Origin of the sequence: Acidovorax sp. LjRoot38, from assembly GCF_964252975.1 — a bacterium.
Lineage (GTDB): Bacteria > Pseudomonadota > Gammaproteobacteria > Burkholderiales > Burkholderiaceae_C > Acidovorax > Acidovorax facilis.
On the sequence record NZ_CAXUPT020000014.1, the window covers coordinates 1 to 113,774 of the forward strand.

Annotated in this window: 101 protein-coding genes and 1 riboswitch (1 of these 102 running past the window's edge); of the genes, 28 read left to right on the plus strand and 73 right to left on the minus strand. The window is 63.3% G+C overall.

The annotated features are described in order from the left end of the window. Positions 1–249: 249 nt before the first annotated feature. The 7 genes from dsr1 to ACSQ22_RS21055 form a co-directional block, all read right to left on the minus strand. The gene (gene dsr1 / locus ACSQ22_RS21025) at positions 250–4,041 is read right to left on the minus strand and encodes an anti-phage defense-associated sirtuin Dsr1 (protein ID WP_296338931.1); all 3,792 of its coding nucleotides are present in this window, start codon (positions 4,039–4,041) and stop codon (positions 250–252) included. A gap of 299 nt (positions 4,042–4,340) precedes the next feature. Continuing rightward, on the minus strand, positions 4,341–4,661 hold the full coding sequence (locus tag ACSQ22_RS21030) for a helix-turn-helix domain-containing protein (protein ID WP_034694820.1): 321 nt from the start codon (positions 4,659–4,661) through the stop codon (positions 4,341–4,343). 3 nt (positions 4,662–4,664) lie between these two features. Then, positions 4,665–5,024 carry a type II toxin-antitoxin system RelE/ParE family toxin gene (locus tag ACSQ22_RS21035; protein WP_008905693.1) on the minus strand — a complete coding sequence of 120 codons (360 nt, stop codon included), beginning with the start codon at positions 5,022–5,024 and terminating at the stop codon, positions 4,665–4,667. 75 nt (positions 5,025–5,099) lie between these two features. Continuing rightward, the gene (locus ACSQ22_RS21040; RefSeq protein WP_296338936.1) at positions 5,100–6,314 is read right to left on the minus strand and encodes a tyrosine-type recombinase/integrase; all 1,215 of its coding nucleotides are present in this window, start codon (positions 6,312–6,314) and stop codon (positions 5,100–5,102) included. A 286-nt stretch (positions 6,315–6,600) separates the two neighbouring features. Further along, positions 6,601–6,993, minus strand: coding sequence for a 30S ribosomal protein S9 (gene rpsI / locus ACSQ22_RS21045; protein ID WP_005798582.1), 393 nt, complete (start codon positions 6,991–6,993; stop codon positions 6,601–6,603). Positions 6,994–7,004: 11 nt separating this feature from the next. Further along, on the minus strand, positions 7,005–7,436 hold the full coding sequence (rplM, locus tag ACSQ22_RS21050) for a 50S ribosomal protein L13 (protein ID WP_008907237.1): 432 nt from the start codon (positions 7,434–7,436) through the stop codon (positions 7,005–7,007). A gap of 194 nt (positions 7,437–7,630) precedes the next feature. Beyond that, positions 7,631–9,580, minus strand: coding sequence for a serine/threonine protein kinase (locus ACSQ22_RS21055; RefSeq protein WP_436131456.1), 1,950 nt, complete (start codon positions 9,578–9,580; stop codon positions 7,631–7,633). 311 nt (positions 9,581–9,891) lie between these two features. Between ACSQ22_RS21055 and ACSQ22_RS21060 the strand changes: the two genes are divergently transcribed. Continuing rightward, on the plus strand, positions 9,892–10,779 hold the full coding sequence (locus ACSQ22_RS21060) for a 23S rRNA (adenine(2030)-N(6))-methyltransferase RlmJ (RefSeq protein WP_121508503.1): 888 nt from the start codon (positions 9,892–9,894) through the stop codon (positions 10,777–10,779). A gap of 48 nt (positions 10,780–10,827) precedes the next feature. Here ACSQ22_RS21060 and ACSQ22_RS21065 read toward each other — a convergent pair whose 3' ends face one another. From ACSQ22_RS21065 to ahcY, 5 genes are all read right to left on the minus strand, one after another. Continuing rightward, positions 10,828–11,259 (minus strand): septal ring lytic transglycosylase RlpA family protein, encoded by a 432-nt coding sequence (locus ACSQ22_RS21065; RefSeq protein WP_436131457.1) that lies wholly within the window; start codon positions 11,257–11,259, stop codon positions 10,828–10,830. A 109-nt stretch (positions 11,260–11,368) separates the two neighbouring features. Beyond that, positions 11,369–11,932 (minus strand): hypothetical protein, encoded by a 564-nt coding sequence (locus tag ACSQ22_RS21070; protein WP_436131458.1) that lies wholly within the window; start codon positions 11,930–11,932, stop codon positions 11,369–11,371. Between the two features lie 110 nt (positions 11,933–12,042). Continuing rightward, a complete protein-coding gene (gene metF / locus ACSQ22_RS21075) occupies positions 12,043–12,894 on the minus strand; it encodes a methylenetetrahydrofolate reductase [NAD(P)H] (RefSeq protein ID WP_121421226.1) in 852 nt (283 codons plus the stop codon). Further along, complete coding sequence (locus ACSQ22_RS21080) at positions 12,891–13,889, minus strand: TlyA family RNA methyltransferase (protein ID WP_436131459.1); 999 nt, start codon at positions 13,887–13,889, stop codon at positions 12,891–12,893. Before ACSQ22_RS21080 ends, metF begins: the two co-directional genes overlap by 4 nt. A gap of 148 nt (positions 13,890–14,037) precedes the next feature. Continuing rightward, the gene (ahcY, locus tag ACSQ22_RS21085) at positions 14,038–15,471 is read right to left on the minus strand and encodes an adenosylhomocysteinase (protein ID WP_121422878.1); all 1,434 of its coding nucleotides are present in this window, start codon (positions 15,469–15,471) and stop codon (positions 14,038–14,040) included. Between the two features lie 70 nt (positions 15,472–15,541). Beyond that, positions 15,542–15,621, minus strand: a riboswitch (S-adenosyl-L-homocysteine riboswitch). Between the two features lie 176 nt (positions 15,622–15,797). On the opposite strand from ahcY, the gene ACSQ22_RS21090 reads away from it, so the two are divergent. From ACSQ22_RS21090 to ACSQ22_RS21100, 3 genes are all read left to right on the plus strand, one after another. Then, the gene (locus ACSQ22_RS21090) at positions 15,798–17,423 is read left to right on the plus strand and encodes a peptide chain release factor 3 (RefSeq protein ID WP_228896083.1); all 1,626 of its coding nucleotides are present in this window, start codon (positions 15,798–15,800) and stop codon (positions 17,421–17,423) included. Between the two features lie 369 nt (positions 17,424–17,792). Beyond that, a complete protein-coding gene (locus ACSQ22_RS21095; protein ID WP_436131460.1) occupies positions 17,793–19,256 on the plus strand; it encodes a hypothetical protein in 1,464 nt (487 codons plus the stop codon). Between the two features lie 107 nt (positions 19,257–19,363). Beyond that, on the plus strand, positions 19,364–20,167 hold the full coding sequence (locus ACSQ22_RS21100) for an HAD-IIB family hydrolase (RefSeq protein WP_436131500.1): 804 nt from the start codon (positions 19,364–19,366) through the stop codon (positions 20,165–20,167). Between the two features lie 112 nt (positions 20,168–20,279). Here the strand turns inward: ACSQ22_RS21100 and ACSQ22_RS21105 are convergent, their stop codons facing one another. From ACSQ22_RS21105 to ACSQ22_RS21125, 5 genes are all read right to left on the minus strand, one after another. Further along, entirely contained in the window at positions 20,280–21,521 is a 1,242-nt protein-coding gene (locus tag ACSQ22_RS21105) for an ROK family transcriptional regulator (RefSeq protein WP_436131461.1), read from the minus strand. Positions 21,522–21,534: 13 nt separating this feature from the next. Beyond that, on the minus strand, positions 21,535–21,987 hold the full coding sequence (locus ACSQ22_RS21110; protein ID WP_055393075.1) for an RbsD/FucU family protein: 453 nt from the start codon (positions 21,985–21,987) through the stop codon (positions 21,535–21,537). Between the two features lie 8 nt (positions 21,988–21,995). Beyond that, on the minus strand, positions 21,996–22,802 hold the full coding sequence (locus ACSQ22_RS21115) for an ATP-binding cassette domain-containing protein (protein ID WP_055393072.1): 807 nt from the start codon (positions 22,800–22,802) through the stop codon (positions 21,996–21,998). Between the two features lie 2 nt (positions 22,803–22,804). Then, complete coding sequence (locus ACSQ22_RS21120; protein WP_436131462.1) at positions 22,805–23,764, minus strand: ABC transporter permease; 960 nt, start codon at positions 23,762–23,764, stop codon at positions 22,805–22,807. Between the two features lie 165 nt (positions 23,765–23,929). Then, on the minus strand, positions 23,930–24,943 hold the full coding sequence (locus ACSQ22_RS21125; RefSeq protein ID WP_436131463.1) for a sugar ABC transporter substrate-binding protein: 1,014 nt from the start codon (positions 24,941–24,943) through the stop codon (positions 23,930–23,932). A gap of 136 nt (positions 24,944–25,079) precedes the next feature. On the opposite strand from ACSQ22_RS21125, the gene ACSQ22_RS21130 reads away from it, so the two are divergent. Beyond that, positions 25,080–26,138, plus strand: a complete 1,059-nt coding sequence (locus ACSQ22_RS21130) for a PfkB family carbohydrate kinase (protein ID WP_436131464.1) — start codon at positions 25,080–25,082, stop codon at positions 26,136–26,138. Between the two features lie 3 nt (positions 26,139–26,141). Here ACSQ22_RS21130 and ACSQ22_RS21135 read toward each other — a convergent pair whose 3' ends face one another. The 6 genes from ACSQ22_RS21135 to uvrA form a co-directional block, all read right to left on the minus strand. Further along, the gene (locus ACSQ22_RS21135; protein ID WP_436131465.1) at positions 26,142–27,659 is read right to left on the minus strand and encodes an NYN domain-containing protein; all 1,518 of its coding nucleotides are present in this window, start codon (positions 27,657–27,659) and stop codon (positions 26,142–26,144) included. Positions 27,660–27,730: 71 nt separating this feature from the next. Next, positions 27,731–28,693, minus strand: coding sequence for a Bug family tripartite tricarboxylate transporter substrate binding protein (locus ACSQ22_RS21140; RefSeq protein ID WP_055393058.1), 963 nt, complete (start codon positions 28,691–28,693; stop codon positions 27,731–27,733). 165 nt (positions 28,694–28,858) lie between these two features. Continuing rightward, complete coding sequence (locus ACSQ22_RS21145) at positions 28,859–29,290, minus strand: Lrp/AsnC family transcriptional regulator (protein WP_055393104.1); 432 nt, start codon at positions 29,288–29,290, stop codon at positions 28,859–28,861. A gap of 178 nt (positions 29,291–29,468) precedes the next feature. After that, a complete protein-coding gene (locus ACSQ22_RS21150; protein WP_121421235.1) occupies positions 29,469–29,825 on the minus strand; it encodes a hypothetical protein in 357 nt (118 codons plus the stop codon). Positions 29,826–30,027: 202 nt separating this feature from the next. Continuing rightward, on the minus strand, positions 30,028–30,534 hold the full coding sequence (locus tag ACSQ22_RS21155; RefSeq protein WP_055393055.1) for a hypothetical protein: 507 nt from the start codon (positions 30,532–30,534) through the stop codon (positions 30,028–30,030). A gap of 194 nt (positions 30,535–30,728) precedes the next feature. Next, a complete protein-coding gene (gene uvrA / locus ACSQ22_RS21160) occupies positions 30,729–36,602 on the minus strand; it encodes an excinuclease ABC subunit UvrA (RefSeq protein ID WP_436131466.1) in 5,874 nt (1,957 codons plus the stop codon). A gap of 183 nt (positions 36,603–36,785) precedes the next feature. Between uvrA and ACSQ22_RS21165 the strand changes: the two genes are divergently transcribed. Together ACSQ22_RS21165 and ACSQ22_RS21170 are read left to right on the plus strand one after the other, a co-directional pair. After that, entirely contained in the window at positions 36,786–37,901 is a 1,116-nt protein-coding gene (locus ACSQ22_RS21165; protein WP_436131467.1) for an ABC transporter substrate-binding protein, read from the plus strand. Between the two features lie 172 nt (positions 37,902–38,073). Then, positions 38,074–39,195: an ABC transporter substrate-binding protein gene (locus ACSQ22_RS21170; RefSeq protein ID WP_436131468.1), complete on the plus strand. Its 1,122-nt coding sequence runs from the start codon at positions 38,074–38,076 to the stop codon at positions 39,193–39,195. Between the two features lie 162 nt (positions 39,196–39,357). Here the strand turns inward: ACSQ22_RS21170 and ACSQ22_RS21175 are convergent, their stop codons facing one another. Both ACSQ22_RS21175 and ACSQ22_RS21180 read right to left on the minus strand, forming a co-directional pair. Further along, a complete protein-coding gene (locus ACSQ22_RS21175; protein ID WP_055393051.1) occupies positions 39,358–39,549 on the minus strand; it encodes a hypothetical protein in 192 nt (63 codons plus the stop codon). A gap of 304 nt (positions 39,550–39,853) precedes the next feature. Further along, the gene (locus ACSQ22_RS21180) at positions 39,854–41,515 is read right to left on the minus strand and encodes an MFS transporter (RefSeq protein WP_228896065.1); all 1,662 of its coding nucleotides are present in this window, start codon (positions 41,513–41,515) and stop codon (positions 39,854–39,856) included. Positions 41,516–41,826: 311 nt separating this feature from the next. Here ACSQ22_RS21180 and ACSQ22_RS21185 point away from each other — a divergent pair, with 311 nt between their 5' ends. After that, positions 41,827–42,318 carry a hypothetical protein gene (locus ACSQ22_RS21185; RefSeq protein WP_228896064.1) on the plus strand — a complete coding sequence of 164 codons (492 nt, stop codon included), beginning with the start codon at positions 41,827–41,829 and terminating at the stop codon, positions 42,316–42,318. 323 nt (positions 42,319–42,641) lie between these two features. Here the strand turns inward: ACSQ22_RS21185 and ACSQ22_RS21190 are convergent, their stop codons facing one another. The 16 genes from ACSQ22_RS21190 to ACSQ22_RS21265 form a co-directional block, all read right to left on the minus strand. Further along, entirely contained in the window at positions 42,642–42,884 is a 243-nt protein-coding gene (locus ACSQ22_RS21190; protein ID WP_004883121.1) for a DUF2274 domain-containing protein, read from the minus strand. Next, on the minus strand, positions 42,881–44,161 hold the full coding sequence (locus ACSQ22_RS21195; RefSeq protein WP_004883119.1) for a TrbI/VirB10 family protein: 1,281 nt from the start codon (positions 44,159–44,161) through the stop codon (positions 42,881–42,883). The genes ACSQ22_RS21190 and ACSQ22_RS21195 overlap by 4 nt, the downstream gene beginning before the upstream one ends. Before the next feature lie 2 nt (positions 44,162–44,163). After that, complete coding sequence (gene trbG, locus ACSQ22_RS21200; RefSeq protein ID WP_004883112.1) at positions 44,164–45,156, minus strand: P-type conjugative transfer protein TrbG; 993 nt, start codon at positions 45,154–45,156, stop codon at positions 44,164–44,166. Next, positions 45,153–45,857, minus strand: coding sequence for a conjugal transfer protein TrbF (gene trbF / locus ACSQ22_RS21205; RefSeq protein ID WP_004883108.1), 705 nt, complete (start codon positions 45,855–45,857; stop codon positions 45,153–45,155). The genes trbG and trbF overlap by 4 nt, the downstream gene beginning before the upstream one ends. Positions 45,858–45,886: 29 nt before the next feature. Next, on the minus strand, positions 45,887–47,251 hold the full coding sequence (gene trbL, locus ACSQ22_RS21210) for a P-type conjugative transfer protein TrbL (RefSeq protein WP_004883106.1): 1,365 nt from the start codon (positions 47,249–47,251) through the stop codon (positions 45,887–45,889). After that, positions 47,248–47,574: a hypothetical protein gene (locus tag ACSQ22_RS21215; RefSeq protein WP_004883103.1), complete on the minus strand. Its 327-nt coding sequence runs from the start codon at positions 47,572–47,574 to the stop codon at positions 47,248–47,250. The genes trbL and ACSQ22_RS21215 overlap by 4 nt, the downstream gene beginning before the upstream one ends. A 12-nt stretch (positions 47,575–47,586) precedes the next feature. Continuing rightward, positions 47,587–48,324, minus strand: a complete 738-nt coding sequence (gene trbJ / locus ACSQ22_RS21220) for a P-type conjugative transfer protein TrbJ (protein WP_004883101.1) — start codon at positions 48,322–48,324, stop codon at positions 47,587–47,589. After that, entirely contained in the window at positions 48,321–50,771 is a 2,451-nt protein-coding gene (gene trbE, locus ACSQ22_RS21225; RefSeq protein ID WP_004883099.1) for a conjugal transfer protein TrbE, read from the minus strand. The genes trbJ and trbE overlap by 4 nt, the downstream gene beginning before the upstream one ends. Before the next feature lie 11 nt (positions 50,772–50,782). Next, positions 50,783–51,055 carry a VirB3 family type IV secretion system protein gene (locus tag ACSQ22_RS21230; RefSeq protein ID WP_004883097.1) on the minus strand — a complete coding sequence of 91 codons (273 nt, stop codon included), beginning with the start codon at positions 51,053–51,055 and terminating at the stop codon, positions 50,783–50,785. Then, on the minus strand, positions 51,052–51,435 hold the full coding sequence (locus ACSQ22_RS21235) for a TrbC/VirB2 family protein (RefSeq protein WP_004883090.1): 384 nt from the start codon (positions 51,433–51,435) through the stop codon (positions 51,052–51,054). Before ACSQ22_RS21235 ends, ACSQ22_RS21230 begins: the two co-directional genes overlap by 4 nt. Then, positions 51,432–52,499 (minus strand): P-type conjugative transfer ATPase TrbB, encoded by a 1,068-nt coding sequence (trbB, locus tag ACSQ22_RS21240; RefSeq protein WP_004883088.1) that lies wholly within the window; start codon positions 52,497–52,499, stop codon positions 51,432–51,434. Before trbB ends, ACSQ22_RS21235 begins: the two co-directional genes overlap by 4 nt. Then, complete coding sequence (locus ACSQ22_RS21245; protein ID WP_004883086.1) at positions 52,496–52,960, minus strand: ribbon-helix-helix protein, CopG family; 465 nt, start codon at positions 52,958–52,960, stop codon at positions 52,496–52,498. Before ACSQ22_RS21245 ends, trbB begins: the two co-directional genes overlap by 4 nt. Further along, a complete protein-coding gene (locus tag ACSQ22_RS21250) occupies positions 52,957–54,972 on the minus strand; it encodes a conjugal transfer protein TraG (RefSeq protein WP_004883083.1) in 2,016 nt (671 codons plus the stop codon). The genes ACSQ22_RS21245 and ACSQ22_RS21250 overlap by 4 nt, the downstream gene beginning before the upstream one ends. A gap of 282 nt (positions 54,973–55,254) precedes the next feature. Beyond that, positions 55,255–55,530, minus strand: coding sequence for an EexN family lipoprotein (locus tag ACSQ22_RS21255; protein WP_004883082.1), 276 nt, complete (start codon positions 55,528–55,530; stop codon positions 55,255–55,257). After that, a complete protein-coding gene (locus tag ACSQ22_RS21260) occupies positions 55,527–56,471 on the minus strand; it encodes a LysR family transcriptional regulator (RefSeq protein ID WP_004883081.1) in 945 nt (314 codons plus the stop codon). The genes ACSQ22_RS21255 and ACSQ22_RS21260 overlap by 4 nt, the downstream gene beginning before the upstream one ends. Positions 56,472–56,545: 74 nt before the next feature. Continuing rightward, positions 56,546–57,970, minus strand: coding sequence for an efflux transporter outer membrane subunit (locus tag ACSQ22_RS21265; protein ID WP_028699135.1), 1,425 nt, complete (start codon positions 57,968–57,970; stop codon positions 56,546–56,548). Positions 57,971–58,079: 109 nt separating this feature from the next. Here ACSQ22_RS21265 and ACSQ22_RS21270 point away from each other — a divergent pair, with 109 nt between their 5' ends. The 6 genes from ACSQ22_RS21270 to ACSQ22_RS21295 all read left to right on the plus strand — a co-directional run bounded on the left by ACSQ22_RS21270 (position 58,080) and on the right by ACSQ22_RS21295 (position 65,786). After that, positions 58,080–58,715 (plus strand): TetR/AcrR family transcriptional regulator, encoded by a 636-nt coding sequence (locus ACSQ22_RS21270; protein WP_022652140.1) that lies wholly within the window; start codon positions 58,080–58,082, stop codon positions 58,713–58,715. Then, on the plus strand, positions 58,715–59,881 hold the full coding sequence (locus ACSQ22_RS21275; RefSeq protein WP_023123862.1) for an efflux RND transporter periplasmic adaptor subunit: 1,167 nt from the start codon (positions 58,715–58,717) through the stop codon (positions 59,879–59,881). Before ACSQ22_RS21270 ends, ACSQ22_RS21275 begins: the two co-directional genes overlap by 1 nt. Positions 59,882–59,903: 22 nt before the next feature. Next, on the plus strand, positions 59,904–63,020 hold the full coding sequence (locus tag ACSQ22_RS21280; protein ID WP_004883075.1) for an efflux RND transporter permease subunit: 3,117 nt from the start codon (positions 59,904–59,906) through the stop codon (positions 63,018–63,020). A gap of 190 nt (positions 63,021–63,210) precedes the next feature. Continuing rightward, positions 63,211–63,546: a DMT family transporter gene (locus ACSQ22_RS21285; protein WP_004883073.1), complete on the plus strand. Its 336-nt coding sequence runs from the start codon at positions 63,211–63,213 to the stop codon at positions 63,544–63,546. Between the two features lie 12 nt (positions 63,547–63,558). Next, positions 63,559–64,176: a DUF3313 family protein gene (locus tag ACSQ22_RS21290; RefSeq protein WP_004883071.1), complete on the plus strand. Its 618-nt coding sequence runs from the start codon at positions 63,559–63,561 to the stop codon at positions 64,174–64,176. A gap of 155 nt (positions 64,177–64,331) precedes the next feature. Next, on the plus strand, positions 64,332–65,786 hold the full coding sequence (locus ACSQ22_RS21295) for a patatin-like phospholipase family protein (RefSeq protein WP_196636953.1): 1,455 nt from the start codon (positions 64,332–64,334) through the stop codon (positions 65,784–65,786). On the opposite strand, the gene ACSQ22_RS21300 is transcribed toward ACSQ22_RS21295, so the two are convergent. The 9 genes from ACSQ22_RS21300 to ACSQ22_RS21340 form a co-directional block, all read right to left on the minus strand. Then, positions 65,779–67,761 (minus strand): relaxase/mobilization nuclease domain-containing protein, encoded by a 1,983-nt coding sequence (locus tag ACSQ22_RS21300; protein WP_004883068.1) that lies wholly within the window; start codon positions 67,759–67,761, stop codon positions 65,779–65,781. The two genes, ACSQ22_RS21295 and ACSQ22_RS21300, sit on opposite strands and share 8 nt — an antisense overlap. A gap of 436 nt (positions 67,762–68,197) precedes the next feature. Next, on the minus strand, positions 68,198–68,797 hold the full coding sequence (locus ACSQ22_RS21305) for a S26 family signal peptidase (RefSeq protein ID WP_004883067.1): 600 nt from the start codon (positions 68,795–68,797) through the stop codon (positions 68,198–68,200). Then, a complete protein-coding gene (locus tag ACSQ22_RS21310) occupies positions 68,794–69,339 on the minus strand; it encodes a DUF2840 domain-containing protein (protein WP_004883064.1) in 546 nt (181 codons plus the stop codon). The genes ACSQ22_RS21305 and ACSQ22_RS21310 overlap by 4 nt, the downstream gene beginning before the upstream one ends. Beyond that, positions 69,336–69,611: a hypothetical protein gene (locus ACSQ22_RS21315; RefSeq protein ID WP_004883063.1), complete on the minus strand. Its 276-nt coding sequence runs from the start codon at positions 69,609–69,611 to the stop codon at positions 69,336–69,338. The genes ACSQ22_RS21310 and ACSQ22_RS21315 overlap by 4 nt, the downstream gene beginning before the upstream one ends. After that, complete coding sequence (parA, locus tag ACSQ22_RS21320; RefSeq protein WP_004883061.1) at positions 69,608–70,246, minus strand: ParA family partition ATPase; 639 nt, start codon at positions 70,244–70,246, stop codon at positions 69,608–69,610. Before parA ends, ACSQ22_RS21315 begins: the two co-directional genes overlap by 4 nt. Positions 70,247–70,511: 265 nt before the next feature. Next, positions 70,512–71,354: a replication initiator protein A gene (locus ACSQ22_RS21325; protein ID WP_004883059.1), complete on the minus strand. Its 843-nt coding sequence runs from the start codon at positions 71,352–71,354 to the stop codon at positions 70,512–70,514. 26 nt (positions 71,355–71,380) lie between these two features. Then, the gene (locus ACSQ22_RS21330; protein ID WP_004883058.1) at positions 71,381–71,665 is read right to left on the minus strand and encodes a helix-turn-helix transcriptional regulator; all 285 of its coding nucleotides are present in this window, start codon (positions 71,663–71,665) and stop codon (positions 71,381–71,383) included. Positions 71,666–71,777: 112 nt separating this feature from the next. After that, positions 71,778–72,545, minus strand: coding sequence for a DUF2285 domain-containing protein (locus tag ACSQ22_RS21335; protein ID WP_004883055.1), 768 nt, complete (start codon positions 72,543–72,545; stop codon positions 71,778–71,780). A 343-nt stretch (positions 72,546–72,888) separates the two neighbouring features. Further along, entirely contained in the window at positions 72,889–73,239 is a 351-nt protein-coding gene (locus ACSQ22_RS21340; protein WP_028699139.1) for a DUF2958 domain-containing protein, read from the minus strand. 319 nt (positions 73,240–73,558) lie between these two features. Here ACSQ22_RS21340 and ACSQ22_RS21345 point away from each other — a divergent pair, with 319 nt between their 5' ends. Next, a complete protein-coding gene (locus ACSQ22_RS21345) occupies positions 73,559–73,852 on the plus strand; it encodes a helix-turn-helix domain-containing protein (RefSeq protein ID WP_064717570.1) in 294 nt (97 codons plus the stop codon). Here the strand turns inward: ACSQ22_RS21345 and ACSQ22_RS21350 are convergent. The 4 genes from ACSQ22_RS21350 to ACSQ22_RS21365 form a co-directional block, all read right to left on the minus strand. After that, on the minus strand, positions 73,849–74,067 hold the full coding sequence (locus ACSQ22_RS21350; RefSeq protein ID WP_103790875.1) for a hypothetical protein: 219 nt from the start codon (positions 74,065–74,067) through the stop codon (positions 73,849–73,851). The genes ACSQ22_RS21345 and ACSQ22_RS21350 overlap by 4 nt on opposite strands. Positions 74,068–74,154: 87 nt before the next feature. Next, positions 74,155–74,469: a DUF736 domain-containing protein gene (locus tag ACSQ22_RS21355; protein WP_004883051.1), complete on the minus strand. Its 315-nt coding sequence runs from the start codon at positions 74,467–74,469 to the stop codon at positions 74,155–74,157. Positions 74,470–75,279: 810 nt separating this feature from the next. After that, on the minus strand, positions 75,280–77,346 hold the full coding sequence (locus ACSQ22_RS21360) for a ParB/RepB/Spo0J family partition protein (protein WP_004883050.1): 2,067 nt from the start codon (positions 77,344–77,346) through the stop codon (positions 75,280–75,282). A gap of 80 nt (positions 77,347–77,426) precedes the next feature. Beyond that, positions 77,427–78,257 carry a DUF932 domain-containing protein gene (locus ACSQ22_RS21365; protein WP_004883049.1) on the minus strand — a complete coding sequence of 277 codons (831 nt, stop codon included), beginning with the start codon at positions 78,255–78,257 and terminating at the stop codon, positions 77,427–77,429. Positions 78,258–78,897: 640 nt separating this feature from the next. On the opposite strand from ACSQ22_RS21365, the gene ACSQ22_RS21370 reads away from it, so the two are divergent. The 5 genes from ACSQ22_RS21370 (at position 78,898) to ACSQ22_RS21390 (ending at position 86,181) form a co-directional block, all read left to right on the plus strand. Continuing rightward, complete coding sequence (locus ACSQ22_RS21370) at positions 78,898–79,128, plus strand: type II toxin-antitoxin system RelB/DinJ family antitoxin (RefSeq protein WP_050554911.1); 231 nt, start codon at positions 78,898–78,900, stop codon at positions 79,126–79,128. A 61-nt stretch (positions 79,129–79,189) separates the two neighbouring features. Then, positions 79,190–80,599, plus strand: coding sequence for a Shedu immune nuclease family protein (locus ACSQ22_RS21375; RefSeq protein WP_004883043.1), 1,410 nt, complete (start codon positions 79,190–79,192; stop codon positions 80,597–80,599). Positions 80,600–80,704: 105 nt separating this feature from the next. Continuing rightward, a complete protein-coding gene (locus ACSQ22_RS21380; RefSeq protein WP_004883041.1) occupies positions 80,705–82,843 on the plus strand; it encodes an AAA family ATPase in 2,139 nt (712 codons plus the stop codon). Positions 82,844–82,845: 2 nt separating this feature from the next. Then, positions 82,846–84,645, plus strand: a complete 1,800-nt coding sequence (locus ACSQ22_RS21385) for a UvrD-helicase domain-containing protein (protein WP_004883039.1) — start codon at positions 82,846–82,848, stop codon at positions 84,643–84,645. A 288-nt stretch (positions 84,646–84,933) separates the two neighbouring features. Continuing rightward, on the plus strand, positions 84,934–86,181 hold the full coding sequence (locus ACSQ22_RS21390; protein WP_004883036.1) for a hypothetical protein: 1,248 nt from the start codon (positions 84,934–84,936) through the stop codon (positions 86,179–86,181). Between the two features lie 239 nt (positions 86,182–86,420). On the opposite strand, the gene ACSQ22_RS21395 is transcribed toward ACSQ22_RS21390, so the two are convergent. The 6 genes from ACSQ22_RS21395 to ACSQ22_RS21420 form a co-directional block, all read right to left on the minus strand. After that, on the minus strand, positions 86,421–87,488 hold the full coding sequence (locus tag ACSQ22_RS21395) for a PDDEXK nuclease domain-containing protein (RefSeq protein ID WP_004883035.1): 1,068 nt from the start codon (positions 87,486–87,488) through the stop codon (positions 86,421–86,423). After that, complete coding sequence (locus tag ACSQ22_RS21400; protein WP_004883034.1) at positions 87,485–88,684, minus strand: tyrosine-type recombinase/integrase; 1,200 nt, start codon at positions 88,682–88,684, stop codon at positions 87,485–87,487. Before ACSQ22_RS21400 ends, ACSQ22_RS21395 begins: the two co-directional genes overlap by 4 nt. Before the next feature lie 246 nt (positions 88,685–88,930). Further along, positions 88,931–91,048 (minus strand): sodium:solute symporter family protein, encoded by a 2,118-nt coding sequence (locus ACSQ22_RS21405; RefSeq protein ID WP_436131469.1) that lies wholly within the window; start codon positions 91,046–91,048, stop codon positions 88,931–88,933. Continuing rightward, positions 91,045–91,305 carry a DUF4212 domain-containing protein gene (locus ACSQ22_RS21410; RefSeq protein ID WP_228896060.1) on the minus strand — a complete coding sequence of 87 codons (261 nt, stop codon included), beginning with the start codon at positions 91,303–91,305 and terminating at the stop codon, positions 91,045–91,047. Before ACSQ22_RS21410 ends, ACSQ22_RS21405 begins: the two co-directional genes overlap by 4 nt. 48 nt (positions 91,306–91,353) lie before the next feature. Continuing rightward, on the minus strand, positions 91,354–91,965 hold the full coding sequence (locus ACSQ22_RS21415) for a tetratricopeptide repeat protein (protein ID WP_436131470.1): 612 nt from the start codon (positions 91,963–91,965) through the stop codon (positions 91,354–91,356). Further along, positions 91,956–92,252: a hypothetical protein gene (locus ACSQ22_RS21420; RefSeq protein ID WP_228896056.1), complete on the minus strand. Its 297-nt coding sequence runs from the start codon at positions 92,250–92,252 to the stop codon at positions 91,956–91,958. Before ACSQ22_RS21420 ends, ACSQ22_RS21415 begins: the two co-directional genes overlap by 10 nt. Before the next feature lie 263 nt (positions 92,253–92,515). Between ACSQ22_RS21420 and ACSQ22_RS21425 the strand changes: the two genes are divergently transcribed. After that, positions 92,516–94,435 (plus strand): DUF294 nucleotidyltransferase-like domain-containing protein, encoded by a 1,920-nt coding sequence (locus ACSQ22_RS21425; protein WP_436131471.1) that lies wholly within the window; start codon positions 92,516–92,518, stop codon positions 94,433–94,435. A 5-nt stretch (positions 94,436–94,440) separates the two neighbouring features. Continuing rightward, a complete protein-coding gene (locus tag ACSQ22_RS21430; RefSeq protein ID WP_436131472.1) occupies positions 94,441–95,106 on the plus strand; it encodes a 3'-5' exonuclease in 666 nt (221 codons plus the stop codon). Between the two features lie 182 nt (positions 95,107–95,288). Here the strand turns inward: ACSQ22_RS21430 and ACSQ22_RS21435 are convergent, their stop codons facing one another. The 5 genes from ACSQ22_RS21435 to ACSQ22_RS21455 form a co-directional block, all read right to left on the minus strand. Then, a complete protein-coding gene (locus ACSQ22_RS21435; protein WP_436131473.1) occupies positions 95,289–95,951 on the minus strand; it encodes a 2-hydroxychromene-2-carboxylate isomerase in 663 nt (220 codons plus the stop codon). A gap of 3 nt (positions 95,952–95,954) precedes the next feature. Beyond that, positions 95,955–96,227 (minus strand): DUF1289 domain-containing protein, encoded by a 273-nt coding sequence (locus ACSQ22_RS21440; protein WP_121421243.1) that lies wholly within the window; start codon positions 96,225–96,227, stop codon positions 95,955–95,957. Next, complete coding sequence (locus ACSQ22_RS21445; RefSeq protein WP_055393041.1) at positions 96,224–96,742, minus strand: YbaK/EbsC family protein; 519 nt, start codon at positions 96,740–96,742, stop codon at positions 96,224–96,226. The genes ACSQ22_RS21440 and ACSQ22_RS21445 overlap by 4 nt, the downstream gene beginning before the upstream one ends. 164 nt (positions 96,743–96,906) lie before the next feature. Further along, positions 96,907–97,815, minus strand: coding sequence for a hydroxymethylglutaryl-CoA lyase (locus tag ACSQ22_RS21450; RefSeq protein ID WP_436131474.1), 909 nt, complete (start codon positions 97,813–97,815; stop codon positions 96,907–96,909). 97 nt (positions 97,816–97,912) lie between these two features. Next, the gene (locus tag ACSQ22_RS21455; RefSeq protein WP_436131475.1) at positions 97,913–98,830 is read right to left on the minus strand and encodes a LysR substrate-binding domain-containing protein; all 918 of its coding nucleotides are present in this window, start codon (positions 98,828–98,830) and stop codon (positions 97,913–97,915) included. 110 nt (positions 98,831–98,940) lie between these two features. On the opposite strand from ACSQ22_RS21455, the gene ACSQ22_RS21460 reads away from it, so the two are divergent. The 3 genes from ACSQ22_RS21460 to ACSQ22_RS21470 all read left to right on the plus strand — a co-directional run bounded on the left by ACSQ22_RS21460 (position 98,941) and on the right by ACSQ22_RS21470 (position 101,904). Beyond that, positions 98,941–99,939 carry a 3-hydroxyacyl-CoA dehydrogenase family protein gene (locus tag ACSQ22_RS21460; RefSeq protein ID WP_436131476.1) on the plus strand — a complete coding sequence of 333 codons (999 nt, stop codon included), beginning with the start codon at positions 98,941–98,943 and terminating at the stop codon, positions 99,937–99,939. Continuing rightward, a complete protein-coding gene (locus tag ACSQ22_RS21465) occupies positions 99,936–100,793 on the plus strand; it encodes a 3-keto-5-aminohexanoate cleavage protein (RefSeq protein WP_436131477.1) in 858 nt (285 codons plus the stop codon). The genes ACSQ22_RS21460 and ACSQ22_RS21465 overlap by 4 nt, the downstream gene beginning before the upstream one ends. An 82-nt stretch (positions 100,794–100,875) precedes the next feature. Then, the gene (locus tag ACSQ22_RS21470) at positions 100,876–101,904 is read left to right on the plus strand and encodes a Bug family tripartite tricarboxylate transporter substrate binding protein (protein WP_288853174.1); all 1,029 of its coding nucleotides are present in this window, start codon (positions 100,876–100,878) and stop codon (positions 101,902–101,904) included. A 33-nt stretch (positions 101,905–101,937) separates the two neighbouring features. Here the strand turns inward: ACSQ22_RS21470 and ACSQ22_RS21475 are convergent, their stop codons facing one another. The 8 genes from ACSQ22_RS21475 to ACSQ22_RS21510 all read right to left on the minus strand — a co-directional run bounded on the left by ACSQ22_RS21475 (position 101,938) and on the right by ACSQ22_RS21510 (position 111,116). Then, the gene (locus ACSQ22_RS21475; protein ID WP_121508958.1) at positions 101,938–102,396 is read right to left on the minus strand and encodes a DUF3592 domain-containing protein; all 459 of its coding nucleotides are present in this window, start codon (positions 102,394–102,396) and stop codon (positions 101,938–101,940) included. Positions 102,397–102,438: 42 nt separating this feature from the next. After that, entirely contained in the window at positions 102,439–103,359 is a 921-nt protein-coding gene (locus tag ACSQ22_RS21480) for a 2-hydroxyacid dehydrogenase (RefSeq protein WP_121508485.1), read from the minus strand. 69 nt (positions 103,360–103,428) lie between these two features. Beyond that, positions 103,429–105,456, minus strand: a complete 2,028-nt coding sequence (locus ACSQ22_RS21485; protein WP_436131478.1) for an acetyl/propionyl/methylcrotonyl-CoA carboxylase subunit alpha — start codon at positions 105,454–105,456, stop codon at positions 103,429–103,431. Between the two features lie 117 nt (positions 105,457–105,573). Continuing rightward, positions 105,574–106,293 (minus strand): DUF4126 domain-containing protein, encoded by a 720-nt coding sequence (locus ACSQ22_RS21490; protein WP_436131479.1) that lies wholly within the window; start codon positions 106,291–106,293, stop codon positions 105,574–105,576. A 16-nt stretch (positions 106,294–106,309) separates the two neighbouring features. Continuing rightward, positions 106,310–107,092, minus strand: coding sequence for an enoyl-CoA hydratase/isomerase family protein (locus ACSQ22_RS21495; RefSeq protein WP_436131480.1), 783 nt, complete (start codon positions 107,090–107,092; stop codon positions 106,310–106,312). Continuing rightward, positions 107,089–107,598, minus strand: coding sequence for a DinB family protein (locus ACSQ22_RS21500; RefSeq protein WP_436131481.1), 510 nt, complete (start codon positions 107,596–107,598; stop codon positions 107,089–107,091). Before ACSQ22_RS21500 ends, ACSQ22_RS21495 begins: the two co-directional genes overlap by 4 nt. Before the next feature lie 17 nt (positions 107,599–107,615). Beyond that, positions 107,616–109,220, minus strand: coding sequence for a carboxyl transferase domain-containing protein (locus ACSQ22_RS21505; RefSeq protein WP_436131482.1), 1,605 nt, complete (start codon positions 109,218–109,220; stop codon positions 107,616–107,618). Between the two features lie 165 nt (positions 109,221–109,385). Beyond that, the gene (locus ACSQ22_RS21510) at positions 109,386–111,116 is read right to left on the minus strand and encodes an AMP-binding protein (protein WP_228896030.1); all 1,731 of its coding nucleotides are present in this window, start codon (positions 111,114–111,116) and stop codon (positions 109,386–109,388) included. A 100-nt stretch (positions 111,117–111,216) separates the two neighbouring features. On the opposite strand from ACSQ22_RS21510, the gene ACSQ22_RS21515 reads away from it, so the two are divergent. The 3 genes from ACSQ22_RS21515 to ACSQ22_RS21525 form a co-directional block, all read left to right on the plus strand. Next, a complete protein-coding gene (locus ACSQ22_RS21515) occupies positions 111,217–112,326 on the plus strand; it encodes an AraC family transcriptional regulator (protein WP_436131483.1) in 1,110 nt (369 codons plus the stop codon). A gap of 125 nt (positions 112,327–112,451) precedes the next feature. After that, on the plus strand, positions 112,452–113,231 hold the full coding sequence (locus ACSQ22_RS21520) for a hypothetical protein (RefSeq protein ID WP_436131484.1): 780 nt from the start codon (positions 112,452–112,454) through the stop codon (positions 113,229–113,231). A gap of 8 nt (positions 113,232–113,239) precedes the next feature. Continuing rightward, positions 113,240–113,774: the 5' portion of a glutathione S-transferase family protein gene (locus ACSQ22_RS21525; protein WP_436131485.1), read on the plus strand. The gene runs 140 nt beyond the window's last position; the window shows 535 of its 675 coding nt (coding positions 1–535); the start codon lies at positions 113,240–113,242; the stop codon falls past the right edge of the window.

Below are 113,774 nucleotides of genomic sequence, written 5' to 3' on the forward strand. Positions count from 1 at the left end.
AAGGCGTCAGCCGAGCGGAGCGAGGGAACGATGGAAGCCCGTCAGGGGCGAAACCCCGCAGGGGGTTCGATGCGCAGCACGACAGCGCGACCGGCCATCTCCCAGAGGGCTGGGGATGCCCAGGGAGTCCAAGCACACCATGATCACGGCGTCAGCCGACAGCACTGCCACCGCAGGAGCGACGTCGCCCAAGGCGGACTCCATCACGCAGTTTCAGAACAGGCAGATATGCATGCTCACTACCTGCCGCTATCTCCCGAATTTCCTGGCGAGTTCGTCCAGTCTCATAAATCTGCGATCCTGGAGTAGGTTCGGCACTGCTTGACCGATGGCATCAAGGCATCGGCGTAGCTCCGGCGATAGCCACGATGGCTGGTCGCCCAAGATGACGGATAGCAGTTGCAGCGCGTTCTCGGGAAAACGGGCGCATAGGCCAGATTCCTGCAACCGATGAATCACATAGTCGGGGTGCTGAACTGGACGCAACCAATTTCCAATCGTCGCCATCGCTGACGGGAACTCACCACCTGCCGCGACGCACAGACGAGCCAGCGACTCCGCGCTTGCGCCCGATGCCTGATCATTGGACTTCGGCCAGATCCTTTCCCAGAACGGTAAGACCCGGTTCTTCCAGTAATCCTCGCGCTGATCACCTGCACCTTCCAGCGCGCGCACTAAGGCTCTAGCCGATTCGCGCAGGCCATCAGCGGGAAGTGCGCGGATGGCAGTAGCCAGTTGCGCTACTGTGAAAGTGTCTCCGGGATCGAGTGCTGCGAATGTCAGGAACGCCGTGAACTGCTCATTGTGCGTGCCCAGTTGCGCATAGTGATTCACAGTGTCGAGAAAGACCGGCTTGATCGCTTCCATCAACGGGCGATACAGCCGTGGTGACCAAAGGAAGCCTTCCCAAGTTGCCTGTGCTTCGATTTCCGAACGGTTCCAGTCAAGCAGTGGCAAAAGATGCTGCTCCGACCAAACTTTATCCACCCTGAACAATGAGAGAGCATGGGCCGACAGCAATACCCGACCGTGCCTGAACTTGGCGACCTGCGTATCGCAAAGCTCCGTAAAGATGGGCTTGATGAGTTCCGGCAGCCCCTGCCCATCATTCAGTTCTTGGCGATACCACCAATCCAGCAATGCTTGCGTCACGTGGCCGACGGGATGATTGATGGCACGGGAGACCGGATCGTCAGTGTCGCCATCGTCCTCGAAATCCAAGCCCAAGATGCGCTGAGCAAGCGTTAGAAAGTGATCTTCATGACCGTTGAAGGTTTTCGCCACGGCTTGCAGCCACCAACCGATGCCGCGAGACAAGGTTTGCATCAAGTCATCAGGGGCACCGGCGACAACTGGAGCCATGAAGTGCCACGAACGGTCGCGCAGCTTTGCTTCCGCCCAGGCTTGCAGCGCATCGCGCCAGCGTTCGCCCGGCCAATTGTCTTGCTGCGCGAGTTTGCACAAGGCGTAGGCCGTTGCCTGAAACATCTCCGAGCACAGCTTGCGCCAATCGTCTTGCTGCGAGTCTTCCAGAACGGGATGTGCCAACAGATAGTTCAGCACCTCACGCCTCATGCGCGGAATAGGAGTGAATGGCTTCCACGGATCGCGGTCACCGACCCAGCCGCCTCCCATCCAGATGGGAAATTCGTCACTCTCATCCGATGCAAGCTGCCACGGGTTCTGTGCTGAGAGAGTATGGAGCCGTGATTGTCCTGCTTCGCTGAGGGTTGCGCCTGCTTGGACTATCTTCGCAAGCCGCAGCCATACACTGTGATCAACGATGTTGTTCCAAGCATCAGAATCGATATCGTCGCGATACAGATCGCGGGGCGGTCCAGACAGAACGGCCTGTTCCAGCTCGGCCAGCAGCGCTGTGTCCAGTTGCGATGCCAAAGAAACCAGCAGGCGCATGGTTTCGCGCATGGTCTCTTCCGACCAAAGCCACCGCCTACCATCCGCCAACAGCCAGTCGAGAGCTTGCCGAAGTGAAATGACACGCCCCTGTGTTGCGGCAAACAGCGCGAGACGTCGAAATACCGGATACGCCCCGTGCGTCCAGGTCTCAGCCACGATGCGTGCCCGTTCCGGCGACTTCGCCGCGATGGCCAACCACGCATCGCGGGTCAGTTCGATCAGCGCCGTCCAGTCGTGAAAGTCCTTGTTCTGTGAGTGTTCTGAAATCGAAGGTTGATGGATATACGAATGATCGTTTTCACTATCCACTCCGCCAAGCTCACGCATCAAATCGAGCGCGTCGCGCAGCAGGGCACTGAAATCGTCCAGCAGTTCCGGCAGTGCCGCCGTCCACTGTTCATTCTTGGGCAGGTCGCGCAGGCCGGAGTGAACGTGGTCTGACGCCAGTACGACTTCCCATTCCACAATGCCCTTGATGCGATCCTGCGCTTCGTCGTCATCGTCCGCATCAGACCAGCGGAATGGCTCGCGCAATGACAAGCAAGGGGTCAATACTTCTCGAAGAGCCAAGCGCACGCTGGCAGTCAACCCATCGCGCTTGAATTGATCGTGCCACTGATACAGACTGAGATCACGCAGCCCGGATCTCACATGCCCGTTGAGCAGCAAGCGCCAGAGCGTTCGCATCGCGGGACGGGGAATGGCGTTCGGTGCATTCGCTCGAATGCGATCCAATTCGGTGGAGTTGCCATCGTTGGCGAGTTTGTCTAGTTCGTCGAGACGATGTTCGATCAACCAGACCAATTGATTGTGCAGGTGGCCGCCGCTCTTGATCAGCCAGATCAACAGCTTCGGGTCGTCGAGGTGACGGAGCAGCCAATGGGCCAGTTGGGACATCACCGCATCCCATCCACTGCTGCGATGCCCGGCATCGACAATCCTCATCCATGGCGCAAGCGGGTATGGAGTGGGCCTATTGATCAAGCTGTAGGCGAGCTTGTCGTCCACAGCAGTTTGGGGCGGCACACTGAATCGTCCCAAGTCAGCATGGCAATAGAGTTCCTCACTCAACGGCTCTAGCCAGTCCAGCGAGGGCACGGGGTCGAGTTCTGCGAACCGCTTTGCGGGCAAACCGCCCGGATCGCTCAACGCCCATAGCATCCGCCCGACGAAATCGTCCTGCTTCGTGCTCACCAGCGGGCGGGCGATGGCGCATTCGACGACGATACGCTCCTTGCCGCGCACACCGTCGCGGTAGGTGTTCGCCCAGGCGCGCAGGGTCTTGTGAAGATAGGCGTGGTGCTGATGCTCGCGGTAGAGGATGGGCGTGACATTCTTTGCCTTCCATTCGCTAGCGCGATCCACCTCCTTCCCTTTGGAATAACTGCCGAATGCGAACATCTCCGGCGGAGATTCCCCCAGTAGACGGTCGGCGGCCAACGCATCCATCATGTAGCGCAACACCGGATCGTTGATGCTGTAGCCAACGAAGCAAACCGTGAAATTTCGGAACAACTCGCTCACAAAGCGCGCGGCCCAGCGTTCTGTCAGGTAGGCCAGCCCAAAGTCTCCGCTGGAAACCACGAGCCGATCCAGATCGCCTGCCGTTGCCGTAACGGGCAACAGGCCGTGCAGATACACCAAGCCATCCCATCGGGTCTTCGGCACTGGGAGTAGGGGTGCCTTGAAGTCTGGAAACGACAGCGATTTCGCAGTCCTGACTTCCTCGAACAAGCGGTCGAAGTTGGTTGTGATGAGTCGTGTGCGGCCCTCGCGGTTCTGTGCCAGCGTCAGCAGGGCTTCGTGTGTGACCATCGCATTCGGAGCCGTAAGGTTTGGCGTCAGAATTTTCGCCAGTTCACTGCGCGCTTTCCCTCGGCCACCGACGAAATCCGCTTCCAACAGGCCAATGGCGGTGTCGAACTGCCCGGCCTTGATTGCAGACTGCTGTACCGGATTTGGGGTGACCGAAAGGGCTTGATAGAGCTTGTCCACCAGACCAGAAAAGCCGGGTAGCCGCGCGGGGTAGGAAATGCCCGCGCCGCAGAAGAACACTACACACCCGTCTTCGTGAGCCTGCAAGAGCCTTTCGGGAATATCAGGGCCGTGACGAACAAACTGCATCTCAAGTGACATCCGCTAACAAGTTAATGGATCATGCCATCATCCAACCAAACTGGAATAGACAGACTAGCTCGGGTCGATCTAGACAGCGGGATCGATGCCGATGCACGACCAGATTTCCGAGACACTGTCTGGGAAATTGAGCATCGCTGTCATGCGACGGCAGCAGCGATCACCCGGCAGCGACAGGATCCGTGCCTCAGCTTGCCGCCGAGGGTTGTGTGTTCAGGCCCGGAACATCTGACGGGAAATCCGCCAGACACTGTCTGGCGAATGCTCGGCGGGGCTATCCATTCCGGTCAGGCCGCCACCGCGATACCCGCCACATGCGTGCGCCGCGCGGGCCGCACCACGATCTCAACCCGCTGATCCAGCGCCACCAGCGCCTGCATCAGCCGCTCCAGCGAGATGTTCTGGAGCTTGTAGCGGCGCACCTGGGACACCTTGGGCTGGGTCATGCCGGTGATCGCCGCCGCTTCCACCTGGCTCAGGCCGCGTTGCTCTATCAGGGTGTTGAGCTTGAGGGCGAGCGCGGCCTTGGCCGTCAGTTCCTCGGCATCGTCGAAGCCCAGGTCTGCCAGCACGTTGTCGGTGCCTTCGGGATGGTCGATACGGGTCATCATCTATCTCCCGCTCGCCCCATAGCGGGCGAGCACTGCTTTCAGCCGCTTCTCGATCAACTCCACGTCCGGCTGCGGCGTGGCAATGCCGGACTTGGACTTCTTCTGGAACGCATGCAGCACATGCACTGCGTCGCCGACCTTCACGGTGTAGACGGCCCGGAAGGTATCCCCCCGGTGGTCTTCCACCAACTCGTACACGCCGGAACCCAGCCCCTTCCAGGGCTTGGCCGAATCCGGCGTGCTGCCCAACTGGACGATGAACAAGGCCACGCCCATGTCTTTCTGCACGTCGATGGGAAATTCCTTGAAGTCCTTTTTCGAGGAGCCTTCCCAATACAGCAGCTTGCGTTCAGGGTTCATGATTATATCCGTTCGGGTATATATTGCAAGCGCCCGGATTGTCGTGACAGTGGCACGACAATCCGGGCTGGCGGCTCAAGCGGTCACGGCCTCGGTCGGCGCGTTACGCCGGATGCCCGCGATGGCCTGGCGCCGGTTGGCCACCAACTCGGCCGCCTCGCGCACCGGCTTGTCCTCGGTGTGGACGTAGCGCATGAACATCGCCACGGTCTTGTGAGCCGTCAGGGCCATGCCGACCTTAACCGGAATCCCCGAGTTGGCAATGTCGGTCGCCGAGCGGTGGCGGATGCCATGCGTGCCCACGTGGCTCACACCGGCGCGCTTGAGGATGCGCGTCCAGCCGCCGTAATACTCGCCCGTGGTCATGTGCAGCCCCGGATGGTTCGGCGAGGGGAACACGTGCGGGCAGCCGTCCTGGCGCGGCGCGGTGGACAGCAGCCGGTAGGCTTCCTCACTCAAGGGCTTGGACATGCCGCCGGTCTTGCTGTCGGGCCAGACCACGCGCCGGTTCTCCAGATCCACCCAATCCCATTGCAGAGTGATGATCTCGGAGCGGCGGCCAGCGAACTCGAATTGCAGCCGGATGGCCAGCGGCAGAATCGCATGATCCAGGCCCAGCCCGTCGGTTTCCAGATAGTCGAGATACTGGAACAGCTTGCCCATTTCCTCATCGCTGATGAGGTGGGTGGCCTGGCCGCTGGGGTACATCGGGACGTGGCGGCAAGGGTTGGTGCCGTCTGGCCGGTAGCCCCACACCTCGGCCAGGTTGAACATCTTGCGCATCACGCTGAACGTGCGGTTCGCGTCGGCGGGCTTGTGCGCCATCTTCTTCATCGCCGTGGCCACGTCCGGGCGCTTCACATCCTGCACCTTCATGCGACCCAGCATCGGGACGATGTTGCGGTTGATGCATTTTTGGTAGCCGGCCTGCGTGCTGGGCTTGTTGCGCTGCTTGGAGTGATCCTCCATGAACTTCTCGCACAATTCCTTGACCGTGGGGGCAGCACGCGCGGCAGCTTTGGCCCCGCCGGGGTCGCCGCCTCGACGAACCTCGGCCAGCCACTCCTGCGCTAGCGAGCGGGCCTGCTCGACGGTCAACTCCCCGAACAAGCCCAGGGCAGGCTTGCGGCGCTCGCCAGCGTTCGTGCGGTACTGGAGCATGAACACCTTGCGGCCCGCTGGTGTAATCTTGCACAGGAAGCCGGGCACCAGCGTGTCCCGGAGTTCGACGGCCTGCGCCTGGGGTTGCGCCGTATCGACGGCGGATTTGGTGAGTTTGATTTTGGCCATGATGACTCCTCAAAAGACCCGTTTTGCAAGGGCCACATGGGAGCCATGAGGACACAAGCCGGGTCAGGTTTCAGAAAGCACCGGCATATGATGAACGCGCCTAAGTTATTGATAAACCTGCTATATCGGGCTTTGGCGTAGTCCGGCAAAGTTCGGTGCTGGAGTCATCGTGAAACGAAAAAACCGCCCGAAGGCGGTTTTTTGTTCTGTAAAGCAGTCCGAGGAAAGCTTCGCAGGGAGAAGGATGCCAGCCCGAAAGCCGCCATCCCTCCAGAGCCCAACCAGCTTAACGCTTGGAGAACTGCTTGGCGCGGCGTGCGGAATGCAGACCGACCTTCTTACGCTCGACTTCACGGGCATCACGCGTCACGAAGCCAGCTTGGCTCAGGACGGGCTTGAGGGATGCGTCGTAGTCGATCAAAGCACGGGTGATACCGTGGCGGGCAGCACCAGCCTGGCCGGATTCACCACCACCGTGCACGTTGATCTGGATGTCGAAGGTTTCGACATGGTTGGTCAACGCCAGGGGTTGCTTGGCAATCATGATCGAGGTTTCGCGGCCGAAGTAGGACTGGATGTCCTTGCCGTTCACCGTGATCTTGCCGGAGCCTTTTTTCAGAAACACGCGGGCGACGCTGGACTTGCGACGGCCGGTGCCATTGTTCCATTCACCAATCATCTCAAGGCTCCTTAGATTTCCAGCACTTTGGGCTGCTGGGCGGTGTGGGGATGCTCAGCACCACCGTACACCTTGAGTTTCTTGATCATCGCGTAGCCAAGGGGGCCCTTGGGCAGCATGCCCTTGACAGCCTTTTCCAGCGCGCGGCCGGGGTGCTTGGCTTGCATGTCGCGGAAGTTCGTGGCCGTGATACCGCCGGGGTAACCCGAGTGGCGGTAGTACACCTTGTCCAGGGACTTGGTGCCGGTGACCTTGAGCTGGGCGGCGTTGATGATGACGATGAAGTCACCGGTATCGACGTGAGGCGTGTAAATGGCCTTGTGTTTGCCGCGCAAACGGAGAGCAACTTCGCTGGCTACTCGTCCGAGGACCTTGTCGGTCGCGTCAATCACAAACCACTCGTGCACAACCTCAGCGGGCTTTGCGCTGAAAGTAGTAGTCATGAGTTTTCTCTTCAAAAGAGGGTTTGGCGGGTCCTTTTCCACGGTCGGTGCTTCTCTGAAGGAAGCCTCTTAGGTGGCGTAAAGTCTTCGCCGCGGGACCACAAAAGCGCTGCGAAGCCCGCGATTATACGAATTTGCAGGCCTGTGGCGCAAGCCCGTAGCCGGAAAGCAGCCCACGGCCCCCTCGCCCACGGCTAATTGGGGGTCTGCCGGCGGCGCTGCTCGTCGGCTTCGTAGCGGCGGCGGTTCTCCACGCAGATGGGCTGATTGGCCTGGGACGGCTTCTGGCATTCCTGGTGGATGCACATGGGGCGTGCGAGGAAATTGGCATCTGCACAGGCCTCTTGCGGGCTGGGCACACGCGGTGGTGGCGGGCGGGGCTTGGGCTCGGCCACCACGGGGGGCGGTGGCGGGGGCGGCTCCTCATGCACCACGATCGGGGTCGGAGCCGGCTCAGGGGCGGCCCGTCGCGCACGAGTGGGGGCGCGCGGAGCAGAAGCAGGGACCAGTGCTGGCGCAGGCATGGATGCAGAAGCCACCGTATCGCTCGCAGCGCCGTCCACAGCAGCAGAGGCCGCTGCGGCCGGGTCCTGCAGCGCCGTCTCCATCACTGCAGGCGGCGGCGCTGCGGGCGGCTCTGCCATCTCGGTGATGATGTCGTCCTGCGGCGCCTTGCTGCTCTGGGCCCAGCGCAGGCCGGCGGCAGAAACCACCACGGCCACCACAGCCACCCCGAGCCACACCAGAACCGGCGAGCGCCGCGTGGTTTTCACCGCCTTGCCGTGGGGGCGGGCGATCTCCCGCTCCAATGGCTGTGGCCGATGGTCGGACGCATGGCGGGTGGTGTTCCCCGGCTGGTGGCCGCCCGCAGGATCGTCGTAGCGGGAGTCATCGACCACCACCGTGTCTCCTGCGTCGATGAAGACCGTATCACCCGCATCGGCAGCCACAGTGTCCGGGCCGCCCAGCATGACGGTGTCTCCGCCAACATTCGCTTCGCCCGCGGGAGTGGCACGCCCTCCGGCATCGTGGACCACTCCGTTCCCGGTGGCGCGTTGCGCCTGGGCGTGCATCTCTGCCACGATGCTGGGTGCTGAGGTCACATCCACCGTAGGCGTTACCAAGCCCGGGCCCGGCTGATCGGCAGGCTCCACCCAGATATCCCCCAGGTCGTTCCGGAAGTCGAAGTGCTCGCTCCCCTCCGGCGCGGACGTCATCTCCATGAGCTGCAGGAACGCGTCGATGCTCTGCGGCCGGTCCTCCGGCTTGAGCGCCAGCGACTGCGCGATCGCCGCCACGAAAGGCGCGGAATACTCCACGCCAAACTGGCGCTTGACGGTTCTGGCCACGCGGGAGAACGACACCATGCGATCGCGGATGGAGCGCAACGTGGCAGGCAGCGGCGTGTCGTTGCACAAGCAGCCATGCACCACCGCAGCCAGGGAATACAGGTCGCTCCACGGGCCCTGGCGCAAATCCTCGTCGCCATCGGAATATTGCTCTATGGGCGCGTAGTTGACCTTGAGGACGGCGGTGTGTTTGCGGTCCTGGTCGTTGATCGCGTGCCGGGCAGCGCCCAGGTCGAGCAGCACCGGGGGGCCGATGTCCTGCAGAAAAATGTTGTCGGGCGAAATATCCCGATGCAGGGTCTTACCGTCATGCAGCACCCGCAGGGCACCCAGCACCGACCACAGCACCTTGCGCAGCCAGATCTCGGGCGGCGGGGTGCGCATCTGGGCACGGGCTTGCTTGAAGGTCATACCGCTGTAGAGGGGCATGACCATGTAGGCGGTGTTGTTCGCCTCCCAGAAGCGGAACACCTTGACCAGCGAAGGGTGGTCAAACTGCGCCAGCAGGCGCGCCTCACCCACAAAAGAGGCCAGCCCGGCCTGGAACGTTTGCTGGTCCGACGAGGATCTCACCCAGAGCGACTGGCCCTGCGCACGCCCCGCCAGCGCCGAAGGCATGTATTCCTTGATCGCCACGGCCCGGTGCAGGGAGTGGTCAAAGGCTTTGTAGACCATGCCAAACCCGCCAACCCCCAGGAGCGCAAGGATCTCGAACTCAGCGAGGCGGGTGCCTGGCGGCAGCGCATCCACATGGCTGACACCGCTGGCTGGGGCTTGGCTGGAACTTGCGATCATGGTGGAAAGGGTGTGGCGTGCGGGCTTGTTTCGACAGAGATTGTGGGTGAACGGGTGCCAACACCGCTCCAAACGCAATCATGAAGCATGCCAGCACGTGCTACAGAAACAAAAGGCTTCCCGTCTGCCAAAAAAGTTACACACCCTGGTCAGAGATACACCGATTGTGCCGCGCCATGGTTCCAGGCCACCCTCAGCCCATGACAAATTCGCATGAAACCATGACCCGGCCTCTGGTGCCCGCCACCCAGTGCTGCCACCCCTCGACCCGGCCCAGGGAGGCGACAGGGCGCACTCGTTACCATAGAGCCATGTTCAGTTATCGCCACGCCTTCCACGCAGGCAACCATGCCGATGTGCTCAAGCACACGGTCTTGATCGCCGCCTTGCAACACCTTACCGAGAAAGACGCGGCCCTCACCGTGCTGGACACGCATGCGGGCGCGGGCCTCTACCGGCTCGATGGCGACTACGCCAGCACCAGCGGCGAAGCTGCAGACGGCATCGTCCGCCTGTTTGCCCCCACGGCCCCAACCCTCACGCCGGCCCTGCAGGCCTATGTGGACATGGTCCGTGCCTTCAACCAGGGCAACACGCTGCGGGTTTACCCAGGCTCCCCGTTCATCACCCAGCGCCTGTTGCGCGACCACGACAAACTCAAGCTCTTTGAGCTGCATCCCACCGACCTGCGCGCTCTGGCGGGCAACGTGGCCCAGCTCGAAGCAGGCCGCCAGGTGGCCGTGCTGCACGAAGACGGGTTCGAAGGGATCAAGAAATTCCTGCCTCCACCGGCCCGCCGCGCTTTGGTACTGTGCGATCCCAGCTATGAAATCAAGAGCGACTATGCCAAGGTGCTCGATATGGCGGCGGATTCGCTCAAGCGCTTTGCCACCGGCACGTACGCCTTTTGGTACCCCATCATCCCGCGCCCCGAGGCGCACGACCTGCCTCGCCGTCTCAAGACCCTGGCCACCAAGGCAGGCAAAAGCTGGCTGCATGCCACGCTGACCGTCAAGAACAGCAAGCTCACCGAAAACGCTGCTGGCGACGTCAAGCGCCCAGGCTTGCCAGCCAGTGGCATGTTTCTGATCAACCCGCCCTTCACCCTGAAAGCCGCGCTCAAAACCGCACTGCCACAAATGGTGGAATTGCTGGCCCAGGACAAACACGCCACGCACACCCTGGAATCAGGCGGCTGATGCGTCCAAGTGGCGGGTCGTTCTTACGGCCCATCCGCCCCCACGTCCTCACTCTTCAGGGCAGGTCGATTCTCCATTGGCCACAGGAAACACCTCCACCGGCTTGAGCCCCAGACCGTGCAGCCCCAGGGCAATGGCTGCAGCGCGGCTCAAGTCCACGATCCGGCCCCGCGCATGGGGCCCCCGGTCATTCACGCGCACCACAACCCCTCGGCCCGTGATCTGGCTGCGCACACAGATGAAGGTGCCAAACGCCAGGGTGGGGTGCGCAGCGGTCATTGCATGCATGTCAAACCGCTCGCCACTGGCCGTCTTGCGCCGGTGAAACCCAGGCCCGTACCAGGACGCGAGTCCGGTCTCTGGCGCCACCTCGTACCGGCCAGACTCCCCCGAAGGCGCAGCCCATGAAGCGTCAATGGGCTCACCAAGAGGTTGCACCTCCTCATCCAGCAGCCCCGCCTCGGCCAACGCGGCATCCACGGCATTCGGGGTGGAGGGCTCTGCAGTGTTACCGGCCCCCTCTGCCTGCGCAGCAGGCAACCACGCACAGCAGACCGCAACCAGCAGGGGCAGCAGCCGCAGGTGGGCGCTAGCGCTTGCAGCGCTCCAGAAATGCTTCCTCAAACCGTCGCAGATCGTTTTTCTCTCCATCCGTCAAATCCGTTCTGGCGCGTTTGTTGGTAAGAATGCGGCGAGACTCGGCGCATTGCTGGGCGTGCCGCTCCTGCTGCTCCCTGGAAGCCTGTGCTGCGATCTGGGCAGACTTTTCGTCTTCCCGGCGCTGCTTGTCGCGGTGGCGGCGCTCCGCCGAAAGCCGTGAGTACGCATCCTGCTCCTCCTCCCGGCAATCGCGCCGGTATTCGCGCCGCATTCCTTCCACCACGTCGGCCTTGATGCCCCGGCCATACGCTCCCCGGATGTTTTCATCCAGGGCCCGGCAGCGCGCGCTCAAGTACTGATGGTGGTCCGGGGTTTCGGGCGATGACCGCACCGGCGAATAGCTGTCATAACGTGGCGATGAATATTGCGCCGGGGCAGGCCCCGCCACAGCGGCTGTGGTGCGGGCACCGTCAGGACACGGCCGCGACAGGACAAAGGTGTTCCCGCTATCGTCCCGGCAGTGGTAGCGGGTCTGCGCCTGAACGCCCGACATGCCCAACACCCACACACACAGCGCACACCATACCGCCACCCCAGCTCGTTCCATGACCACCATCCCCCTGCAAATGTTGCAAAGTGCTAATGGTAGCCACGCCGTGGCCGTCAGATCCCCAGGCGGCGGCAGATTTCCAGAGTGGCCGCACTCTGGTTCATGGTGTAGAAGTGCAGTGCGGGTACCCCCGCGCTGCGCAGCTGGTCACACAGGTCGGTCACCACATCCAGCCCAAAGGCCTTGATGCTGGCCGTGTCGTCGCCAAACGCCTGCAGGCGCAGGCGTATCCAACGAGGAATCTCGGCACCGCAGGCGTCCGAGAAACGCATCAGCTGCGTGGAGCTTCCGATGGGCATGATGCCCGGCACCACAGGCACGTTGGCGCCCAGGCGCTGTGTGTCTTCCACAAAGCGGAAATACGCATCGCTGTTGTAGAAATACTGGGTGATGGCCGAGTCCGCACCCGCCTGAACCTTGGCGATGTAGGCGTTCAGGTCTGCCTCGGGCGACTTGGCCTGGGGATGCACCTCGGGGTAGGCGGCCACTTCGATGTGGAAATCCCGGCCCGTCTCCGCGCGGATGAAGGCCACCAGGTCACTGGCGTACTGAAACTCCCCGCCCGCGCCGTAGCCGCTGGGCAGATCGCCGCGCAGCGCCACCAGGCGCTTGACGCCCATGGCCTTGAGCGTGGCGAGCTGCTCGCGCACGGACTGGCGTGTGGCACCAATGCACGAGAAGTGCGAGGCGGCGCTCACACCTTCGGCCAGGATTTCACGCACCGTGCCAAAAGTGCCTTCCTGCGTGGAGCCACCGGCGCCGTAGGTCACCGAGCAGAAATCCGGGTGCAGCGCATACAGCTGCTGGCGCGCAGCCCGCAGCTTGTCCGCACCTTCGGGCGTCTTGGGCGGAAAAAATTCGAAACTCACCGGAAAACCGGTGCCCTGGGCATTGGCAGCAATCATGGTGCCCTCCTCGCATAAACAAAAAATTCATGGTTGCCGTCGCCGCCCTGGATGGGGCTGTCGAGCCAGGCCTGCACGGCCAGACCCAGTTCGGCGCAGCAGTCTCGGATGCGTTTTTCCACCACGGCATACAGGGCGGCATCCCGCACCACACCGCCCTTGCCCACCTGGCCGGGCTGCAGTTCAAACTGCGGCTTGACCAGCATGAGCAGGTGGCCGTCAGGGCGCAGGAATGCGGCGATGGCGGGCAGCACCAGGGTCAGCGAGATGAAGGACAGGTCCCCCGTCACCAGGTCGAACGCCGGTGTCGTGTCCACCCCCGCGCATTCGGCGCGGCGTCTGCGCTGGACGGGCAGTGTGCCCTGCGCGCGGGCTTCGGCGCGCTGGGCGCGCTCGGACTTGAAGGCTTCGATGTCCTGGTCCTTGGCGTCGCCGCTATCGTCGTAGGCTTCGTCCACCAGGCCGCCGTTGCGCATCCAGCTGTAGGGCGCCTCGGGCTGGGTTTCGTTGTCTTCGTCGGCTTCGACGACTTCAGAGAGCGCCAGCTCGCAGGCTTCCTGCAGGGCCTGGGCGGTCAGCGAGCGCGCGTTCACGCCCTCCACGCAGACCACACGCAGATCGCTGCGCAGCCGCTCGTGGAGCTGGCCATGGCCCACGTCCACACCGATGACCTGCGCTGCGCCCTGCTGCAGCAGGCAATCGGTAAAGCCGCCGGTGCTCTGCCCCACATCCAGGCAGCGCAGCCCGGCCACGGACAGCCCCGTGGCCAACAAGGCGCCTTCCAGCTTGAGGCCACCGCGAGAGATGTACTTGGCCTCAGCATCGTCCAGCAGCTTCACCTCGGCCACGGACGGGATGTCATCGCCGTTCTTGGCCACCTTCTGCCAGGGCGCCAGGGGTGACAGACGCCACTCCACGCCCGCAGCAATCAGCCGCTGCGCTTGCGAGCGCGTGGCCGCATGGCCCGCTTCCACCAAAAATACATCTGCACGCATGGCGCTCATCCTTCAAGAGTCAAATCAGCCTCCAGCGCTTATCCATCAAGCGCAAGCAGCTATCACAATACTAGCAACCACGATGCAGTGATCCACCAGCGCACCGGCGGCATGCCGCCAAGGCGCGCAACGCGCCTGGGGCGCGGGATCAATAGCGGTAGGTGTCCGGCTTGTACGGGCCTTGCTTGGGCACGCCAATGTAGGCGGCCTGCTCGTCGGTCAGCTCCGTCAGCATGGCGCCCACCTTCTTGAGGTGCAGACGGGCCACCTTTTCGTCCAGGTGCTTGGGCAACACGTAGACCTTGCCGTTTTCGTAGTAGTCGCTATGGGTGAACAGCTCGATCTGGGCAATGGTCTGGTTGGCAAAGCTCGACGACATCACAAAGCTCGGGTGGCCCGTGCCGCAGCCCAGGTTCACCAGGCGGCCCTTGGCCAGCAGGATGATGCGCTTGCCGTCCGGGAAGATCACGTGGTCCACCTGGGGCTTGATCTCTTCCCACTCGTACTGCTCCAGCGACGCCACCTGGATCTCGTTGTCAAAGTGGCCGATGTTGCAGACGATGGCCTGATCCTTCATGGCCAGCATGTGCTCGTGGCGGATCACGTCCTTGTTGCCGGTGGTGGTCACGAAGATATCGGCCTTGTCGGCAGCGTATTCCATGGTCACGACCTTGTAGCCTTCCATCGCGGCCTGCAGGGCGTTGATGGGGTCAATCTCGGTCACCCACACCTGGGCGCTCAGTGCACGCAGGGCCTGGGCGCTGCCCTTGCCCACGTCGCCGTAGCCGGCCACCACGGCCACCTTGCCAGCGATCATCACGTCGGTGGCGCGCTTGATGCCGTCCACCAGCGATTCACGGCAACCGTACAGGTTGTCGAACTTGCTCTTGGTCACCGAGTCGTTCACGTTGATGGCGCGGAACATCAGCGAGCCCTTGGCCGACATTTCCTTCAAGCGGTGCACGCCGGTGGTGGTTTCTTCGGTCACGCCGATGATCTGGGCGCTCTTGCGGCTGTACCAGGTCGGGTCCTCAGCCAGCTTGGCCTTGATGGAGGCAAACAGGCAGGTCTCTTCTTCGCTGGTGGGGTTGGCGATCAGCGAGGCGTCCTTTTCGGCGCGCTTGCCCAGGTGCATCAGCAGCGTGGCATCGCCGCCGTCGTCCAGGATCAGGTTGGGGCCTTCGCCTTCGGTGCCGGCGGGGCCAAAGTCAAAAATGCGGTGGGTGTAGTCCCAGTATTCGGCCAGGGTCTCGCCCTTGATGGCAAACACGGGCGTACCGGCGGCAGCAATGGCGGCGGCGGCGTGGTCTTGCGTGGAGAAAATATTGCAAGAAGCCCAGCGCACCTCAGCGCCCAGGGCCTGCAGCGTCTCGATCAGCACGGCGGTCTGGATCGTCATGTGCAGCGAGCCCGTGATGCGGGCGCCCTTGAGCGACTGCTTGGGCGCGAATTCCTCGCGGATGGCCATGAGGCCGGGCATCTCGGTTTCGGCGATGCGGATTTCTTTGCGGCCCCATGCGGCCAGGCCGATATCGGCAATGATGCAGTCGGTGTTGACCGGGGCGTTGACGCGTGCGTTCATGATGGTTTCTTGCTCCAAAGCATGTTTGAAAAACCACTGTCGCGGGAGTGAAAAAGCTCACCACACGAGAAGTGGATGAGCGTCGTTGCTAGATGACTCCGAGCCTCACGCCCCGCCTGTGCTGGGGACGCTGCAACGCTCCTCGGATCGGCGGATTATAAAAGCAAGTGCATTCCCCGCACCATGCCCCGGGATGAATCCGTCCTCGGCCTTGCACGGAACAGTAAAATCCCGCCACTGCCGCCCCTGCGTCCCACGCCGGTCCCGGCCTGAAGATTCTTGCGCAGGGCGCTCTGCCCCGCACCCATCCCATTCAGGAACCCCCTGTGTCCTACGCCCCAGAAACCCGGCGCCGCCGCACCTTTGCCATCATTTCCCACCCTGACGCGGGTAAGACGACGCTGACGGAAAAGCTGCTGCTGTTCTCGGGCGCGATCCAGATCGCCGGCGCCGTGAAGGGCCGCAAGGCCAGCCGCCACGCCACCTCCGACTGGATGGAAATCGAAAAGCAGCGCGGCATCTCGGTGGCCAGCTCGGTGATGCAGATGCTGTACCGCGAGCACGTGATCAACCTGCTCGACACGCCCGGCCACAAGGACTTCTCGGAAGACACCTACCGCGTGCTCACCGCCGTCGATTCGGCGCTGATGGTGATCGACGCAGCCAACGGTGTGGAAGCACAGACCCGCCGCCTGATCGAGGTCTGCCGTCAGCGCGACACGCCCATCATCACCTTCGTGAACAAGATGGACCGCGAAGTGCGCGACCCACTGGACATCATGGACGAGGTGGAGCGCGAGCTGGGCATGCCCTGCTGCCCCATGACCTGGCCCGTGGGCCAGGGCAAGAGCTTTGGCGGCATCATCAACCTGCGCACCAAGACCATGACGGTGTTCGAGTCCGGCAGCGAACGCCGCCCACAGGACTTTGAAGCGATCCCCCTGTCCGACGAAGCCACACTGCGCGCACGCTTTGGCGCCGAGTTCGACGCCGCGCTGGAGAGCATGGAACTGGCCGTGGGCGCATCGCCCGCGTGGGACCATGAAGCCTTCCTTGCTGGCAAGCTCACCCCCGTATTCTTCGGCTCCGGCGTGAACAACTTCGGGGTGATGGAAGTGCTCGATGCCCTGGTGGACATGGCCCCTCCCCCCGGCCCGCGCGTGAGCACGCTTGAAGTGAACAAGCAACCCGTGGTGAAGACCATCCAGCCCGAAGACGAAGGCTTTGCCGGGGTGGTGTTCAAGGTGCAGGCCAACATGGATGCCAACCACCGCGACCGCATCGCCTTTGTGCGCGTGGCCTCGGGCAAGTACATGCCGGGCATGAAGCTCAAGGTACAGCGCACCTCCAAGGAGCTGCGTCCCACCAGCGTGGTGACCTTCATGTCGCAACGCCGCGAGGCCGTCGAAGAAGCCTACGCAGGCGACATCATCGGCTTCACCACGCACGGCGGCGTGCAGCTGGGCGACACCATCACCGATGGCGCCAACCTGCAGTTCACCGGCCTGCCCTTCTTCGCGCCCGAAATGTTCATGACCGTGGTGCTCAAGAACCCACTGCGCACCAAGCAGCTGCAGCAGGGCCTGGCCCAGCTGGGTGAGGAAGGCGCGATCCAGGTCTTCAAGCCCGACGCAGGCGGCAACATGCTGCTGGGCGCCGTGGGCCAGCTGCAGTTTGAAGTGGTGCAGCACCGCCTCAAGGCCGAGTACGACGCCGACGTGCGCCTGGAAGGCTGCCAGTACACCGGCGCGCGCTGGATCACCGCCGACAACGCGGCCGACCTGCGCGCGTTCACCGACGCCTACCCGCTGCGGCTGGCGCACGACGCGGCCGACACGCTGGCCTACCTGTGCACCAGCCCGTATGACGTGCGCCTAGCGCAAGAGCGGTTTCCGAAGATCCATTTCCACCCGCTGCGCGAGCATGCGGGGTTGGCGCTGCAGGGCGCATAGCCCGCACAAGAGGGGGAAATTCTTGCGCAGTCAGCCGATCAATTTCTCCATGGCGCCGCTTTGCACCAGAACTGGCATCGGCTCCACCATTTCCGCACTGGCCCTGGTCGGTGCGGACTGGCTGCTGCTGAAGACTTTGACCCGAGGGCGTGATGTGCCTAGGAGTGTGGACAGCAGAAGGCATCGAAGCGAAACGTGCGAAAACCGGGGATCGCGTGGTGCTACCGACAAGCCCAGTGTGGGCCCCTGGGCGCGGGAGGTGGTACCACGCGAGACCGGTTTATCGCGCGTTGCAGCCGATGCGCCTTCTGCCGCCCACACTCCTAGCCACTACACGCCTGCAGCGCTCAACTTCCTGCGTCATTGGCAATGGATGCTCCAGCATTGAAAGCCGCGCGCCTCGCGCTGCGCGAATACATCGACCGCCACCCCTGGATCGAGTGTCTAAGCGCCACACTGCTTCTGTCTCTGCTCACCCTGCTGGTGCATGGCGCATCACTCCAGGGATCTTGGCGCTGGGATGACGGCGCTCACCTGAGCTACGCCGCCCAATACACACCCTGGCAATATTTCTTGGAACCCCACATTGCCCAGGGGCACTCCAGCGCCAATGTCGCTCCATGGAACCTGCTGTTCTACGACATCAACCTGAGCTTGTTCGGCATGGCCGCCGCGGGCCACTACGCGCACTTGCTGCTGCTCGTGGGGCTGGGAGCCGCGTTGTTCTATGCCGTGTTGCGAGAGTGGGTGGAGCCCCTGCCCGCACTGATCGGCGCCGTTGCGCTGTTGCTTGGCAAGCCCACTGCCCACATCGCGGCGGGACTGATGCATGGGCACTATGCGACCGGCTTCGTGTTCGCCATGCTGTCGATACTGGGGTGGACCCGGTATCTCAAAGGCGGGCGCGGATACTGGCTGGGGCTGTCGACCCTGGCCTACCTGCTGGCGACTACCTGCAAGGAAGTCTATGTACCCCTGGTCGTCCTCTTGCCCTTCCTGCCCGTGGGCACGCGGCAGCAACGGGTGCGTGCTCTGATACCGTTTGTGCTGATTGCACTGGTCTACATAGGGTGGCGCTACCTGCTACTTGGGCGCCTCGTGGGCGGCTACAGCCAAGGGGTTTTCGATGCCAGCGAGGCCCTGCGCCAGTTGCTCCGGGTTCCCAAATTGCTCCTCGGCTCAAAACCGCCCGGCAACATCCTTGCCGTTGTATTTCTCGGCCTTCTGTGTCTTGCGGCCGTGAAGCGCCGCCTCCATGCGCCTGTGTTCTTCGTGTCCTTGGGCATCGTCCTGCTGCCGCTGATACCGCTGACGGCCTTTCCGGGAATTCACAGTCCGGACCGTTACCTGTTCGTGCCGTGGGTGGCGTTTTCAGCCTGCCTGGCGGTCGTCTGGCCGCGAGAGACGCGCCCGGTTTTTGCCCTTGTCGGAGGCGCAGCGCTTGTTGCGGCCCTGGCAGGTTTGCATGCGCAGGAGAAACAGGCGCTCAGGCCCAACCTGGCGTATTGGGACACGCTGTATCGCTTTGCCCTGTCACTCGACAAAGAGCGGCAGGCCATATTCGTAGTCCCAGAGTTCGGAGGCACCGATGATGGATACAAACGCTCTGTACTGATCCGCGCCAGAAACACCGCCGACCTGTTTGCGCCAAAGCCGCAGCCAGGCGATTTGCATGTCGTGGACGAAAAGGGCCGTGGCCTGGAACAGGTCCCTTTGGCCACCCTGCAGCTATTCGAGTTCCGTGGTGGGGACATGGTGCCCATGCCCCCCGAAAGGGTCGCAGAGAAACTCCCGAGCTTGGCGCGTGGGCAACCTGCCCAAAGTGTCCGTTAGAAGCAGCCATCTCTTCGTCCACAGAAAAAGGTGCAAGCCCGAGCGACAGCCCTCCGCGACTTTCACCAACGCCCCCTCTCGCCATCCCCATGTCTTCTCGTTCCCCCATGCTTCCGTTGAGTACCTGGAATCCTCCCGCCCGCCTCGTCGGCCTGCTCACCGACATCGACGACACGCTGACCACGGAGGGGGTAGTGCCTGCGCACGTGGTGCAGGCGCTGGAGTCGCTCAAGGCCCGGGGACTGGCCGTGATTCCCATCACAGGTCGCCCCGTAGGCTGGAGCGAGCCCTTTGCGGCCGCCTGGCCTGTGGATGCCATCGTGGCCGAGAATGGTGCTGTGGCCCTGCAGCGCTCTCTGGACAAGCGCGATGCGCTATTAAAACGATATCAACAGGATGCAGCCACGCGCGCAGCCCATTTCGCCCGCATGCAGCAAGTGCTGGCTGACATCGAAGCCAGGGTGCCCGGCGCCCGCCGCGCGACCGACTCGCCCGGACGTGAAACGGACATCGCCATCGACCACAGTGAGTTCACACACCTGCCCCAAGAGCGGATCGACCAATGCGTGGCGATCCTGCGCGCCGCAGGCATGAACGCCACCGTGAGCAGCATCCACATCAACGGCTGGTTCGGGGCGCACAACAAGCTGGAGGGCGCGCGCTGGATCGTGCGCGAGTTGCTGGGACGCGACCTCGACGCGGAGATCGACCGCTGGGTGTATGTGGGCGACTCGACCAACGACCAGCTCATGTTCGAGCACTTCCCCCACAGCGTGGGGGTGGCCAACATCGCGCGCTTTGTGCCACAACTGCAGCACCTGCCGCGTTATGTGACCCAGGGCGAACGTGGCGCGGGGTTTGCCGAAGTGGCGCGGGCGATCCTGGCGGGTCTGGATCGCGGCGGGAGCTGAGCCTGAAGCAGCCTTGGCCGAGAAATTTGAATAAAAATACGGCCTAGCGCTTGATGGATGTGCGCAAATAGCTATATTTTTAATAGCAAACCTTCACAGTCCCATGCTCTTCTCAGGCCTTGAGGAAGATGTCTGTATCCGGCGCGAAACACGCATGCAGCGGCAGCAGCGCTCCGCCCAGCGCGCGGGCGTCCGAGCCCATGGTGCCCAGCTCCAGCCGGGGGGGCTGGTGCAGGCCTTCCCAGTTGTAGTCGGCCAGCGCGTGGCGGGCGCTCTCGCACAGGGCCTGCAGCAGCTCGGGGGCTGCGGCGCCATCGACCACCACGGCGTCCAGATCCAAAAACGCGGTGGCCGAGACGATGCAGTGCGCCAGGCCCGCCGCAGCGCGCGCAATCCAGCCCCGGCTGTGTTCCAGCCACGGGGCCTGCAGCACACGCTTGTCGTAGGCGGCCATAGGGTCGAGGCCATGTTCGCGAAAGCGCTGCTCCAGCTCCCACAGCGATGCCTGGCTGATGAGCTGCGCCGGTGCCTGGCCCGGCTGGGCGGGTGACAGCGGCAGCGAAGCCACCGCACCCGCGTTGCCATGCAGACCGCGATGCAGGTGCGAATTGATGACCAGCCCGCCGCCCACAAAGGTGTCCATGAACAGGTACAAAAAGCTCGGGATGTCGCGCCCGCGCCCCTGCAGCAGCTCGGCCACGCAGGCGGCGGAGGTGTCCTTGGCAAAGGACACAGGCAGCTCGGTCATCTGCTGCACCTGCTCGGTCAGGTCGATGTTGTTCCAGGCTTCGGACTGCGCCTCGGTCAGCCCCAGCATGCGGTGCCAGCCGCCCAACTGGAACGGCGCGGCCACGCCCACACCCACCACGCGCGAGCGCAGCGGGCCCAGGCCGTCGAGCAGCTGGTTCAGGTGCGTGCGGATGGCGGGCAAAAGCACGTCGATGTCGGGGAAGGCGTAGTCGAGCACGATGCGCTCGCGCACGTGGCCGGTGAAATCGACCAGCAGCCAGTCGGCACTGCGGCGGCCGATCTTGATGCCGATGGCAAAGGCGCCGTCGGGGTTGAGGCCAATGGGCACCGAAGGCTGGCCCACACGGCCGCGCACCGGGGCTTCGCGGCGCAGCAGCTGGTCTTCGTCCAGCCGCGCGGTGATGAGGCCGATGGTCTGTGCCGTGAGGCCCGTGACCCGTGCCATCTCGGCCTTGGCCAGGCTGCCGTGGGTGCGCAGCGCCTGCAGCACAACGCGCTCGTTGAACTGACGCAGCCCCACATGGTTGGAGCCGCGCTGGCGCAGCAGCGCGGGGCTGGCGGCAGTGTTGTCAACGGCGGGTAGGGATGCGTCGGTGTCCAGCATGGTGATGAAACGATCAGGCGTTCAGAGTGTCGCCGATGACGCCCTTGCGCAGCAGGAAGTTGCCCCAGGGCTGCAGCTCGCCCGTCACAACGATCGCATAGGCCTTTTTGACGAGCTCGTAGAACGCAAAACGCTCCACGCCTTCGGCCTGCTCGCTGGTCACGCCCTCGCGTGCGAGCACGTCCATGGTTTCGCGCTGCAGGGCCGATCGGTACGGCGCCTCGGTGCCGCCCACCTGCATGTAGGCCACAGGGTGCGGCACGTCCTGCGCCAGGGGCAACACACTGGCCACCGCTTGCACGGCACGCGCCATGCCAATGCCGGGCAGGCGCAGCACGGGCTTGCGCGCGCCCAGGCTCATGGCGGTGAAGTTGGCGTCGGCCAGCACGATGGCGTCGTCGTGGCCCATCTCGGCCAGCACCTTGAGCAGGTCGGGGGTCAGCAGGGGGTCAATGTTCTTCAGCATGGGGCGTTTCAGGCAAGGCATTCGGCGGGCAGGTCAGACGCGGCCATGGCACCGGTCATCACGGCCACGGTATCGCTCATGCTGATCTTCTTGGGGTTGACGACGGCGGCGCGCTTGCCCAGACGGGCGATGTGGATGCGGTCGGCAATCTCGAACACATGGGGCATGTTGTGGCTGATGAGGATGACGGGCAGGCCCTTGTCGCGCACACGGCGGATCAGCTCCAGCACCATGTTGCCCTCCTTCACGCCGAGGGCGGCGGTGGGCTCGTCCATGATGACAACATGGCGTGCGAACGCTGCCGCCCGCGCTACAGCCACGCACTGGCGCTGGCCACCCGAGAGAGTCTCGACCGCCTGCGTCATGGAGCGGATGCCGACCTTGAGCTCGGCCATGCGGGCTACGCTTTCTTCCAGCATCTTCTTTTTGTCGAGCATGCGCAGCGCGCTGCCCAGCAGTCCGGGGCGGCGCAGTTCGCGGCCGAGGAACAGGTTCTCGGCAATCGTCATGGCCGGGGCCACGGCCAGGTCCTGGTACACGGTTTCGATGCCCGCGCGGCGTGCGTCGATGGGGCTCTTGAACTGGATGCGCTGGCCGTCGAGCAGGATCTCGCCTTCGTCGGGCACGGTGGCGCCCGACAGCGCCTTGATGAGGCTCGACTTGCCCGCGCCGTTGTCGCCGATCACGGCCAGGATCTCCCCGGCGCGCAGCTCAAAGTCGGCGCCGTCGAGTGCAGTAACTTGGCCGTAGCGCTTGACCAGGCCCTTGGCCTGCATGACCAGCGGCGCGTTCGTGGTGTGTGGGGAGGTGGTCATGATCAACGCACTCCTTTGCGCGAGAGTTGGTCGGTGGCCACGGCCAGGATCACGAGGATGCCGGTCACCAGGATCTGGTACACCGACGACACGCCCATGAGCGTGAGCCCATTGCGGAACACGCCCACAATCAGCGCCCCCACCAGCGTGCCCAAAATCATGCCGCGCCCGCCAAACAGGCTGGTGCCGCCCAGCACCACGGCGCTGATGGCGTCGAGGTTCTCGGTCTGGCCCGCGTTCGGGTCGCCCGCGCCGGTGCGGGCCACCGACAGCACCGACGCGATGCCGTAGAACAGGCCCGCCAGCACGTACACGCCCAGCAGCACCTTGTCGGTGGCAATGCCGGTGAGGCGCGTGGCTTCGGGGCTGTTGCCCACGGCGTACACGTGGCGGCCGGGCGCGGTTTCGCGCAGCGCAAACCAGGTCATGAGATACAGCACCAGCATGAGCACCGCGCCCCAGACGATGGCGGTCTGCCCCAGCTGGAAGGTGTTGCCCAGTACGGTCATGCCAGCGGGGATGTCGGTGATGGTCTGCGCGCCCGAGTACAGCTGCGTGGCGGCAAACGCGATGTTGAGCGTGCCCAGCGTGACGATGAAGGGCGGCAGCTTGATCTTCGTGACCAGGAGGCCGTTGATCAGGCCGAACAGCATGGTCACCGCCATGCCGCAGGCAATCGCCACGGGGGCCGAGAGGCCGTAGTCCGCCGCCATCTTGGTCATCACGATGCCGCCCAGCGCCATCACCATGCCACACGACAGATCAATGCCCGCCGTGAGGATGACCAGCGTCTGGCCAATGGCGATCACCGCCACCACCATGACCTGCTGCAGGATCAGCGCGAAGTTCTGCGCCGACAGGAAACGCTCGCTCTGCGTGGCAAAAAAGGCGCACGCCAGGATCAGCGCGATGAACGGCCCCAGCGTGGCCAGGGGCGGTAGTTTGGAAGCGGTCGAGGACATGGCGGCTCCGTGCGGGTGGACAAAGGGGGCGCTCAGAAAGCAGTTGACGGTTGGGAGCCGATCGCAAAACTCAGCGAAGCGGTTCTGGCTAGGCGCTGCGTCGCAGGCAGTACGGTAGTACGACAAGACGCAGCAACGACGCCAGAAGAGTTTTGAGAACGGCTCTTACTTGGCGCCCCAGCACAGGTCGGTGCCGGTCTTCACATCCTTGCTGTCCACGCCCGCCATGGGCTTGGCAGCGATCAGCGTCACGCCGGTGTCGGTGTAGCCGCTGACCTTCTTGCCGGTCTTGGCGTATTCCACGCCTGCCGCCACGCCCATGGCGGCCATGCGCAGCGGGTACTGCTGGCTGGTGGCGGCGATCACACCCTTGCCCACGTCGGCAATGCCTGCGCAGCCGCCGTCCACCGAGACGATGAGCACGTTCTTCTCCTTGCCTGCGGCCTTGAGCGCGTTGTAGGCACCGGCTGCGGCGGGCTCGTTGATGGTGTAGACGATGTTGATGTCAGGGTTCTTCTGCAGGCAGTTTTCCATGCCGGTCTGGCCCTTGGCGCGGTCGCCAAAGCTGTCGGCCATGCAGACCACTTCGGCGGGGCGCGACAGCTCATTGCTCTTGGCATCGTTGGCCTGCAGGCCAAAGCCCTTCAGGAAGCCGTTATGCCGCTGCGCGCCCACGGGGTGGCCGGGGAACAGGTCCAGCGTTGCGATCACAGGTTTCTTGCCTGCAGCAGCCGCCTTGGCGTATTGGCCGATCAGTTCGCCCGCCTTGTAGTTGTCGGTGGCAAACAGGGCATCGCTCGCGTCCATCGGGTCGGTGGGGCTGTCCAGGGCAATCACCATCACGCCGCGCGCCTGGGCTTTCTTGATAGCGGGCACGATGGCCTTCGCATCGCTGGGGGTGATCAGGATGGTCTTGGCGCCAGCGGCGATCAGGTTCTCCATGGCTGTGACCTGGCCGGCGTTGTCGCCGTCGGTCTTGCCAGCGGCCGACACCAGCTTGGCGCCCAGCTTCTTGGCCTCGGCGGTCGCCCCCTCTTTCATCTTCACGAAAAAGGGGTTGGTGTCGGTCTTGGTGATCAGGCCTATCACGGGCTCGGACGTTTGTGCCTGGGCCAGGCCACAGGCCATGGCGCCGGTGAGGGCAAGGGCAGAAAGCGCGAAGGCGGGGGTGCGTTGCATGGCGTTGTCTCCGGGTTGTGGGATGGCAGATTCCTGTCGGCCCCGTGCTGCGCGGCTGGCAGGTGAACCACTCTTGTCGGGTGGATGGGATCGAACTATAGTGGCCGACAAGTTAATAAATCAAGTGGATTTACTTATGGTTTTCCCTATCCGGTCCGCCGACTCCAGCCCCGCCCACACCGCACCGCCGCTGCGGGTGGCCACGGCGGGCGAGGCCTTGTTTGACCTGATCGAAGAGCCCGATGGCCGCCTCAAGCCCTGCGCGGGCGGCGCGGTCTACAACCTCACCCGCGCGCTGGGCCTGCAGGGCGTGGGCACGCTCTACCTCAACCCGCTGTCGGGCGACCTGCTGGGCCGCCAACTGGCCCACGGCTTGCAGGAGGCGGGCGTGGCCCTGGCCGCCCCAGCGCCGGTGCGTGCGCCCAGCGCGCTGGCACTGGCCGCACTGGATACCGAGGGCAAGGCCAGCTACAGCTTCTACCGCGATGGGGTGGCCGACCGCCAGGTGACGGCCGATGCGCTCATTGCCGCGTGCGCCGCCCAGCCCCACCTGCAGGTGGTGGCCACGGGCTGCCTGGCGCTGGTGGCGCAGGACGCAGCCATCTACCAGCCCTGGCTGGCAGCGCAGCGCGCAGCAGGCCGCATGGTGGTGGTGGATGCCAACCTGCGCCTGTCGGCCGTGGACGATGCCGGTGCCTACCGCGCCAACGTGATGGCTGCGCTGCAGCACGCCCACCTCATCAAGGTGAGCGACGATGACCTGGAGGCGCTGGCCGTTCCGGGCGCCAACGCATTGGAACGCGCCCACTGTTTGCAGCAGCAAACACCGGCGCAATGGCTTGCCCTGACCCTGGGGCCGGAAGGTGCCTGGCTGCTGCAACGCGACGGCCTGGCCGTGCATGCGCGCGAAGAAGCGCCGATCACGGTGGTGGACACGGTCGGTGCGGGCGACTGTTTTCTGGCGGGTTTGATCACCGCCTGGCTGGCAGGGCCTGAGCGGGGCGAAGAAGCCCTGACCTTGCGCCCGGGTGGCCTGACGGCGCCCGTTTCGGAGGCCCGGCTGCGCGCCGTGCTGCACCATGCGCTGGCCAGCGCCAGCCACTGTGTGGAGCGGGCGGGCTGCACGCCGCCCCGCTACGAAGAAGTGCAAGAGCGGCTGGCGTTGCGGCGCTCAGCGACCGCAGCGGGCCAGTAACACTTACTCGGCGGGTTTGGCGGCCGGCTTGCGGGTCCGGCTGCGCGGACGGGGAGCGGCCGCCTTGGTGGGAGCCGCGCCTTGTGCCTCACCGGCTGGTGCCTCGGCCGCAGAAGCCGATGCCTCGGCACCTGTAGCACCGCCCGCATCCGCCACGGCACGCGCGCCACGCGCTCGGGGCGTGGCAGCAGTCTTGGGGGCGCTGGCCGCTGGCTTGGCACCTCCTCCACTGCGGGCACGGCTGCGGCGAGGGGCTGCAGGCTCGGCACCATCGTTCTCAGCAGGTATCTGCGCTGCCGGGGCCTCGGAACCATCCAACGCTTCGGCGCGCGCATCCTGCTCAGGGCTGCTGTCGATCACCCGCTCCAATGGCCCGGCCTCGTGGGCCACCGGCTGGCTGAAATAGCGGCTGGCCGGGCGCTCTGACGGCACATCCGCCTGCTCGGACGCCTGTGGCTCCTGGTTCGAGTCATTGCGCGGCTCGCTGCGCTGCGTGGAGCGTGTGTCTGGGCGGTCTGCGCCCTCACCACGGCGCCCGCGGCTGCGGCCCGGCGCGCCCTGCCCTTCGCCACTGTCAGAACGCAGATCGGGTGCCGTTGCCACCGCATGAAAGTCGTGCCGCGTGGCGCCGCCCTGGCCGGCTCGCTCACCGGCTCCTTCAGGCCGCGCGGGCGCGGCGGCGGCCGTCGGCCCACCGTGGCTGCGGAACACATACGCACCCGATTTTTCATCGCGCCCAAACTCCAGCAGCCCACGCGCCTGCGCTTCCTCCAGCAGGTTGCCAAAGGTGCGAAAGCCGTAGCGGCCTTCGCTGAAATCGGGCTTGCGGCGCTTGATGGCCTCCTTGAGCACCGAGGCCCAGATCTTGCCGGTGTCGCCGCGCTCGGACAGCAGGGCTTCAAACGTTTCGGCCGCCAGCTCCACGCCCTGGGTGCGGCGCGCGTCCTGGCTTTCCTTGCGGCTGCGCTCCTCCTCGGGGCTGCGGCGTGGCGCGGACGGCGGGTTGCTGCCTGGGGCCTGGCGGCGGGCCTGCGCACGCTGGTTCTCGCGCACCAGGTCGTCATAGAAGATGAATTCGTCGCAGTTGGCAATCAGCAGATCGGACGTGGACTGCTTCACGCCCACGCCGATCACCTGCTTGTTGTTCTCGCGCAGCTTGGACACCAGCGGCGAAAAGTCCGAGTCGCCGCTGATGATGACGAAGGTGTTGACGTGCGACTTGGTGTAGCAGAGGTCCAGCGCGTCCACCACCAGGCGGATGTCGGCCGAGTTTTTGCCGGACTGGCGCACATGGGGGATTTCGATCAGCTCGAAATTCGCCTCGTGCATGGTGGCCTTGAAGCCCTTGTAGCGCTCCCAGTCGCAATAGGCCTTCTTGACCACGATGGAGCCCTTGAGCAGCAGGCGCTCCAGGATGGGCTTGATGTCGAACTTTTCGTACTGCGCATCGCGCACGCCCAGGGCGACGTTTTCAAAGTCGCAGAACAGGGCCATGCTGATGCTGTCGGAGGGGGATGCCATATCGTGTGTGAGTTCCGTTCAATGCTGCGGATCATCACACGGAACGCATTGCGCCCTCCGAAGGGATGGCCTCAGGTGGGTTTGGCCAAGCCCAGTTTCTCTACCAGCGCCTTCTCGCGCGTGAACGTGTCCTGCGCAAACTTCTTGTACGCCGCCGTGCTCATGTACATCGGCACCATGTCATAGCGCGCCAGGGCCGTGCGATAGCTCTCCTGCTCCATGGCCTGCTTGAAGGCATCGTGCAGGCGCTTGACCACCGCATCGGGTGTGCCCTTGGGTGCGCCGATGCCAAAGGGCGAGTTCTGCACCAGGTTCAGGCCCAGCTCCTTGAGCGTGGGCGCGTCGGGGAACTTGGCCAAGCGCTCGGCGCCCCAGGTGTTGAGCACGCGCAGCTTGCCCGCTTCCACCTGCGGCGCAAAGCCGGTGGAGTCGGCCGCCGCCATGATCTGCCCGCCCAGGATGGATTGCATCAGGTCGGCACTCCCCTTGTAGGGCACGTGCAGCAGCTCCAGGCCCAGCTGCTGGGCGATGAGTTCCATCGTCAGGTGCGGGCTGGTCATGGTGCCTGTGGAGCCATAGCTGAGCTTGCCAGGGTTGGCCTTGGCCCAGGCCACGAAGTGCGTCCAGGTCTTGAGGGGCGAGTCGGCGGGCACCACCAGGCCAAACGCGTAGCCGGTGACGTTGAGCACGTAGCTGATGTCTTTGACCGGGTCCCAGTTGATCTTGGTGGTGTAAGGGAGGCGGAACACGCCCAGCGGAATCTGCGCGACGGTGTAACCGTCAGCAGGCGAGGTCTGCAGCGCCTGGGCAGGCAAGGTGCCGCCCGCGCCGGGCTTGTTTTCGACAATCACGGTCTGCCCGAGGATCTTGCTGGCGTTGTCAGCCAACGCGCGCATGGTGATGTCGGTGGGGCCGCCGGCCGGGAAGGCGATGATCAGCTTGATGGGTTTGTTGGGAAAGCTCTGGGCCTGCGCCAGGAACGCGGGGGCGGCGAGGCTGGCGGCTCCCCATTGGATGATCTGGCGACGTTGCATGGCGAAGCTCCTCAAAACGAAAGACAAAAGATTCGCTCATTGGACTGCAGCCCCTCGCGCGGGGCATGCAGGAAACCCCCTAGCCTCTGTCACCAAGGCGGCAGCGCGGCTGGGGCAGGATGGTTCCCGCAACGCGCCGGTAGCGCGCAACACCGCAGGCGTTTGTCACACTTTGTACGTGGACAGCAGCAGGCTGGTTTCCGTGTTGGCAATGCCCGGCGTGAGGCGGATGCGGCCCAGCGCCGCATCGAATGCCTCCAGGCTTTCGGCGCGCACCTCCGCCACGATGTCCCAGCGGCCGTTGGTGGTGTGCAGGGTGCCCACCGTGGGCTCACCGCGCAGCGCATGGATGACAGCGGGCGCCGCATTGCCCTCGACCGCGATGCTCATCCACGCACGGATGCGCTGGGGCTCCGAATCGGGCCGCAGCCGCACGGTATAGCCGACGATGACACCGCCCTCCTCCATCTTGTGCAAGCGGTTCTGAACGGTGCCGCGCGATACACGCAGCTTCTGCGCCAGCGTGGCCACGGGGGTGCGTGCGTCGGCGCGCAGGATGCTGAGGATTTCGCGGTCGGTGTCGTCCAGTTTGGTCATGGCAGGCTCTGTAGCTGGCAGTTCGGCAATTTTCTGTGCATTGTGGCCCTGCAAGCTGGCACGGGCATTTCTTCCGCCCGGCGCAACGCGGACGACTTCTCACGCTGAATCTGGATCAAGAAGGCTGGCAGCGCCCGTCTAGAAAGCATCAAACGCCATCAAATTCATAGCGCTCGCATCACAACGAATCCGTGGGATGCGGGGCCTGCGCATCCAGCCGCGCATCACAACCCACGCCCGATGCGATCCAGCGCCGGGCCAGCGCAGACAGTGCGCGCACAGCCCAGGGATGGGACAGGCCGGTGACACCACCGGGGTCGGCCACCATGCCACACCAATAGCGCTGGTCAGCATCGCTCCAGCGCAGGGCCGTGCAGGCCCCCTTGCGGCGCCGTGACACCAGCATCCCCAGCGGGCAGGGCTCCGCCAGGCAGCACAGCCCACAGCCGTTGCAGGGTGCGCCTTCTGCGGGTTTGGCAGGTGCTGCGGGATGCAACCACACCACGGTGGGGTGAGCAGGCAGTTGTTCGGGCATGGGGGTGCAAAGGGAACATGCGCGAGCGGCAAATGCCCCCCGCGCTCCACGGTGCATTGTGCGGCCCTATTACCGCCGCGCGACTGGCTGCACGACCACAGGCCCCAACAAAAAAGCCCCCGCTGCGATCACAGCGGGGGCCAAACCGGTCGAAGGGACCGGGGAGGGAGACAAGTAAAGAGGGAATGAAACTGCCGCCGGATCAGCAGCCCAGCGGCCGGTTCGGGCGCATGGGCACGATGCCGGTGACGCGCAGGGTGGCGTTCGAGCCATCCGTGGCTGTCAGCGTTTTTCCGCTGAAGCGCACCTGGTCGCTCTCGCGTACCACCGCCGTGTCAGTCGGCTCGCCGCTGGCGTATTCCTTGCCATCAAAGGTCAGGAAGACCTGGTGCAGGCCCGTCGCATCGGGGCGATACCGGATGTCGCCAAAGGCGGTGGCCGAAGAACCCACCTTGTTGGCCCCGTCAAAGCGGAAAGCACACAATTCGGGCACCGAGCCGATGGGGTTTTCCTTGTCCACGCCGGTGAGGTTCAACGTGCCGTTGCCATACACACCGTTAAGACCGTCCACCGTAGCGCTGGTCACGGTCAGCACACCGGGTTCGTTGCTGGGTGTTGGGTCATCGTCATTGCCGCCGCCGCAGGCGACCAGCAGCACAGAAGCAGCCGCAAGGGCAGTACAGGTCTTGAGGAAATGAAAAGCGTTCATGGTGATGGGCGTCCGTAGATGTGGATGGAAGGTGGGGAGCCGATCCCCTGCAACCCATCGTAGGAAGCCCACCCCGCGCAGCGCGTGCGCCATGTTCCGCGTTGTGCGTAGGACATGGGCCGACAGGGGTGTGCGCCAAACCAATGGCTGGCATGGCGCCACCCTGCCCCTGCCGCCCGCGCCGCTCACGTATCTCAGCGCGCCAACACCGCCGCCAGCGCCTTTCCAGTATGTGTGCCCGCCGCCACCACATCCTCGGGCGTAGCGGCTGCCACGATGCGCCCGCCTGCGTTGCCACCTTCCGGGCCCAGGTCCAGGATCCAGTCAGCCTCGGCGATCACATCCAGGTCGTGCTCGATCACGATCACGCTGTGGCCACCATCGACCAGGCGGTGCAGCACGCGGATGAGCTTGTCGACGTCGGCCATGTGCAGGCCCACGGTGGGCTCGTCCAGCACATACAGCGTGTGCGGCGCCTTCTGCCCTCGGCGGCCCACCTCGTCGCGCACCTTGGTGAGTTCGGTCACGAGCTTGATGCGCTGCGCTTCACCGCCAGAAAGTGTGGGCGACGGTTGCCCCAGCGTGAGGTAGCCCAGGCCCACATCCTGCAAGAGCTGCAACGGGTGCGCAATGCTGGGCATGGTGGCGAAGAAGCCCACGGCCTCATCCACCTCCATCTGCAGCACGTCGCCAATGCTCTTGCCGCGCCAGGTCACGGCCAGCGTTTCGGGGTTGAAGCGCGCGCCGTGGCAGGTTTCGCAGGGCACCTTCACGTCGGGCAGGAAGCTCATCTCGATCGTGCGCACGCCCGCACCTTCGCAGCTGGGGCAGCGGCCTTCGCCGGTGTTGAAGGAAAAGCGCCCGGCGGCGTAGCCGCGTGCCTTGGCCTCCAGCGTTTCGGCAAACAGCTTGCGAATGGTGTCCCAAAAACCGATGTAGGTGGCGGGGCAGGAACGCGGGGTTTTTCCAATCGGTGTCTGGTCCACTTCGAGCACGCGGTCAATGCTCTCGAAGCCCGACAGGCCCGTGCACCCGACCAGCGGCGGCGCCTTGCCGGCGTCCATCGCATCGCGCCCTGCCTTGGTGCTGCGCTGCTGCACCCAGGCCTGCACATTGGCCAACAGCACGTCGCGCGCCAGCGTGGACTTGCCCGAGCCGCTCACGCCCGTCACCGCCACCAAACGATGGAGCGGCACGGTGGCCGTCACGTTCTGCAGGTTGTGCAATTGCGCGCCGTGCACGGTGAGCCAGCGCATCGCTGCGCGCTCCTTGGCTTCGTTGAGCGCATCAGCGGCCAGCGATGCAGCCTGCGCTGCGCGCTTCTTCACGGCGGCGCTCTGGCGACCGGTGGGCGCCGCGGCCTCGGCCTGAGCAAAGGCTGCGGTGGCTTCGGCACTCACCTCGCTGGCCGACATGCTGCGGCGCAGCTGCAGCGGATGCTTCATGGCGTGCAGCAGGTAGCGGCCGGTTTGCGAATCTTCGGCGCCCGTGATGTCGGCCACGCTGCCTTGCGCCACCAGGCGCCCGCCGCGTTTGCCCGCGCTGGGGCCAATGTCGATGATGTGGTCGGCGCGGCGGATGGTGTCTTCGTCGTGCTCCACCACCACCAGCGTGTTGCCCTTGTCACCCAGCTTGTGCAGGGCGTTGAGCAGGATCTGGTTGTCGCGCGCATGCAGGCCAATGGTGGGCTCGTCGAGCACGTAGCACACGCCCTGCAGGTTGCTGCCCAGCTGCGCGGCCAGGCGGATGCGCTGGGCCTCGCCACCGCTGAGCGTGGGCGCGCCCCGGTCGAGCGTGAGGTAGCCCAGGCCCACTTCTTCGAGGAATTCGAGGCGGCTCTGGATCTCGGGCACCAGATCGCGGGCGATGTCGCCTTCACGCTGGGTCATGCCGCCTTCGATGCGCAGGGTCTCGATCCAGCGGCGCACATCCGTCACCGACAGCGCGGCGATTTCGGTGATGCCCACGCCTGCAAACTTCACAGCGCGGGCCGTGGCGTTCAGACGCGTGCCGTGGCATGTGGGGCAAGCGGTGTCCTGCAAATCTTCCACCTCGGGCTCGGCAAAGGTCTGCTCGCGGCCCTTTTCCTTGTCGTCTTGTACCGAGTCGTCAAACACCTTGCGCTGGTCCTTGGTGAGCTTGACGCCGGTGCCCACGCAATCGGGGCACCAGCCATGCTTGCTGTTGTACGAGAACAGGCGCGGGTCCAGCTCGGCATAGCTGGTGGCGCACACCGGGCAGGCACGCTTGGTCGAAAAGGCTTGCAGATGACCAATACCGGCCGTGGGCAAGCCGCCCTCCATGGCCGCAGCCAGCGTGTCGATGCTGCTCAGCACATGCACCACGCCCTTGCCGTGCGTGAGCGCGTCGGCCAGCGCCTTGCGGAGCTGGGCTTCGTTCTCGGGCGACACATCCAGGCTGGCAACAGGCAGCTCAATGGTGTGCTCCTTGAAGCGGTCGATGCGCGGGAAGTTGGTGGTGGGCAGGAAGTTGCCATCCACGCGCAGATGCGTAAAGCCGCGCGGGCGCGCCCAGTCGGCCAGCTCGGTGTAGACGCCCTTGCGGTTCATCACCAGCGGCGCGAGCAGTCCGATGTGCTGGCCACGGAACTGCGTGAGCAACTGCGCGGCGATGCTCTCGGGCGTTTGCGGCTGCACGGCTGCGCCGTCTTTGGTGCAGTGCTGGGTGCCCAGCTTGACGTACAGCAGGCGCAGAAAGTGCCACACCTCGGTGGTGGTGCCCACGGTGGACTTGCGACCGCCGCGCGAGAGGCGCTGCTCGATGGCGACAGTGGGCGGGATGCCGTACACGGCATCCACCTCGGGCCGACCGGCTGGCTGCACGATGCTGCGGGCATAGGCGTTGAGCGATTCGAGGTAACGCCGCTGGCCTTCGTTGAACAAAATGTCAAACGCGAGCGTGGACTTGCCCGAGCCGCTCACGCCCGTCACCACGTTGAACTTGCCACGCGGAATGTCCACGCTCAGGTTCTTGAGGTTGTGCTCCTTGGCGTTGACGATTTGTATAGCGTTTTTGGCCGCTGGCGCTTGATTCATATGCGCGAGGCGCTCTGATTTTCGTAGCGCAGCAGCTTTTTCGTGCACCGAGTGGCCGCCCACGCCAAGCGCCAGTTCGTAGTCGCGCAGCGCCTGCCCGGTGTGCGAGGTGGCGTGGGCACGCACGTCCTCGGGCGTGCCCTCGGCCACGATGAGGCCGCCCGCGTAGCCGCCTTCCGGGCCCAGGTCGATGAGCCAGTCGCTGGCGCGGATCACGTCCAGGTTGTGCTCGATGACGATGAGCGAGTGCCCCGCATCGATGAGCTTGCGCAGCGCGCGCATCAACTTGGCAATGTCGTCAAAGTGCAGGCCAGTGGTGGGCTCGTCAAACAAGAACAGCGTGCCTTTGCGGGCGACGGACTGGCGCGATTTGGATGCGCTGCGCGCAGCCTCCGCCAGAAAGCCTGCAAGCTTGAGGCGCTGCGCCTCGCCGCCTGACAAGGTCGGCACGGGCTGGCCCAACGCCACGTATTCGAGCCCTACATCCACGATAGGCTGCAGCGCGCGGATCACATCACGGTCATTGGCAAACAGGTCGGCCGCCTCGGCCACCGTGAGAGCCAACACGTCGGCCACATTCAACGTCCGACCACCACGCTCGATGGTGATCTCCAGGATCTCGGGCCGGTAGCGCTTGCCATCGCAGTCCGGGCAGCGCAGATACACGTCGCTCAGGAACTGCATCTCCACATGCTCAAAGCCCGAGCCGCCACAGGTCGGGCAGCGCCCATCGCCGCTGTTGAAGCTGAACTTGCTGGCCGTGTAGCTGCGCTGCTTCGACAGCGGCGCCACGGCAAACAGTTCGCGGATGCTGTCCCACGCGCCCACGTAGCTCACGGGGTTGGATCGAGCGGTTTTTCCGATGGGGGATTGATCGACAAACACGACATCCGACAAATGGTCGGCGCCCAGCATGCGGTCGTGCGCGCCCGGCGTGTCCGTGGCCTTGCCAAAGTGGCGCAGCAGCGCGGGGGCCAGCACGTCCTGGATCAGGCTCGACTTGCCCGAGCCACTGACACCGGTCACGGTGACCAGCCGCTGCAGCGGGAACTCCACCGTCACATCCTGCAGGTTGTGCTCGCGCGCGCCTTCGAGGATGAGGCGTGGCGTGGATTCGGTGACCATGCGCTTGAAGCCAAAGCCCACATGTTTGCGGCCGCCCAGGTAGGCGCCGGTCAGCGTGTCGGCATTGCGCAAATCGGCCGTGGTGCCGTCAAACACGATCTGCCCGCCCAAGCGGCCGGGGCCAGGGCCCATGTCGATCATGCGGTCAGCCGCCAGCATCACGGCGGGGTCGTGCTCCACCACCACCAGCGTGTTGCCCGCATCGCGCAGGCGTAGCATGGCCTCGGTGATGCGGTGCATGTCGCGCGGGTGCAGGCCGATGCTGGGCTCGTCCAGCACGAACAGCGTGTTGACCAGGCTGGTACCCAGCGCCGTGGTGAGGTTGATACGCTGCACCTCGCCGCCACTCAGCGTGCGGCTTTGCCGGTCGAGCGTGAGGTAACCAATGCCCACGTCGCACAGGTACCTGAGGCGGGTGGTGATTTCTTCGTGCAGCAGCTTGAGCGCTTGGGCGTCGCCGCCCTTGGCGTCGTCGCCCACCGGTAGCTGCATGCGATCAAAGAACTGGCGCAGTCGATCAACGGGCAGCAGCATCAGATCGTGCAGGCATAGGCCGGGCAAGGCCTCCAGTTGCTCGCGCGACCATTGCACCCCCTCAGGCATGAACCGTTTGCCAGGCTCCAGCACCGCATCGGCATCCTCCTTGCGGCCGATGCGCCAGAGCAGGCTTTCGGTCTTGAGCCGCGCACCCGCGCAGGTGGGGCATGGCGTGTAGCTGCGGTACTTGGACAAGAGCACGCGGATGTGCATCTTGTAGGCCTTGCTCTCCAGGTACTCAAAAAAGCGCTTGATGCCGTACCACTGCTTGCTCCATTGCCCGTCCTTGTAGCCGGGGGCGCCGCCGATCACCCACTTTTTCTGGTCGTCGGTCAGCTTGTACCAGGGGGTGTCACGCGGGATACCAGCCGTTTCGGCATGGCGCATGAGGTCGTCCTGCGCTTCTTTCCACGCGGGGGTCTGGATGGTCTTGATGGCGCCCGCGCGCAGCGTGAGCTTGTCGTTGGGGATGACGAGGCCGTAGTCCACGCCGATCACGCGGCCAAAGCCCCGGCAGCTGTCGCAGGCGCCCACGGCGGAGTTGAACGAGAAGGCCGACGGGATGGGGTCGCTGTAGCGCAGGTCGCTGTCGGGGCAGTGCAGGCCCGTCGAAAACCTCCACAGCTCTGGTTCGCTCTCGTCCAAGAGCCGATAGACATTCAAGCGCCCCGTGCCGCGCTTGAGCGCGACCTCGATGGCCTCGATCACCCGCGCCTTCTCGGCATTGCCCAGACGAAACCGGTCGGCCACCACATCCAGCACCTTGCGCGGGCCGGTGGGCGTGGCCACCTCGCGCTCGGCCTGCACCTTGGTGAAGCCACTGGCGGACAGCCACTGCTCCACCTGCTCCGCGCTGGTGTTGGCAGGCAACTCGACCGGGAAAGTCAACACGATGCGGGGGTCACTGGCGGCAGCGCAGCGCGCGGCCAGCTCCGCGTAGATGGTCTCGGGCGTGTCATGGCGCACCGGCTGCGCGGTCTGCTTGTCGAACAACTGGCCCGCACGGGCGAACAGCAGCTTCAGGTGGTCGTTCAGCTCCGTCATCGTGCCCACGGTGGAGCGGCTGGAGCGCACGGGGTTGGTCTGGTCGATGGCGATGGCCGGCGGCACGCCCTCGACCTTGTCCACAGCGGGCTTGTCCATGCGGTCGAGGAACTGGCGGGCGTAGGCGCTGAAGGTCTCCACGTAGCGGCGCTGGCCCTCGGCATAGAGCGTGTCAAACACCAGGCTGGATTTGCCCGAGCCGCTGGGCCCCGTGACCACCGTGAGTTCGCCGGTGCGGATGTCCAGATCCAGGTTCTTGAGGTTGTGCTGGCGTGCGCCGCGGATACGGATCAGTCCCTGGGTCATGGAGGCAGTCTTTTTCGAGGGTGAGGCGGAACATTCTAGGCACCGCAGTGGCGCCCGTCCGGCCTTGCCGCAATACCCTTTGATTGCGGGTCTGCTGACAGGTGCTGTCACAACATCGGGTTATGCCGGTTCGCAAACAGGGCACATTTGTCTAGAGTAGCCAGTCAATCCAAGGAGACGACCATGTACAAATGGACACAATGGGGAGCCGCAGTCGCTCTGGCCGCCGCGCTGTGCGGCGCTGGCCATGCCCAGATCCTGATCGGGCAAACCGCCGGCTTCTCCGGGCAGGTGGCGGCAGGCGTGAAGGAAACCACCGACGGCGCCCTCCTCTATATCGATGCGGTCAACGCCAAGGGCGGCGTCAACGGCCAGAAGATCGAACTGACCTCGCTGGACGACAAGTTCGACCCCAAGCTGGCCGCAGAAAACGCGCGCAAGCTGATCGAAGAAAACAATGTGTCAGCGCTGTTCCTCACACGCGGCACGCCCCACACGGAGGCCATCGTTCCCCTGCTGGAAAAGCACGGCGTGGCACTGGTAGGCCCTTCCACGGGCGCCATGGTGCTGCACCAGCCCGTGCGCAAATACGTCTTCAACGTGCGCGCCACCTACCAGCGCGAGGCAGAAAAGGCCATGACCCACCTGGCCTCCATGGGCATTACCCGCATTGCCGTGGTGTATGCCGACGACAGCTTTGGTGCCGATGGCGTGGCGGGGGCGCAAAAGGGCCTGGCGGCGGCCAAGCTCACACCCGTGGTGCTGGAGAAGTTTGACCGTGCCAAGCCTGATTTCGCCCCGGTTGCGGCCAAGGTGGCCAAGGCAGACACCCAGGCCGTGCTGATGATCGCCTCCGGCTCTGCCGTGGTCGATGGCAGCAATGCGCTGCGCGCCGCAGGCTCTGCCGCACAGATCGTGACGCTGTCCAACAATGCCTCGGGCGGCTTCATCAAGAGCCTGGGCAACAATGCGCGCGGCGTGATCGTGACCCAGGTGTACCCCAATGAGCGCGCGGTGACCTACGCCATGGTCAAGGAAGCCCAGGAGCTGGCCCGGGCCAAGGGCTTGCAGGAGATCAGCCCCGCCATGCTCGAAGGTTTTGCAGCCGCCAAGGTGCTGGTGGAAGGGCTCAAGCGCGCCGGCCCCAAACCCAGCCGCGACAAGATCCACGCGGCCCTGGAAGGCATCAAGAAATTCGACCTGGGCGGACTGGAGGTGAGCTACGGGCCAGACGACCACACGGGCCTGGACTTTGCCGACCTCTCCATCATCGGTACGGACGGCAGGTTCCGTCGCTAAGAGCCTGTTTACGATCTCGCAGGGGATCGCAAACAGGCTCTAGGAGCCATCTCCCGGATGGCCATAGGTTGCGCAGGCCCGGCTCCGTCCGGGCCTACGTATTTCTACAGTTTATTTGTCACCGTTTGTATCTATATTGACGCCTCCAACAAACAGGCATCTTGGGACAAACATGAGATTGACACACTGGCTTCGCGGGGGCGCTACCCTGGCCACCATCTTCGCAATGGTGGGCGCAGCCCACGGACAGATTCTCATTGGACAGACGGTGGGCATCACGGGCTCGGCAGCGGCCACGGTGGCCGAATCCATGCAGGGCGCGGCGCTCTACATTGATCACATCAACGCCCGGGGCGGTATCGCGGGGCAGAAGGTGGAGGTCATATCCCTAGACGACAAATTCGACCCCAAGCTGACCCTCGAAAACACCCGCACTCTCATTGAGGAAAAAGGCGTGATCGGGCTGTTCATGACACGGGGCACGCCCCACACCCAGGGCATCATGCCGCTGCTGGAGCAGCACGGCGTGCCGCTGGTCGGCCCCTCCACCGGCGCCATGGTGCTCCACCAGCCGGTGCACAGGTTCATCTTCAACGTGCGCGCGCCCTACCAGCGCGAGGTGGAAAAGGCCATCACCCACCTCAACACCCTGGGCATCAAGCGCATTGGCGTGGTGCATGTGGACGACACCTTTGGCGCAGATGGCCTGGCAGGTGCACAGCTGGGCTTCAAGGCCAACCAGCTGGAAGCCCTCTTTGTCGAGAAATTTGACCGTGCCAAGCCCGACTACAGCGCGATTGCACCGCGTGTGGCGCAAAAGCAGCCTCAGGCCGTGGTCTTCATCGGCACGGGCGCGGCGGTGGTCGACGGCATCAAGGCGCTGCGCGCTGCAGGGGTCACGGGGCAGATCGTGACACTGTCCAACAATGCCTCGGGCGGCTTTGTCAAACTGCTGGGCGACCAGGCCCGGGGGGTTGTGGTCACGCAGGTCTTTCCCTCCGAGCGGTCGGTGAACTATCCGGTGGTCAAGGAAGCCATGGAGCTGGCCCGCGCCAAGAACATTTCCGATCTCACGCCCGCGATGGTGGAGGGTTTCGTCAGCGCCAAGGTGCTGCTGGAAGGCATCAAACGCGCGGGCACCAAGCCGGACCGCGCCAAACTGCACGCAGGCCTGGAGAGCATCAAGAAGTGGGACCTGGGTGGCGTGGAGCTGAGCTACAGCCCCACGGACCACAGCGGTCTGGTGTTCGCCGACCTTTCCATCATCGGAAGTGACGGGCGCTTCAAGCGATGACGCCCTAAGAAACTGAGGCGCTGTGCGGGCTCTTGCCCTGCGCCGCGCGAGGAGCGGCAGGGGCGGAGTGTGCGGCCCACCGTGACGGCCCCGCACAAAACAAAAGCCTGCGGCCTTTCGGCTGCAGGCTTTTTTGATGGGCTCGGGATGGAGCCCGGCGGCTTACTGCGCGCTGGCCGCAGATGCAGGTGCCGACGCAGGCGCCGCTGCGGGTGCACTGGCAGCGGGTTCGGGCGCATGCACGGCATCTGCGCCGTGTTTTTCACCACCCATGTCGGCCTTGTCGCCCGCCGTGATGATCACGTACATCGACAACGCCGCAAACAAGACGAAGCCAACAACAATCTTCCACATATCAATATCTCCTGGGATGGGTTTGTTCAATCAAGGGGCCTGGCTAGGGATGCTGTGCACGATTCGTCGCGCCGTATGCATCTGCGGCTCGGGCGGTCTGCCGCGTTGCAAAACCTCGCAATAGCTACGGCTATTGCTGCGTTTTGCGCCTTGCAGCCCATCCCGTTCCGCAGCGCACACTTACCGCTCAAATCATGCACAGCATCCCCAGGGTTATGGGTTGTACTGGTGCGCGGACAAGCCCCTTGATGGAACACAGGGCCCGACCCTTGCGGGGCGGGCCCTGTTCACCGGTCAGAACCGATCAGTCGTTGGCGTAGATGTCCACGTCCTTGGTTTCCTTGATGAACAAGCCACCGATCACCACCGTGGCACCGGCAATGATGATGGGGTACCACAGGCCGTTGTACATGTTGCCGGTCTGGGCCACGATGGCGAACGCCGTGGTGGGCAACAGGCCGCCGAACCAGCCGTTACCGATGTGGTACGGCAGGGACATCGACGTGTAGCGGATGCGGGTGGGGAACATTTCGACCAGCATGGCGGCAATAGGGCCGTACACCATGGTCACCAGCAGCACCAGGTAGGTCAGGATCACGGTGACCATGACCTTGTCGATGCGGGCAGGATCTGCCTTGGTGGGGTAGCCCGCAGCCTTCAGTGCATCGGCCACAGCCTTCTTGAACTCGCCATCTTTCTTCTTGGCTTCGTCAGCGGGCAGGCCCTTGCTGGTGTACGAGGCGATGACCGTGTCACCGATCTTGATCGTGGCGGGCGTACCAGCGGCAGCGACGGCGTTGTCATAGCTCACCGAAGCGCCAGCCAGCACCTGCTTGGCGATGTCGCACGAGCTGGTGAACTTGGAAGTGCCGGTGGGGTTGAACTGGAACGAGCATTCCTTGGGGTCTGCCGTCACGATCACCTGGTTCTTGGCCTGGGCTTCAGCCAGGGCAGGGTTGGCCGCCTTGGTCAGTGCGCCGAACACAGGGAAGTACGTCAGCGCGGCCAGCAGACAGCCTGCCAGGATGATGGGCTTGCGGCCAATCTTGTCCGACAGCGAACCGAACACGATGAAGAACGGCGTGCCGATCAGCAGCGAGACGGCCACAAAGATGTTGGCGGTGGCGCCATCGACCTTCAGGGCTTGTGTCAGGAAGAACAGCGCATAGAACTGGCCCGAGTACCACACCACGGCCTGGCCGGCGGTCAAGCCTACCAGTGCCAGGATCACGATCTTCAGGTTCTTCCACTGGCCGAAGGACTCGGTCAATGGGGCCTTGGAGGTCTTGCCCTCGGCCTTCATCTTCTGGAAGGCAGGCGATTCATTCATCGACAGACGGATCCAGACCGAGATGGCCAGCAGCAGGATCGACACGATGAACGGAACACGCCAGCCCCAGTCCGCAAAGGCTTCTTCGCCCAGCATGGTACGGGTGCCCAGAATCACCATCAGCGACAGAAACAGACCCAGCGTGGCCGTGGTCTGGATCCAGGCGGTGTAGGCGCCGCGTTTGCCGTGCGGAGCATGCTCGGCCACATAGGTGGCTGCGCCGCCGTACTCGCCACCCAGCGCCAGGCCTTGCAGCAGGCGCAGGATGATCAGGATGACGGGGGCCGCCACACCGATGGAGGCATAGGTCGGCAAGATACCCACGATGAAGGTGGACAGACCCATGATCAGGATGGTGACCAGGAACGTGTACTTGCGACCGATCATGTCGCCCAGGCGACCGAAGAAAATCGCGCCGAACGGACGGACGATGAAGCCCGCTGCGAAGGCCAGCAGCGCGAAGATGAACGCCGATCCGGCATCCAGCCCGCTGAAGAACTGCTTGGCGATGATGGCTGCGAGCGAGCCGTACAGGTAAAAGTCGTACCACTCGAAAACGGTGCCGAGCGACGATGCGAAGATGACCTTGCGCTCTTCGGGCGACATCGGCCGCGGTGCGGGATGGATGGTTGCCATGGTGTCTATGTCTCCTGGTGATTTTTAAGACCGCACAGTGGCGGGCAAGGTCATTCTTCGGGAAGGCACTGACTCTGCTCTGACGCCAAACCAACAGAGGCTTGCGTTAAACTGAACCGATACTTACAAAGTGCCTGCCGTCCTTATGAGCGGGCTTTCAAGCGCACTGGAGCGACTGGACCTTGGGCAGGGAAAACCCCGATCAGGGCCTGTGCGCCCATGCAGTCCACCGGACTCCGTGCACACCAAGCGCCTGAGCGTGCGCTGCCAGCCCGCTTGTGGAGACAACCGTCAACTTTTGCAGGGGCCCCATGCACGCGCACACCGTCCTAAAAAAGACAGATCAAGGGATCGAGGCGATCAAGCACCGCGACCGGGCACTCCCTCCCCGTGAACGTACCACCCTGATCCTGGTGGACGGCAGCAAACGCCTGCAGGACCTGGCCCAGGCCTGTGGCAGCCTCGATGAGGCCTTGCGCATTGGCCAGGCGCTGGTCGACCTGGGGCTGGCATCGGTGGTTTCCGGGGCTGTGGCGCCGCCCTCGCCCACGCACGCCACAACGGGCAACACCCCGGCCACCGCGGCCGCACCGGTTCAGGATCTGCGCACCAGCGCCCGGCGCGCCACCAAGGTCCTTGAAGACCTGCTGGGCCCGGCATGCGAGCCTCTAGCGCTGCAGCTCGAAAAATGCAAATCGGTGGCCGAATTGGAGGCCAAGATCCAGGAGTTGCGCCCCGTGGTGGCCTCCATGCGCTCAGAGAAAAAGGCCGAGGAATTCGTGGCCGCTGCGCTGGGCCGCTGAACCCCAACAACACGCAAAGACCAGCCCATAAAAAATGTCCGCAGTCAAGCGATTGTTGAAATCAGCCTGATGGCCGGAAGTCTATATGGGGTGCGGGTTTGGCTCTACTTCGGGCCGCCTTGCGGGGCTGTGGCGTTGTGGGCTGGGAGCCACATAGGAGCTTCGCGGTAGAAAGCCCGAGCGTGCTGCATCGGGGGCGGTTGCCTGCAGGCGGTAGCCGCGTTTGGTCTTCATAGCCCAATCGGTCGCCGTCCTCCAGAATGAAGAACGCGCAGCCTTGGGCTGCGCGTTTGAGGGATGGCCGCCAGCGGAAACCGGCATCATCAGCTTGGCTTCGGCGGCGCGGCCTTGCCCGCGCCTCCCTTCCTGAATCCCCGATCTCCGACCATGAAGGCTTCTAGCATGTGCGGAATTAGCACCGTGGCATCGACCGCCTCGCCGTAGGTCTGCGCGTGCAGCGTAGCGTAGCGGTCGAGGTCGGCTTTCAGGCTGGCCGGGCAAGCAAAAGTCAGCTTCGTGGATTCCGTTTTCGGCAGCGGCCCGAGCCGTAGCTTGCGCGTCGTCATCGCGAAGTCCCCCTGTTGAAGAAAAGTGGCTGGTACGGCCGCAGCACCAGATCGCGGTTGACGATGATGCGAACCGGCAAGCCGGGGCGCTCCGTCAAGGTGGGCTGGATGTTGAGGTTGCGCCGGGTCATCTCCTGACCGACCTGATTGATGCTGTCCTGGGCGCTATCGCGGCCGGCGATGATGACGCGATCACCGTCCTGCCGGTTCTCCGGCGCAGCCAGTTCGGCACCGATGCCCAGTAGCGTCGTCAGTGCCGCACCGGCAAAGACGCGATCCCAATGCCAATCCACATCATCTTCCAAGCCGGCGTAGCCGGCCGGATCGGTGCCGGCCAAGTTGTCGAGCTTGAGCGAAGACGTGTCGGGCAGGATGATCCGGTTCCACACCACTTGCACGCGGCTCTGCCCGTAGCTGACCTGGCTGTTGTATTTGCCCAGGATGCGTGACCCCTGCGGGATCAGCAGGAACTTGCCGGTAGCCGTGTCATAGACCGGCTCCGTCACTGTGGCGATCACATCGCCCGGCAAGTCCGACTTGATGCCCGTCACCAGCGCCCCGGCGACCACCGTTCCGGCCATGACCTGATACGGCGACGCCGGCAGCGTCAGGTTGCCGGAATCACGGGCTTCCGTGGTTCCGGCTTTCTGGAATGCCTCTTTCTGGTCTTGCCGGTTCTGCACGGCGGTCGGGTCGGCGGGCTGGGCCGCCGTCGACGCAGGCCCGGCCGCCAGCGGGTCGAAGGCCGCATTGGCGGTGAAGCCCGGCGCAGCGGCTACCTGTGTCTGCGCCACCGGCGCGGCCTTCTGCGAACCAGAGCGGAAGAACACCGCCGATGCCGCTGCTGCTTCGGCTTCCTTGCGCAACGCGTCGTTGGGGTCGTTGCCGGGGGCCGCGTAGGCGGCCGTCACCGGCTGCTGCGACTTCACAATGGCCGGGCCAAGATCGCCTGGCAGCGGCGGCCCCAACTCCGGCACGGATGCCGCCAAGGGGGGCGGCAGCTTCGAGTAGTCCGCCGGCAGCGCGTCCAACCCTTCGGACTTCGAGACGCGATCGACGTTGTAAAGCTCGGTCTGCTCGCCTGCACCGCGCCGCTGCGGTTGCAGCGACCACATCAGCGCGCCGAGCACAGCGACCGAGAGACCGCCGACGAGGATGGCCAGCGTGCGCCGGTTCAGGCGCGTGACCGGGCGCGGTTGGGCGCGCAGCGCAACTGCCTCGGGTGCCACCTTGCCCGCATGCGGCGTGGCGAGGTCGGGAGTGTCGTCCTGGCTCATGGTCAGTTCCTCCGCGCCAAGCCATCCGTGCGTTCGATACGCACCACGTCACCCTTGTCGCCGCCCAGGCGCAGTTCGGCCGCGCCGAACAGCCGATCCACGATGTAGTAAGGCGAGCGAAAACGGTAATTCACCAGTTGTCCGTCGCCCTGCGCGCCGATGACGAACAGCGGTGGCAGCTCGCCTTGGGCGATTCCCGGCGGGAACTGGATATAGACCTTCTCGCCATCGTCGAAGGCGCGCAGCGGCTTCCACGGCGGATTGCTGCCTGAGACGGAATATCGGAAGCGGATCTTCTCCAGCGACAGTCCGGTATCGACCGGTGCGGCGGCGCTAGCCGCCTGCGACTGGCGCTGCAAGGCCAACATCCGGTCTTTTGGGTAGTCCCAGGACACCGACGCCATCCATGCCTTTTCCGTCGAGGTCAGTTCCAGCAGGTATGTTCTGCGACTGGTGGTGATGACCAAATTCGTCTTGAGGCCTGAGCGGATGGGCTTGACCAGCACATTGATGCGCATCGCGTCGCCGCTGCCGCTGGACGTGTCACCGACGATCCAGCGCACGGTATCGCCGGCTGCGACCGTCACTAGTTCCTCGCCCGGCTGCAAGGAAACCACGGTCACGCGTCCCGGCGCGGCATAGACTTGGTAGAGCGCACCATCGGTGAAGGGCCACACCTGAATCGCATTGACGTAGCCCTCGCGCGTGGGCGCGATGCGCGCCTCGGCATTGGCACGGGAAACGCGCACCTTCTCATCGGCCGGCTCCGGCTTAGCCGGGGCCGCGTCCAACTCGTGCAGCGGCTTCAACTGCGCTGGCAGCGCCAGCGGCTCGGGCATGGCGACGACTTCCACTGGAGCAGGCGGCTCCGGCAGCGGCTGTGCCTGCACCGGCTCATCGAGCGAAATGGACGGAGGCGGCTTGCCCTGCGAAGCGCAGCCCGACAGGGCCACCACGGTCAGCGCGAAAGCGTATAAGCGGAAAGACAGGTTCATGGCTTGGCTCCTTCAGAAGAATCCAGTTCGCGGCTCCACGACAGGCCGTTGACGTAGATACCCAGCGGGTTCTTGCGCAGGCGCTGTTCGGTGCGCGGGGTTTGCAGGACGGTGGAAAGCACCGCGTTCCATCGCTCGGTCCCGGCGGGGGCACCGTTGATGAACCGTTGCTCCGTCCAACGGACGTTGAACGAGGCATCGCTGGCGCGTACCACGCTGGTGATCTGCACCGTCACCGACTCGCGGCCAACACGGGCGAAAGGATCGTTCTTGCTGGCGTAGTCGTTGAGCACCGCCGCGCCTTTGTCGGTGGTGTAGTCGTAGGCGTCCAGCCAGTTTTGCCGCACCACGATGGGATCGATAGACAGCGAGCGCACCAGCGTCACGAAGCGCGCCAGGTGGTGCGCGATCTGCGCATCGGCGGGCCGGTACGGCGTGGCGGCTTCGCCGACGGCGCGCACCTGCCCCGACTGATCGACCTCGATGACGTAAGGGGTGACGATGGACTGCGCCGAGCGCCACACCAGGCCACCGGCCATCAGCAGCGCAAGCGTGAGGCAGCCGAAGGCCATAAAACGCCAGTTCTTGGCCTGGACGCGGGCCGAGCCGATGCGCTCGTCCCACACCTGCGCGGCGGATTGGTACGGGGTGGCAGGCTGCGGCGTGTCGGCATAGCGCACCTGCGGGCGTTTGAATCGCATAGGGTTCTCCTTGGTGGTCAGGTATCGGGTCACGCATCGGGGCGCAGGCTTGGGCCTTGCCCTGAGCCGCCGCCGTCGCCACTGCGCAGCGTGTGGGCTGCGGTGGTTGCGGCATGGGTGATCTGCTGGCGGCGGTGCATCCGCTTTGCCCAGGCGGGTTGCTCTTGCTTCGGCGCGCTGGCTGCGCCTTCGCCTGCGGCGGCCTGGCCGGAACCGGCAGCGCCGACATCCGCACCGTTCCATCCTGCCCGGAAGGAGTCGGCCACCTTCTGACCGGCAGCGGAAGCGCCCGATGCAGCTCGGCGGCCTGCCGCTTGCGCGCCGGTCTTGGCGACATTGCCGAGGCCCGCAGCCGCGCCTTTAGCCCCGCCGCCCGCAGCGGCGGAACCGGCCTGGAATGCGGACTTGGCGCTGCTGGCCGCCGACGTGGCGGCGCGTGCGCCGCTCCCGGCCAGCTTTGCGGCGGCCGGGGCCATGCGTGCGCCCGCCATGACGGCACCGCCCACGCCGGTCGCGGCGGCACCGATGGCAACACCCGTGCCTACCGCGCCGACGGCAGCGCCCGCCATCGCACCCGCGCCGAGCTGCGGCGCACCGGACACAAGGCCCGTGGCGATGCCGGGGCCGAAGATGCCCAGCGCCAGCAAGGCAAGCGAAGCCAGCATCACGACAAGCGCATGGTCGATGGAAGGCTCGTCGGGATGAACCTGGAACTCCGCGAACAGGCCCGAGCCGATGCCGACGATTACCGCCAGCACCAAGACCTTGATGCCTGACGAAACCACATTGCCGAGCACCTTTTCCGCGAGGAACGAGGTTTTGTTCCAGAGCGCAAACGGGATCAAGACGAAGCCGGCAAGCGTGGTCAGCTTGAACTCGATCAACGTGATGAAAAGCTGAACCGCGAGCACGAAGAAACAGAGGATCACCACCAGCCAAGCGATGAACAGCACCACGATGGGGTCGAGGTTCACGAACACTTCGGGGAAGCCGGCCATGTCACCGATCTGGTCGAGGATCGGCGCAGCGGCGTCGATGCCGGTCTTGGCAAGCCGACCCGGCTGCAAGAAGTTCTCCATCGTTATGGCCGAGCCAGTGGCGGTGATGCCTAGCCCGGCGAACGAGCGGAACACGATGCTCGACAGCCAATTGAAGTTACCGATGATGTAGGCGAAGGCACCGACGTAAAGCACCTTGCGCAGCAGCTTGGCGATCACGTCCTCGCCCTGGCCGGTCGCATGGCTCATGGCCCAATACAGACCGGCAATGGTCATGTCGATGACAATGAGAGTGGCCGTCAGGAACGCGACTTCGCCTTGCAGCAGACCGAAACCGGAGTCGATGTAGCGCGAGAAGGTATCGAGGAATCTGTCGATGATCGTTACGTCGTTCATGGCGTGTCCTCCGCAGCGGCGAGCGACGCATCACCTTCCGGCGCGTCGTCGGTTGGCGTGTCGAAACTCGCCGGAATCGGCGGCAGTTCTGCCAGCGTCCGGTATTCGTCCGGCCCAGTCTGGCCGGTGAAGAAGCGCCGCCGGAAGGCTTCGGCAGCGGCGCGACAGGTGTCTTCGCCTGCGGTTTGCCGGTCGGCTGCGCATTGGGCGCGCAGCGCCTTGAGCCGCACGGGATCGGCGGCCAAGGTGGCGGTCAGGTCTTCAGCCGGCTGCTGGCCGCATGCGGTCAGCAGCACGGCCAGCAGGACAGGAACGCATCGCATGGCCGCCTCCCGTCAGTTGTTGTAGAAGTTGACGGACTGCGGTGTGTACGGCGTGCCGGTGCCCAGGAAGCGCCGCCGCACTTCGCGGGCGCGCTCGGTGGCCGCTGCCTGCCGCGCCAGCTCCAGCGAGGCCGCCCTGTCTTGTGTGATCTGGAGCTGCTGGGCCTGGATGGACTGCTTGGCCTGCAAGGCGAGAAGCTGGTTCGTTGCCTGCATCGCTTGCAGCGCACCCGTGGCCGATTGGCTTTGGCTCACGAGGTCGGCCAGCGCGCTTTCGTCTTGCGTCAGGTTCTGCGACACCTGCGCCTGCATCCGCATCGCGGTGTGCAGGCCGTCGAGCGTGTTCTTCCAGCGTTCGCGTGCGTCCTGTGCCATGCGGTCGCCGCTGATGGTGGCGGCGTACTGCTCCGGGTACAGGCGCGAGAACGTGGCATCCATGCTCTGCACGTCGTAGGCCAGCCCTTGCGCCTCGGCAATCAGGCGTTCAGTCGTGGCGAGCGTCGAGCGCAGCCGGTTGACGATGTTGAAGTCGAGATTCGCCAGGTTGCGCGCCTGGTTCATCAACATCTGCGCTTCGTTCTGGAGCTGGTTGATCTGGTTGTTGATCTGCTCCAGCGTGCGGATGGCAGTCAGCGTGTTCTGCACCAAGTTGACGGGATCAACGAAAGTGAGCGCCGCCGCTGGCTGAGCGAGCATCAGCGAGCCGGCCAGCGCGGCGGCGAGCGAAACGGAAAGTACACGGGTCTTCATGGCGAAATCTCCAGGGGTTGAGTAGCGAGGAAAGAAGCCGCCGACGGCGAGGACGGCAGCAGGTCGGCGGCCCAATCGAGGCCGCGATGGCGTAGCCACGCACCGGCGAAGCCGGGAGCGCCGGCCTGCGTCAGCACTCGGTCAATGTCGCGTTGGTCTTGCGGTGTGGATGCGCCCGAGAAGGCGAGCGCGGCTGGCCCCAGGTCGAGGTCGAACAGACGATTGCCCAGGCGCGATTGGTAGTAGTAGTCGCGCTTGGGCTGCGCGGTGGCGACGATTTCGATTTGCCGACTGTTGAGGCCAAAGCCCTCGTAGACCGTGCGAATCTGCGGCTCGGTCGCCTGCGGGTTGGGCAAGAAAATCCGGCTCGCGCAGCTTTCGATGATCGCGGGCGCGATGGTCGAATCCTTGATGTCGGCAAGCGACTGCGTGGCGAAGATCACCGACACGTTTTTCTTGCGCAGAGTTTTCAACCATTGCCGGATGCGTGCCGCGAAGGACGGTTCATCAAGGAATAGCCAGGCTTCATCGAGAATCAGCAGCGTGGGAGCACCGTCGAAACGTGCATCGAAGCGGGCGAACAAGTAGCGCAGCACCGCTTGCACGGCGGCGGGGCTGTGCATTAGCTCTTCCATCTCAAAGCCCTGCACGTCGCCGCTGCCGAGCCGGTCGCGGTCGGCATCCAGTAGCTTGCCGTGCGCGCCGCCCAGCACATACGGCGACAATGCCTGCCGCAGCGCGTTCGATTGCAGCAGCACCGAAAGCCCGGTCATCGTGCGCTGCTCCACCGGCGCACCAGCGAGGCTGCCGAGCGCCGACCAAATGGCGGCTTTCTCGTCGGGGCCGACGGTCACGCCTTCATGCAGCAGGCGGCCTTCGATCCACTCGGCGGCCCAGGTGCGATAGCCTTCGCTGTCGATACGGGCCAAGGGCTGAAAGGCAATGGCGCCGTCCGCGCCGAGGTCGTAGTGTTCGCCGCCCAGGCCCAGCACCGTCGCCCGCATGGATCGCCCCATGTCGAAGGCGAAGATGCGCGAGCCGCCATAGCGGCGGAACTGCAAGGCGAGCATCGCCAGCAGGACAGATTTTCCCATGCCCGTCGGCCCCGCGACCAGCGTATGCCCCACGTCGCCGATGTGCGTCACCAGCCGGAACGGCGTCGCGCCATCCGTGCGCGTGACGATCAGCGGCGGGCCGTCGAGATGGGCGTTTTTCTCCGGCCCAGCCCACACGGCGGACACCGGCATCATGTGCGCCAGATTCAGCGTCGAGACGATGGGCTGGCGCACGTTGGCATAGGCATTGCCTGGTATGGACGACAGCCACGCATCGACTGCATTTAAGGTTTCGGGGATGGTGACGAAGCCACGTCCTTGGATGACACGTTCCACCATGCGCAGCTTTTCGTCGGCTACGGCAGGGTCGTCATCGAACACCGTCACCGTGGCGGTGAGGTAGCCGAAGGCGACTTGATCGCTGCCAAGCTCTTGCAAGGCGGCATCCGCGTCGGCCGCCTTGTTGCTGGCATCCGTGTCCACCAGCGGCGATTCCTGCTGGAAGATGGTTTCGCGCAGTAGCGCAATGACATTCTTCCGTTTCGCAAACCACTGGCGACGCAGGCGGCCCAGCTCCTTTTCCGCCTCGGCTTTATCGAGGCAGAGAAACCGGGTACTCCAGCGATAGGCAAAGCCCAGGCGATTGAGGTCGTCCAGCAGGCCCGGCCAGGTCGAGGTCGGAAAGCCCCGCACCGACACCACGCGCAGATGCTGGTCACCCAGCATGGGCGCAAGGCCGCCGACTAGGGCGGAATCGGCCAGCAGTGCGTCGAGGTGGAAAGGCACCTCGGGCACGGCCAGCCGGTAGCGCCGCGTGGACACCGTGGCGTGAAGATAAGTCAGCGTCGCGGCATCGTCCAACCAGACGATTTCTGGCATCACGCCATCGAGCAGGTCGAAAACCCGATCCGTTTCTGCCAGGAAGGCGTCAAGCCGACCGCGCCAGTCCACACCATCGCCCGGCGCGTGCTCGTAGAGCAGCTTGGCTGCACGAGCGCGGGATTCCTCCGGCGGCAGATAGGCTAGCGTCAGGTGATAGCTGCTTTCGTAGTGGTTCCCCGATTCCTCAAAGGCAGCGCGGCGTTCTTCGTCCACCAGCCAGGACAGCGGTTCGGGAAAGTCGGAATGCGGATAGTCCGCGGCCGACTGGCGCTCGGCTTCCACGAACAGCGCCCAGCCCGAACCCAGCCGGCGCAACGCGTTGTTTAGCCGTGCCGTCGTGGCGATCAATTCGCCCTGCGTGGCGCTGTCCAGATCAGGCCCGCGAAAGCGCGCCGTGCGCTGAAACGAGCCATCCTTGTTCAGCACCACGCCCGGCGCGATCAGCCCAGCCCAGGGAAGCCAGTCGGCCAGCAAGGCGGGCCGCTGGCGGTATTCGGCAAGGTTAAGCATGGCGGCGTCTCCTACACGTCCAGCAGCGGCTTGTGCTTGATGTGCCGGGCGAAGACCTGCATGAACTGCGGATCGACCCTCGCGCCCCACACGGCCAGCGAGTGACCGACGATCCAGAGCACTACGCCAGGAATCCAGAGTTGCAGGCCCAGCCCGACGGCAGCGGCTAGCGTGCCGTTGGCAATCGCCACCGTGCGCGGTGCGCCGCCCATCAAGAGCGGCTCGGTCAGCGAGCGATGTAGCGGCACCTCGAAGCCGGCCGCGAAGCTATCCGGGCCACTCATACGACAGCCCCGCCGGAGAAGCTGAAGAACGACAGGAAGAACGAGGACGCGGCGAACGCGATGCTCAAACCGAACACGATCTGGATCAGCTTGCGAAAGCCGCCCGACGTGTCGCCGAAGGCGAGCGCGAGGCCCGTGGCGATGATGATGATGACCGCGACGATGCGTGCCACCGGCCCCTGAATCGACTCCAGAATGGATTGCAGCGGGCCTTCCCACGGCATCGAGGAGCCGGATGCCTTCGCCGTGCCCGCCGTCATCAGCATGACTGCGGCCAGCAGCAGGCCGTGGTGCGCGGGGCCGGCCAGCCGCCGCAGGCGTGCGATGGTTGAAACCGGATTTACGGAATTACGGAAAGCGTGAACGTGCATCTGCGTCATGGCAGTTCTCCAGGTAGGTCAAGGGACGAGGAAGGCGCAGCGGCATCGGCTGCGAGAGGAACCGGCATCAGCTCGGGAAACGGTGTTTCCAGCGCGTCCGCCAGGCGATAGCCGGTGCCGTCGAAACCGACGACACGGGCGATGCTTTCGACGCGGCGCTTGCGGCCACGCCCGGCGATGTGGATCACGACGTTGACCGCCTCGGCGATCAGCGCACGCGGTGGGTTCACCGCCACTTCAAGAATCAACTGTTCGAGGCGCAGCAGCGCGCCCAGCGCGGAACCGGCGTGGATGGTGGCGATGCCGCCGGGGTGGCCGGTGCCCCACACCTTAACCAAGTCCAGGGCTTCGCCGCCGCGTACCTCGCCGACGATCACGCGGTCGGGGCGCAGGCGCATCGTGGCCCGCACCAGCTCGGTCATAGACACGACGCCAGCGCGGGTGCGCAGCGGCACATGGTCGCGGGCTGCGCATTGCAGCTCGATGGTGTCTTCGAGCACAAGCACGCGGTCGCCCGTGGCGGCGATCTCCGCAAGCAAGGCATTGGCGAGTGTGGTTTTGCCGCTGCTCGTCGCCCCGGCGATCAGGATGTTCTGGCGCTCACGCACGGCGCGGCGCAGGAACTCGGCCTGGCCTGTGGTCAAGATGCCGTCGGCCACATAGCGATCCAGCCCGATGATGCTCACGGCGCGCTTGCGCAGCGCGAAGGCTGGGCCGGGCGCTGCGGGCGGCAAGATGCCCTCGAACCGCTCGCCGGTTTCGGGCAGCTCGGCGGTCAGCAGCGGCCGCCCGCGATGCACCTCTGCGCCGACGTGCGCAGCCACCAGCCGGATGATGCGTTCGCCATCGTCTTGGGACAGCTCCACGCCCAGCGGCATGCGGCCCGATGACAACCGATCCACCCATAGGGTGCGGTCGGGGTTGAGCATGATTTCCACCACGTCGGGGTCGGCCAGCGCAGCGGCGATGACTGGCCCCATTGCCGTGCGCAGCATCTGGATACGGCGATCCAGAGAGGTTGCGGCGGATGAGAGTTCGGGCGGGGTTTGCGGAATGGCGCTCATGAGGCACGCTCCTGCGCTTCAGCCAGTGCCTCCGCGTCATCCATTCGCGCCGGGTCTGGGTGCAGTTCTTCCACAACGTCGCGCACCAGGCTGCGGCCACGCAGCAGGTGGCGGCCGAGCCGCTCCACGAATTGCTCGAAACGCGCTTTGCCTTGGGCGCGAGCTGCGTCCTGATGGGCTTCGGGAATCGGGGTGCTGACGGTCAGGAAGTAGCGGATGAACAGCGCCAGTGTTTCGATCTGGATGTTCTGGTCGCGCTCCATGCGCTCGGCCTGCCGCGACAGGCGATCGAGCCGCTTGGCGATGGCCGCCTCGCGCTGGTCGCCAGCATCGGGCGATAGCCACGACGCGAGCGCCGCCGCGACAATGGACGACTTGGACACGCCTTTCTTGGCGGCCAGTTCTTCGAGACGCTTGGCGTGCTCGGGCTGAATGAACAGATTGAGGCGGTATTGGCTCATAAGTCGATTCCGTCGTTGGGGTCGAGGGAAGCCAGCCGGGCCGTGCGCTGCATGGCCGGGTCGAGCTGGCCGGGAAGCGGCAGCGGCAGGTCGTCGTCGTCATCGAGCAGAGTCAGGTCATGGCCGGCGAGCAGCGGTTCGGGGCTGTATTCGCTGACTTCGGATAGCTCCGGCTGTCGGCGTGGGCCGCCGTCATCGGCGGTGCCTGTGCCATCGCCGGACAGGCCCGCAGCCCGGACCGTTGACACGGCTGGGATCGATAGGCCGCTCCAGTCGTCGGGCCGGGCCGGTGGCGCGTCCGCGTATTGCCCGGCCGCGAGCACAGGCGGCGGTAAAACGCGGTTCTTGAAATTCGCGTCGGCGTAGTAGCGCAGCTTCTTGGCCTTGATCGGTGCCACGCTGGACACCATCACCACAGCTTCCTCAGTCGGAAGCTGCATCACTTCACCGGGCGTCAGTAGCGGGCGGGCCGTCTCCTGCCGCGACACCATGAGGTGCCCCAGCCACGGTGCCAATCTGTGCCCGGCATAGTTGCGCTGCGCGCGCAGTTCGGTAGCGGTGCCAAGCGTTTCGGAGATCCGTTTCGCAGTGCGTTCATCGTTGGTGGCGAACGTCACGCGGACATGGCAGTTATCCAGAATCGAATGGTTCTGGCCGTAGGCTTTGTCGATCTGGTTGAGCGATTGGGCGATAAGAAAACTGCGGATTCCGTAGCCCGCCATGAAGGCAAGCGCCGTCTCGAAGAAGTCCAGGCGGCCCAGCGCCGGGAACTCATCGAGCATCAGCAGCAGCTTGTGGCGGCGTTCGATGCCGTCGCTGCCGTCGAGCGATTCGGTGAGCCGTCGGCCGATCTGGTTGAGGATCAGGCGAATGAGCGGTTTCGTCCGCGAAATATCCGAAGGTGGCACTACCAGATAAAGCGACACCGGATGCTCGGACGCGATCAGGTCGGCGATACGCCAGTCGCAGCGCGAGGTGACTTCGGCCACCGTGGGGTCGCGGTAGAGGCCCAGGAACGACATGGCGGTGCTCAACACGCCGGAACGCTCGTTGTCCGACTTGTTGAGCACTTCGCGCGCCGCCGAAGCGACGACTGGATGCGGGCCACCACCTTCCACGTTCACGAGGTGCTGTGTGGTCATCATCCGGTGCAAGGTCAGCTCGAAGGGGCTGGCCGGATCGGAGAGGAAATTGGCGACGCCGCGCAGCGTCTTGTCCTCGCCCGCGTAGAGCACATGCAGGATGGCCCCGACCAGCAGCGCGTGCGAAGTCTTCTCCCAATGGTTGCGCTTCTCAAGCGCGCCTTCTGGATCGACCAGAATGTCGGCTATGTTCTGTACGTCACGCACTTCATGTGCGCCGCGCCGAACTTCTAGCAGCGGGTTGTAGGCCGCCGACTTCGCATCGGTCGGATTGAACAGCAGGCAGTGTGAGTAGCGTGAGCGCCAACCTGCGGTGATCTGCCAATTCTCGCCCTTGATGTCGTGGACTACGGCGGATGCAGGCCAAGAAAGCAGCGTCGGCACCACAAGGCCGACGCCTTTGCCTGAGCGCGTGGGCGCGAAAGTGAGGATGTGTTCCGGGCCTTCATGCCGAAGGTACTTGCCATCGTGCTGACCGAGGAACACGCCGATCGGCTGCGTAAGGCCGGCTTTGCGAATGTCCTCCGTACTTGCCCAGCGTGCCGAGCCATAGGTCGTGACTAGGCGTGATTGACGAGAGCGCCAGATCGACATGCAGACTGCGACCACCACCGCCAGCAAGCCACTGCCACCCGCTATGGCACCGCCCGTGTCGAAAACGCGTGGCGCGTAGGCATCGAAGAAGAACCACCACTCAAACAGCTTCCACGGGAGGTAGATCGGTGTGCCGAGGAAATCAAACCAGGGGGAGCCAAGGCGTACCTGATAGCCAAGGGCTGCTGCCGTCCATTGTGTGGCGCCCCACACACCCGCGATCACGATGCCGAATACCACGGCTATCTGACCGAACAGCACATTCGTACCTTGCATAGCCCCGCCTCCAATCTCTCCTACGCTGATTCCCTTGGGAAACGCGGCTTAGAAATGTGCCGCAGGCGTCAGGATCGGTGCTGGCTTAGTGCCGGTCAAAGACCGTTTGGGGCAGAAAGGTCGATAAGAAAGAATGAATTCGCGCTGTGTCTAGCCAGGGAGTGACTCCGTAAGCGCCGGCGAATATCAGCGTGCCGAACAGAAGATTCAGGCAGACTAGCGAATTGCTGAATTGCTGAATTGCTGAATTGCTGAATTGCTGAATTGCTGAATTGCTGAATTTCAGAATTTGGGGGATTCTTTGGGCGGTGTGTATGGCGTTTTTCCGTCACCGTAGAACCGCTTACGTGTTGCCTCCGCTACCCGGTTGCAAAGCAGTTCGCCCAAAGTAGGCCGATCCGTCTTGCATTGCTGGCGCAACTTCTTGAGCTGTTCCGGGTCTGCCACCAGCTCTTCTACTGTCGGGGTTTTCTTTTCTGCACTAGTGGCTTTGTGCGGTTTATCAGATTGACCGCATGCGACTAGCATTGCAGCGACGAGCGTGATGGCGAGTCTCATGGCATCAATTCCTCCGGAAGATCGGGATTTCGGCTTTTTGTTGACCTGAGAAACTCTGGCAATTCGATGGCCTGTACTCGCTGAATGAAGCGCGCAAGCTCGTCAAACGGATCGCCTTCAAGTCTGAGTAGATAGGTCGTCAAAGGTGGTACGCGTGTCGAAAGCGGCCTCGCCACGACTCCTGGCTCTCGGGAGGCTGCAATGTGTGCAGCCCCTGTAAGTCCGAGTGCAAAACCGGCAGATACCAACGCCATCATCAGGTCGAAAGTGGTAACCCGCTCGGCAACTAGAGGCTGCATTTCAGCCCGGCTAAGTACTCGCTCAATGTGCTTGGCGTGGCCCTCGCACACTTGAGGATCAGATAGCACTAGCGGGTAGCGCAGCAGTTCATCCAATGGAATTCGCTTAAGAGCCAGCAACGGATGCCGAGCTGGCAGCGCCACCATAAGCGTGTCAGTCCACGCGGGAAGTGCGACGATTCCATCACCTACGTCGTCGGACTGTGCAAAGCCGACGTCATACAGGTCGTCGTGCAATCCTTTGATTTGTTGGGATAGTGGCACCTCAAAAAAGCGAATCTCAACCTCGGGCTCCTCCTCGCGACACAACGCCAATAGGGCTGGTAAGCACAGTAGTGTTGCGCCGTCTGACAAGGCGACGCGGAGTTGTCCATGAAAGCCATTTTTTGCTGCCTTCACGCAGTCCCGCGCCTGTTGCAAGGATGCGAACACCCGAGGTGCGTGCTCCATGAGCATCAACCCAGCTCGTGTCAAACGCGTGCTTCTCGTGTTCCGAATAAAGAGCTGTGCTCCTAACTCCTCTTCGAGTTCTTTGATCGTGCGAGACAGTGGGGACTGCTCAATATGCAGTTTCGCAGCGGCGCGAGCGAAGTGAAGTTCCTCGGCGAGCGCCATAAAACAACGTAGATGTCGAATTTCCATGCGTCCCCTACTAATCGTCGATCTATTCAGTATTTAAAACTCGCTGCCATGCTGCGTTCTTCCAACTCAAGGACTCAGGGTGAAGATTGCAGATTCACATGCTCTGGCGAACCAGAAAGCGCTTTAGCGAGAACACCCCATTGCACGGCTGCGTCGGCGCGAGCACGGACCAGAGCCGCTCGCTGGGACAAGGTGCCACGCTCCGCTTCTGCAACAACGGTCGCATCCACCTGTCCCGCCTCAAAGAGGCGTCGACTGCGGTCAAGGAGTCGATCAGCGACGACAAGACCATCGACCTGATGCTGCAGAGAAGTCCGCTGGGTCTGCCAGCCCAGATAAGCGTTCTCCACATCCTGAAGCGCAAGCAAAACCGTGCGTTCCAGGTCAGCCTGTGCGCCGCGACTGCGTGCTGAGCCCTCGTCGATTCCCGCTTGTATTGCTCCACCGTCAAAGATCGGAAGCGTCACACCCAAGCCCAGAGAGAAAATGTTCCCTGCCACACGTGTTCCGTTGTTCTCGAAGCGTTGGCGCCCACCACTCAAATCGAGCACAAGTTTGGGGAACCGCTCGCCTTCTGCTGCGTTCCATCGCGCCGTCGCCGCTGCAAGACGCGCCTGCGCGGCTCTGACGTCGGGGCGCTGCTGCAGCAATTCGCCTGGCACGCTTCTGGGAGTCCAATCGGGCATGGTGAGAGAGGCAAGCGCAGGACCGCTGCCAAGCGCCCCCGGAATCCGGCCAACGAGCACATCCAAGGCATGCGTTGCTTCGCCGCGTACGCGTCGCAACTGCTCTTGCTCCACCCGGAGGGCGATGACCTCGGAACGCGTGCGTTCAATGTCAAAGCCCGTAGCTTGACCTGCCTTGAACTTCTGCTCTGTCAGACGCTCAAGGCGCTCGGCGACTTGAAGTCGCTCTTTTGCCAGATCTTCCAGCTCTGCCGCCTGCCGCTGCTGCAGTGCAGCGGACACTGTCTCAAAGGCGATCTGCCAACGTGTCGCGAACCAGTTCTGTTCGACAGCAACTGCGTCCATCCGTGCGCCATCAGCGGCATGCGAGAGGCGGCCCGCTAGATCAACTTCCCATGAAGCCGACAGCGGAAGCCTGGCATCGCTGCTGATGGTCGGTGCCAAAGAAAAGTCGCGCGCGCGCGTTGCTTGGGGCGTGAGCGCCAAGCTAGGGAACATTGAAGCGCGTGTACGTCGGGTGATCGCCACAGCTTCATCAATCCGCGCTCTTGCAATAGCGAGATCGGTGTTGTGCTCCAGCGCGTTGCGCACCAGCGCGTCAATCAGCGGATCACCGTACGCCGTCCACCACTCGGCCGGGAGTGCTTGTGCTGGCACCTGCTGCACAGCCAGACCCGCTTCGTTCATGAATTTGGCCGGAACCTCAACGCGTGATGTCTCCACCCTGTGAGGCGAGTGGCTGCACGCGGCGAGAAGCGTGATCGATAGGAATGCAACAGCAGTAAGGCCGCGGCGGGCGTAGGGATCGGACATGTTGAGCCACTAGGTTGTGAATTGAGGAGGCCGTCTTGACGGGCATAGTTCATGGCGTGTACTATACCGTCCAGACGATTCAAAAATCAAGCATCTTTGGAGTTTCACCATGGCAACTCGTATGAAATCAAGCCCAGAGGAGTCGCATTCGGCGGACAACGGCGCTGAAGCCCCCTCCATCTCTAAGAAAGCGCAACAAACACGGGAGCGCATCCTTCAAGCTGCGCGTGACGTAGTCATGGAGGGAGGTGCCGGGCACCTAACGCTTGACGCGGTCGTTGCACGGGCAGGAATGAGCAAAGGTGCGTTCCTGTACCACTTCAAGACCAAGCGCGATCTGCTCCTCACGATGATTGATGACCAGGTCTCGGCGTTTGATGGCGGGCAGGAAGAGCGAGAGCTGCCATTCGTCGGCGATCCAGACCCTTGGCTATCCAGCCAGGTCTCGGCTATGCCTGACGGCGGGATGCAAAAGATGAGCGCTGCATTGCTGGCGGCCGTGGCTGAAGACCCCACGCTGCTTGAGCCTGTGCGCGGCTGGTACCGCAGGCAGTACGAGAACGCGAGCAAATCTCCACGCGGCACCGATATCGCCGGAATCGTTCTATTTGCCTTGGACGGAGTCTTCCTCGCCGAAATGATGGGTTTTCCGACGTTTGCTGCCGAAGACCTTTCTCGACTCATGCACACCCTCCAGGCGCTCGCCCGCGGCGAACTGGAACTCACCCCTATTGATAAACGCTGATGAAAGGCCTTCCCGTGTCTTGCACTCCCTTTAAATCCCAGTCCTGGCAAATGCAGAAAGTCGGCCTCGCGTTTGTTCTGCTCGCATCGCTTGCCGGCTGTGGTAGTCAGAAGGAGCCTGCTTCCGATCCACCGCGAGCGGTCAAGCTGCTCACGGTGGGGGATGTAGGTTCTGTGGCCAATCGCATTGAATTGAGTGGTCTAGCTCGCTCCAGTGAGCGGAGTACCTTGGGGTTCGAGACTGGCGGGCGTATCAGCAAGCTTCATGTGGACGTGGGAGATCGCTTCTCTCGCGGACAGCTTCTGGCTGAGTTGGATGTTCAGCCCGAGCAACTCCGCCTAGAACAGGCTCGGGCGACACTCGCTGCTGCGGAAGCCGCATTGGCAGACAGAATCGTGCAGACAACGCAGCAAAGGGGGCTGCTTGAGGGCAACGTAATCTCCCCGGCTGCATTCGAGAGTGTGAAAGCACAGTTGGTTGCAGCTGAAGGCCAGGTGCGCAATGCAAAGGCCGCATTCGGCCTTGCCGAGCGTGCGCGAAGGGGGGCCGCCATTCATGCGCCATTCGACGGCGTCGTCGCGGAGAAACTCGCTCTGCCGTTCACAGATATTGCAGCCGGAGCGCCGGTGCTTCAAGTGGATGGACTACGCAGCGGCGTAGAAGTCCTTGCGACTGCATCGACGACCCAGGCGGCAAATATCAAAATTGGGCAGGTCGCCGAACTGCGCCTGAGCGAGTCAGCAAGTCCCGTTCGTGCTTCGGTACAACGCATCGGCTTGCGTGCTGAAAATGGCTCACTTTTACCTGTCGTGCTCGTTCCTCAAGATGCTACTCTTGCGCGCAGTCTTCGACCCGGGTCTGCCGTTCAAGTATTGCTGAAGGCACCGGAAGCGAAGGATGCCTCACCAGATCGTCTGATGCTTCCCTATTCGGCACTGGTGCTCAGTGAGAAAGCAGGACAAGCCGCAGTGTTTGTATATGACGTGACCGGAAAGAAGGTGCACCGCCGGGAAGTGCAATTCCAGAGCGAGCCAGGCGGCGACAACGTTCGCGTTGTGGGCGGCCTGAAGCGCGGCGAGATGGTAGTCGCGGCTGGCGCGAGTTGGCTGACGAACGAGCAACAAGTCACCCCACTCAAGGCCACGACCCAATTGGCCGGACGCTGACCCGCTACAGGAAGACTTCGCTATGAAGATCACAGAAATGGCGCTGCGCGCCAGCAGACTCACCTACCTTGCCGCGGTCATCATTCTTGTTGCCGGCATTGCCACGTTTCTCAATTTCCCTTCGCAGGAAGAGCCATCGGTCACGATTCGAGATGCGGTTGTTGCCGTTCTGAACCCTGGCATGCCAGCCGAACGTGTTGAGCAGTTGATCGCGCGTCCGATCGAGGAGCGTTTGCGGGAGCTGGCCGAGGTCAAGCGTGTAACCACAACCGTTCGCGCGGGCGGGGCCGTCATACAGGTCACGATCTGGGAGCGGTACACCGACCTAGCCCCCATATGGCAGCGCGTTCGCGCGAAGGTTGCCGATGCTCAGCCTCTGCTTCCACAGGGTACGTTGGGGCCATTTGTCAACGACGACTTCGGCCGTGTTGCCGTGGCCTCCATTGCGGTGACCGCGCCGGGCTACTCCATGGGCGAAATGCGTGTGTCGTTGAAAGAGATGCGCGATCGCCTATACGCGCTTCCCGGCGTTGATCGCATCAGCTTCTACGGCTTGCAGGAAGAGCGCGTCTATCTCGAATTTGATCGACCAAAACTAGCCCAGCTTGGATTGACCCCACAAGGGGTGATCGATCAACTCGTTAAACAAAACGTCGTGCTTTCAGGCGGGCAAATCGCCATCGGTGGCATCAACGCTTCGCTGGCTGTTAGTGGAGAGGTTCGCGACGCCGCTTCGCTGCGCGCGTTGCCGATCATGATGGCGCAAGCTCAGGGTGCGCGCGGTGCTTCGCCTGCTCCTTCAATCTCACTGGGAGAGCTTGCGCGCGTGCAGGTACAACCTGCAGATCCTCCCGAGTCTGCTGCAGTCTATAAGGGCCAGCCTGCCGTAGTGATGGCAGTGTCCATGACCTCGGGCCAGAACGTGGAGCAATTCGGCGTAGCCCTCAAATCCCGTGTGGCCGAGCTTGAGAAACTTCTGCCCGCAGGTTTCGAGCTCTCCTATGTGACATTCCAGGCAGACGTCGTCAAACGTGAAATGGGCAAGATGAACCAGGTGATGATCGAAACGATTGTCATCGTGCTCGGCGTCGTCGTCCTTTTCCTGGGATGGCGCACAGGATTCATCGTCGGGATGATCGTGCCGCTTACCATTCTGGGGGCACTGATCGTGATGCGCGCGCTGAACATCGAGCTGCAAAGTGTTTCGATGGCAGCCATCATCATCGCTTTGGGGCTCTTGGTAGACAACGGCATCGTGATTGCCGAAGACATTGAACGGCGCTTGGCAGCCGGTGAAGACCGCAAACAGGCTTGTCTCGAAGCGGGTCGTACCCTCGCACTGCCGCTGCTGACGTCCTCATTGGTTATCGTCATCGCCTTCTCCCCGTTCTTCTTCGGCCAGAGTGCGACGAGTGAGTATCTGCGCTCTCTCGTCATTGTCCTCGCGCTCACGTTACTCGGATCTTGGCTGTTGTGTCTGACCGTCACTCCACTGCTGTGCTACCACTTCACCAAAGTGCATCATCAACCGGCGAATGACGCGCAAACCTACAACACACGCTTCTATCGCGGCTATCGCAAGTTGCTTGAGTGGGTGCTTGACCACAAGGCGATCTACGTTGGTGTGATGACGGGTGCATTGGCCGTAGCTCTGTACGGATTCACGACACTGCCATACGACTTCTTGCCGAAGTCCGACCGAGTTCAATTCCAAATACCGGTGCAGCTCGCCCCTGGAACGGATTCACGGCTCACTCTTGCCAAAGTGAAGGAAGTGAGCGGCTGGCTCGGTGATCAAGAAATCAACCCCGAAATCACGGATCACATTGGCTACGTCGCTGACGGTGGGCCGCGCTTCATCCTTGGGCTCAATCCCCCATTGCCAGCATCGAACATCGCGTACTTTGTCGTGACGGTCAAGGCAGGCACCAACATTGACGTCGTGATTGCCCGAACTCGGGCTTACTTCGCGCAGCATCATGGAGATGTACGCGCAGAGCCTCAGCGGTTCTCGCTAGGCACTACCGAAGCCGGCACAGCCGTCTACCGGGTCAGTGGGCCGGATCATGAGGTGCTGATGAATGCGGCGGCGAAAATTGAGTCCGCGCTACGGGAGCTGCCAGGTACGGCCAACATCAAGAACAACTGGGATACCCGTGTCGGCCGTCTCGATGTTCGGGTCGATCAAGATCGTGCGCGACGTGCTGGCGTCACCACCGACGACATAGCTGCCTGGCTTGGCACCCGCTACATCGGCCAGTCGATCTCTGTGATCCGAGATGGCGATACCAGCGTGCCAATCGTGATGCGCGGGACGTCCAATGATCGGCGCAGCACTGCGGACGTTGGTTCGACGACCATCTATCCAGCGTCGGGTGGCCAGCCGGTTTCCCTGGCGCAAGTGGCCGATGTCACGCTCGCTAGCGAGCCGTCTGTGATCCAGCGCCGCAATCTCATTCGTACAGTCACAGTTCAGGGGCAGAACACCGCATACACCGCGCAAGAGATCGTGGATCACCTCGCACCTCGGATCGCCGCAATTGAACTACCTGCAGGCTATGCCATAGAGCTTGGTGGAGAAATTGAGGAATCGGCTGAATCGAATGCATCGCTCACGCACTACATGCCGTTCGCTCTTCTGGCGATGTTGCTGCTATTCATCTGGCAGTTCAACTCCTTCCGCAAGCTGATCGTGATTCTCGCAACGATTCCCTTCACGTTGATTGGGGTCGTGATTGCACTGAAGGCAACAGGCACTCCTTTCAGCTTCATGGCGACATTCGGGGTGCTTGCGCTGTTCGGAATCATCGTCAACAACGCCGTTCTTCTGCTCGAACAAATTGAACACGGCCTCTCGGAAGGTCTCGCCCGACATGAAGCCCTGGTGGGAGCTGCGATGCAGCGGCTGCGTCCAATCGTGATGACCAAGGTGACCTGTATCGCGGGTCTCGTGCCCCTGATGTTGTTTGCGGGGCCGCTGTGGAAGGGCATGGCCATCGGCATGATCGGTGGTCTCGCACTTGGCACGCTCGTGACGCTTGGCCTGATTCCGTTGCTCTACGAGGTGCTGTTCGGAATGAAGTGGCCGGGCAGCAAACGGAGTCACGAGGCGGTACAACAACCAGTGCAACCGGTCTGATCCCTCAGCGTAACTGTCCACACGCTTCCCCCGATCTCTCTCGTGGCCGGAGAGATCGGGGAGACAGATTCTCGCCATCAGAGAGTTTAAGAAGAAATCAGAAGCAGAGCGAATTGACCGCCTACTGCCTATTCTTTGATGCTTTGATGCTTTGATAATCAATTTTCACTGAATAGATTTGGAGAAATATATGAACCCGTTGTCATGGAATCCATGGTTGGTTCTACTGATTGCCGGCCTGTTCGAAATCGGTTGGCCACTAGGCCTCAAGATGGGTGCGGCCAATGCAGCGATGCGCTACGTGGGGCCGGCGATTGCAGTTGCCTGTATGGCAGCCAGCGGCTTTTTCCTATGGTTATCTCTTAAACAGATCCCCATAGGAACAGCTTATGCGGTCTGGACCGGCATCGGTTCGCTGGGCGCGTTTTTCGTGGGCGTGTATGTGTTCGGCGATACCGCCTCCTTGATACGTTGGGTTGGAATTGCGCTGGTTGTTGCTGGCATCGTCTGTCTGAAAATGGGATAAATGAAAATATATATGAAACGCCCTATTTCATTAATCCATTTTGTGCTGCTGGCAGGCCTCACGGCAACCTTATCTGGCTGTGCTTCAAACGGAATGACTCGATCAGGGTTTCTTGGTGATTACGATGTATTGGGAAAAACGAAGTACGAAAATGTTCTGCTCTTCAAGGCGCCAGGCTTTGAACCCAGTCGTTACCGGGAAATATTAGTCGAGGATGCTCAGGTAGTGACGGCAACTGGACGCATAGGTGGGCTTGAAGCTGAGCAAGTGCGAGAGCTTCTCGATCACGTCAACAGTGAACTGCGACATCTCCAAACTAAGTCCGAAGCTCCCGCATCGTCAGGCCGCATACGTGTGCGTGTGGCAATTACGACCATTGAGACGCCCAATAGAGCAGTCAACACCCTAACGACGTTGCTTGTTGGACCAGTGACAACTGGGGGAGCTAGTTTGGAGTTTGAGGCAGTAGATGAACAAACAGATCGTCGGGTGGCTGCTGCTAGCTGCTTCGAGCACGGCAACGCTCTCGCGGATTTCAAAGGCTCCTACACACTGCTCGGGCATGCAAAGTCTGCAATCACCACCTGCCTTGAACGGATCAATAGCGCTTGGAGAAGTGCTGGCTCGTGAATAGCTGCTATTCCATAACTTCGCGCGGATCGCGAGGAGCCTCATCAAGGGGATTCGTAGGGTGCCGTTCTTGTAACGTCTGCAGCATTCTGGAGTGGCTCTGCTTCGTCGCAAAATTGCCGGCGTTTCTCGTTCTTGTCTATTCGAAACGCTGCGTGGTGCTGCTTGCAGAGGTAAAGCGCCTGGAGGTGTGTAAATTCACACGATGGAGTTTGGCCGGTGTGCTGGCAACGGTAGTTCTGACAGGGTGTTCCACTTACCGTCCTTGGATCAACCCGACACTTTCCGACGCCGCCTTAATGTCTCTCGCCGAGAACGACCAACGCATCAGGCCGTCGGAGGTCAACCAACCGGTGGTTGTAGCGGTGACACTGTCAGGCGGGGGCGCTCGGGCGGCGGCCTTCGGCCTGGGCGTGCTGCGCGAACTCAAGGCCACACGCTTCGCGCTAGAGGGCCAGGAGACCACTCTGTTGGATCAGGTGTTCCTGGTCAGCGGAGTGTCGGGGGGCAGCATCCTTGCCGCGCACTTCGCGGCCTTCGGCGATGCCACGCTGACTCGTTTCGAGCCGGATTTTCTGCTTGTGCCTTTTGAGGGGCGACTCATACGTGAAGCTCTGTGGCCTGAGCGTCTTTATAGACTAACTTCACCTTGGTTTGGGCGCAGCCAGATCCTGGCTCAACGCTTGGACGAACTTTTTGAAGGCCGCACCTTTGGTGACGTGCGCCGACGACCGGGCGCGCCCGAACTGATGATCACGGCAACCGACCTCACGACCGGTGCCCCTTTCGATTTCACCACCGAGCAATTCCGGCTAATCTGTTCCGACCTCGATGCAACGCCGCTGTCTTTCGCGGTGGCGGCCTCGTCGGCAGTACCGCTGGTGCTGTCGCCCGTAACGGTGCGAAACAACGCCAATACCTGTCCGCCGCCTCTCCGATCTTTGCCTGTCAGAGGGCAAAATTACAGATCACGCATCCTGCAAAGCGGCATAGACAGCTACCTCAATGCGCACGATCGGCCCTATATCCACCTCGTGGACGGTGGTGTCTCCGACAACCTCGGCGTACGTCTGATGCTAGACCGGCTAGTAGCTTCGGGCTCAATGAGCGCCAATTTCTCGGAGGTCAAGCCCGGAAGCTTGCGCCGACTCGTGTTGGTGACGGTGAACTCCGAACGAGGACTGAGCGAGAGAGTGGACAGTAGCGACCGAGTTCCCAGCACGACGCAAGTACTTGAGTCGCTGATCTTCGGTGCCGGCGCTCGCGAGACCCAGGTGACGCTGGCCATGCTTAACGACGACCTGCAACACTGGCGTTCCGAGATTGTCCGCACCCGTGGCCAAGCGGACAGCCCCTTTGCGGCCGACGCAGAAATCTACGTAGTAAGCGTAAGTCTGAACGACGTGCCGGACGACAAGATCCGGCATTCGCTGCTGCGCGTGCCCACAGCCTTCACGATCGAGGCTACGGATGTCTTGGACCTGCAAACTGCGGGAGGCGAAGCACTGAGGCAATCCAAGGAGTTTATGGCATTGATTGAATCTCTAAGAAGAATCACAGCAGCCAAGCAGACTGCGCCTGGTACTCAGCTTCCCTTGATATCTAACTGATACCGATACTGGGCTTTCGTCCAAGTTCCCAAGAGGCACTTCCGCCGATAACCTTTGCGGCAAGCTGTTGTCCCAGTCGCGGCTCAATTACCGGCCGCCACGGCACAAGGCTGAACCCCATGCCGTCATCGAGCATCGCGTAGCGCCCGCTGGCGAGCATAATGGAACGCCGGTAGATACCGGCTACGCGCTGCCCGTCGGCCACCGGGCGATGCTCTAGGCCGGTTTCCGCCGCAATGTCTTTCGCGGCCTGCACTAGTTCCCGATTGCGTAGCGTGCCCAGCAGGTTGCGCGCGAGGATGACGCGCTGCCCGCGGCGCTGTGCCAGCCCCTGTTCTTCGAGGAAATCGGCTCGCTGCTGTATGGCCTGCTTGGTATCACCGCCAAAGCCCAAGTTGCCCAGCCCACGGCCACCGCCGATCAGTTGCTGGTCAAGCCAAGTCGCGCCGATGACGCGGGCCTGCCGTTCAATAGGAAGGTGTGATTTCAGCTCTACGGCTACATCGCCCAGCCGTTGCGCGTCGTATTGGCGGCCACGCTCGGCCAGGTCGTCCGGTACCTTCCATAGCCCTTCGGCCACGCGCTCCACGATGCAAGCCCGGCGCAGGGCTTCCAGCCGCCGGACATGAGCGGCGACGACTTCCTGCGGGTCGCGTCCGGGCGTAGCCCGGCCCTGCTCGATTACCAGGTGATGATCGGTGCGGTACAGGCCATCGCTCGCCAGCGAGGCGATGTTCTTGTCGGCCGTGCGCACCTCAGTCGAACCCTTCACCTCTACCACAGCGCCCGTGGGATAGTTCGCCAGTTCGTCGCGGGCGTTCAGTGCAACGTAGTGGGCCTTACCGTCCGTGCCGTCGATGATCAGATAGCCTCGGTCGTGCAACTCATCGGCAAGCCCCTTCGCGGCCACGCGGCCGATGAGGCTGCGACCATCGTCGCCCGGCTCGAACACCGCCAGCTCACGCGGCTGGCCGCTCATGGCCCGCTGCATCGTTCGGATGATGTCGCCACGCTCACCCAGGGCACGCAAGGTCTTCTCGGCATCGGCATGAATGGCCCAGGTGCCGGGCTGCACCTCGTCGGCTAGGCCCAGGCGCTGCAAGCGTTGCAGGCGGCCGATCAGCAGCAGGCGCTGGCGTTGCAACCTCGGCTCGTTGAGCCGTTCGACATGCACCCGGCCATCCTCGCCGGTCTCGCGCTGCAAGGTGCGATCCAGGCTCGTCCACCGCTCCTGTTCCACCTCGCGCCTCAAGGTCTGCTGAATCTCCAGTTCGGTGCGCGGCCCCAGCCACTCGGTCGCCAGCTCGGCGGCGCGATGGCGGAAGCCGTGGGCGATGTAGTCACCCGCGATGATGAGGTCTTTGCCGGTGTCGTCGCGCCCGCGCACGATCAGGTGGGTGTGCGGGTTGTCGGTGTTCCAGTGATCCACCGCCACCCAATCCAGCCGCGTGCCCAGGTCGGCTTCCATGCGGCTCACCAGATGCCGGGTGTAGGTGCGCAGGTCGTCCAGCTCGGCCCCGTCCTCGGGCGAGACGATGAAGCGGAAATGGTGCCGGTCGTCGGCGCAGCGTTCCTTGAAGGCGTCCAGATCGGCTTCGTCGGCCTGTGGCCCGTAGCCCCGGCCCGGTTCGCCATCGCGACCCGCGCCGTCGCGCTCGATGTAGCGCAGGTGCTTGGCGAGCGATTGCGGGCTGGCCCGCTGGTGATTGACCAGCAAGGTCTTGATGGTCACGCGCCGCGACATGGGCATTAGCTTCGCCCCGGCGAAGCGCGCCGCCGTGTGGCCACGTCCGAGCCGAGAGCCGGGCCGCTGGCCGGTGCCAGCCGCGCCAGGACGGCGTACTGCCGACTTGCCGCTGCTGGCTTTGCCGGCCTGCTTGAGCACCTTGGAAACGAAGCTCTGCCCCTGGCCCTTGCCCCGGTTCTTCGGGGCGCTGGGGCGCACGCGAAAGTCGTCGTCGCGGCTGTCGGTCATGGCTGCGCTCCCCGCAAGCTTGGGCGTGTCCTGTCGTGCGAAGCACGCGGACATGCCAGCATTGGCGCGACCCTCGCGCCAAACGCGGCACGGTGGCGAAGCCGCTCCGTGCCGCGTTCCCCCCATGTGCTGACTGGCTTTCGACGCGGCCAGGTGCCGCGTCCTTTTGTCTTGCCTTCCGCCTTTGCCCTTCGCTGTCGCTCCAGGCAACGGCGGCCCGGCGGCGCTGCTGCGTGAACAGACAGCGCGCCGGCGAAAGCGCCAATGGCCGCAGGCCGGGCGCGTTCGAGGCAAGACGCCTGAACGTTGGACGGCTGCGCCGGATGCTGCGCGACGTGCGGTGCGAATGCACCGGCACGACAGGCGCAGCGACACTGAAGCAGCCAGCAGAACGACATGCCCGATGGCACGTCAGAGCGCAGCGAATCGGCGGCCATCATGGGCGTATCTCCGGCCACACCGGATGCGCAACGCCGATCACGGCGGATGCGCTGACCGGGCCGAAATAGCGGCTGTCGAACGATGCTGGATTCGTCACGCTCAACAGGAGCAGTTCGCCCGGTTCAAGGCGGCGGCAAAGCTGCAAGGACGGCAGCGCCCGGCCCAGCCGGTCGGCGGGCAGTACGGCGGCCGAAGGCACGCCGTCGATGCGTACCTGACCGGCGACGATGCAGACGTGTTGCGGCGCGACCGCGCCCACACGTTTGAGCAGCGGAACGCGCGTCGGCAGGTAGCCGCGCTGCGCAGCGAGCGCGGCAGCCGTGGCCGGAAGCGGCACCAGCACGATGCTGTCCACGGACAACGGACGTGGCAGCGAGGCGGTGCGCGGGTCGAACGGGTCAATGCGATACCAGCCGACCGCCACGCTGTCGGACGGGTTGTAGGTCAGACGCGGCAGCGGCGACACGAAAGCCGCCCAGGCCAGCGCAGCGAAGCCGATGGCGGCCAGTGTCGCCAGCACGATGCGAGCGCGCAGGCGTGAGCGAGGACGCGGCGCCACGTCGGGCGCGTTGGGTGTGGTGGTCGGGGCGGTCATGGCAGCACCTTCCCGGCCAGCCAGGCGGTATGCCGCTCGGTGGTGTATTCGGGCAGCGCAAGGCGAGCCGCAAGACGGTTGCCCAGCGTGCGCCAGTACGCCGGCGACACGTCGATGGCAGCGATGCCCAGCGCCTCGATGCCGTCGATGCGCTCCAGCACGGCGCGCACGTTGGCATCGCCTTCGGTGTGTAGGAGCAAGCGCGCGCCCGGCTGAACACCGGGGATGCGCTGCGCCGCGTCCAGCGGTGTGCAAGCCTGCATCACCATGAGTTGCCAGCGGATCGTGCCGTAGTCGTTGGCCTGCCAGCGGATGCGGCAGAGCATCGCGCCCGGCAGGAACACCGCGCAGCGCCGCCAGCGGTCGAGCTGAAGCGTGCGCGCCGGTTCGCCGAAGCGCAGGTAGAGCTTGAAGCGATGTTCGAGGTAGGCCAGCGAAACGCGCGTCAGCGGCACATTGCCGGCCTGTCCGGCGAGTGCCGAAAGCGCAGGCAGCGGCGCAGCCGGTGCCGCGTTCGCGGCAGGCCAAGCGAATGCGTTCATGGTGTGTTCTCCGGCGGAAACTCCCGCTCCAGCAGGCCGCGCAGCAGGTCGGCCACGGTCACGCCTTGCGTGAAGGCCGACACCTTGATGCGCGCCCGCATGGCGGGCGTGATGTCGAGCGTGAGGCGGGCCGTGTAGAGGTCGCCTTTGCCCAGCGCGTCGGCATCGCCCTGACGAATCCACGCCTCGGCGTGCGGATTCGCGGGCGGACGTGCGCCGATGCCGACGCGCTTGCCCGTGCGTTTGCTGTTGGGTGGCTGCTGCGCTGTCATGTCGGCCACCGCAGCAGTTCGTCCACCAGGGCGGTGATTTCGCGGGCGGCGGCACTGTCGGGCGCTGTCTCGCGTGCGAGCCGGCCAGCGGCCACGCTGTCGGCGAAGACGATGCGCTGATGCACCTCCGAGCGCAGCGCGGGCAGCGGCTGTTCGGCGAGCGATTGCCGCGCCTCGCGCCCGATGATGGTGGTGCTGACGCGCCGGTTGATGACGAAGGCCGCGCGGAGCAGCGGCCGGAACACCTGCGCCTCGCGGATCAGCGAAACCATTTCCGAGCTGGCCCAGAGGTCGTAGGGGCTGGGCTGCACCGGGATCAGCACGCGCTCGGCCGCCAGCAGCGCGGAGCGCGCCAAGGCGGCGATGCGCGGCGGCCCGTCGATGATGACGTGATCGGCCCGCCTGGCGAGTTCTGGCGCTTCCTGATGCAGCGTTTCGCGTGCGAGGCCCACGGCGCTGAACAGCCGTGGCAAGCCTTGCTGGCTTCTGCGCTGCGTCCAGTCCAGGGATGAACCCTGCGGGTCGGCATCGAGCAGGACGACATGCTGGCCGCGCATCGCCAGTTCGCCCGCGATGTGCGTGGCGAGCGTGGTCTTGCCGACACCGCCTTTCTGGTTGAGCAGAGCGAGGATCATGGCGCGGCCCTCCCTGCTGGAAAGCCGGGCTTTACCTGCCGTGCAAAACGCTGTTCGCCGTGCCGTTTCTCGGTTGTCCACCGAAACGGCGCGCTTCTACTAAAAGTTATGTATTTCTTGTTAGGGAAGTTAGAGGGGCCGCAAACCCGCGCCGTTATTGGCTTTCCGGCGTTTTCGTACTCCTGATAGCACGATAGGCGTACTCCCGATAGCACGATACCCGGTACTCCTGATAGCACGAGGCCGTCCACACCTTTTCCACGAGTTATCCCCGTGCCGTGTGCAGCACGGGCCGGAAGGTCAGCAGTTCTTGTCCGTCGTCCGGCATTCGCTCGATGCCCAGGACGTAGCCGGGCAGCGACTGCCGCGCCACCAGGACGCGCAGGTCGTAAGCGAAGTCGGAGAAGCGCGCAGCGCTGCCCGACTTGCGGTGCAGGTGCCGGAAGTCGAATTGCCAGCCGCCCGGCTGCTTGCCGCCGTGCTTGCGCACCAGGCGGTACAGCCAGCGCTCGATCCCGCCCTTCAAGCGGAAATAGGCTGGGTCGATGGTCAGCACCAAGGCGGCATCGAGCACGCCCGCATAGAACCAGTCCGGCAGGATCAGTTCGATGCCCAGCGGCACGCCGCTGGCATCGGCCAGTTCCTTCCACTCGTTGATCCACGAGAAGCGATGCAATCGCCTTCCCGTGGTTTCGCGGATGGACGTGGCCACCGTGGTCGATTGCAGCCGGTCGAGCGCGGCTTTCAGGCGCAGGTAGTCGTTGAGAGACGTGCCGCGCCCGATGAAGCGCAGGATCTCGTAGGGAGTGGCGCGTATCCAGCGCGACGGGCGCAAGCCCGCGTCGCGCGCCTCCACGATCTGCGAGGCGGCCCAAATCAGCAGGTCGGCATCCCATATCGTTGCGATGCCGTGCTCCTGCGTACCCTCCACGCGGATGGTGATGCCGCCGGCGCGGAAGTCGATCGGCGCGGTACGCCGCGACTTCGCCAGCGAGAAGAACGGAAAGGCCATCAAGTCCTGGCTGTCGCGGGGTGCCATGTCGCCCGGCAGCGCGCGGAACAGGTCGAGCTGTTCGCGCTGCAAGGCTTGCCCTGGCGGGCTGGACATGGCGACGGCCACCCACGCGCCAGCGATCAGCGGCCATCACGGTAATCGCCCGCGTGGCGTTCGGCATATTCCGGGTCGGAAGTCGCCTCGTAGCTGCGCTGGTCGGCCCAGGCATCGAGGTCGGACACCGCGTACATGACGCGGCGGCCGAACTTGCGGAACTTCGGGCCGCCGCCGATCACGCGCTGTTTCTCCAGCGTGCGTGGCGACAGGCGCAGGTACTCGGCGGCTTCGTCGTTGGTCAGGTAGCGTTGGGGCTGCGCAGGCGCAGCGACAGCAGCGGCGGCAGGCCGCAAGGGAGCGGGTCGCATGGGATGTACCTCCATCAAGCCCGGCCACACCACGCGGCCGGTTAGAGGCACTTTCAAGAAAGCGAGGCTGCTTGCTAAGGGACGATCTACGGGGGACGCGAAACGTCCCCCCCTACTGCAACGGCGGCGGAAGCTGTGCCAGGCGGCGATAGCCGCCACGCATCAGCGCATCGCCACGACGTACCAGCCGCCGCACGCGGGCACGTAAGGCGCTGTCCTTGTGCCAGTCGGCGGCGACGGCATCGGCGCCGAACAGCCCTTCGGCCACTTCGCGCAATGACGCGCCCGCCAGGGTCGCGTCGAGCGTCTGCAAGGTGTGCAGTTCCAGCACCGCGGCCGTCGTGGGCCTGGAACGGGCCGCCGCCGCAGGCGTGGCAACCGTGGCCACGGCCAATGCGTCCAGCTCGGACGCGAGCGTGCGATAGCGCGCGCAGGGCGTGGCGCAGGCGCGGGTGGCGTAGAGGTAGGCCATGCCGTCTTCCAGGCCCGGCGCGAGCGCGAGCCGCAGGCAGCAGCCGGGCCAATGCGACACCAGCACCAGGCGCTTGCCGTCGTGGATCAGTTGCTTGCGGCCAGGGACGCGCCAGAACTCGAAGGCATGGGCTTCGGGTGGCGGGTCATCGTCCGGGTAAACCTGCACGACGGCATCGTGATCGGGAAACCAGGCCGGATGCGCGTCGCGCGCATCCAGGGCTGGGTCTTCCAGCAGGCGCAGGCCCCACGCCTGCGCCGTGTCCGGCCGGCGGCGGCGGCGCAGCCAGTCGCGGCGGTAGTCGGGATTTCGGCGCAGGTATTCCCACGCCAGCGCAGGGCCGTCAAGGTGCAGAACGTAGAGATAGGCCGCTGTCGGATACCAGTGTTCGGCGCTGCGATCAGTCATGGCGAAACCTCCCTCTGTTTGGGATGCGTCGCCACGATTTCCGCGATGCGGGAACTATCGAAATGCCATCAGGTCGTCATCAAAATTGGTTAGGCTGTAACTGTCGGTGTCAAGACCATTTGGCTCTGCGTGTTGCGGAAATCGTCTGAATGCGACGGCTACGCCTTCAGGAAAATGACGCGCAGCACCGAACACCGTGCCGCAGCCCGCGCCCAAGATCAGGACTGTTTTCAACAGGATCGCACCACTTCGGTGCAAGAATGCGGATTCAGACCTGCACGGTCTTGATCAAGATTGAAATAGTCACGATGCGCCCCGGCTGGCTAGGCCGCGCTGGTTTTCATCAGTCCGTGATCGCGCCGTTCTCCTGCGCCAGCCGGACGTACTCCGATAACGGGCGCACCGCCTGGAAATACCGATCCCGCCGCACCGGCAGCTTGCGCGGCCCGACGATGCCCGCCAGGTCGGACAGCTTGACCATCCCGAGCTCAGGCATACCGATACCGAGGTCGATCAGGCCGTAGGCCGTGTCGCCATCCGCCGGGTCGAGCGACACCAGCAGCCAGGTCACATGCGCGTCCGGGGTGAACAAGCGCACCACGGGCAGCGGGTCGAGCCGCTGACCAGCGGCGAGCGCCGCGCCGTGGGCCAGCAGCCGGGCGCGTTCATCAGCGGTGACAAGCGGCAGGGTCATGGGCAGCTTCTCCACGAAACCGACGATGCGCGAATGCGCTTTGGTGCCGAAGCGCAGAACTGCCGAAACGCATCCGTGCATTCGTGTGGAAGCACCGATGTGCAAGCCATCGCATCCGTAGAAGAACAGAAGCGCCGAAGCGGAATTGTCGGAAGCCGGAAAGACACGGATGCGATTCCCCGGTTCTGTCGGAATCCGCATCTGCGGATTTCCGTAAAAGCACGAAAGCGGGCCTTTCAGCCATGAATGAACACTATAGATTGTAGCCCTATAGGGCGCAATGGGCTGTCATCTTGGTTTTTATGGGGAAACCAAGTTAGTGACAGCGAAACACTCATTGGCAACGGCAATACGGACAGTCAGGAAGGCGCGAGGCTTGAGCCAGGAAGCGTTCTCCGACGTGTCCAGCCGCACCTATATGAGTACGCTGGAGCGCGACTTGAAAAGTCCGACCCTGCACAAGCTGACCGAGCTGTGCGAGGTCATGGAAGTGCATCCGCTGACGCTGTTGACGCTGGCCTACGCCGGCGACGACACGCACAAGGCCGACGAACTGCTGGCGCGGGTGCGCCAGGAGTTCGAGGCCGTGCTGAAAGAGCGCGACGCGCCCTAGCGCGTCTGAATGCCCGCAAGCGGAGCGCGCAGCGCCGCCAGGCGCGAAGGCGTGAGGGATTGAAGCCGAATGGACATGACGCCATTGGCGGCATGGGGCGCAGCCCGAAAGCCCGGCGGCGCAATGCGCCGACACGCCATGCTGTTCCTACTGCCACGGGCTTCGAGCCATTCGACCATCACCAATGCAATGCTGGCCTTGGACATGCGGGACATGGGGCAACTGCCGAAACCCTGTGCGTGCGATGCTGCGATCAGCAGCACCGCGCCCCGCCGCAATGGGCGGGGCGCGGTGGGCGGCCGTCAGGCCGCCTTGGGCTTGCTGCGCGACCAGATGAGGTCGTGCGTGTCATTCTCGCCTTCGATCAGGCGGGCATAGACCGTCGCCGGGAATGAAGGATCGTCGATGGCCACCGACAGGTAATCCCGCCCGGCCTCGCTGGTTTTCTTCCACGCCGCGCCGAAGTCGTGGCCGGCCGCTTGCAGGCGGAAGTCCGGGGCGCTTTCGTTCTCGCCCTTGTCGTTGGGAACCAGCTTGACCTTGAAGTTGAGGGTCAGGGTGCGGAGCTGGCCGGTGAAGCCGTCTTTCTCTGCGGTGAAGGTGCCGATGTTAGCCATGATGATTTCTCCTTTCGGGTTGAACAAGGTCGCGCCAGTGCGTCCTTGTTGTGATCCGTCCGGCGGGGGATGGGCTGGCCGCACCGCGCAGCGGTCGCAACACCGTGGAGAACCTGGAAGCGAAAAGAATTTGTCCCGCGAGGAATGCGCGCAGCGCAGGGGGAATTGTTTTCGCTGGAAGGTTGCGGCCATGAAGCCCAGCCACCGCCAGGATTCACAACAACACAAGGACGTACTGGCCGCCCGCTCCCGAATGGAGGCATGGCCGACTCGGCATCCCCGCGCGACGGCTTCACCGGCCTGCGCCCTGACACGGGCAAGGACAATGCCCAGCGACAAGGTGAAAGCGTCCCTACTGCTGCTTGCGGCCCTTTGCGTGAGGCGTGGCGTGGAAGCTCCATTGCAAGGCCGGGCGGCGTGTCGGTGAACCGTCCTTCGTGACGTACAGGCGACGAACCGCCAGCGTCGAGGACGGCACGCTTTCGTGCAACCTGCGGCAGCAAGCCGGGGCGTAGCCCCACACGCCCGTCCATTGCGGTGGGGCGCGTTCGGAATGTCGTCGGCGCTGTGCGCCGACGCACTTATGGGCTTCGAGGGTTTCCCGCGCACAAGGTCACTTGTGCGCCGCCCCTTCGCCGTCCGCCCGAAGGCGGCGAAGGGGCGTTCTGGCTTTGGGCTTGGAAACCGGGCGCGGCCACCGCCGCGCCCGGATTTTTGACCATCGGCACCAGGGCGGAACGGCCTGGGGCCGATGCTGATGGAACAGCGAAGCGCCCCGGCCGAAACCGGGGCGCTCGGTGGTGGTGAAGGTCAGGCGGCGAGTGCGTGGGCCTGCTGCTCGTCGTCGTTGTCGATGGCTTCCGGCTCGTCGTTCGTCACCGCCTGCGGCGCATCCTGCGCCGTGGTGTCGTCGGTGCCTTCGGCCTTGAAGATGGCAGGCATCCAGCCGGTGCCATCGGCCAGCCGCTCGGCTTCGCTGGCAATGTCGGCCTTCTTCAACTTCGCCAGCCGGGTGACGTGCGCCGGGGCGTACTGCTCCACGGCTTCCAGAATCGCGGCCTTCGGCACATGCCGGAAATAACCCTCATTGGTGGGCTTCCACCATGCGGCCATGTCCAAGCCGACAGCCTGCGCCAGTTCCGCGCCCGGTTGCTGCGGCGTGGCGCGGGGTGTCACCACGTCCACCGTGACGGCCACGGATATCGCCAGCAGCCGCACCAGTTCATCTTGCGACTTCGCTAGCAGCACGGCGAACAGTTCGGCGCTGTCCTCCGGCAAGCCTTCGCCTGCTACCTGCTGCAACTCGCGCAGCGCCACGGCGGCGGGCGAATCCGGTATATCCGGGGCGATGCCTTCCAGCCGGTCTTGCGCTTTCAGGCTCACGCCCAGCGGCAAGTCGTGGCCGTAGTGGCTGCCCTGCAAGACGGTCTGCACCATGCCATGCACCAGCGCGGCCAGCGCCACTTGCGGATGCCGGGCGACTTCGATTTGCAGCGCGGCGGTGCGGTGGGCGCTCAACCGCTGCGCCAGCTTGTCGGACATGGCGGCGGTCTTGGGCTGCTCGTCGTCCTCGCCTTCGTCGTCGTTCCCGGCTTCGCTTTCGCTGCCGAAACCTTGGCGCAGGCGTTCCAGTGTGCGCAGCGCCTTGGCCTCGGCCTCGCGCATCAACCCGCGATGAATCACTGCCTGCCCGTTGCGGTCGATGGTGACGATGGCACCGGCTGCGGCCTTCACGGTCGTGCCGTAGTCCTGCAAGCCATCTTCCAGCGCCTGCAACTGCTCGCCCACGGCTTCGCCTTCTTCCTGCAAGGCATCGGCCTTTTCCTCGTCCTCGGTATCAAGCGCGTCATCCACGGCGGCGGCCAGTTCGTGCATCTTGGTTTGCAGCTTCTCGATGCGCTGCGCTTCGCGCTTGTTCGGTTCGCGGCGCTCCCTCGGCGCACGCTGGAAGGCGTGCAGGTCGGCATGGGTCACGGCGGGGGTGGCATCCACCCACGCCCAGCCTTCGTCCTTCACCTCGGCGGCGATACCTGCCAGCTTGTCTTGCGCCAGCCGTTCCAGCAGCGCGGCATCGGTCAGATACACGCCCGCGTCACCTTCCGCGAACAGGTCACGGCGCACACCACCGCCTGCGGCTCCGTAGGTATCCAGCCCCACGAAACGCACCAGCGGATGCCGGTATGCGTCAATCTCGCGCTCGGTGAGGCGGTCGCGCAATTGGGAAGGGTTGCGCTGCCACGTCGGCGCGTCGTAGAACGCGGTTTCCTGCGCGGCGTGGTCGTCGGTGATGGCAAGGGCCATCAACTGATCGAGCGTCACGGCTTCGGCGCGGTAGTCGGCCAGCAGCCGGGGCGAGACGTTCGCCAGCTTCAAGCGGCGCTGCACCACCAGCGGCGTGACGCTGAAATCGGCGGCTATGTCCTCGATGGGTCGGCCTTCGGCCACCAGCGCGGCGAATGCCTCGAACTGGTCGGCGGGGTGCATGGCTTCGCGCTGCACGTTCTCGGTGAGGCTGGCCGTGCGGGCGGTGCCATCGGCCACCAACAGGCAAGGCACTTCCCATTCCTTGCTGATGCGGCGCTTCTTCGCCAGCAGCTTCAACGCGGCCAGCCTGCGGCCACCGGCCACGACTTCGTAATGCTCGCCATCGGCGGCGGCAATGACGATGAGGTTTTGCAGCAGGCCGACACGCTGAATGCTCGCGGCGAGTTCGGGAATGGACATGCGCGGGGTCTTGCGCACGTTGCGGCCAGCAGGACGCGACACCAGCCGCGACAGCGGAACCAAAATCAGGTTCTTGGTCGGGTCGGCGGCTTCCAGCGGGATAGCGGCGGCGGTGTTGAGGGCGCGGGCTTCGGTTTGGGTAATGGCGTTCATGGTGATAACTCCTATCGGTTCAGGGATGCAGCAGCGAAGAAAGCGGCAAGGGCTGCTGCCTGCCCCTGCCGCGTGGGGAATCAGGCCTTCAACTGGCGCAGGCCATCGGCCAACATCCAGAGGGCGCGATTGAGGCGCACATCGGAATCAATGCCCTGCACGGGGCGGGTCTGCTGGCGGCGTCCGTTGGCGCTGCGGCCATGCAATCCGCCTTTGGTCAGGTTTTCTTGGGTGCGGTTGAACACGCTCCACAAGTCCGGGCGGCGGTCGTCGAACCGGCGCGGCATCAGGATTTGGCTTTCCGTGATGGGCGCGGGCTTGTTATCGGTGGGGTCGTACTTGAGGGCCAGCGCGGAACGGGCGAACACTTCGGCTTCGCCTTCGTCCAGCGTGATAGCGCGCATCAGGTCGCGGGATTCCTTCACGCGTTCGAAGCCGCTCAACACCTCGAAAGCGCCTTCGATGACAGAACCGGCCACGTCGCCCTTGTGCGGCACGCGCACATCGGCCACGGTATCGCCGCACACAAGGCCATTGCTGCAAACGAACCGGAACATTCCGGCCAGCATCTGATAGCTGCTGGTGCCGTCGTGCGAGTTCAGCAGCACGATTTCATTGGCTTCCGCGCCGTTGATCTGACTGGCATGGCGCAGGCGAATCATGTGTTTGGTGTAGTCGCGGCGGTCGTCGTGCCGCACGCGGGTTTGCGCTGCCATGAAGGGTTCAAACCCTTCCTTGCGCAGTTCCGCCAGCACGGCGGCGGTGGGAATGTAGGCGTACCGTTCGGAGCGGCTATCGTGCGGGGCCTCCGCGAAGATGGACGGGGCTACGCGGCGGATTTGGTCGTCGGACAGCGGGTAGTCACTGCGCAGCGTCGGGGAATGGGAAGCGAATCGAGATGCGAGTTGCATGGTTTTCTCCAATGAGTTGCTGTGGTTTCAAAGCTGACCGGATTCCAAGATTCGGAGCCCGTTGTGGCTTCGGTTGGTTCGGCGCAGAGACCTGGGCCGGTCCTGTTTGCCGCCGTCTTTCCTGAGTTCATCGCCCGCGAAAAACCGGGCCAGCGAGGGACTGGCCGTCAAGGGAGAAGCGCAGGGTTGGTGCGGCCCGCAGCGCAGCGAGGACTCGGCCCTGCGCGCCTTGACGGCCAGGCACCGCGGGCTACGGTCGCGGGAAAAAGCGATGAACTTGGGGAAAGACGAACAGCGGCCAATGGGCCAGGGGGTGCGCTGAAACCAACGCCGCGCGGCGAGCGCCCCTGCGTGCCAGCGGCACGCCTAGCTGGATGGCTGTTGGTCGATCAGGTGCAACCTGTTCGGTGCATGCGAGGGGCGCCAAGCAAGGCGCGGCGGGGATGGGCTGTCCAGCCGATCCCCTGGAGGGCAAGCGCCGCGCGCAGGCCAGGAGCGAAGAGACGGCCGGAGGCATCAGGGATCAAAGCCGCATGGCCGCGACTCGGCACGAGGCGCGGGGCAACGCCCGCGAGCCCGACGGCGGCACGCCGGGATGCTCTACTGTTCACAACAAAATGTAAGTGACGCAATAGTACTTATGAGCCACAATGTAGCTACATCTATTGTGAGCGCAACAATGGCAAGTAACGACGTCGTTCGTGCCCGGATTGACGGGCAGATTAAAGAAGCCGCAACTGTTGTTCTGGCTGAAATGGGGTTATCAATTTCGGATGCGATTCGGATGCTGCTGACCCGAATCGCGGCAGATAAGGCACTCCCCTTTGACATCAATCGTGTGTCGTCCGATTCTGATCGGAAGGCACCATAAGGTTGCGCTGAGGCAAGGCCCGCAAATCGTTTCTCTGAACAGTAGGGATCAAGAATAGTTCATGGCATCTATCAGACCTTCAGCATTCAATCAACGTGAGCGTTTGGACGGCGGCCCCTTCCTTGTCATTGAAGCAGCCGAACCGGAAGAGGAAGGCATTAACGTTTTCTTCACTGATATTCCCGCAGCGGAGCGCAAGCCGGATTCGCCAATAGCGAGACTGCTCAATGTGTGTCCAGACAGATTGACCATTTGGCCTCTTAATATTCGAGAAGATCGCGACGATTACCTGCAACCTAAATACGGCACCCTTGAACGCATCGTCGTCGCTCGGCCTGTTATCGAGCCCTACATACTGCCAGAGACTACTGACGATGTCGTTGGGCTTCTTGAGCAGTTGCCGGATGGGTTTGCCAAAGATTTTCGATTCGGTTTGGGGCTTCTGTGGGAATATCGGCAAATTTGCGAAACAGCCGCCAGCTTAGAAAACGTAAGCATACTCATTGTCCACAAAGGAAATGACGCGAAAATTGATTCGCCATTCTTTATTCTCGGAATAAGAAGATTTCATGAATTAAGAAAAGAATTAAATCGCATAGCCTCTCGCCACCAGAGAGACGCGCGCAAGGACAAGCAATTTCATGTCTACCAGACCTTATTACATGCTGCCGATTCAGCACAATTTCCCGCTCTAAAGAAGAGCGTAAGACCTGATGCACTAACGGAAATGACCGATGGTGGGCGGCAGCATGTGACGCTTTCCAAGCGTGATCGGCGCGCCGCTGTTCGCATGGTTCAAGACAATATAGAAGCACTGGCGGAATCTGAGCCGCGCTCGCTGCTGGCATTAAAGAATGATATTGAGCTCATCACACTGAATCAACTGATTGAGCGATACCAGGAAATGCTTGGAAAAGGACTGACGGAAAGCAAGTGGCAAAGCTTCTTTCTGGAAAATCCTTTCATACTTAGTCTTGCATTTGCCGTTCCAGCCATGCTGGTTCAGGGGCAAGCTTATGCAGGTGGCAAGCGACTTAACGGGTCCGGCGGAAAATTTTCAGATTTTCTATACGCATCCGCTTCCACGGGCAATCTTGGCCTCATTGAGATAAAAAAGCCGCAAACCGAACTGCTAGGAAAATCTCCCTATCGTGGAGATGATGTTTTTGGCCCATCGACAGAATTGGGTGGAGCGATTGCTCAAATTCTAGATCAGCGTTTCAAATTGCAGAGTGAACTACCCGTCATAAAAAATAACATGAACCGATACGACCTCCACAGCTATGCGGTTCGCTGCATAGTTGTCGCTGGCATGACGCCACAAGAGCATCAGCAAAGAAAGTCATTCGAGCTCGTTCGAAATGCGTTCGCAGAGATCGTGATCGTGACTTTCGATGAACTACTTGCAAGGCTAACCGAGATTAAAAATGCGCTCCAACCGATTCCTACCTTAGACACGGTGCCGTTCTAAAACCAACTGACAGTTGGCCATTCCGTAGTTGGGATCAATGGCTGCAGTGTTCAACCAATCCATCGGCCGATCGGCATGTGGATTTCAACAACAAGATTGAATCAAATGCATATATCCAAGCTCAGCCTGGTCAACTACCGGAACTTTCCCAACACGAAGCTGCTGTTCCAGAAGGGTATCAACACTGTCATCGGCGAAAATGGATCTGGCAAAACCAATCTCTTTCGCGCAATCAGATTGCTGCTTGATGACAACATGATTCGCTCTGCCTACCGGCTGGAGCATACCGACTTTCATCGCGGCCTAGGGCGCTGGCAGGGACATTGGATCATCATCAGTCTTGAGTTTGAGGAAATCTCTGCGGATGAATCAGTGCAGGCGCTCTTCCGACATGGGACGGGCGTAATTGAGGAAGAGGCGAACGGCAAGGCCACTTACAACCTGATCTTTCGTCCGAAGAAGGAAATCAGGCTGCGACTTTCTCAATTGAACGATGGTGATCAGGCAGGCCTCGACGCTATCCTGAACCCGGTCACCATCGACGACTATGAAACGATTTTCACAGGTCGGAGTGAAGCCGACTTCAACGACGAGGCCTTCTATAAGGATGTGGTCGGCGACTTCGCGAATGTTCGATTCAATGAAGAGGTTGAATTTCGTGTTATCGGCGCGAAGATTCCGAACGTGCTGTCCGTCTCCAAAGAAATTTCGTTCACTTTCGTCCAGGCGCTACGGGACGTCGTCTCCGAATTTCACAACAACCGGACAAATCCGCTCTTTTCGCTTCTGAAGGGCAAGAGCGGCGATATCGACCCCGTGGCGTTCCAGGCTATCACCGACGGGGTAAAGGCATTGAATGACTCCATCGAAGCGTTGCCAGACGTGCAGGTCGTCCGGACGGATATCAGAGACACCATCAAGGATGCGGCGGGTGAGGCGTATTCGCCGTCTTCTCTTTCTATCAAGTCGGATCTGCCAGACGAAGCTGACAAGTTGTTCCAGTCGCTCAAGCTGTTCGTTGGCGAATCGGGGGAGAGCCACGAAGGACCGATCCACGAGCTGAGCCTTGGTGGAGCAAACCTGATATTCCTCACGTTGAAACTGCTTGAATTCAAGTATCAAAAGGCTAAACAGTCGATCGCCAACTTTCTGCTTATCGAAGAGCCGGAAGCTCACATTCACACACATATCCAGAAAACACTGTTCGACAAGCTCAAATACGACGACACACAGATCATTTATTCGACCCATTCGACGCACATCTCTGAGGTCAGCAATGTTCAGAACGTGAACATCCTCGGCAGAGAAGGTGATCGTTGCGAGGCATACCAGCCTGCAATTGGCCTAAACCCAGAAGAGATCGGCAACATTCAACGCTACCTGGATGCTGTCCGTAGCAACTTGTTGTTTGCCAAGAGCGTCCTCTTAGTGGAGGGCGATGCAGAAGAAATTCTCGTTCCGATCCTGATCAAGAACGTGCTAGGCGTCAGCCTTGATGAACTCGGCATCAGTTTAATTAATATCCGCAGCACTGGATTTCAGAACGTCGCGGTTCTTTTCGATGATGCCCGAATCCGGAAGCGGTGCAGCATCGTCACCGACCTTGACAAGTCCATCATTGACACAACGCCGGCGGCGGGAGACTCCGAAGGGCTGCTCCGGCGCAAGGGCAAGTATCAGGCATCCCAGGAAAAAGGGGTCGCCAGGAAAGCGTTATTGGAAGACACCTTCAAAGATAACGGGTGGGTTTCTCCATTCTTTGCCCCCCATACCTTCGAGGTCGACTTCATTGCCGCCGGCAATGCGCGTAAGGTGGTCGGCATCCTTCCTGATGTCTACAAGGATGCACCAACCATCGCGACGGCCAAGGCGGAGCTCGAATCAGCGGACATCGCGTTGTTCGGTCAGCGCGCATTGACCATGGCGGACAACTACGGCAAGGGATGGTTTGCCATCTTGCTGGGAAAGAAGATCGATCCGCAGACCGCCATTCCGAAGTACATCTTGGACGCCATCGCTTTTGCGCATCCGGTGGTCACTAAGGAAGTCTGGTTTAACGTGCTGAGCTACCGCGTGAACTACATCGATGCAGAAGATATCTTCACTGCGTCTGCCGTATTCGACGACTTTAGGGCCAAGCTGCTGGCCTTCCGAAATGGAGACATCGACTTCGTCGGCATCCGAAACGAGATGCTTGCCACGTTCCCAGATGATCGCATCAACGATGTACTCGCGGTGTTCTGATCATGTTCATGTGGAACAAAGATGATCTGAATCCCGAGCAGGAAGCAGCCATTCTGAAGCCAGGGAGCGTCTTTCTCATCGCTTGCCCGGGCAGCGGGAAAACGCGCACGCTCACCTACAAAATCGCCTATGAGTTGTCCAGGCTGAAATCGAACAAGCAGTTTGTCGTTGCCATCACTTATACGCACCGTGCCGCCGACGAAATCCACGAGCGCATTGAGAGCCTTGGGGTGGATACATCCCGATTATGGATAGGAACGATACATTCGTTCTGTCTTGAATGGATATTGAAACCGTACGGCATCTATCACGAAGCGTTGGATCGAGGCTTCCGTGTGATCGATCAGCATGAGCGCGAGAAAATCCTGGAGGCATTGTGCAAGCCTTACCAGAAGCCAAAAATAACATTCTGGGATTGTGAGTTTTATTACACCGAAACTGGATATGTGCTCTCCTGCCCACAAGATTGGAAGCATTCGGGTCTTCACGTCATATTGGGCAAGTATTTTGAGATTCTGCACGAAAGTCGGCAGCTAGACTTTGAGCTCATTCTTTACTATGCGTACCAACTGATCGCACGTCATCCTGCGATCAGCACTCTTCTGGCACAGTTGTTCTCTTTCGTGCTGATCGACGAGTATCAGGACACCAAACGAATTCAGTATTCGATCATCACCGCCATTCTGAAAGCTGGTCAAGGTGCGACCAAGGCCTTTATTGTCGGAGATCCTAACCAGGCGATTTATCAATCGCTTGGCGGATATCCGATTGCCTTCGAGGATTTCAAGGCGATGGCCAATATCGATTTGGACGAACTCGAACTGTCGCGGAACTACCGTTCTTCTGAGCGCATCATTGAGTACTTCGGAAACTACAACGTTCACAACACACGCATCGAAGCCGCATCCGAGGACAAGGCGTACCCAAGCCTTATTTCATTCGACGACACAGTGAGCAAAAATGATCTGGACGCTGAGCTCATCCGGCTCATCCGTTTCAACATTGAGACTATGGGCATCTCACCTCACGAGGTGTGCATTCTCGCGCCACAGTGGACGCATCTTGCAAGCATGACACGTCGTTTGGTCGCCAGCATGCCGGAGTACTCATTCGATGGCCCCGGTATGGTTCCCTTTGCACGGGACACAGAGAATTTCTGGTACAGGCTTTCTAAGATTGCACTTACTCAGGCATCGCCGGGAATGTATGTGCGCAGACTGCGGTGGGCCGGGGAGATTCTGAATGACCTAGAGGCGGCCGGGGCTAGCGTGTCGAAGCTCACGCGGAGGTCCTTGTTGAGGGAGTGCAATGCAATTAAGATCGATGAAACAGATGGTCTTACCTACTTGAGCGCATTTTTCGAGCGTCTGTTTGCAAACTTAGCAATCGACTTTCGCCTTTTCACGCTGCTTCAAGAGCATCACGTTGCCTTCTTCGATAGTTCGCAAGCCCGGGTAAATCGATTGAAGAGTGAAGGTAGCGAATTTATAGGCGATATTGAGACATTCAGGAAGGTATTTCAGCATAGGACTGGAATCACCATCTCGACGATACACGGCGTCAAGGGAGCCGAGTTCGATGCAGTGATCGCTTATGCATTATTAGAAGATATGGTGCCGCATTTCAATGATCCGAACGGTCAAGAAAGCGCGATGAAATTGCTGTATGTCATTGGTTCGCGGGCAAGGAAGAACCTGCACCTTGTTTCGGAACGAGGTCGAGTTCGCCAGTATTCTGGCGAAGAGTATCAAGTAACTCGCAAGCTTGCCTCATGCAGTTTTGGATACGATCAAATTCCATAGAAATCACGAGTAGCGCAACCGCGCTCTCTATGGGATGCCCTACAGCTTTGTTTAGCGTTTGGCTGAATCATCTGCGCGCGGCTCGCTCTGCATGCCCTGCTGTCGCCAGCTCAACATGCAAGCGGAGCGCGCAGGCCCGGATCACAGTGTCGGGCCGTGGAGGGCTGGCGAATGCCAGTCCCGTCAGGGATGAGCGAATAGCGAACGTGGAGCAGCGCGATCCACAAAGTGGAGACGCTCAAGGTTCCGTCGCTTACTATTTGGACTACGGCGAGTTGAGTAAAAAATATGAAAAATATCTTTGAAGAAATCAATGAATTTTCTTCGGAAAAAATCGCGTTATTCAGCTTTGGGAAATTTTGCTACGTCTTTCTTAATAAAGACCCGATCTTTGTCAAGAAGTTGCTTCCCCTCATCCAAACCTCTCTGGCAAATGAGAGCTTTCAGGCAGACGTAATGCGTGCTTATACGGAGGGCTGCATGAATGAAAAGGCGGCCATTCTGAAAGAATTTGAAGCCAAACGCGACCATCCAAACGCAGCCAAGTTTTATGGGCCACAGCTTGATCTAGTGGACAAGCGATTGGCTATAAAGACAATCCAGCATTTAATGGACTACTTAAATAATTATCTCAACGAGTATCCGGGATCGCTAGAAATTCTCAACAATTCCTACAAGCATATCCATGACGAAGATGGTGTTTCGTACATAAAAGAAAATTACGCAAATTATCGCATTGGCTGCATTTTTTATTCCAAGCACCAATCAATCATGGGGAGGGCTGAGATGCTGGAGCTAAAATATTCCAAGGTAGTTGAACGTGAGTACGAGAAAATTGGAATTGACATAAGAAAGGAAGATGCTCAGTTCTCTAAATATAGTCTTGTCAGCCTGAACGAGAATATTCAGATATTCAACGACAAGGATAGTCAGACAATACGCGATGAACGCATAGGGCGACACTTCTGGATAAAAGTTCCGAGGAAGCTGCTTACCTCTATCGAGGAACTCATTGAAAAAGGAATGCTGTCCGAAATAGCATTCAGGATTGATTACGTCTCCGATTATGTCCCTGCAATGGAGGAGATGGAGTTTGGCGCTCCGTTGCGATTGAAAATATCTTCCCTTCCTAGATTGTCAAAGTTCTACTCCACCGATAAATATGAGAACAATCTATGGATTCACCATGACGCAGAGAAGCTAAGTTTGACTTTTGAAGAATTGATGGAGGACTTTGAGGTGGCAGGCGACGACGTCGTAACGCAAGTCATCCATCTTGAATACAGTTCAAAAGGCGATGATTTTTTTATAACTCACTTGGATCACGAATTTATCGTATATACGTTGGATAGCTATCAAGAAAGATTGAGCAATGCCAACATCAAGGGGCATAGAAAAATAAAGACATTCAAAATAGATAACTCAATGATCCCGTTTGATATAAATATTAGCGGGGATCTTTTTCTGTTTCAGGTTCTCGATTCGTATTTAAAAAATGATGACTTGATTCGTGAATATTTTGAAAAAATTAACTGACTTTATAGTTTGAGATATTTAATTAAAACAGCGATCGGCATAGAACATGGCGCTGCTGCCCGCGATAATCATGTGATTGGGCGCTCGCGCCCACTAGCCCCAGCGCATCCTTGAGCCGCAGGCCAGTTCCTTATCGGCCTATGGCGATTCCACACTAGCATGGAGCCTCGATAGAGCAAGAGATCCGTTGCCACATGCTCGTGCTGTGGTTTGGGTGTACGGTTGGACAGATGCTGCTGTCAGGACTTCTCGCCAGGCTGCCGCTGCTCGATCTGCAACCGCGCCCGTTCGGTCGCCTGCTGCAACCGCTCCCCCAGCACCGCACGCGGCGGCAGGGTCGTCAGGTATTCGGCTACGTGGATGCCCGACTTGTCCAGCTCCAGCAACTCGATCTGCTCTGACTTCTTGCCGGTACAAAGAATGATGCCCAGCGGCGAGGCTTCCTCCGGTTCGCGTTCGTGCTTGTCGAGCCAACGCAAATAAAGCTCCATCTGCCCCTTGTATGCTGCCTTGAACTCGCCGATCTTCAACTCCACCGCCACCAGCCGCCGCAGCTTGCGGTTATAGAACAGCAGGTCCAGGTGGAAATCCTCGTCGTCGATCTGGATGCGTTTCTGCCGGGCTAGGAAAGAGAAGCCCGCGCCCAACTCCAGCAAAAAAGACTCCATTTCGCGGATGATCGCGGCTTCCAGGTCGCCTTCCTGCCAGGTATCGCGCAGGCCCAGGAAGTCGAGGATGTACGGGTCGCGCATGACCAGCGCCGGCGACATGCGCTGCGCATCGCGCATCGCCGCCAGCTCTTGCGTGATCGTCTCGTCCGGCTTCTTGGACAGCGCCGTGCGCTCGTATAGCATCGAGTCGATGCGCTCGCGTAGCGTCCGCACGCTCCAGCGTTCGGCGCTGGCCATTTGCACGTAGTAGTCCCGCTGGAGCGGGTCTTTTAGCGGCAGCAGCGCCACGAAATGCGACCAGCTCAATTGTCGTGACAGCGTCACGACAATTGGCTCGTCCGAGAAGGTGGCGGCGAACTGCACCATCCGGCGCAGGTTCTTGTCCGCGAAGCTACGTCCGTAGTCGCGGACAAGCTGCGCCGCCAGGGTCGGCAGGATTTCGTCGCCGTACCCGGCCCGCTGCCCGGCAAGCACTTCCGTATGGATGCGCTGGCCAATGCGCCAGAACAGCAATGTCAGCTCGGCATTGACCGCCGAGGCGACGCGCTGGCGCGACGCTTCGATCAGTGCCCGGATGTCGCCCAGCAGCGCGGGCGGCGCTGCTGGCGCTGAGACGGATGCCTTGCGCCGGGTCATGCGGCCACCTCCTTGGCTCCCTGCATCCCGGTGATCGTCTTACGCCGATTCGCCACCAGTTCGGCCGCCTCTCGCACCGGCTTATCCTCGGTGTGGACGTAGCGCATGAACATGACGACGGTCTTGTGCGCCGTTAGCGCCATGCCGACCTTGACCGGGATGCCCGAATTGGCAATGTCGGTCGCCGAACGGTGGCGGATGCCGTGCGTGCCCACGTGCGTAGCGCCAGCCGCCTTGAGCGCACGGCTCCAGCCACCGTAATACTCGCCCGTGGTTAGATGCTTGCCAGCGTGGCTAGGAGAAGGCAGCACATAGCGGCTACCCTCCTGCCGGGGTGCCGTCGAGAGTAGCCGATAGGCTTCCTCGCTCATGGGCTTAGACATGCCGCCTGTCTTGCTGTCAGGCCAGACGACGCGCCGGTTCTGCAAGTCAACCCAGTTCCATTCCAGCGCGATGATTTCCGAGCGGCGGCCGGCGAACTCGAACTGCAGGCGGATTCCCAAAGGGATGACGTAGTTCTCCAGCCCCTCCGACTCGATCTTGTCGAGCTGTCGGAACAGGTTGCCCATTTCTTCGTCGCTGATGAGGTGAGTCGATTTGCCGGCAGGGAACATCGGGACGTGACGGCAAGGGTTGGTACCGTCGGGCCGATAGCCCCATACCTCGGCCATGTTGAACATCTTGCGCAAGACGCTGAATACCTTGTTCGCCTCGGTCTGCTTGTACGAAAGCTTTTCCATCAGTCCGGCGATTTCAGGACGCTTCACGTCCTGAACTTTCTTGCGTCCCAGCAGCGGAATAATGTTGCGATTGATGACAGCCTGATAGCCGGCTTGGGTGCTGAGCTTGTTGCGCTTCTTGGAGTAGTCCTCCATGAACTTCGTGCATAGCTCCTTGACCGTAGGTGCCTGGCGCGCCTCCGCCTTCTCTGCGGCGGGATCTCCGCCTCGGCGGACTTGGGCCAGCCATTCCTGCGCCAGCGACCGCGCCTGTTCGACGGTCAGCTCCCCGTACAGTCCTAGCGAGGGCTTGCGGCGCTCGCCAGCGTTCGTCCGGTACTGGAGCATGAACACCTTGCGACCCGCCGGGGTAATCTTGCACAGGAAGCCGGGGACCAGCGTGTCCCGGAGTTCGACGGCCTCTGCCTGGGGTTGCGCCGCATCGACAGCGGACTTAGTGAGTTTGATCTTAGCCATGATGACTCCTTGGAAAGACCTGGATTCCAAGGGCCGGATAGGAGTCAGGCGGTCGGAAGTCAGGTCAGGTTTCGGAAAGCACCGGCATATGTTGAACTCGCTTAAGTCATTGATAAACCTGCTGTATCGGGCTGTAGCGTAGTCCAGCGAATTTCGGTGCTGGAGTCATGGTGAAATAAAAAAACCCCGCCACGGCCTGGCGGGGTTTTTTATGAACGCTCAGGGCGCCCGCAGGCGCCAGTCCCCTCAGTGTGCAGCACTCGCTGCCGAGGTCTTGCCATCCAGGCTGGGGTAGCGCACATGCTCCACCAGTTCCTGGATTTCCTTGCCCGGGGCCTTGGTGAGCAGCGAGACGATGATGATCACAGCAAAGCCCAGCGGCACACCGAACAGACCTGCCGAGATGGGCGCAATATCCCACCAAGTGTTGGCTTTGACGATTTCCGGCGTGATCGCCGTTCCGTGCGTGAGCTTGTACAGCCAGGGCTGGGTGGTCACCATGTAATAGAAGGTGATGCCCAGGCCGGCCAACATCCCCAGCGACGCCCCCCACTTGTTGGCACGTTTCCAGAAGATGCCCAGCGTCAGCGCCGGGAAGAACGCCGCCGCCGCAAACGAGAAGGCCGCCGACACCAGGAACAGGATGTCCGCTGGTTTCTGCGCCGCCACGTAGGCTGCTGCCAGGGCCACCAGCAGGAGCAGCAGCTTCGACACCATCACGCGGCGTGCCGTGGAGGCATTGGGGTCCAGCACCTTGTAGTACAGGTCATGCGACAGCGCGTTGGCGATGGTCAGCAGCAGGCCGTCTGCGGTAGACAGCGCCGCTGCCAGCCCACCCGCCGCCACCATGCCCGACACCACGTACGGCAGGCCAGCAATTTCAGGCGTGGCCAGCACGATGATGTCGCCACCGATGGAGATCTCCGCCAGCTGCAGGATGCCGTCGTTGTTGATGTCCACCACCGACAGCAGCGATTTGTCGACCGCCGACCAGCGCGCGATCCACTCCGGAAGGCTGGCGAACGGTGTGTTCACCAGCACGGTGTAGACCTCGTACTTGGCCAGCACTGCCAGCGCAGGCGCCGTGAAGTACAGCAGGAAGATAAAGAACAGCGACCAGCTCACCGATTCCCGCGCCTCGCGCACCGAGGGCACGGTGTAGTAGCGCATGAGGATGTGCGGCAGCGCGGCCGTGCCGATCATCAGGCAGAACACCAGCGCGAGGAAGTTCTTGCGTGCAACGTTCTGCGCGGCCTCATCCTTGCCGGGGAACGGCTCGGCATGGCGGATGGGCGGCGCCGACTTGGCTGCATTCGAGGTGCGCGCCGCCGTGTACGCAGTGCGGGCGTCTGCTTCGTTCTTGGGCACTGCGGCCAGCGCGGCGGCAGCGGTGGCGATGTCGGGAGCGGGCGCATTGGCAGCCTTCAGGTCATCCAGCTTCTTCTGCGCTGCCGCCCGGTCGGCGGTCAGCGAAGCATTCACATCCTTGAGCTTTTCCACAGCCGCATCCGAACGGGCCTTGTAGATTCCACGCACCTCTATTTCTTTGGGGTCCTTGATCAGCTCGGCCTCTTTGGCAGTCACCTTTTCCAGGGTGTAGCCATACACCGCCTGCGGCACAGGCACGCCCGTGTGTTTGACCGACAGCCACACCACGGGCAGCATGTACGCAATGATCAGGATGATGTACTGCGCCACCTGCGTCCAGGTCACGGCACGCATGCCACCGAGGAACGAGCAGACCAGGATACCGGCCAGGCCGGCAAAGATACCGATCTCGAAAGCCAGCCCCGTGAGGCGCGAAGTGATCAGGCCCACACCATAGATCTGTGCCACCACATAGGTGAACGAGCACAGGATGGCGGCCCCCACCCCGATCAGCCGGGGAAGGTTGCCCTCAAACCGCGCCCCCAGAAAGTCGGGAATGGTGAACTGGCCGAACTTGCGCAGGTAAGGGGCGAGGAACAGCGCCACCAGGCAGTAACCGCCCGTCCACCCCAGAATGAACGCCAGCCCACCATAACCTGACAGGTACAAGGTGCCCGCCATGCCAATGAAGGAGGCCGCCGACATCCAGTCCGCCCCTGTGGCCATGCCGTTGTAGATGGCCGGCACGCGGCGCCCGGCCACGTAATACTCCGCCGCGTCGTTGGTGCGGCTCATGATGCCGATACCCGCATACAGCAACACGGTGGCCGCCAGAAAAAGGTAGCCGATCCAGTTCTTGGGCAGGCCCATCTGTTCGAGCACCGCCAGCACCAACACAAAGCCGATGAAGCCACCGGTGTACCAGGTGTAGACCTTGTTCAGGCCCTTCTTGAAGTCGCCTTGCGACTGTCCGTCTCCGCCGAAGAGTCCCATCATTCTTCTCCTTCGGCAACGCCGTATTCGATGTCGAGCTTGTTCATGTGGCGGGCGTAGTACCAGATGATCAGGCAGTACACCACCAGGGCGCCTTGGGCAGCCACCCAGAACGAGAACGGCCAGCCGAAGAAGCTGAACGTGAGGTCGCGGGCGAAAAACACCACGACAAAAGTGACAAAGAACCATATGCCCAATAAAAGGGCCGTTATCTGCAGATTTTTGCGCCAGTATTCTTGGTGCTTGGCCGTCAGTTTCATTGCTTGCTCCTCCATGTCGTTAAAAGAACACTCACTCGGACTTCAGCGCTAAAAATCTGCACGCAAACCGGTCTCCCGCTCCAGTTGCGCGGCCACCTTGGGCTCGAATCCTTTCAAATGCCGTATTACGGCGCGTGCCTCCTCGGGCTGGTGCAGATCGACGTGCACACGCGCCATCTGATACCAGCCAAAGGGGCTCATGGGCTGCAGGCGGGTGTTGCGATCCAGGGCCTGCAAGGCCTCCTGAAGCCGCCCCTGCCGCACCAGCACCAGACCCAGGCCATACCAGGCCCGGTCCATTTTTTCGTCGATCTGCAGGGCCGCCCGGAACCCCTCTTCGGCCAGTGCCAGCTGGTCCAGCTGCTCGGCCACATAGGCATGGTTGAAGTGGGCATTGCACACCTGGGGCTGCAAGGCCAATGCCTGGGCGTAGTACTGCAGAGCCTGTGTCTTGTGGTCGCTGAGCAGCGCGTCGTAGGCGAGGCTGTTGATCGCCAGAACGTCCTGGGGCCAGCGCTCCAGAATCCGCTCAAACACGGCCTTGGCCGCAGCCTTGCGGCCCACAAACAGCAAGGCTTTGGCACGCCAGACCAGCGCCTGACGCTCCAGCCGCTGCGACCAGCGGACGGGGGGAAGGGGAAGGCTCTGGGTCACTGGCATGCCTGTGCTCCCAGCTCCAGACAGAGGTCGATCTTGAGCTTGACGACCAGCACCCAGGCCATGAGCAACCAGCTGGCGGTGGCCAGCGGGATGTGCTGGTCCAGCACCTGGCGCGGGCTGACCTTGCGCGTCAGCCACAGGCAGGGCTTGGCGGCCACGTCCAGCATCTGCCAGAACACATTGGTGTGCCGCTTCGCCCCCGCCAACAGTCCCAGCAGAAACCGTCCCACGATGAACATCAGGGACAACTCGATCAGGCTTTTCAGAATGACAACGGTCAGGAGCATGGTGAACTCGATGCCTCGCTGTAAGGAAAAGGAAAGGTGGACGCACTCTGCGCAGGGTGTCTGACCGCTGGCTGACACAGGGCTTATCGCTAACTTACAAATCCCGCAAAAACCCTGCATCTTTTTTTTGCGATACGATAAATCGGTGGAATCTGAGACGCTCTTGCGGGAAAACACCAAGGGCTCCAAAACCCTTGATCGAGGTCAAGGCGAGGCACATGGAAGGACTTCCCGCGTCGCCGGGCCGGGCATAGACTGCCGCCATGGAAAAGCCGCCCAGTCCGCCACCAGCTGCCAGCGCACAGGCGCCGCTACAGCCATCGCACCACCTGCTGGCCAACTTCCGCCAGGACCTCCGACAGCACGCCCCTTTTGCCCAGATGCAGGATGCCGAGGTGGATGATTTCCTGTCGCATTGCGAGCAGCAGTATTTCGCCCCCGGCGAGCTGGTGATAGGCCCCGAGAACGGCAGCGTGCAATCGCTGTACTACGTGCGCCAGGGCGCCGTCACGGGCACCCGGGGCCTGGCCGACATGGTGGGCGCGTTCGAGTACGAGGCGGGCGACCTTTTCCCCGTGAGCGCCGCCTGGGCCGGGCGCGCTGTCACGGCCACCTACCGCGCCAACACCGATACCTTTGTGCTGGTGCTGGGCGTGGACCACATGCACCGACTGGCGGGCCGCAGCCCGGCGTTTGCACAGTACCTGGGACAGCGCACCGCGCAGTTCCTTGCACTCTCGCGCCAGGCCTTGCAGGCCGCCTATGCCACCCACGCCGCAGCCGAACAGTCGCTCGAAACCCCCTTGGGCGCGCTCGTCGGCAAAAAGCTGGTGAGCTGCGAGGCCAGCACCCCGCTGCGCACTGCACTGCAGACCATGCACCAGCAGCGCCTGGGCTCGATGCTGGTGGTGGATGCAGCGCAGCACCCTGTGGGCATCCTCACGCGCTATGACGTGCTGGGCCGCGTGGCGCTGGCCCAGCTGCCGCTGCACACGCCCATTGCGGAGGTCATGGTGCGACCGGTGCGCACGCTCACCAGCGAACATTCGGCGCAAGACGCTGCGCTGCTGATGTCGCGCCACGGCATCCGCCATGTGCCCATCACGCGCGACGGAGTGGCGATTGGCATGGTGTCGGAGCGCGACCTGTTTGCCATGCAGCGGCAAAGCCTCAAAAGCGTGAGCACCGCGCTGCGCTCGGCCACCGATGTGGAGGCCCTGCAGGCCTCGGCGCAAGACATCCGGCGCCTGGCGCGCAGCCTGCTGGCCCAGGGCGTGCATGCACGGCAGCTCACCTCGATGATCAGTCACCTCAACGATGTGCTGACCGAGCGCCTGGTGCAGCTCAAGGCGGAAGAATTCGGCATCGACCTGAAGTGGCTGTGCTGGCTGTGCCTGGGCTCCGAGGGGCGGGCGGAGCAGACCATTGCCACCGACCAGGACAACGCCATCATTCTGAACAACGACGTGTCCGACGAGTCGCGCGAAGCGATCCGCCACTTTGCACATGCCGTCAACCTGGCGCTGGACGCCTGCGGCTACCCGCTGTGCCGGGGCGGCATCATGGCGGGCGAAAGCGCGTGCTGCCTCAAGCTCGACGAGTGGCGCGAGCGCTTCGGGCACTGGGTGGCGCAGGGCTCGCCCCTGGACCTGCTCAACGCCTCCATCTACTTTGACTTCCGGCCCCTGTGTGGCGATGTGGCGCTGGCCCAGGCGCTGCGCGCCGACGTGACGCTGGCCGCGCGCAACAGCCCGCGCTTTCTCAAGATGCTGGCCCACAACGCCCTGGGCCGCAGCGTGCCGCTGAACTGGCGCGGCGCCATAGACACCGACGAGCATGGCGCGCTGGACCTGAAGCTGCAGGGCACGGCGCTGTTTGTGGACGCTGCGCGCATCTACAGCCTGGCATTGGGAATGCACGAGACCAACACGCGGCTGCGCCTGGAGGCCGCTGGCGCGCAGTGGCGCCTGCCCGAGACGGAAACCGGCGCCTGGGTGGGCGGCTTCGAGTTCCTGCAGATCTTGCGCCTGCGGGTGCAGCTGGAGGCCGGAGAGGCTGAAGCCGCTCCACCCAACCGCATTGTGGTGGCCGGGCTCAACGACATCGACCGGCGCATCCTGCGCGAATCCTTTCGCGTGGCGCGGCAGCTCCAACAAAGGCTGCAGCTGGACTACGACCGGTAGCCGCCATGCGCTGGCTGGAGCCGATCAGGCGCGCCCTTGGGCATGCCCCCGCCTACACCGGCAGCCGCTGGGTGATGCTGGACGTGGAGACCAGTGGCCTGGACATGCGCCATGACCGCCTGCTGGCCATTGCCGCCATTGCGCTGCGGGTGGACTGGCAGCGCCGCACGCTGAGCGTGGCGCTGGGCGACAGCTTTGAGGTGGTGGTGCAGCAGGACGAGACATCGAGCAAGGACAACATCCTGCTGCACGGCATTGGCGCGCAAATGCAGCGCAACGGCATGCCCGCCGCCCAGGCGCTGCAGGCCTTTGAAAACTATGTGCAAGACAGCCCGCTGCTGGCCTTCCACGCGGCCTTTGACCGCAGCCTGATCAACCGCCATGCACGCCAGCACCTGGGGCATGGCCTGCCCAACCCCTGGGTGGATGTGGACCACCTGTGCGCCGTCACCCACGAGCAGGTGCGCGCCCGCGCGCTGGACGACTGGATGGCGCACTTCGGCATCCGCTGCGCCGTGCGGCACCAGGCCGCCGCCGACACCCTGGTGGAATGCGACCTGCTGCAGCGCATCTGGCCCAGCGTGGCTGCGCAGTGCAGCAGCTGGGCCGACGTGCAGCGCCTGGCCGCCCAGCACCGGTGGCTGGCCCGCCACCGGGATGGCAGCGGGTGAGGATGGCACGGCGTCGGGCCTCAGAGGCTGAGAGTTCTTTAGCCAAGCCCGAAAGGCGCGCGAAAACGCCGCGGATCTAGGCGCAAAGCACAGCCATAGCTCGGGCTATGGCGAGCATTTGCAACGACGAGCCGGGGCGTTTTCGCGTGCAAGGCGGGCATGGATAAAGAACTCTCAGCCTCTTAGCCCTGCTTGAGGCCTGAAGGAAGCAGCTCGGGCGCAGCCCAGCGTGCCTCGCCTTCAGCCCCGGCAAACCAGTCGTCACCTTCCAGGTAGGCGCGCAGCATGGGCAGGCCATCCAGCCCCCAGAAAACCTTGCCGTCCACCACAAACGAAGGCACACCAAACACACCCACCGCCTGCGCGGCCTCGGTGTTGGCGCGCAGCAGCGCCTTGGGACCCTCGCTGTGCATGTCCTGCCCCGGGCGGATTTGTTCGGCCAGATCGGCCGCCAGCGCGGCCAGGCGCTCGGCGTCCAGCGCGTCGTGCCCGCCCTGCCACACATGGCGCAGCACGGTACCCGCCACATAGCGGTTGATGCAACCGTCGTCGCTGCAGGCCAGCGCCTGGCGCAGCAAGGGCAGCGGGTTGAACGGGTGGCGTGCTGGCATCTGCAGCGGCGTGCCCTGCGCGTGGCCCAGCCAGGTCACGTGGCGGTAGGTCCAGGCGCGCTTGGGCGCAATGCCCGCGGGCCCAGGGTTGGCGTGCTGCTGCAGCAACGCGCCCAGCAGCACCGGGCGGTATTCGACGCTGTAGCTCAGGTCCACCAGCGCCTCGGGCAGGCGCTCAAAGGCCAGCCAGGCGTAAGGCGAAATGAAGTCGAGGTAGAACGTGATGTGTTTCATGGCTCAGCCTTCTGCGCTTTCTGGCTGCACCGGCACGGCAATGCCCGCCCGGTCCAGCAACTGGCGCCAGATGCCCCGCCGCAGGTGCGAGTCGGCACGCGACCAGATGCGGATCTCGTCGAGGGAGCGAAAGCAGCCCTCGCAGTGGCTGCGGTCGGGCGACATACGGCAGACCGAGATGCAGGGCGAGGGCACGGCCTCGGTGTTTTCAGCATCAAAATGGCCACCAGCGCTTATCTGCAAAGCGCGAACAGCTAGCAATTCAATAGCATTCATGCCGCAGACTCAGGTGCAACCACCTGCACCACATCCACCACCGGTGCACCCGTCAGCCGCTGAAGATCGCTGGGGTGCAGCGCAAACACACCATGCGGATGCCCCGCCGCCGCCCACACCACCTCAAAGCGCAGCAGGTCCTGATCGATCAGCGTGACGGGCGGCGTGGCGTGCGCCACGGGCGACACACCGCCGATGGAAAAGCCCGTGCGGCTTTTCACGAAGTCGGCATCGGCGCGGCCGATCTTGCCGCCCACGTGGGCCTCCACCTTTTTCTCGTCCACCCGCCGGTCGCCCGAGGTGACCACCAGCACGGCCACATCATCGCTCTTGCGGCGAAAGATGATGCTCTTGGCAATCTGCCCCACGGCAATGCCCAGCGCATCGGCCGCCTGCTGCGCGGTGCGCGCTGCGTCGTCCAGCATCTGCGGCCGGTGGGGGTGGCCCAGGGATTCCAGCGCTGCAGCCACGCGCTGCACACCTTCAGGCAGATTTTTCAGTTCAGCTCCACACATCGTTTCTTACTCCGAAATCACAATCGTCCCAGGTATTTTGACCGCATGGCGCCAGCCCCGGCCGACGCGCCGGCAGCACAGGCCCTGCCGGACGAGCGGGTGCATCCCTTTCGCACTGGAGCGATGCGGCTGAGATGCGTCAGCGTCTCAGCGGCAGTGGCCTATTACCCCGCACGTTTGGTCAATAGCGCGTTGGCAGCGCGGGAGTTGGGCTTGCGGCCCAGAAAGTCGCTAATGTAGGCACCCGCGTCGATGAGCTTGTCGAGGTCGATGCCCATCTCGATGCCCATGCCCTGCAGCATGTACACCACGTCTTCGGTGGCCACGTTGCCGGTGGCGCCCTTGGCATAGGGACAGCCGCCCAGCCCGGCCACGGACGACTGGAAGTTCCACACGCCCAGCTCCAGCGCGGCCAGCGTGTTGGACAGCGCCTGCCCGTAGGTGTCATGAAAGTGGCCCGACACCTCGTCGATGCCAAAGTGCTGCAACGTGGCCTCCAGCGCCTTCTGCACCTTGCGCGGCGTGCCCACGCCGATGGTGTCGGCCACGTCCACACGCTGCACGCCAATGCCCTGGAGCAGGCCCGCCAGGTACGCCACACGCTCAGGGGCAATGTCGCCTTCGTACGGGCAGCCCACGGTGCAGCTCATGGCGCCGCGCACACGGATGCCAGCGGCCCGTGCGGCCTCCACCACGGGGGCAAAACGCTCGATGCTCTCGGCAATGCTGCAGTTGATGTTGCGCTGGCTGAAGGCCTCGCTGGCCGAGCCGAAGACAACGATCTCGTCGGGTTTGTCCAGCACGGCAGCCTCAAAGCCCTTGAGGTTGGGCGTGAGCACCGAATACGCGACACCGCTCTGGCGGGTGATGCCCGCCATCACCTCGTGGTTGTCGGCCATCTGCGGCACCCATTTGGGGCTCACATAGCTCGTGACCTCGATCTCTTTCAGGCCGGCTTGCTGCAGACGGTGGACCAGCTCGATCTTGACGGAGGCGGGCACCGGGGTCTTTTCGTTCTGTAGGCCGTCGCGGGGGCCAACGTCGATGAGGCGAACGCGGGAGGGAATGCTCATGGGGCTACCAAGGGTGGATCAAGGAATCCGCCATTGTCTCGCCTGCGCCTCCACAGGGCCACCCCATATCGTGCCAGACCATTCGCCGGACGCGCCATCAGCCAGCACGGGTGCCATCACCCTCGACCTCCTGCCGCAGCAAGGCCACCATGGCCTGCGCCGCCAGCGACAGCGGCCGCCCCCGGAGCGTGATCAGCCCGATGGGCCGGTGCAGCACGGGCGCCTTGAGCGCTCGCGTGACCACCTCGGGCCTGCGCACCACCTGGGCGGCCAGTTCGGGCAGCGCGCTCACTCCCAGCCCCGCAGCCACCATGGCCGCGATGGTGGCCAGGTGTTCCACCTCATAGCGCGGCGCAAAACGGATGCGGTGGGTCAGCAAGGCCTCTTCCGCATACTGCCGCACGCTGGTACCTGCGGGCATGGAGATGTGCGGCAGCTCGGCCACATCCGCCCAGGCAATGGCGCTGCGCCCTCGGGCCAGCGGGTGCGTGCGCCCCATCAGCAGCACAAAGCGGTCGGACACCAGCGGGGTGTAGTCCAGGTCGGCATAGGCGGGGTTGGCAGCCGTGAGGGCAAAGTCCACCCGCCCGGCCCGCACCATGTCAAACGCCGGGCCGGCCAGGCTGTCAAACAGCTCCAGCTGCACGCCCGGATGCTGCGCAGCAAACCGGGCAAACGCGCGCGGCACGGCCCCGGCTGCCAACGACGGCAGCGCCGCCAGCGCAACGCGGCCCACCTGCAGCTGCGCCACCTCCTGCACGCGGCGCACGGTCTCCTCCATCTGGTGGCGCAGAAACCGCGCCTGCTCCGCAAACACCTCGCCCGCCAGCGTGAGCTGCACCGTGCGCGTGGTGCGCTCGAACAGGCGCACATCCAGCATCTCCTCCAGCCGCGCCACCGTGCCCGACACCGCCGATTGAGAAAGGTGCATCTGCAAGGCCGTGCGCCGAAAGCTCAGCGTCTCGGCCAGGGAGAGGAACACATCCACCTCGCGGGCGGACCAATTGATCTTCATAACCGATCAGTCTATCGAAAAAGACGTCTGGACCGCGCAATTCGAGCCCCCTAGACTGAATTCAACGCAAGCACACCGCTTGAGCAGATTGAGAGCAACAAGGAGACACGATGGAGAACAGTTCGCCGCGCAACGCACGCACCGTGGTGGTAGGCGGAGGCACCATGGGGGCCGATGTGGCCGTGGTCCTGGCCAGGGGCGGCGCGCAGGTCACGGTGGTGGACCCCCACGCCGCACGCCGCGACCACCTGCTGCCCCACATCGCCCAGGAGCTGGCCGCCGCAGGCCAGGCCACCCACGCCGGCCCGGTGCAGGTGTGCGCCAGCCTGCAGGATGTGGACTGGAGCGGCGTGGTGCTGGTGGTGGAATGCATCACCGAGCAACTGGCTGCCAAGCAAAAGCTGTTTGCCGAGCTGGAAACCGTGGCGCCCCCCAACGCCGTGCTGGCCAGCAACAGCTCGGGCTTTCCCATCAGTGCCATCGCCCAGGGGCTGGCCACGGCGCAGCGCATGCTGGGCCTGCACTTCTTCATGCCCGCCCACCTGGTGCCGCTGGTGGAGGTGGTGCTGGGCGAGCGCAGCGACCCGGCCCTGGGCACCTGGCTGCACGCCTTCATGCGCGGCTGCGGCAGCGTGCCGGTGCTGGTCAAGAAGGACAAGCCCGGTTTTCTGGCCAACCGCATGCAGCATGCGCTCTCACGCGAGGCGTTTGCACTCATCGACGAAGGCATTGCCTCGCCCGAAGACGTGGACGCCGCCGTGCGCTTTGGCTTCGGCTTCCGCTTTCTGGCGGCCGGGCCGGTGCTGCAGCGCGACCACGCGGGCATTGAGGTGCACACCGCCGCCGCAGCCACCATGTACCCCACGCTCTCGAACACCGACATACCCGCCCAGGCCCTGCGCGACAAGGTGGCCCAGGGCCAGCTCGGCATGAAGACCGGCAAGGGCTTTTTCGACTGGCCCGAAGACCGCAAGCAGGCCGAACGCGCGCGCTACGACACGCTGCTGCGCCAGGGCCTGGCCCTGCTTGCCAGCGAGCTGCCCACCATCGAGCCCCCCACCGCCACCTCACCGACGGACACCCCAACGACCACTGGAGCCCGCGCATGAGTGCATCGCCCGCATCACCCACCATTGCCAGCCAGTGGGTTGACCCGCTGATCGTGACCGTGGCGCCCAACGGCGCCTACAAGCAGCCTGCCGACCACTCCGCCGTGCCCATCACACCGGCCACGCTGGCCACCACGGCCAAGGCCTGCCTGGACGCGGGAGCGGCCATGCTGCACATGCACATACGCGACGCGCAAGGCCGCCACAGCCTCGATTTGGAGGGCTACCGCGAGGCACAGCGTGTGGTACGCCAGGCTGTGGGCGACGCGATGGTCATCCAGATCACCAGCGAAGCCGCAGGCGTGTACCAGGCCCCCGCGCAGATCGCCATGGTGGAGGTCCTGCAACCCGAGGCCGTGTCCATCGGACTGCGCGAAGTGGACAAGCCCGAGATCGGCGAAGCCGGACTGCAGCGCTTCTTCACCGGCCTGGCCCAGCGCCGCACCATGGTGCAGGTCATCCTGTACGACGTGGCCGACCTGCGCCGCTGGCAGGCACTGCGCGCCAGCGGCGTGGTGCCGGATGCGCCTTGGTTCCTGCTGTTTGTGCTGGGCCGCTACAGCGCGGGCCAGACCTCCAGCCCGCGCGACCTGCTGCCTTTTCTGAACGCCCATGACGGCAACGAGCCCTGGGCCGTGTGCGCCTTCGGGGCGGCAGAGAACGCCTGCGTGGCCGCCGCCGCCGTGTTTGGCGGCCACGCCCGCGTGGGGTTTGAAAACAACCTGCTGTGCAAGGACGGCAGCGTGGCCCCCGACAACACCGCGCTGGTGCGCCAGGCCGTCGAAGCCGCCGCCGCGCTGGGCCGCCCGCTGGCCACCGCCGCCGACATCCGGCAGCGTTTTGGCGCAGGCTGAGCTGCCCCGCCCCACAGCGCTCCCGATTCATTGACATCAACCCGCAGCAGACGGGTTTTATCCATCCCCACAGGAGACAGACATGCACCACCGCCACCTTTACTCGTCCACGCCTAGCACCGCCCGGCGCACCGTGCTGCACGCAGCCCTTGCCGTGCCCCTGGCCCTGGGCATCGCAGGTCACGCAGCGGCGCAGACGGCCGCCACCGCCTTCCCCAGCAAGACCATCCGCTTTGTGGTGCCCTACCCGCCCGGTGGCCCCACCGACCTGATGGCCCGCATGCTGCAGCCCGAGCTGCAAAGCCGCCTGGGTGTACCTGTGGTGGTGGACAACAAGGGCGGCGCTGGTGGCAACACCGGCAGCGCGGAGGTGGCCAAGCAGGCGCCAGCGGACGGGCACACGCTGCTGCTGGCCGCCAGCGGCCCCATGGCGGTCAACCCCTCGCTGTACGCCAGCATGCCGTTCAACCCGCTGACCGATCTGGCTCCGGTGATCCAGCTGTCGGCATTCCCGCTGGTGCTGGAAGTGCATCCCTCGCTGGGCGTCAAGACGTTTGCCGAGTTCCTGGCCATGGCCAAGGCCGGCAAGCCGGTGCTGAGCTACGCGTCGGCCGGCAACGGCACACCGCAGCACCTGGCGGGTGAGCTGTTCAACACCACAGCGGGCGTGAAGATGGGGCACATCCCCTACCGTGGCGCTGGCCCAGCGCTCAACGACCTGATCGGCGGACAGGTGAACGTGATGTTCGACATCGTCGGTAGCTCCCTGCCCCACATCCAGGCGGGCAAGCTCATCCCGCTGGCCGTCACCTCCAGCGAACGTGCCAAGGTGCTGCCCAATGTGCCCACCATGGCGGAGGCTGGCATTGCGGGCTACCAGATCACCGGCTGGCATGGCATTGCGGTGCGCGCTGGCACCCCGCAAGCCACCGTCGACAAGCTCAACGCCACGGTGAATGCGATCTTCAAGGAACCCGCCTTCCGCGCCAAATGGGAAGCAATTGGCACGCCTGCGGTGGGGGGCACGGCGGCAGATTTCGGGGCGCTCATCAAGGCCGACGCGCAGCGCCTGGGCAAGCTGGTGCGCGATGCCGGCGTGACGGTGGATTGAAAAGGCACACCCTCTGTGCCCGCGCACAGAGGGCTATGCGACAGACCTGGGTCGCAAGCGCAGCAACAGCCAGCCCAGCGCCATGCCAATGGCACTGGACAGCAGCATCACCGTACCGGCCACGATCTTCACGGCGGTGGAGCTGCTGATCTCGGCCTGCGACGGGTCTTGGGCGGAGTAGCGCACCGAGACGGTCTCACCCACCTCGTGGATGGCCTGCTGCTGGCGTGCGACCGAGTCTGTGAACCGGAATCTCCGCCCATCGCCCGCCACAAACTCCACAATGCTTTTCTTGGCAAGCCCCCGGCGGTGGGTCGCGCCCGTCATGATTTCTTCATGCGCAACCACCCGGCCCCTGGCGGTGTGTGTGTCGCCCAGCATGTTCATGCCAGAGGCCAACAACCACGCTGCGCCCAGCGCGGTCAAGGCGCTGGGCACCAGCAGGATCCAGCCCAAAAGACCAAAGAAGCGGCGGAAGGTGGAGGAGCTCATGCCCGCCATTCTCTACGCTGGCGAACGCGTGGACCGTCGGCCTCAGTAGCCTCGCGCGGGGTTCACGATGCCCGCCACCGTCTCGCCGTGCTCCAGCGCCACCATCTTGCGTGCGATCTGGGCAATGCTCTCGTCGCGCAGCGTGCGCGCCGAGGTGTGGGGCGTGACGGTGATGCGCGGGTGCGTCCAGAACGCATGGCCTGCGGGCAACGGCTCGGTGCGGAACACATCGAGTGTGGCGCCTGCCACATGGCCGCTGTCAATGGCGGCCAGCAGGTCTTCGTCCACCAGGTGCGCGCCGCGCGCCACATTGATCACGTAGGCACCCGGCTGCAGGCGAGCGAGCGTGCCCTTGTTGATGACGTTGGTCGTATCGGGCGTGAGCGGCAGCAGGTTGACCAGGACGCGGCTCGCGGCCAGAAAGTCATTGAATTGATCCGCGCCCGCAAAGCCGCGCACGCCGTCGATGGCCTTGGGGCTGCGGCTCCAGCCATTGATCGGAAATTCAAACTGCGCCAGCGCCTTGGCAACCCGCTCGCCCAGCACGCCCAGGCCCATCACGCCGATGGGGTAGTCGCTGCGCAGGCGCGGCTTGCGGTAGCCCCAGCGGCCCGCCTGGGTGTCGGCCTCATAGCCATCAAACTCGCGGAAGTGGCGGATGACCGCGTGGCACACGTACTCGGCCATCTGCACCGCCATGCCTGCGTCGTCCAGGCGCACCACCAGGGCCTTGGGAGGCAGGCGCAGCTTGAGCAGGGCATCCACCCCCGCGCCAATGTTGAACAGAGCTTTGAGCGCTGGCTGCTCGTCCATGAACTGCTGGGGCGGCGCCCACACCACGGCGTAGTCGGCCTGCGGGGCGCCGGGTTGCCAAACAGAGATCTCAGCGCCGGGCAGCGCGGCGGCCAGGCCCTGCAGCCAGGGTTCGGCCTTGGTGTCGGTACAACAAAAGGTGATTTTCATGGGGCCCAAGCGTAGCCGCATTGAGCCCCCTGCGCTGTCACCTGCAGACGACTCGGGACACTACTTGGCTCAGGCCTTGTCGGCGGCTGCCAGTTTGAGCAGTTCTGCCCCCTCGGTCACCTGGTCGCCCGGCGCATACAGCAGTTCCTGCACCACACCGTCCGCAGGGGCAGCAATGGTGTGTTCCATCTTCATGGCTTCCATCACTGCCAGCGGTTGACCCTTGGTCACGGCGTCGCCCGCCTTCACGGCAAACGACACCACCTTGCCAGGCATCGGGGCTGTGAGGCGCCCGCCTTCGGCCGCAGCCTCGCCCGCGTGGGCCAGCAGGTCGATGGCAGTGATCTGCGTGGCGCCCAGCGGGGTGAATACGTGGTCCACCTCGCCCTGGGCATACACAGCCGCACGCGTGCGCTGACCTGCAAACTGCAATTCGATGCCCTGCCCCACAGCGCTGAACACCAACGGCCCGGCCACCGCGGCATCGCCTTCGCCGACGGCCAGATGCAGGCTGCCACCACGCTCGTAGGTCAGCAGCGCCTTGGCGTGCTCGCCACCAAACTCGAACTCAAACCGGCGCTGCACCACGCCATGGGTGTGGAAACCATCGCGGCGGCTGAACGGGTCCACGCCCTCGCAGGCGCGCTCGCGCAGCAGGGTCTGGGCCACGGCCGCCGCAGCGGCCAGCGGCAGGCCCACGGGTTCCTGGTGGAACAGCACCGCCTGCTCGCGCGGGATCAGCGCGGTGTCCAGCTTGGCGCTGGCAAATGCCTCGGTGCGAGCCACGCGGCGCAGAAACTGCACGTTGGTCGCCAGGCCCACAATGTGGGTCTGCGCCAGCGCTTCATCGAGCCGGGCCAGGGCTTGCGCACGCGTGTCGCCGTGCACGATGAGCTTGGCCACCATGGAGTCGTAGAACGGGCTGATCGCATCGCCCTGGCGCACGCCGGAATCCACGCGCACCGCGCCCCGTTCGAAGGTCACACACTCGGGCAGCGCGTACACGTTGAGCGCCCCGGTGGCGGGCAGGAAGTTGTTGTCGGGATTCTCGGCGCAGATGCGCGCCTCGATGGCGTGACCTTGGATACGCAGGTCTTCCTGTTTGAGCGGCAAGGGCTCGCCTGAGGCCACGCGCAGTTGCCACTCCACGAGGTCGAGGCCCGTGATGGCCTCGGTCACGGGGTGCTCCACCTGCAGGCGGGTATTCATCTCCATGAAGTAGAACTTCATCTGCTCGGGCGCGTCGTAGCCGCCGGGCTGCTCGACGATGAATTCCACCGTGCCCGCGCCCACGTAGTTCACCGCCCGTGCTGCGGCCACGGCAGCCTCGCCCATGCGGGCGCGCAGCTCCGGCGTCATGCCGGGGGCGGGCGCTTCTTCCAGCACCTTCTGGTGGCGGCGCTGCACCGAGCAGTCGCGCTCAAACAGGTACACGCAGTTGCCGTGCGTGTCGCCGAACACCTGGATCTCGATGTGGCGGGGGCGCTGCACGTATTTTTCGACCAGCACCGCATCGTCGCCGAAGCTGTTGATGGCCTCGCGCTTGCACGAATCGAGCGCGGCGCCAAAATCCTCGGCCTTGTGCACGGCGCGCATGCCCTTGCCACCACCACCCGCGCTGGCCTTGATGAGCACCGGGTAGCCAATGCGGTCCGCCTCGCGTTGCAGCAGTGCCGGGTCCTGGTCAGCGCCGTGGTAGCCGGGCACCAGGGGCACCTGGGCCTGCTCCATCAGGCGCTTGGACTCGGCCTTCAGCCCCATGGCATTGATGGCGCTGGCGGGCGGGCCGATGAAGACCAGGCCTGCGTCGGCACAGGCCTTGGCAAAGTCTTCGTTCTCGCTCAGGAAACCGTAGCCAGGGTGGATAGCCTGCGCGCCCGTGGCCTTGGCGGCGTCGATGATGCGCTCCCAGCGCAGGTAGCTGTCCTTGGGCGCGCTGCCGCCGATGTGCACGGCCTCGTCGCACACGGCCACATGTTTGGCGTTAGCGTCGGCATCGGAATACACGGCGACGGTCTTCACGCCCAGGCGCTTGGCGGTGGCGGCCACACGGCAAGCGATCTCGCCGCGATTGGCGATGAGGATCTTTTTAAACATGGCGCCCTCCTGCGGCGAGATCGCCTGCGCACGCTGCGCGTGCCATCCGATTTGCAGAAACATCCGCTGCGCGGCTGTTTTCGCCTCGATTTGCGATGAGTATCTTGTTGAACATTTTTAAGCCACCTTGGCAGAACCAGAAAAGAATGAAGACAAGCGCCGCACCACGGCGCGCAGAAACTTGAACAGCACCACCAGCAGCAGTACGGACACCACCACCATCACGACCAACGCAACACCAAACGCCACCGGGTGCTGCGTGGCCAGCCACACCACGGCTACCACCAGCCCGTCTTCAAAGAACGACAGGCCCCAGTTGGAAAACGGCTCGGGCGAGGTGTTCACCGCCGCCCGCGTGGTCATCTTGGTGGCCAGCGCCGTGGCCGAGAGGGAGCCCCCCAGCAGCCCCGCCACCACGGCCATGGTGGCGTTGTCGGCGCCAAACACGCCATAGGCCAAGGCGGCGCCCGCAGGCACGCGAATGAAGGCGTGCACGGCATCCCAGGCGCTGTCAACCCAGGGCACCTTGTCGGCAAAAAACTCCACCATCAGCATGAAGCCGCTGACCATCAGCACCAGCGGGTGCTGCAGCATGGCCAGGCCGGGGGGCAGCGGCATCCAGCCCAGCACCCCCATCATGCCGACCAGGAACACCACGGCATACAACCGAAAGCCGCTGGCCCAGCCCAGCGCTGCGGCCAGCGCCAGCAGGCTGGGCATGTCGAGCTTCGCCGTTGCTGTGGCTGCCGCGTCGCCCACAGCGCGCGCGGTGCCGCCATCCACATGCAGCCCCAGCGTGTGGAGCCACTGCACGATGTTGAACCAGAGGGTGTCCATGGCCGTTAAGTAGCGATCAGCTCAGCCAGCTGGGCTTGCGCTTGTTCAGGAACGACTGCACACCTTCCTTGCCTTCGTCGCTGGCGCGGATGTCGGCAATGCCCTGCACCGTGGCGGCGATGAGGCCCGCGTTGATCTCCCGCTCTGCCACATCCATCACCAGCTTCTTGCACACGCGCACAGCGTTGGGGCTGGCGCTGGTCAGAGCCTTGAGCAGTTCGTCCACCTTGATGTCGAGCTGGTCAGCGACCACGACCTCGTGCACAAAGCCAATGCGCAAGGCTTCGGCCGCGCCAAAACGCTCTGCCGTGAGGAAGTACCGGTGCGCAGCGCGTGCGCCCATGGCACGGATCACATAGGGGCTGATGGTGGCGGGGATGAGCCCCAGCTTCACTTCGCTGAGGCAAAAGCCCGCCGTGTCCACGGCCACGGACATGTCGCACGCGGCCACCAAGCCCATGCCGCCTGCATATACATCGCCCTGCACGCGTGCCACCGTGGGCTTGGGGCACTCGTAGATCACCCGCAGCATCTCGGCCAACTTTCCCGCGTCGGCGATGTTCTCGTCGCGCGTGTAGTCGGCCATGCGGCGCATCCAGTTGAGGTTGGCACCGGCGCAGAAGGCCGGGCCTTCCGCAGCCAGCACCACGGCGCGCACATCGGCACGCCCACCCACATCGGTGAAGGCGGCGGTGATCTCGGCAATGACCTCATCGCTGAAGGCGTTGCGGATTTCGGGCTGCGTGAGCGTGATGCGCGCCACGGCGCCGGTTTGGGTGATGGACAGGTTCTGGCTCATAGCTTGGACGGGTTTTGCAGGAAGTAGACAAGGTCCAGCTCGGGGCAGGGCTGGCCCAGCGCAGTCAATGCAGCGGTGATCTGCCCGCGGTGGTGCGTGCCGTGGTTGAACACGTGGGCCAGCGTGGCGGCAAACGGCAGCGACGCCGCCGTGCCGCGCATGGTGGTGTAGTCGAGTGTGCCGTTCCAGCGGTCTGGGCTGAACGACGCAATCAGCGGCGCCCAGCGGGCCGCGCCCTCGCGCAGCCGGGCATCCAACTGCGCACGGTCGCTCTCCAGCTCGGCGTCCAGCGCCACCTTGGGCGAAATGCCGTCGGCAAAGCGCACGAACCACAGATGGTGTTCGCCCACCAGCAGGTGGTTGAGCGTGCCGTGGATGCTGTGGAAGAACAAACCCACATCGCGCCGGTAGTCCTCTTCCGGCAGCGCCCGCACTGCATCAAGCAGGCGCGCCGTGGCCCACGCGTTGTAGCGCGCAAGCTGGGTGAAGTGGGCAACAGCGTCCATGGTGGCTCCTGCTCCTGCTACATGCGGAACAGGCCGAACTTGGTGTCTTCGATGGGCGCATTGCGCGTGGCCGCCAGGCCCAGCGCCAGCACGCGGCGCGTATCGGCTGGGTCGATCACGCCGTCGTCCCACAGGCGGGCGGTGGCATAGTAGGGATGGCCTTGGTCTTCGTACTGGCGGCGGATGGGGGCCTTGAAGGCTTCTTCTTCCTCCATGCTCCACTGCCCACCCTTGGCCTCGATGCCGTCGCGCTTGACCGTGGCCAGCACGCCCGCAGCCTGGTCGCCGCCCATCACGCTGATGCGCGCATTGGGCCACATCCACAAGAAGCGCGGCGAGTAGGCCCGGCCGCACATGCCGTAATTGCCCGCGCCAAAACTGCCGCCGATGATGATGGTGAACTTGGGCACGCTGGCCGTGGCCACGGCCGTCACCATCTTGGCGCCGTTGCGGGCGATGCCTTCGTTCTCGTACTTGCGGCCCACCATGAAGCCGGTGATGTTCTGCAGGAACACCAGCGGGATCTTGCGCTGGCAGCACAGCTCGATGAAGTGCGCGCCCTTGAGCGCCGACTCGCTGAACAAGATGCCGTTGTTGGCGATGATGCCGACCATCATCCCTTCAATGCGCGCAAAGCCCGTGACCAGCGTGGTGCCGTAGCGTGCCTTGAACTCGTCGAACTCGCTGCCGTCCACGATGCGCGCAATGATCTCTCGCACATCGAACGGCTTGCGCGTGTCCACGGGAATCACGCCGTACAGCTCCTCTGCTGCAAATTTAGGAGCTACCGGTGCATGATCTGCGGGCGCCTGCGGTTTGTTTTTATTCAAATTGCGCACGGCATTGCGTGCCAGTTGCAGCGCATGCATGTCGTTCTGCGCCAGGTGGTCGGCCACACCCGACAGGCGCGTGTGCACGTCGCCACCGCCCAGGTCTTCGGCCGTGACGACCTCGCCCGTCGCAGCCTTCACCAATGGCGGGCCACCCAAAAAGATAGTGCCCTGGTTCTTGACGATGATCGATTCATCGCTCATGGCCGGCACGTACGCGCCGCCTGCCGTGCAGCTGCCCATGACCACGGCGATCTGCGAGATGCCCATGGCGCTCATGTTGGCCTGGTTGAAGAAGATGCGGCCGAAGTGGTCGCGATCAGGGAAGACCTCATCCTGGTTGGGCAGGTTGGCGCCGCCCGAGTCCACCAGGTAGATGCACGGTAGGTGGTTCTGCTGCGCCACTTCCTGCGCACGCAGGTGCTTCTTCACGGTGAGGGGGTAGTAGGTGCCGCCCTTCACCGTGGCGTCGTTGCACACGATCATGCAGTCCACGCCACTCACGCGGCCAATGCCTGCGATGAGGCCGGAGCTGGGCGCATCGTTGTTGTACATGTTGAGCGCGGCCAGTGGCGCGAGTTCGAGGAACGGCGTACCCGGGTCCAGCAGCATCTGCACGCGCTCGCGCGGCAGCAGCTTGCCACGGGCCACATGCTTGGCGCGGGCCGCTTCACCGCCGCCCTGGGCGACCTTGTCGAGCTGGGCGCGCAGGTCATCGACCAGCGTGCGCATGGCGGCAGCGTTGGCCAGAAAGTCCGCCGAGCGGGCGTTGAGTTGGGTGTCGAGAATCATGCAAGCTCCATCGATATCATGGGTTTACGTAGTGGCACCGGCTCGCCGGTGGCACTGAAGGCCGCAGAGCAGGCCAGGCGCGTGCCGCCGTGGAACCGGCTTTGCCGGGCCAGGGGTGGCGTCCCCTTGGGGGAAGGCGCGAAGCGGCTCAGGGGGGTCATCAGTTCAAGCGGTTTTCTGTTCTTCCAGGCCCAGCAGATCCTTCATCTCGTCGCGGATCTTGAACTTCTGGATCTTGCCCGTCACCGTCATCGGAAAGCTGGTGACAAAGCGGATGTAGCGCGGCACCTTGTAGTGCGCGATCTGGCCCTTGCAGAAGGCGCGGATGTCGTCCTCGGTGGGCTGGGTGCCGGGCTTGGCAATGATCCAGGCGCAGAGTTCCTCGCCGTATTTCTGGTCGGGCACGCCCACCACCTGCACGTCCTGCACCTGCGGGTGGCGGTACAAAAACTCTTCGATCTCGCGCGGGTAGATGTTCTCGCCGCCACGGATCACCATGTCCTTGATGCGGCCAACGATGTTCACGTAGCCCTCGGCGTCCATGGTGGCGAGGTCACCGGTGTGCATCCAGCCGCCTTCGTCAATCGCCTCGCGGGTCTTGGCCGGGTCGCCCCAGTAGCCGTGCATGACGGAGTAGCCTTTGGTGCAGAACTCGCCCCGCTGGCCGATGGGCACCACCGCCCCGCTGTCGGGATCCACGATCTTGATCTCCAGGTGCGGCTGCACCTGGCCCACGGTGGAGACGCGCTTGTCCAGCGGCGTGTCGGTGCTGCTCTGGCAGCTCACGGGGCTGGTCTCGGTCATGCCGTAGGCAATGGTGATCTCGCGCAGGTTCATCTGCTCCACCACGCGCTTCATCACCTCGGTGGGGCAGGGCGAGCCGGCCATGATGCCGGTGCGCAGGGTGCTGAGGTTGAACTCGGCAAAACGCGGGTGGTCCAGCTCGGCGATGAACATGGTGGGCACGCCGTGCAGGCCGGTGCAGCGCTCGTCCTGTACCGTCTGCAGCACGGTCAGCGGGTCAAACCCGTCGTTGGGGTACACGATGGTGGCACCGTGCGTCAGGCAGGCCAGGTTGCCCAGCACCATGCCGAAGCAGTGGTACAGCGGCACGGGGATGCACAGGCGGTCTTCGGGCGTGAGCTTCATGCACTCGCCAATGAAGAAACCGTTGTTCAGGATGTTGCGGTGCGTGAGCGTGGCGCCCTTGGGGAAGCCGGTGGTGCCGCTGGTGAACTGGATGTTGATGGGGTCGGTGGCCTTCAACGTGGCTGCGATCTGCGCCAGGCGCGGGTCGGCTGCGTTGCCGCGTGCCAGCAGGTCGGTAAAACGCATCAGGCCCGGTTCATCGGCGCCCTGCCCCGCCTCATCGATCCACACTACGGTGTTCAGGTGGGGCAGCTTGACGGAGCCCAGCTGGCCGGGCTGCTGGTGCTGCCACTCGGGCGCCAGCTCGCGCAGCATGCCCAGGTAGTCGCTGGTCTTGAAGCGCGCCATGGTCACCAGCAGCTTGCAGCCCACCTTGTTGAGCGCGTATTCCACCTCGGACGTGCGGTAGGCCGGGTTGATGTTGACCAGCACCAGGCCCACCTGCGCGGTGGCCAGCTGCATCAGCACCCATTCGGCGTTGTTGTGCGACCAGATGCCCACGCGGTCGCCGGGCGTGAGCCCCATGCCCAGCAGCGCACTCGCCAGGCGGTGCGCCTCGGTCTGCAGCTGGGCGTAGGTGGTGCGGCGGCCCTGGTGCACGCTGACCAGCGCCTCGCGGTCGGGCTGGCGGGCCACCATATCGGCAAAAAAGGCGCCGATGGTCTGCTCGATCAGGGGAACGTCGGTGGCGCCACGGGCGTGGCTGTCCACCAGCGGTGCGAAGTTCGTTGCGGCTGCACTCGTCACGGGTTTGTCTCCTCGGCTCTGTCATGCGGCCTGCGCCGCAAGAACATGCGGGCGGGCGATCCGTAAGCATAGAAGCCTGAACCCCTGGCGGGTGGACACAATGGTTGCAAATCGTGCCACGGCTGGCACACTCTGTGGCGTGAAGACCACCGCCTCCGCCGACCATCGTTTCCCAACCACTCCATCTGCCCCTGCCGCAACGCCCATCGCCTTTGTGCGTGCCATTGTTCTGGCGTACGAGCGGCGCGGCCTGAGCCCCGAACGTGCCCTGGCCCAGGCACAGATTGCGCCGCAGCTGCTGCCCGACGACAGCGCCCGCATCACCGCCTGGCAGATGGAGCAGATCTCCGACGCCGCCATGCAAGAGTTGGACGACGAAGCCCTGGGCTGGTTCAGCCGCCGCCTGCCCTGGGGCAGCTACGGCATGCTGGCACGCGCCAGCATCAGCTCGCCCACGCTGCAGGTGGCCCTGGCCCGCTGGTGCCGCCACCATGGACTGCTGGCGGACGACATTGCCCTGCACCTCACCACCCAAGGCGACACCGCCACCCTGGCCATCACCGAGGCCCGCGACCTGGGCGCGCTGCGCGAGTTTTGCCTGGTATCCGTGCTGCGCAATGCCCATGGCCTGGCCTGCTGGATGGTGGACTCGCGCATTCCGCTCATTGCCGCAGAATTTGCCTTTGATGCGCCCCCGCACGCCGATGCTTATGCCGTGCTGTTCCGTGGCCCCGTCACCTTCAACGCGCCACGCACCGCCATCCACTTTGACGCCCGCTACCGGCACCTGCCCCTGCGCCGCGACGAACAGGCCCTGCGCCAGATGCTGCAGCACGCCCTGCCCCTGACGGTGCTGCACTACCGCCGCGACCGCCTGCTGGTGCAGCGCGTGCGCCAGCTGCTGGCCGCGCCCCTGCCGGGGCAACCGGCCCACGCCCTGCCCCAGCACAGCGCCGAATCCCTGGCCGCACTGCTGCATGTGTCGCCACGCACCCTGCACCGGCAATTGAAGGAAGAAGGCGCCACGCTGCAGGGCCTGAAAGACGAGGTTCGCCGCACCCGCGCGGTGGAGCTGCTGCACCGCACGCAGCGGCCGATCAAGCAGGTGGCGGAGGCGGCGGGGTTTGAGAACGAGAAGAGTTTTATCCGGGCTTTTCGCGGGTGGACGGGGCAGTCGCCTGCGGAGTTTCGGAGGGTGGTTAGGGTATAGACGGCCATACATAAAAAATATGCCCGCGTTTACAACCTTTATCTGCGCAACAGGCTAAGCGCAAAGGAAAACAGTCTGGATTTGCTCAATGCAAGCTGCAATGAAGCGAACAAACTAAACACCCTATGTCCTATTCCCCAGCCAATATTGAGAAGATGCACGTGAGCCTGCGCGCAGTTCTGCAGGATCTACAAACACTAATCTTGAACACAGTGATTGAAGGCCAAGCACTTGAACCAGCGTCTCCGGTCCGAGAACATTTGCTTCATGGCGCTGCACGTCGCCTGCAGACAGTGAAGCGTGCACTTGAACGCGTCTTCGAGTTGTTCCCGTTAGACAGCGCTCGCCCTCTGGCGACCGACGCGCTCTCAGATGTACAGACTAATTTGCATGCGTTCGTAATGAACCTCTATGGCCTGTATGACAACTGGGCATGGGCTTTTGTGTTACGTCACGATTTGCTATCCAGACTCGGTGATCGCCGTCGCGTAGGGTTGTTCCTGCAAAGCACTCAGAAATTTCTTCCTGCGGAACTGCGCGAGCACCTCACTTCAGAGGCCATGACGCGTTGGCACGGTGAATACGCCAAGTCATTTCGTGATGCTCTTGCCCACCGAATTCCCCCATATGTGCCCCCATCCGAATTCACAGAACAAGAGAGTCACAAGTTTCAAGAACTGGAGCACGAAAAGCTTCAATGCATCCGACAGATGCGCTGGGATCGCATGCAAGAAATATCCGAGGAGCAAGCGGCACTCGGCCGACCGTGTTTTGGATTCATGCATTCATTTCAGGAGGACGAAGCCCCTCGCCCGATCCTTCTCCACCCGCAGTTGCTGACAGACAGCATTACCGCAGTTGAGTGTGCCAAGCTCTTTTTTGCACACTGGCACAGAACCGCCTAATTCATCTCATGCTCCACCTCCACCACTGCATCAGCGCCCGCTCCTTCCGTCCCCTGTGGATGCTCGAAGAGCTGCAACTGCCCTACCAACTCCACATGCTGCCCTTCCCACCGCGCGCCAAGGCCCGGTGGTTTCTGGACGAGAACCCGCTGGGCACGGTGCCGCTGCTGGTGCAGGGCGATGTGCGCATGACCGAATCGGCGGCCATGTGCCAGTACCTGGCCGCCACGCACCCCGACGCGGGGCTGGATGTGGCGCCCACGCACCCGGCGTATGGCGCGTACCTGAACTGGCTGCACATGAGCGATGCGACGCTGACTTTTCCGCAGACGCTGGTGCTGCGCTATGGCCGGTTTGAGACCGCAGAGCGCAAGCTGCCGCAGGTGGTGGAGGACTACAGCCGCTGGTTCCTGGCCCGGCTGCGCGCGGTAGAAACCGCGATGACCCACGGCCGCAGCGACTATCTGTGCGCGGGCCGCTTTACGGCGGCGGATGTGGCGGTGGGGTATGCGCTGCTGCTGGCGCAGCACCTGGGGCTGAACG

Coding starts and splice junctions, on each gene's coding strand:
- ACSQ22_RS21290 (WP_004883071.1), top strand. CDS start 63,559: ATGAAACGCCCTATTTCATTAATCCATTTTGTGCTGCTGGCAGGCCTC.
- ACSQ22_RS21520 (WP_436131484.1), top strand. CDS start 112,452: ATGTCCTATTCCCCAGCCAATATTGAGAAGATGCACGTGAGCCTGCGC.
- ACSQ22_RS21405 (WP_436131469.1), bottom strand. CDS start 91,048: ATGATGGGACTCTTCGGCGGAGACGGACAGTCGCAAGGCGACTTCAAG.
- ACSQ22_RS21355 (WP_004883051.1), bottom strand. CDS start 74,469: ATGGCTAACATCGGCACCTTCACCGCAGAGAAAGACGGCTTCACCGGC.
- ACSQ22_RS21140 (WP_055393058.1), bottom strand. CDS start 28,693: ATGCAACGTCGCCAGATCATCCAATGGGGAGCCGCCAGCCTCGCCGCC.
- ACSQ22_RS21030 (WP_034694820.1), bottom strand. CDS start 4,661: ATGACCCGTATCGACCATCCCGAAGGCACCGACAACGTGCTGGCAGAC.
- ACSQ22_RS21255 (WP_004883082.1), bottom strand. CDS start 55,530: ATGAGACTCGCCATCACGCTCGTCGCTGCAATGCTAGTCGCATGCGGT.
- ACSQ22_RS21100 (WP_436131500.1), top strand. CDS start 19,364: ATGCTTCCGTTGAGTACCTGGAATCCTCCCGCCCGCCTCGTCGGCCTG.
- ACSQ22_RS21195 (WP_004883119.1), bottom strand. CDS start 44,161: ATGAGCCAGGACGACACTCCCGACCTCGCCACGCCGCATGCGGGCAAG.
- ACSQ22_RS21350 (WP_103790875.1), bottom strand. CDS start 74,067: ATGTCCCGCATGTCCAAGGCCAGCATTGCATTGGTGATGGTCGAATGG.
- ACSQ22_RS21180 (WP_228896065.1), bottom strand. CDS start 41,515: ATGGCAACCATCCATCCCGCACCGCGGCCGATGTCGCCCGAAGAGCGC.
- ACSQ22_RS21285 (WP_004883073.1), top strand. CDS start 63,211: ATGAACCCGTTGTCATGGAATCCATGGTTGGTTCTACTGATTGCCGGC.
- ACSQ22_RS21395 (WP_004883035.1), bottom strand. CDS start 87,488: ATGACCCGGCGCAAGGCATCCGTCTCAGCGCCAGCAGCGCCGCCCGCG.
- ACSQ22_RS21275 (WP_023123862.1), top strand. CDS start 58,715: ATGAAAGGCCTTCCCGTGTCTTGCACTCCCTTTAAATCCCAGTCCTGG.
- trbJ (WP_004883101.1), bottom strand. CDS start 48,324: ATGAAGACCCGTGTACTTTCCGTTTCGCTCGCCGCCGCGCTGGCCGGC.
- ACSQ22_RS21455 (WP_436131475.1), bottom strand. CDS start 98,830: ATGAAGATCAATTGGTCCGCCCGCGAGGTGGATGTGTTCCTCTCCCTG.
- ACSQ22_RS21460 (WP_436131476.1), top strand. CDS start 98,941: ATGGAGAACAGTTCGCCGCGCAACGCACGCACCGTGGTGGTAGGCGGA.
- ACSQ22_RS21260 (WP_004883081.1), bottom strand. CDS start 56,471: ATGGAAATTCGACATCTACGTTGTTTTATGGCGCTCGCCGAGGAACTT.
- ACSQ22_RS21155 (WP_055393055.1), bottom strand. CDS start 30,534: ATGAACGCTTTTCATTTCCTCAAGACCTGTACTGCCCTTGCGGCTGCT.
- ACSQ22_RS21370 (WP_050554911.1), top strand. CDS start 78,898: ATGAGCCACAATGTAGCTACATCTATTGTGAGCGCAACAATGGCAAGT.
- ACSQ22_RS21490 (WP_436131479.1), bottom strand. CDS start 106,293: ATGGACACCCTCTGGTTCAACATCGTGCAGTGGCTCCACACGCTGGGG.
- trbL (WP_004883106.1), bottom strand. CDS start 47,251: ATGAACGACGTAACGATCATCGACAGATTCCTCGATACCTTCTCGCGC.
- ACSQ22_RS21335 (WP_004883055.1), bottom strand. CDS start 72,545: ATGACTGATCGCAGCGCCGAACACTGGTATCCGACAGCGGCCTATCTC.
- ACSQ22_RS21235 (WP_004883090.1), bottom strand. CDS start 51,435: ATGACGCAGATGCACGTTCACGCTTTCCGTAATTCCGTAAATCCGGTT.
- ACSQ22_RS21325 (WP_004883059.1), bottom strand. CDS start 71,354: ATGTCCAGCCCGCCAGGGCAAGCCTTGCAGCGCGAACAGCTCGACCTG.
- ACSQ22_RS21360 (WP_004883050.1), bottom strand. CDS start 77,346: ATGAACGCCATTACCCAAACCGAAGCCCGCGCCCTCAACACCGCCGCC.
- ACSQ22_RS21165 (WP_436131467.1), top strand. CDS start 36,786: ATGTACAAATGGACACAATGGGGAGCCGCAGTCGCTCTGGCCGCCGCG.
- ACSQ22_RS21245 (WP_004883086.1), bottom strand. CDS start 52,960: ATGAGCCAATACCGCCTCAATCTGTTCATTCAGCCCGAGCACGCCAAG.
- ACSQ22_RS21435 (WP_436131473.1), bottom strand. CDS start 95,951: ATGAAACACATCACGTTCTACCTCGACTTCATTTCGCCTTACGCCTGG.
- ACSQ22_RS21515 (WP_436131483.1), top strand. CDS start 111,217: ATGGTTGCAAATCGTGCCACGGCTGGCACACTCTGTGGCGTGAAGACC.
- ACSQ22_RS21170 (WP_436131468.1), top strand. CDS start 38,074: ATGAGATTGACACACTGGCTTCGCGGGGGCGCTACCCTGGCCACCATC.
- ACSQ22_RS21230 (WP_004883097.1), bottom strand. CDS start 51,055: ATGAGTGGCCCGGATAGCTTCGCGGCCGGCTTCGAGGTGCCGCTACAT.
- ACSQ22_RS21465 (WP_436131477.1), top strand. CDS start 99,936: ATGAGTGCATCGCCCGCATCACCCACCATTGCCAGCCAGTGGGTTGAC.
- ACSQ22_RS21115 (WP_055393072.1), bottom strand. CDS start 22,802: ATGACCACCTCCCCACACACCACGAACGCGCCGCTGGTCATGCAGGCC.
- ACSQ22_RS21190 (WP_004883121.1), bottom strand. CDS start 42,884: ATGACGACGCGCAAGCTACGGCTCGGGCCGCTGCCGAAAACGGAATCC.
- ACSQ22_RS21080 (WP_436131459.1), bottom strand. CDS start 13,889: ATGCGTGCAGATGTATTTTTGGTGGAAGCGGGCCATGCGGCCACGCGC.
- ACSQ22_RS21215 (WP_004883103.1), bottom strand. CDS start 47,574: ATGCGATGCGTTCCTGTCCTGCTGGCCGTGCTGCTGACCGCATGCGGC.
- ACSQ22_RS21070 (WP_436131458.1), bottom strand. CDS start 11,932: ATGTCGGGCGTTCAGGCGCAGACCCGCTACCACTGCCGGGACGATAGC.
- ACSQ22_RS21300 (WP_004883068.1), bottom strand. CDS start 67,761: ATGACCGACAGCCGCGACGACGACTTTCGCGTGCGCCCCAGCGCCCCG.
- ACSQ22_RS21430 (WP_436131472.1), top strand. CDS start 94,441: ATGCGCTGGCTGGAGCCGATCAGGCGCGCCCTTGGGCATGCCCCCGCC.
- ACSQ22_RS21125 (WP_436131463.1), bottom strand. CDS start 24,943: ATGCAACGCACCCCCGCCTTCGCGCTTTCTGCCCTTGCCCTCACCGGC.
- rpsI (WP_005798582.1), bottom strand. CDS start 6,993: ATGATTGGTGAATGGAACAATGGCACCGGCCGTCGCAAGTCCAGCGTC.
- ACSQ22_RS21145 (WP_055393104.1), bottom strand. CDS start 29,290: ATGACCAAACTGGACGACACCGACCGCGAAATCCTCAGCATCCTGCGC.
- ACSQ22_RS21410 (WP_228896060.1), bottom strand. CDS start 91,305: ATGAAACTGACGGCCAAGCACCAAGAATACTGGCGCAAAAATCTGCAG.
- ACSQ22_RS21375 (WP_004883043.1), top strand. CDS start 79,190: ATGGCATCTATCAGACCTTCAGCATTCAATCAACGTGAGCGTTTGGAC.
- ACSQ22_RS21480 (WP_121508485.1), bottom strand. CDS start 103,359: ATGAAAATCACCTTTTGTTGTACCGACACCAAGGCCGAACCCTGGCTG.
- ACSQ22_RS21330 (WP_004883058.1), bottom strand. CDS start 71,665: ATGCGACCCGCTCCCTTGCGGCCTGCCGCCGCTGCTGTCGCTGCGCCT.
- ACSQ22_RS21150 (WP_121421235.1), bottom strand. CDS start 29,825: ATGCCCGAACAACTGCCTGCTCACCCCACCGTGGTGTGGTTGCATCCC.
- dsr1 (WP_296338931.1), bottom strand. CDS start 4,041: ATGCAGTTTGTTCGTCACGGCCCTGATATTCCCGAAAGGCTCTTGCAG.
- ACSQ22_RS21485 (WP_436131478.1), bottom strand. CDS start 105,456: ATGTTTAAAAAGATCCTCATCGCCAATCGCGGCGAGATCGCTTGCCGT.
- ACSQ22_RS21105 (WP_436131461.1), bottom strand. CDS start 21,521: ATGCTGGACACCGACGCATCCCTACCCGCCGTTGACAACACTGCCGCC.
- ACSQ22_RS21270 (WP_022652140.1), top strand. CDS start 58,080: ATGGCAACTCGTATGAAATCAAGCCCAGAGGAGTCGCATTCGGCGGAC.
- ACSQ22_RS21450 (WP_436131474.1), bottom strand. CDS start 97,815: ATGAGCATTCCCTCCCGCGTTCGCCTCATCGACGTTGGCCCCCGCGAC.
- ACSQ22_RS21035 (WP_008905693.1), bottom strand. CDS start 5,024: ATGAACCCTGAACGCAAGCTGCTGTATTGGGAAGGCTCCTCGAAAAAG.
- ACSQ22_RS21315 (WP_004883063.1), bottom strand. CDS start 69,611: ATGACAGCGCAGCAGCCACCCAACAGCAAACGCACGGGCAAGCGCGTC.
- trbG (WP_004883112.1), bottom strand. CDS start 45,156: ATGAACCTGTCTTTCCGCTTATACGCTTTCGCGCTGACCGTGGTGGCC.
- ACSQ22_RS21440 (WP_121421243.1), bottom strand. CDS start 96,227: ATGAATGCTATTGAATTGCTAGCTGTTCGCGCTTTGCAGATAAGCGCT.
- rplM (WP_008907237.1), bottom strand. CDS start 7,436: ATGACTACTACTTTCAGCGCAAAGCCCGCTGAGGTTGTGCACGAGTGG.
- ACSQ22_RS21250 (WP_004883083.1), bottom strand. CDS start 54,972: ATGCAAGGTACGAATGTGCTGTTCGGTCAGATAGCCGTGGTATTCGGC.
- metF (WP_121421226.1), bottom strand. CDS start 12,894: ATGATTGCTGCCAATGCCCAGGGCACCGGTTTTCCGGTGAGTTTCGAA.
- ACSQ22_RS21110 (WP_055393075.1), bottom strand. CDS start 21,987: ATGCTGAAGAACATTGACCCCCTGCTGACCCCCGACCTGCTCAAGGTG.
- uvrA (WP_436131466.1), bottom strand. CDS start 36,602: ATGACCCAGGGACTGATCCGTATCCGCGGCGCACGCCAGCACAACCTC.
- ACSQ22_RS21175 (WP_055393051.1), bottom strand. CDS start 39,549: ATGTGGAAGATTGTTGTTGGCTTCGTCTTGTTTGCGGCGTTGTCGATG.
- ahcY (WP_121422878.1), bottom strand. CDS start 15,471: ATGAACGCACGCGTCAACGCCCCGGTCAACACCGACTGCATCATTGCC.
- ACSQ22_RS21340 (WP_028699139.1), bottom strand. CDS start 73,239: ATGACCCTGCCGCTTGTCACCGCTGATGAACGCGCCCGGCTGCTGGCC.
- ACSQ22_RS21095 (WP_436131460.1), top strand. CDS start 17,793: ATGGATGCTCCAGCATTGAAAGCCGCGCGCCTCGCGCTGCGCGAATAC.
- trbF (WP_004883108.1), bottom strand. CDS start 45,857: ATGCGATTCAAACGCCCGCAGGTGCGCTATGCCGACACGCCGCAGCCT.
- ACSQ22_RS21505 (WP_436131482.1), bottom strand. CDS start 109,220: ATGATTCTCGACACCCAACTCAACGCCCGCTCGGCGGACTTTCTGGCC.
- ACSQ22_RS21135 (WP_436131465.1), bottom strand. CDS start 27,659: ATGGCATCCCCCTCCGACAGCATCAGCATGGCCCTGTTCTGCGACTTT.
- trbE (WP_004883099.1), bottom strand. CDS start 50,771: ATGCTTAACCTTGCCGAATACCGCCAGCGGCCCGCCTTGCTGGCCGAC.
- ACSQ22_RS21305 (WP_004883067.1), bottom strand. CDS start 68,797: ATGACCGCCCCGACCACCACACCCAACGCGCCCGACGTGGCGCCGCGT.
- ACSQ22_RS21280 (WP_004883075.1), top strand. CDS start 59,904: ATGAAGATCACAGAAATGGCGCTGCGCGCCAGCAGACTCACCTACCTT.
- ACSQ22_RS21420 (WP_228896056.1), bottom strand. CDS start 92,252: ATGCTCCTGACCGTTGTCATTCTGAAAAGCCTGATCGAGTTGTCCCTG.
- ACSQ22_RS21120 (WP_436131462.1), bottom strand. CDS start 23,764: ATGTCCTCGACCGCTTCCAAACTACCGCCCCTGGCCACGCTGGGGCCG.
- ACSQ22_RS21400 (WP_004883034.1), bottom strand. CDS start 88,684: ATGGCTAAGATCAAACTCACTAAGTCCGCTGTCGATGCGGCGCAACCC.
- ACSQ22_RS21415 (WP_436131470.1), bottom strand. CDS start 91,965: ATGCCAGTGACCCAGAGCCTTCCCCTTCCCCCCGTCCGCTGGTCGCAG.
- ACSQ22_RS21040 (WP_296338936.1), bottom strand. CDS start 6,314: ATGGCCAAAATCAAACTCACCAAATCCGCCGTCGATACGGCGCAACCC.
- ACSQ22_RS21055 (WP_436131456.1), bottom strand. CDS start 9,580: ATGATCGCAAGTTCCAGCCAAGCCCCAGCCAGCGGTGTCAGCCATGTG.
- ACSQ22_RS21500 (WP_436131481.1), bottom strand. CDS start 107,598: ATGGACGCTGTTGCCCACTTCACCCAGCTTGCGCGCTACAACGCGTGG.
- ACSQ22_RS21060 (WP_121508503.1), top strand. CDS start 9,892: ATGTTCAGTTATCGCCACGCCTTCCACGCAGGCAACCATGCCGATGTG.
- ACSQ22_RS21380 (WP_004883041.1), top strand. CDS start 80,705: ATGCATATATCCAAGCTCAGCCTGGTCAACTACCGGAACTTTCCCAAC.
- ACSQ22_RS21365 (WP_004883049.1), bottom strand. CDS start 78,257: ATGCAACTCGCATCTCGATTCGCTTCCCATTCCCCGACGCTGCGCAGT.
- ACSQ22_RS21385 (WP_004883039.1), top strand. CDS start 82,846: ATGTTCATGTGGAACAAAGATGATCTGAATCCCGAGCAGGAAGCAGCC.
- ACSQ22_RS21425 (WP_436131471.1), top strand. CDS start 92,516: ATGGAAAAGCCGCCCAGTCCGCCACCAGCTGCCAGCGCACAGGCGCCG.
- ACSQ22_RS21310 (WP_004883064.1), bottom strand. CDS start 69,339: ATGAACGCATTCGCTTGGCCTGCCGCGAACGCGGCACCGGCTGCGCCG.
- trbB (WP_004883088.1), bottom strand. CDS start 52,499: ATGAGCGCCATTCCGCAAACCCCGCCCGAACTCTCATCCGCCGCAACC.
- parA (WP_004883061.1), bottom strand. CDS start 70,246: ATGATCCTCGCTCTGCTCAACCAGAAAGGCGGTGTCGGCAAGACCACG.
- ACSQ22_RS21445 (WP_055393041.1), bottom strand. CDS start 96,742: ATGTGTGGAGCTGAACTGAAAAATCTGCCTGAAGGTGTGCAGCGCGTG.
- ACSQ22_RS21390 (WP_004883036.1), top strand. CDS start 84,934: ATGAAAAATATCTTTGAAGAAATCAATGAATTTTCTTCGGAAAAAATC.
- ACSQ22_RS21130 (WP_436131464.1), top strand. CDS start 25,080: ATGGTTTTCCCTATCCGGTCCGCCGACTCCAGCCCCGCCCACACCGCA.
- ACSQ22_RS21185 (WP_228896064.1), top strand. CDS start 41,827: ATGCACGCGCACACCGTCCTAAAAAAGACAGATCAAGGGATCGAGGCG.
- ACSQ22_RS21470 (WP_288853174.1), top strand. CDS start 100,876: ATGCACCACCGCCACCTTTACTCGTCCACGCCTAGCACCGCCCGGCGC.
- ACSQ22_RS21495 (WP_436131480.1), bottom strand. CDS start 107,092: ATGAGCCAGAACCTGTCCATCACCCAAACCGGCGCCGTGGCGCGCATC.
- ACSQ22_RS21265 (WP_028699135.1), bottom strand. CDS start 57,970: ATGTCCGATCCCTACGCCCGCCGCGGCCTTACTGCTGTTGCATTCCTA.
- ACSQ22_RS21475 (WP_121508958.1), bottom strand. CDS start 102,396: ATGAGCTCCTCCACCTTCCGCCGCTTCTTTGGTCTTTTGGGCTGGATC.